This is a genomic window from Pseudoxanthomonas composti, assembly GCF_004122095.1.
Lineage (GTDB): Bacteria > Pseudomonadota > Gammaproteobacteria > Xanthomonadales > Xanthomonadaceae > Pseudoxanthomonas_A > Pseudoxanthomonas_A composti.
The window spans coordinates 113,685-228,043 of record NZ_SAWZ01000005.1 but is presented as its reverse complement, the minus strand read 5'-3'; the positions used below and the strand labels follow the sequence as shown (position 1 = coordinate 228,043).

Here is a 114,359-nt window from a genome sequence, read left to right as displayed (position 1 = left end):
CGCCTAGCCCCGCGCGGCAGGACATGCCCGTCAGGCAATGCAGGGTTGCGTTGCGAAGAACTCCGCATGGGGGAAAATCCCCGCGCGAAGCATCCGTCACCCTGGAATTCGCCCAGGCAGCACGCAACATGTGCGGCGCGCACGCCTCGACACGCACTTCAAGCGTCCTACACCTCTGATCTGAGCGGCCATGGCAAGCGCTGAGGCTCATGCGCCGCTTCGTGCGTTGTCTGCCTTGCCGTCCGCGGCCAGGCCGCTGGACGATCTGCTGGCCGCGCGCACGGTCTGGCACGCCGGGCGTAGCAGTGGCGTGCGCCATGCGGGCGAGCCGACCGGTCATGCCGCGCTGGATGCGGTGTTGCCCAGTGGCGGATGGCCGCGCAAGGCGCTGACCGAACTGTTGCTCCCAGGCGATGGCATCGGCGAGGTCGACCTGCTGCTGCCGACCTTGGCGCGCATGACCGCGGCAGGCGGGCGCGTGGCCCTGGTCGCGCCGCCGTACATCCCCTATGCGCCGGCCTGGCAGGCCGCCGGCCTGGATCTGGCGCAGCTGGAGGTGGTCGAGGCCGAACCACGCGATGCGCTGTGGGCGTTCGAGCAATGCCTGCGCAGCGGCGCCTGTGCTGCCGTGCTGGGCTGGCCACAGACCGCCGACGAGCGCGCACTGCGCCGCCTGCAGGTCGCCGCCGACAGCGGCGACTGCTGCGGCTTTGCGCTGCGCGATGCGCGTCATGCCATCAATGCTTCGCCGGCGGCGCTGCGCATGGAGTACCTGTGCGAAGAAGGCGCCTGGCGCGTGCGCAAGTGCCGCGGTGGCCAGGTGCCTGCGCAGCCGTTGCGGCTGGTGCATTGAGGACGACCATGGAGGTTCGCCTGAAGCGCCGCATTTACCTCGCACGCTATCTCGACCCCTGCGCGATTCGACTGGTCGGGCGGGACGCTCATTCCAGCGCGCTGGTGCCACGGCTAAGGCGTGGACCACTGCCTCCGGCACTGAGGCGTACGCACGCCCGCGGGTCTGTCCGTGCCCTGGATCTGCCCGCGCATCTTTTAGCGACGCGCAAGTCAGAGCTTTACCGCCAAGCTGGATCCATCCAAGCGCGGCAGGCGCTGCACTGATGCTGTGGGCCTGCATCCTGTTGCCGCAACTGGCGATGGACACGGTCCTGCGCCGCCTGCCGGAAGACGAGCGGCTGGCGCCGCTGACCCTGGTCGAGGGGCCAATGCAGCTGCGCCGGCTGCACTCGGTCAACCCTGCCGCGGCGCAGGCGGGGCTAAAGGCCGGCATGCGGCTGTCGGCTGCCCATGCGCTGATGACCCAGGTGCGCACGGTCGAATACGACGCCCAGGACGAGGCGCGCAGCCAGCGTTTCCTGGCCAACTGGGCGTATCGCCACAGTTCGCTGGTGAGCCAGCAGTGGCCGCACGCGATCGTGCTGGAGGCCCGCGCCTCCTTCCGTTTGTTCGGCCCCTGGCCGCAGTTCGCCAAGCGCCTGCGGGACGAGCTGGACACGCTGGGGTTCCGCCACCGCCTGGCGCTGGCGCCCACTCCGCGCGCGGCGCATGTGCTGGCCGGGTTGAAGGACGGACTGGCAGTGGCGCGCGGCGAGCGCCTGCAGCAGGTGCTCGATGGCGTCTCGGTGCGCGCCGCGCACCTGCCGGAGGACAGTGGCGAGCGTCTGTTCCGCATGGGCCTGCGCACACTGGCCGCCGTGCGCACGCTGCCGCGCGATGCGCTGCGTCGGCGCTTCGGCATGCCGCTGCTGGAGCATCTGGACCGCCTGTACGGGCAAGTCGACGATGCGCTGGACTGGTACCTGCCGCCGGATCATTTCGATGCGCGGGTGGAGATGGGCTATGAAATCGAAAGCCACATGGCGCTGCTGTTCCCGCTGCGGCGTCTGATCGGCGATCTGTGCACCTACCTGTCCATCCGCGATGGCGGCGTACAGCGCTTCGTGTTGCGGCTGGAGCACGAGCAAGGGCACACCGATGTCGACGTGGGCCTGCTGGCGCCGGAGCGTGAGCAGGCCATGCTGTTCGAGCTGGCCCGCAACCGGCTGGAGCGGGTCTCGATCGAGCGCCCGGTGGTCGGCGTGCGCCTGCTGGCGCGGCAGCTGCCGCCGTTCGTGCCCGCCGCGCGCGACCTGTTCGATACGCGCCCGCAGCAGGCGGTGGATTGGCCGCAGCTGCGCGAGCGCCTGCGTGCACGCTTGGGCGATGGTGCGGTGTATCGCGTCGAACCGGCCAACGATCCGCGACCGGAACGCGCCTGGCGGCGGGCGATCGGCGATGCCCCGGCGCGCGGCGTGGATGCCGCGCCAGCCCGGCCACCGCGGCCGGCCTGGCTGCTGCCGCAGCCGATCCCGCTGCATGCCACGCCCAGGATCATTTCCGGACCCGAGCGGCTGGAAAGCGGCTGGTGGGATGGCCAGGACGCCCGCCGCGATTACTACGTGGTGGAAACCGCTCGCGGTCAGCGTGGCTGGGCTTTTCTGCCCGCTGGCGTACGTGAGGGCGAGTGGATGCTGCATGGGTGGTTCGGTTGAAGCAGGAGTGAGTGGGGAGGAGTGAGGAGTGAGTGGAAGGCAACAGCAACAGCAACGGCGATAGCAACAGCCACAGCGGCAGCGGTGAGTTGCAGGAATGATGGGTGATGAGTTGGGACGATGCCATCGATGGGGTGGACCGCGAGACGCCGGGTGGGCGCATGCCGCGTGCCTGGCGCGTGGCGCAGCGGCTGCAGCAGGCGGCCAACGACGATGTGCACGGTCTGTCCGACGATGGCCTGCCGGCCTACGCCGAACTGCACTGCCTGTCGGATTTCTCGTTCCTGCGTGGCGCTTCGGATGCGACCAGCCTGTTCGAGCGGGCCAAGGCCTGTGGCTATGCCGCACTGGCCATCACCGACGAGTGCTCGCTGGCGGGCATCGTGCGCGCCTGGGAAGGGGCCGATGCAACGGGCGTCCAGCTGATCGTCGGGAGCGAGTTCGCGTTGGTCGATGGAACCAGATTCGTGCTGCTGGTGGAAACGCGCACCGGCTATACCCAGCTGTGCGCGCTGATCACCACCGCGCGGCGGGCGGCCACCAAGGGCCACTACGCGCTGACGCGCGCGGATGTGCAGGCGCAGTTTCGTGATGCGGCGCCCGAACTGTTCGCGCTGTGGTTGCCCGGTCAAACCCCGCAGGAGGAAGAAGGGCGTTGGCTGCAGGAGGTGTTCGGTAAGCGCGCCTATCTGGCGGTCGAGCTACTACGCGAATGCGACGACACGGTGCGGCTGGACACCTTGTTGGCCCTCTCGCGCCGGTTGGGCATGACGCCCCTGGCCAGCGGTGACGTGCACATGGCCACGCGTCGCGAGCGCGTGCTGCAGGACACCATGACCGCCATCCGCCACACCGTAACCCTGGCCGAGGCCGGTGCGCATCTATTCCGCAACGGAGAACGCCACCTGCGCTCGCGCCGTGCCCTGGGCAACATCTATCCGGAGGCCTTGCTGCGTGCAACGGTGGAGGTGGCGCAGCGCTGCAGCGGTTTCGACCTCAGGCGTGACGTGAAGTACGACTACCCTGCCGAGTTGGTGCCGCCTGGCCATACGGCGACCAGCTATCTGCGGGAGCTGACCGAGGCGGGGATGCGGACGCGCTGGGACGAGCGCGGGCTGGTGATGTCGGCCAAGGTCCGCGATGACATCGAGAAGGAACTGGCGCTGATCGAGGAGCTGAAATACGAAGCCTTCTTCCTCACCGTGCACGACGTGGTGGCCTTCGCCAGGTCGCAGGGCATCCTCTGCCAGGGGCGGGGATCCTCGGCCAACTCGGCCGTGTGCTACGCGCTCGGCATCACCGCCGTGGACCCGGACGAGAACCGGCTGCTGATCTCGCGCTTCCTGTCCAAGGCGCGCAACGAGCCGCCGGATATCGATGTGGACTTCGAGCACGAGCGTCGTGAGGAAGTCATCCAATACGTGTACGGCAAGTACGGCCGGCACCGTGCGGCGCTGGCGGCCACGGTCATCAGCTACCGCGGCAAGAGCGCGGTGCGCGATGTGGCCAAGGCATTCGGCCTGCCGCCGGATCAGATTTCGCTGCTGGCCAATTGCTTCGGCTGGGGCAATGGCGATACGCCCATGGAGCAGCGACTGGAGGAGGCCGGGTTCGATACGGCCAATCCCCTGATCGTGAACATCCTGGCGCTGACCTTCCAGCTGGAAGGCAAGCCGCGACATCTGTCCCAGCATGTCGGTGGCTTCGTCATCGCCGAGCAGACCCTGTCCACCGTGGTGCCGGTGGAGAACGCCGCCATGCCCGACCGCACCATCATCCAGTGGGAGAAGGACGACCTGGAGACCATGGGCATGCTCAAGGTCGATTGCCTGGCGCTGGGCATGCTGACCTGCATCCGCAAGACGCTGGACCTGATCCGCGTGCATCGCGCGCGCGATTACGAGATCGCCACGATCCCGAAGGAGGACACCGAGACCTACGGCATGATCCAACTGGCCGATACCGTGGGCGTGTTCCAGATCGAATCGCGCGCGCAGATGGCGATGCTGCCGCGGCTGAAGCCGGCCAGGTTCTACGACCTGGTGGTGGAAGTGGCCATCGTGCGGCCTGGGCCGATCCAGGGCGACATGGTGCATCCCTACCTGCGCCGCCGTCAGAAGCTGGAGCAGCCCACCTATCCCTCGCAGGGCGTGGAGGAGATCCTCGGCCCGACCCTGGGCGTGCCCTTGTTCCAGGAGCAGGTGATGGAGCTGGTGATCCATGCCGGGTACTCGCCCGACGAGGCCGATGGCCTGCGGCGTTCGATGGCGGCCTGGAGACGCGGTGGCGACATGGAGCCGCATCGTCTGAAGATCCGCGACTTGATGGAGGGCAAAGGCTACGCACCCGAGTTCATCGACCAGATCTTCGAGCAGATCAAGGGTTTTGGCTCCTATGGTTTCCCGCAGAGCCACGCCGCCTCGTTCGCCAAGCTGGTCTACGCCAGCTGCTGGTTGAAGCGGCACGAGCCGGCCGCCTTCGCCTGCGGGCTGCTCAATGCCCAGCCGATGGGCTTCTACTCACCCAGCCAGATCGTGCAGGACGCGCGTCGCGGCAAGGGCGCGCGCCAGTCGATCACCGTGCTGCCGGTGGATGTGATGCACAGCGACTGGGACAACACCCTGGTCGGTGGGCGGGCGTGGCACAGCGAGGACGACGCGGGCCAGCAGCCGGATATCCGCCTGGGCCTGCGTCAGGTTTCGGGCCTGTCCGAAGCGGCGGGCAGGGCGGTGGTGGCCGCGCGCGCGCAGCGGGCATTTTCCAGCGTGGAGGACCTCAGCCTGCGCGCCGGTCTGGACGAAAAGGCCCGCGCCGCGCTCACCGAAGCCGGCGCGCTGCAATCGCTGGTGGGCAACCGCAACCTGGCGCGCTGGGCGGTGGCCGGCATCGAGCGTAGCCGCCCGCTGCTGCCGGGCAGTCCGCGGGAACAGCCTGTCGATCTGCCGGCACCCCGCATCGGCGAGGACATCATGGCCGACTACCGCAGCGTGGGCCTGAGCCTGGAGGCGCATCCCATGGCCTTGTTGCGGGCGCGAATGCGGGCGCAGCGCATCCTCGGCTTGCGCGACCTGCACAGCCGGCCCAGCGGCAGTGGCGTGCACGTGGCCGGGTTGGTGACCCAGCGCCAGCGTCCGGCCACGGCCAAGGGCACCATCTTCGTCACGCTCGAGGACGAGCACGGCATGATCAATGTGATCGTCTGGTCGCACCTGGCGGTGCGCCGTCGTCGCGCCTTGCTGGAGTCGCGCCTGCTGGCGGTGCGTGGGCGCTGGGAGCGCGTGGATGGCGTGGAGCACCTGATCGCCGGGGACCTGCGCGACATGAGCGAGCTGCTGGGCGAGCTGTCGCTGCCCTCGCGGGATTTCCATTGAACGCCCGCGACCTGTTTTCCAGCGCGCCGTACCGCGTGGTGGTCGACGATGAGGAAGGTGGCATCCGCTACTGGCCCGACGTCATCGGCCCTGCGCAGGCGCAGGCGTGGTTCGAGCGCTTGCGCGATGGCGCCCACTGGCAGCAGCAGCGCCGGCCGATGTACGAACGCGTGGTCGATGTGCCGCGCCTGCAGGCCTGGTATGCGCTGGAGGAGTTGCCGCAGGCACTGCCGTTGGCGGCGATGCAGGCCGCCGTGCAGGCGCTCGTGCCTGCGCCGTACAACACCGTGGGGCTCAATCTCTACCGCGATGGCCGCGACAGCGTGGCCATGCACCACGACAAGCTGCATACGCTGGTGCCGCGCCAACCGATCGCGCTGGTCTCGCTGGGCGCGCCGCGACGGATGAACATCAGGCCCAAGCACGGCCAAGCGCGCGCAGTGGGCATCGATCTCATGCCCGGCAGCCTGCTGGTGATGAGCCATGCCAGCCAGATCACGCACGAGCATGGCATCCCCAAGACCACCCGCGCGGTGGGACCGCGCATGAGTGCGGTGTTCCGCGTCCGGCCTTGATCGGCCGCATGCATGCGGTACTCACGCTGCGGGCCTCAGCATCGGTCGACCCGCCGCTAGGACCCCGCCCATGCATCGCCAGCCCCAGGACACGATTCCCGATTCGGACATGGATCCGCGCGCCAACGACCCGGTCCCCGGACAGTCCCCGGTGCCGCACGATGCCGATGACTCATCGCTGGACGTGGAACACGATCTGGACGACCTGCCCGGGCGTCGAGGCGGCGTCTGAGCAGCCTTGTCTGATGCTCTGCAGCACGTTGAGATCAACCTCTCCCGGCGATGCATCGCGCTTGACTGGTGCAATCGTTTCCCACCGCCAAGGCCTGTTCAGCGACCCTGTCATCGAAACCGCATCGGGGCTTCACGCAACGCTACGCGGACCGGTGCACGATCCGCGCGAATCCCCCACGGAAACGCCGCCATGGCCGCTGTCGCAAGCGAGATCTTCGAATTGGGCGAGCACCATGGCAATGCATACGAGGCTCGGATTCTCGACTGGCACAACGGCCAGTTCACCATCGCCGAGATCCACGTGCAGGGCATCGCCCGCAAGCGCAACGAGCAGGGGATCTATCTGAGCATCGCCGCGGCACGCGAGGCGGCCAGCGCGCGGGCGCGCATGATCATCGAGGATTGAGGCCGGCGCTGCTGCCTGACCTGTCGGTCAGCCGGTCGCGGGGTTGGCGTCGCCTTAGCCATCCGTGCGCGCCGACCCGCGGTGGAAATCGAGGTAGGCGCCGCATTTTGTCACGCAAATGCAAGGCACACTTCATGCCATGTGCCTCGGGATGGTGGCACATTGGGGCATCAGGGGGCTACGACAGCGGGAGCGGGCAATGAATGCACAGCACGACCGGCAAGCGCCTTGGGTGATGATCGACATCGAGGCGGAAAAATCCTACTGGCGCGAGCGTTACCAGCTCATGCCCCGCGCAGGATTGCAGCGGGGCTTCGAGCACTACTGGCCCGTCCTGGGCGCGGTCTACGACGCCTACATCAACCACCCCACCTACGACAGCGACCTGGCGCAGTACACCTACGCCAAGTCGCAGGCGGTGCAGATGGCAGGGCTGGACCCACGGCAGGCCAGCGAGGTGTTTTCCCTGGTGTGGGGACGTATCGCGGGGCAGCGGCTCTCGTCCATGGCCGCCAGGCGCGGGGACTTTCAGCCAGTCACGGCCTGAAGGCTTCGCGGTCCGACAAGCGCTCCAGCGCACCCCGGGTGGGGGGAGTGAAGGCGGCTTCACGGTGCCTATGCGCGACGCTGTCTAAGCTGCCGCGACGCCAGTTTTCGCCCGCAGCATGGCCCCGTTGTCCCTCTCCAGCCGCCTTCCAACTGCGCTCGACGAACGCGTGGGGAGCCAGAAGCAGCCTCCCGTTGGCCCACATGGCGCCGGTCATGTTTGCCCGCTGCGTCCGACGCCGCGCACGCGGCGCAGCGCTCCCTGGCCAGCACGCACTGCCAAGGATCAGCAGGCGGCTCGCTCAGAAAAGCGCTGGCGGTGCCCGGACCTAGCGCCATCCCATGCCTCACAGCCCCATGCAACGTCGGCGTTGCTGTGCGGCGCGAGTCGGCTGCATTCTTTCACCGGACTGGCGCCTTGCCAGCGGCGTGCCGCATGGGTCGAGGCGTTGTCGACAGAGATTTCCTGCCACGGGCCAGCGCGCTGTGGCTGCGCTGGCGCCGACCGAGCAGCGGTTGCCGCACCGGCGGGGAGCCGCACCCACCAACCTGGAGCCGTGACGGGCGCGCCTTTGGCGCGGCTGCCGGCTCACCATGAAGCAAGAGGAAGATCTAACGATGAACGCAGTACGGCAGTCACTGGGGAACGGCCCTTACAAGATCCTGGTCGTGGACGACAACCGCGATGCGGCCGATTCGATCTCCATGGTGATGGAACTGCTGGGCCATGACGTAACGACCTGCTACAGCGGCCAGGAGGGCCTGGACACCGCGTCGAGCCAGGCGCCGGACGTGGTGTTCACCGACATCGGCATGCCCGGCATGGATGGTCATGAGGTCTGCCGCAGGCTGCGCGAGCAGCCGGGCGGCCAGGCGCTGCGCATCGTGGCGCTGACCGGTTGGGGGGCTGAGGATGATCGCCAGAAAACCCACGAGGCCGGATTCGACCATCACCTGGTCAAGCCGGTGACGGCCGATTCGCTGCGGCAGGCATTGGCGCAGATCGCCGCCTGAGAACGCACCCACAGGTCGGCAGCGGGCCAGGCGCCTGCCGCTGCCGGCCGTAGCCGGGCCGCTAAAAGCGCTCGGCGATGCTGTCCGGCGCGGCCGGGCGGCCCAGATGGTAGCCCTGCAACGAGGTGCATCCCAGCTCGGTAAGCAGCGCCTGCTGGGACTGGGTTTCCACGCCTTCGGCAACCACGCTCATGTTGAGGATGCGGCCCAGGGCGATGATGGCCGAGACGATGGCGGCGTCTTCTCCACCCGGCACCAGGTCCTTGACGAAGCCGCGGTCGATCTTCAATTCGGCCGCGGGCAGGCGCTTGAGGTAGAGCAGGCTGGAATAGCCGGTGCCGAAGTCGTCGATGGAGATGCGCACGCCCAGGGCCGCCAGCCGTTGCAGGATGGCCAGGCTGACCTCCGGGTCGTGCATGGCGGTGGATTCGGTGATCTCCAGGGTGAGCCTGGTCGGTGACAGGCCGTTCTTGGACAGCGCTTCCTTGACCTTGCCCATCAGCCCCGGCGAGCGGAACTGCGCGGCGGACAGGTTCACCGCCACGTTGGGGATGTGGTGGCCTTCGCTGTCCCATGCCATCAACTGGCGGCAGGCCTCGTTGAGCACCCAGCGGCCGATTTCCAGGATCAGGCCGGTTTTCTCGGCCAATGGGATGAAGGTGCCCGGCGGGACCAGGCCGCGGGTCGGGTGCCGCCAGCGGATCAGCGCTTCCACGCCCTGCAGTTGGCCAGCGGGGGCAATGAACTTGGGCTGGTACTCCAGCACGAACTGGTCGAGTTCCAGCGCCTTGCGCAGCTCCTGGATCATCGCCAGTTGCTCGTGCATGCCCTTGTTCATCGACGGCTCGAAGAAGCAGTAGCCGTTGCGGCCCTGCTCCTTGGCGCTGTACATGGCCGCATCGGCATTGGCCATCAGCTCGCGCGCGGTGTGGCCGTCCTCGCCGAAGATGGCAATGCCCACGCTGCCGCTGACGTTGAGTTCGGTGCCATCGACCATCACCGCCAGGCCGACGCGCTCGAGCATCTTCTCGGCGATGGCGGCGGCATCGGCCGGCTCGCCGATCTCGATCAACAGCACGAACTCATCGCCGCCCAGGCGCGCCAGGGTGTCTTCCTGGCGCAGGCCGGACTTGAGGTTGCGGGCCACCTGCAGCAGCAGGCGGTCGCCGGCCTGGTGGCCGTAGACATCGTTGACGGCCTTGAAGCCATCCAGGTCCAGGAACAGCAGCGCGAACTTGCTGCTGCCGCGCAGCGCCTTGCTGATGGCCTGGCCCAGGCGGTCCTCCAGCAGCACCCGGTTGGGCAGCTTGGTGAGGTTGTCGTGCAGGGCCATGTGGGTCAGTTCCAGGTTGGCCTGTTGCAGCGACTGGCTGAGCTTCTGGGTGCGCTCCTGCAGCCGGCGGTCCAGCACCGCGGTCACCAGCGCCAGGCCGAGGATGGCGAAGGTGCTGGTGCCGACCAGGCTCGCCAGCCATTGCGGCGAGACGCCACCGTGGAGCGCCGCCCCGCAGACGCTGCCCAGCGGGAAGCGCGCGGCCGCCATGCCGGTGTAATGCATGCCGATCACCGCCACCCCCATCACCAGCGCCGCGGCGATGCGGAAGTGGCGGAAGGCGCTGAAATCCGAGCGCAGGGCATAGGCGATCCACAGCGCCGCGGCCGAGGCGGCGATGGCGATCACGATGGACAGCACGAACCACAGCGGGTCGTAGTCGATGCCCGGCTCCATCTCCATGGCGGCCATGCCGGTGTAGTGCATGGTGGCGATGCCGGCGCCCAGGATCACCGCGCCCACCAGCAGGCGCTTGCGCGGCAACTCCTCGCGCGAAACCAGCCACAGCGCATAGCCTGAGCTGCCCACGGCCACCAGCAGCGAATACAGCGTGATCAGCAGGTTGTAGCTCTGCGGGATCGGCAGCTTGAACGCCAGCATGCCGATGAAATGCATCGACCAGATCCCGAAGCCCATCGCCGAGGCTCCACCCACCAGCCACCACCGCGCGGCACGGCCCTGGCTGGCGGTGATGCGCCCGGCCATGTCCAGCGCCACGAAGGACGCGACCGCGGCGACCAGGTAGGAGATCAGGACGAGGAAATGGTTATAGGAGCCGGACAACATGCAGTGGCCAACGGGGGATGAGCTGACGGATCAGGCAAGGGGCGTGCCAGCCATCGGGGCGGGCGCGACAATGGACTGCTTCGGACGCGCGAGGTTCCACCAACGCGCCAGGACGGGCGCCGGAGGCGGCATCCTCCAGATCAAGCCGGTCCAACGCAACCGCATCGTTGCCAGCGCCGCCTGGGCGTGGGGTCCGATGAAGGCGTCCAGGGTGACGCATTCGGTCCGATTCGGCCCACAGCGTCAGATCGCACCCGGCAGCGGCCCCGGGGCGGTGCCGTCCCTGCAATGCTGTGTTCGGCCAACGGCTCGGTGGCGGCTGCAGGGCAGGGAACGCAGCCGTTAAGGTGTGGTCCCCCACCCCCGTCGCGCGCCTGCCATGGCTCACCCCTCCACCTCGCGCAACAGCGCCAAGGTCCTGCTCCTGTCCGCCTTGGGCGGGGCCCTGGAGTTCTACGACTTCGTGGTCTTCGTGTTCTTCACCAAGACCTTGAGCCAGCTGTTCTTCCCCCCGGAGATCCCGGCCTGGCTGGCGCAGCTGCAGGTGTTCGCGATCTTCGCCGCCGGCTATCTGGTGCGTCCGCTGGGCGGAGTGGTCATGGCGCACTTCGGCGATCGCATCGGCCGCAAGCGGATGTTCTCGCTGAGCATCTTCCTCATGGCCCTGCCGACCCTGTGCATCGGCCTGCTGCCGGTCTATGCGCAGATCGGGGTGCTGGCACCGCTGGCCCTGCTGCTGCTGCGCATGCTGCAGGGCCTGGCCATCGGCGGCGAAATGCCCGGCGCCTGGGTGTTCGTGGCCGAGCATGCACCGCGCTCCAAGGTCGGCTTTGCCGTGGCCAGCCTCAGCGCGGGCATCAACGTCGGAACGCTGATGGGCTCGGCGATGGCCTCGCTGGTGGCCTGGATGTTCACCCCGGCCGAGGTGCTCGACCATGGCTGGCGCCTGCCGTTCCTGGTGGGCGGCGTGTTCGGCTTCATTGCGGTCTGGCTGCGCCGCTGGCTGGACGAGACCCCGGTGTTCGCGCAGATGCGCGCCCAGCGCCAGCTGTCGGCGGAGCTGCCGTTCAAGCAGGTGCTGCGCGACCACCGCGGCGGGGTGGTGGTGTCGATGCTGGCCACGTGGGTGCTCACCGCCGGCATCGTGGTGGTGATCCTGATGACGCCCACGCTGATCCAGTCGGCCTTCCAGATCCCGGCGGAGGTGGCCACGCGCGGCAACCTGCTGGCGGCGACCTGCCTGGTCCTGGGGTGCCTGTGGACCGGCATCCTCAGCGACCGCATCGGCCGCGGCCCGGCCTTGCTGGTGGCTGCGGTCTGCCTGCTGGCCGCGGTGTATGCCCTGTACCTGGACCTGGCCGCCGGCGGGGCGCACTTCCTGCCGCTGTACGCGGTGGCCGGGTTCACCGCAGGCGTGGCCGGCGTGGTGCCCGCGGTGATGGTGGCCGCGTTCCCGGCCGCGGTGCGCTACACCGGGCTGGCGTTGTCCTACAACCTGGCCTACGCCATTGCCGGGGCGGTGACGCCGCCGCTGATCAGCTATCTGTCCTCGCATGCCGGCCCGCTGGCGCCGGCCCACTACGTGGCCTTCGTGGCGGCGGTCAACATCGCCACCGCGCTGTGGCTGTGGAAGCGACCGGCGGTGGAATAGACTTCGCCGCAGGGCACAGCCGGACAGGGACCTCCGCGTAAGCTCGGTGTTCGTCCATGATCCGGCGTCGCCTCCCCCGGGGTGCTGCCTTCGACTGAAGGGTTCAATGCACCATGCTGGTCTCGGGGATCGCCGTGCTGCTGTTGCTCCTGCATTTGCTGCTGGCCTGGCGAACGGGTTCGGCCGGTGGTGTGCTGCCGCAGCTGCTGACCATTGCCCTGCAGCTGATGGCGCTGTCCCTGCTGCTGCAGCGAGGACGGCGCAGCGCCCGGATGGGGCGTTCGCTCTGGCGCCTGCTGGCGGCTGCGGTGATGATGCAGGTGCTGTGGGCGGCGACCAATCTGCTGGCGTCGCTGCTGCCGGCCTACGCGGCCTGGCTGCAGGTGCTGGCGGTGGTGTTCTCGGCGCTGTACGTGGTCCCCGCCATGTACCTGATCGGCAGCGCCTTCAGCTCGCGCGAACCGCGCGCGGTGCGTGCCCTGGACCTGCTGCTGTCGGTGGTGCTGGCGGTGCTGCTGGGCGTGCTGGTGTTTGCGGTGCTCAATGGCGCCAGCATGCGTGGGGTGCCAGGCCAGGTGGTGATGGTCTGGCATGCCGACCTGATCGATTACACGCTGTGCGCGCTGGTGACGCTGCGCTTGCTGGGCGCACGCAGCCAGAGCCGGCGGGCGTTCTACTTCGCCGTCTGCAGCTTCCTGTGGGTCAACTCGGCGGTGGCCACGCTGTACAACCGGGTCGAACTGCAGGGCCTGCCGTGGTGGGCCCTGGTGCTGGTGGACCTGCCATACCTGCTGCTGATCCTGGTGGTCACGCGCCCGCCGCCGCGCTGGCTGCGGCGCTATCGACCCTCGCGGGCGACCGCCCAGGTGATCGCGGCGTTTGCCCCGGTGGCCATCGCGCTGGGGGTGCTGACCATGGGCATCACCATTTCGCAGCTGAACTTCTATCCGGGCGCACTGTCGGCGGTGCTGGCCGCGCTGGTCTATGGACTGCGCGTGGCGCTGATCCAGACCCGCCATGCCGACCAGCAGCGCCTGAGCGACCAGAGCAATCGCCAGCTGCAGGTGTTGCTGGGGACCGACCCGCTCACCGGCATCGCCAATCGCACGGTGTTCGAGGCGCGGCTGCGCGAAACGCTTTCGCGCGACATGGCCTGCTCACTGCTGATGATCGATATCGACCACTTCAAGCTGTTCAACGACAGCCAGGGCCACGTGGCCGGGGATGCCTGCCTGGTACAGGTGGCCGCCGCGTTGCGCAGCAGCCTGCGCCGCGCCGGCGACGTGGTGGCGCGCTTTGGCGGTGAGGAGTTCGTCGCCGTGCTGCCCGACACGCTGGCGCCCGAGGCCGAGGAGGTGGCCGTGCGGATGTTGCAGGCCGTCGATGTCCTGACGCTGCCGCATCCACAGTCCGCAACCGGCCACCTCACCATCAGCATCGGCGTGGCCAGCAGACTGCCAGGCGATGGTCTTGGCAATGGCACGCAGCTGCTCGAATGCGCCGACCTGGCCCTGTATGAGGCCAAGCGGGCAGGGCGCCATGGGTATCAGGTCGCTATGCCGCCCGTTGGGCGAGGAGTGGCTTGAGAGGAGTGAGTGCAGAGGAGTGAGGAGTGAGCGAGAGCGGGGCAGGGTGGCGCTGGCTGAGCTTTCGCTCACTCCTCACTCCTCGCCCCATCACTCACTCCTCCTCTCACTCCCCCTCACGCCTCGGCGTCTTCCTTATACGCATCGACCGGAATGCAGGCGCACATGATGTTCTTGTCGCCGTAGACGTTGTCCACGCGCGCCACCGGCGGCCAGTACTTGGCCTGCTTCAGCGAGGGCAGGGGGAAGGCGGCCAGTTCGCGCGGGTAGGCATGCACCCACTCGCTGCCAGTGACCTGCACCGCCGTGTGCGGGGCGTGCTTGAGCGGGTTGTCCTCGCGGTCCAGGCGGCCGTCTTCCACCGCGCGGATCTCCTCGCGAATCTGGATCATCGCGTCGATGAAGCGGTCCAGCTCGTGTTGGGATTCGCTCTCGGTCGGCTCGACCATGAGCGTGCCGGCGACCGGGAAGCTCAGGGTCGGGGCATGGAAGCCGAAGTCGATCAGGCGCTTGGCGATGTCCTCGGCGCTGATGCCGGTGATCTTCTCCAGCGGACGCACGTCCAGGATGCACTCGTGCGCGACCAATCCGTTGCGACCGGTGTAAAGCGTCTTGTAGTGCGGCGCCAGGCGCTTGGCGATGTAGTTGGCGTTGAGCAGGGCCACCTGCGTAGCCTTGCGCAGGCCACCGGTGCCCATCATGGTGATGTACATCCAGCTGATCGGCAGGATCGAGGCCGAACCAAAGCTGGCGGCCGAGACCATGCCCACATCGCCTTGCCCGCCCAGCGTGCGCGGCAGGAACGGCGCCAGGTGCGACTTGACCGCGCACGGGCCCACGCCCGGGCCGCCGCCGCCGTGCGGGATGCAGAAGGTCTTGTGCAGGTTCAGGTGCGACACGTCCGAGCCCCACTTGCCGGGCTTGGCCACGCCGACCAGGGCGTTCATGTTGGCGCCATCGGTATAGACCTGGCCGCCGTGCGCGTGCACGGCCTCGCAGATGGCCACCACGTCCTCCTCGAACACGCCGTGCGTGGACGGGTAGGTGATCATCAGCGCGGCCAGGCGGTCGGCGTACTTGTCGGCCTGCGCGCGGATGTCCTGGACATCGACATTGCCGTTGGCATCGCACTTGGTGACCACGACCTTCATGCCGCACATCTGCGCCGAGGCCGGGTTGGTGCCGTGGGCCGATTCGGGGATCAGGCAGATGTCGCGATGGCCTTCGCCGCGCGAGCGGTGGTAGGCACGGATCGCCAGCAAGCCGGCGTACTCGCCCTGCGCGCCGGAGTTGGGCTGCAGGCTGACCGCGTCATAGCCGGTGCATTCCACCAGCATCGCCTCCAGCTCATCGATCAGCTGCTTGTAGCCGGTCGACTGCGCGGCCGGGGCCAAGGGGTGGATGGCGCCGAACTCCGGCCAGGTCACCGGGATCATCTCGGCGGTGGCGTTGAGCTTCATGGTGCAGCTGCCCAGCGGGATCATGGTGCGATCCATTGCTAGGTCCTTGTCGGCCAGGGCGCGCATGTAGCGCAGCAGTTCGTGCTCGCTGTGGTGGGTGTTGAACACCGGGTGCTGCAGGAACGCGCTGGTGCGCAGCAGGCCCTGCGGCAGCGCATCGGCGGTGCTGGCATCCAGTGCATCGACGTCGACCGTGGCACCGAACAGCGCACCCAGCGCGACCAGGTCGGCGCGGGTGGTGGTCTCGTCCAGGCTGATGCCCACCGCTTCGCTATCGATCACGCGCAGGTTGATGCCCGCGGCCTGGGCCTTGGCGTGGATCGCATCGGCCTGCACGCCCTTGACGTGCAAGGTGTCGAAGAAGTGCTCGCCGACCTGGACGCCGGCGCCGCGCAGCGCGGCGGCCAGGATCGCCGCCAGGCGATGGGTGCGCCGGGCGATCCGGGTCAGGCCCTGGGGGCCGTGGTAGACCGCGTACATCGAGGCCATCACCGCCAGCAGCACCTGCGCGGTGCAGATGTTGGAGGTCGCCTTCTCGCGGCGGATGTGCTGCTCGCGGGTCTGCAGGGTCAGGCGATAGGCCGGGTTGCCCTGCGAATCGATGGACACGCCGATCAGGCGGCCCGGCATCGAGCGCTTGTACGCATCGCGGCAGGCCATGAACGCCGCATGCGGGCCGCCGAAGCCGAACGGCACGCCGAAGCGCTGCGAGTTGCCCACCACGATGTCCGCGCCCCATTCGCCGGGCGCGGCGATCAGGGTCAGGGCCAGCAGGTCGGTGGCCACGGCGATCAGACCGCCACGCGCGTGCACCGCATCGGCCAGGGCCTGGTGCTCGGCCAGCGTCTGGAACGCGAGCTGGCCGAAGGTGTCCGGATACTGCAGCAGCACGCCGAAGCACTCGGCCTCCATCGCCTGCTGCGGCGTGCCCAGTTCCAGCACGATGCCCAGCGGCTCGGCGCGGGTGCGCAGCAGCTCCAGCGTCTGCGGGTGCACGGCGTCATGCACGAAGAACACGTCGGACTTGGACTTGGCCGAACGCTTGGCCAGGGTCATCGCCTCGGCCGCGGCGGTGGCTTCGTCCAGCAGCGAGGCGTTGGCGATCTCCATGCCGGTCAGGTCCGCGCACAGGGTCTGGAAGTTGATCAGTGCTTCCATGCGCCCCTGGGAGATCTCGGCCTGGTAGGGCGTGTAGGCGGTGTACCAGGCCGGGTTTTCCAGGATGTTGCGCAGGATCACCTTGGGCGTGTGGGTGCCGTAGTAGCCCTGGCCGATGAAGCTCTTGAACACCTGGTTCTTCAGCGCGATCTGGCGGATCTTGGCCAGCGCTTCTTCCTCGGTGATCGACTCGGGCAGGGCCAGCGGGGCCGGCGACTTGATCGATCCCGGCACGATGGCGTCGGTCATCGACTCTAGGGTCGGATGGCCCACCACGGCGAGCATCTGCGCGATCTCGGCGTCGTTGGGGCCGATGTGGCGTTCGACGAAGGCGGCGTGGTGTTCGAGGTCGCGCAGCGAAGCGGTGTTCTGGGACATGGCAGGCATCCGGAAGAGTGGGGCACGCGAAAGTTCGAAAGCCGCCCGGCCAGCCGCGATCCGCCATGCGGACCTGCGACAGGCACGTGCGTCTTCCTCGCGCCCCTCTGTCCTTCTGCCTGAGAGTTTAAAAGCGCGGTGTCGCTGCGCTTCGTGCCCCTTCGGCGCCGGTGCCGGGCCTTGTCACGGGCCGACCGGTCTCTCCAGAGTGTGTGCTGCCTGTGGTGGTATCGGGCCTGAGCGATTACGGGCGTTGCGCCTTCGGCAGCGGGCACTCCCTGTGGCCGCGCTTCTCCCACCGTGTTGCCCGCCCAGTATACCGGGCCGGGCGCGGCATCGTGGGGCGCCGGCCGGCCACTGTGGGGTGAATATGCGCAGCGCATGAACAGGCGGCGGGCGCCTGGCGTGAAGGCCATGGGCGACCGGGCTTATGATGTGCGCCTTCGCAAGCCACTCCTTCGTCCTGCAGCGCCTCTTTCAGGACGCGATGCCGCGCGTGCTTCGCAACGCGCGCACTCCCCCAGGAACCCCGCAATGACGCTGTCCGCCACCTCGACGCGACGCCTGGCCCTGCTGCTGGCCGGGCTGGCGATGTTCGGGCCGTTCTCCATCGACACGATGTTCCCGGCTTTCCCGCAGCTGGCCCAGCGCATGGCGGTGGACCAGGTGGCGATCCAGCAGACCATCAGCGTGTACCTGCTGGCCTATGGCGCCATGAGCATCGCCCACGGCCCGATGTCCGATGCCTGGGGCCGCAGGCGGGTGATCCTGGCCGGGCTGCTGGTGTTCGTGGCGGCCTCGGTGGGCTGCGCCTTGTCGCGCGACCTGCCCACGCTGCTGCTGTTCCGCGCCTTGCAGGGGCTGTCGGCGGGCGTGGGCATGATCGTGGGCCGGGCGGTGATCCGCGACCTGTTCCAGGGCCACGAGGCGCAGCGCCTGATGAGCCAGGTGTCGATGATCTTCGGCATCGCCCCGGCCATTGCGCCCATCATCGGCGGCTGGCTGTTGCTCACCGGGGCCGGCTGGCCGTTGATCTTCTGGTTCCTGGTCGCCTTCGCCCTGGTGCTGCTGGTGGCCACGGCGCTGTGGCTGCCTGAGACCCACCCCGTGCAGGCGCGCACGCCGCTCTCGCCCAAGCCGCTGTTGCGGGCCTATCTGGAGATCGGCACCAACGCGCGCTTCCAGCGCCTGGCCGCGGCCGGTGCGCTGATGTTCGCCGGGGTGTTCCTGTACATCGCCTCGGCCCCGGCGCTGGTGATGGGGTTGCTGGGACTGGGCGAGCGCGATTTCGCATGGCTGTTCATCCCGACCATCGGCGGCATGACCCTGGGCTCGTTCCTGTCCGGGCGCATGGCCGGGCGCCTGCATCCGGCCAGCCAGGTGCGCGTGGGCTTCATCTGCTGCGGCGTAGCGGCCCTGGCCAACGTCGGCTACACGCTGTCGGTGGAGCAGATCGCCGTGCCCTGGGCGGTGCTGCCGATCTTCCTGTCCGGTTGCGGCGTGGGCCTGGTGTTTCCGATCCTGGCGCTGGCGGTGCTGGACATGTATCCGCGCCAGCGCGGCCTGGCCTCGTCCCTGCAAGCCTTCGTGCAGCTGATGACCAACGCCATCGTCGCCGGCGTGCTGTCGCCAATGCTGAGCGCCTCGGCCCTGCACCTGGCCCTGGGCTCGATGGCGTTCTTCGTCTCCGGCTGGCTGTTCTGGCGCTGGGAGCGGCGTGCCGGCCGGCGCCTGCCCAGGCAGGATGCCATCACCCCCAGGCTTGAACCCACCGACCACGCCTGAGACCCTGTCCCGGCACCTGTCGGGCGCCGCTGGCGCAGCGCAGATGCCGCCCACGTCCATGTCTTGATCGTCAGGAAATCCATGTCCATCACTTCGAAGGCCCGCCGCGACGCCAAGCGTCGCCAGGAAAAGCGCCAGGAAAACCAGGCCGCGGCCAAGGCCTCGCCGATCGAGCCGCATGCCGAGCTGCGCGACCAGGCGCGCAAGCTGCTGGCCGGTGTCGTGCGCCGCGATGGCCAGTGGGTGCTGGGCATGGACGGCCGTATCGCCGGCGAGTCGGACAGCGCCGCGCGCGTGCTGGCCCTGATCATGCAGGCGGCCGAGCTGCACGAGCGGCAGGGCACGCCGGTACGGCTGGTGTACTCCGATGCGCTCAAGGACGCCGCGCATGCCGAGGCGCGCAGCGAGGGCCTGGATTTCGAGCAGTACAAGGCGCGCCTGGCCGGCACGCCGGCAGCGGCGGCTGCCGTCGGGGGCGACGCGGCGGCGTGAGCGTGGCCTGGCCCGTGAGCGCGCCGCAGCTGCGCCCGGTATGCAGCCACGATGGACCGGCGCTGGTGGCCGCGCATCGCGCCAGCCGCGCCCTGCATCGCGGCTGGGTGACGCCTTGCCTGGACATGGCCGGCTTCGAACTGTGGTTCGCGCGCGTGGTGCGCGGCGAGCTGGTGAGCCTGCTGGCCACGGCCCAAATCGAGACATCCGCCGGCGCCGGCCCGGCCGAGGTCATCGTCGGTGTCTGCAATTTCAGCCAGATCGTGCTGGGAAACTTCTGCAGCGCTTACCTGGGCTACTACGCCTGCGAGCCGGCGGCGGGGCGGGGGCTGATGACGCCGGTGCTGCGGATGGCCACGCGTTATGGCTTCACCCAGCTGGGGCTGCACCGCATCGAGGCCAACATCCAGCCGGACAACCTGCGCTCGCGCGCGCTGGTGCAGCGGGTGGGGTTCCGACGCGAGGGCTATTCGCCGCGCTATCTCAAGATCGAGGGCCAGTGGCGCGACCACGAGCGCTGGGCCCTGCTGGCCGACGATCCGGCCTGACCCGCGAAGCGCGGCTGCGCACCTGATTTGGCCCGATATCCGAACGGCGTGCAGCGGTCCTGCGACAGCTGCGACGCCGTCCCTGGCGCTGCCTCAGGCCGCTCCGCTGAGGTGCTCGTACAGCACGGCTGAGCCGACCACGATCAGGATCACCCCGCCCAGCATTTCCGCGCGCTTGCCGATCAGCGTGCCCAGCGCGCGGCCAGCCATCACCCCGACGCTGACCATGGTGAAAGTGCACAGGCCGATGACCGCGGCCACCGCCCAGATGTTCACGTCGACGAAGGCCAGGCCAACGCCGACGGCCATCGCATCGATGCTGGTGGCCAAGCCGGCCAGCGCCACGCTCATCAGCCGGCCGCCCTTGCCGTTGGCGGTGACCGCCTCCAGCTCGTCCTCGTCCTCATCGGTCACGGCCTTGTAGATCATGTGCAGGCCCAGCGCGGTCAGCAGGCCGAAGGCGACCCAATGGTCCCAGGCCTCGATGTACTTGGAGGCGGCCGCGCCGAGCAGCCAGCCGATGATGGGGGTGAGGGCTTCGACCACACCGAAGATCAGGCCGATGCGCAGGGCCTCGGGCAGGCGCACGCGCTCCATGCCGGCGCCCTTGCCGAGCGCGGCGGCGAAGGCATCGGTGGACATGGCCAGGCCGAGGAAGAGGATGGAAACGGGATTCATGGCGGGATGGCTCTGAACGGTCGGGACTTCGTGCGGACGAACGAACAACGTCCGCGCCCGACCGGGCTACGTCCGCCGCTCGTTGGTCTCGCCAACCGTCAGGTCGCGCCGCCATGGCCGATTCAGGCCAAGGATGTTGACGGCGCGGCTTCCACGAAGCGGAAGCAGGCTACTCCCCAAGGAGAACTCCCGCTGCGGCCATGCAGCCGTTCGCGGAAGCGGGCCATTATAACGGCCCGCTCCATCGCGACGGCAAGCGTGGTTCAGGGCGTGGGCTTGGCCGTGCTGGCCTGCCAGCCGCAGCGCTGGCCTTCGTTCTGCTGCTTCAGCCAGCCCTGCAGCGGCGCGAAGTATTCCAGCAACGGGCCGGCGTCCATGCGGTCGCTGCCGGTCATGCCCTTGAGCGTGGCCTGCCAGGGTTGGCTGGCGCCCTTGCCCAGCATCGCCCAGAACTTCTGGCCGGCTACCTTGTTGCCGTAGAAGCTGCACTGGTTGAGCGGACCGGTGTGCCCGGCCGCATCGCACAGGGCCTTGTAGAACTGGAACTGCAGGATGTGCGCCATGAAATAGCGCGTGTACGGCGTGTTGCCGGGCACGTGGTACTTGGCGCCGGCGTCGAAGAAGGTTTCATCGCGCGGCGAGGCCGGCGCCACGCCCTGATACTGCGCCTTGAGCTGCCACCAGGCCTGGTTGTAGTGGTCCGGCTTGATCGAGCCGTCGAACACGCCCCAGCGCCAGCGGTCGATCATCAGCCCGAAGGGCAGGAAGGAGACCTTGGCCAGCGCCATGCGCATCTGCGCATTGACCAGCGCCTGCTGGTCCTGGCCTTCGCCCTGGGCCAGGCCGATCGAGCGTAGGTAGTCGGGCGTCATCGCCAGCACGATGGTGTCGCCGATGGCCTCGTGGAAGCCATCGTTGGCGCCACCCTGGAACAGCGGCGGCTGCGGGTTGTAGGCCAGGTCGTAATACAGGTGGCCCAGCTCGTGGTAGATCGTGGTGAAGTCCTCCTCGCCCGGGGCGATGCACATCTTGGTGCGCACATCGCCTTCCATGTTCATGTCCCAGGCGCTGGCGTGGCAGACCACGTTGCGGTCGCGCGGCTTGAGGAACTGGCTCTTGCTCCAGTAGCTCTCCGGCAGCTTGGGCATGCCCAGCGAGGTGTAGAAATCCTGCGCGCGGGCGGTCATGGCCTTGGCCGTGGCCAGGTCCGCGCGTTGGCGCAGGTCGGCGACCTGGGCGATGGCCGTATCGTAGGCGCGGCGGCTCAGGGCTTCGCGTTCCTCGTCCGACGGCGCATGGCCCAGCTGCTTGAGCTGGGTGGCGTAGGCGCCATCGCGAGCGCTTTCGAATGGATCCTGCGTGTCCAGCTTGGCCGCGGTCAACAGCTTCTCGTACTCGGCATCGGCCTGCGTGCGCAGGGCGCTGCCGATGTCCAGGCTGCCGGCACCGGGGTAGGGCTGCAGCAGGTCCCACAGGTTGCTCCAGTCCTGCTGCCACATGTTGCCCATCAGGTGCGCCGGCAGCAGGCCATCGACCTGGCCCCGGGCGCCGTACTGGGCGACCAGCTTGGTGCGGGCGTAGCAGTGCAGCTGCTCGTAGAGCGGCTTGACCTGGTTCCACAGTCGGTCGGTTTCCGCCGCCACCTCGCCCGGGGCCATGTCGTAGCCGCTGCGCCACAGCTCGCCGGTGTCGGCAAAGCCCATGTCGCGCGAGCCTTCGTTCACCAGTTCGGCAAAGCGGCTGTATTCCTGGCGCATCGGGATGGCCACGCTGTGCCAGCCCTGCCAGGCGTCGAGCTGTTGGTCGTAGTCGCGGCTGCTGCGCAGCACGTCCTCCAGCTCGCCCAGCTGGCGGCAGCGTCGCGCCTCGCCTTCGCCGGTGCAGTAGGCGCCCTCGCCGTAGGCGCCTTCCAGGCTGGTGGCGATGCGCGTCAGCTCGGACAGCTTGGCCGGGTCGTGGGGCGCGGGCATGGACGAGGACAGCTTCAGCAGCGCGATGGCGCGCGCGGTGGCCGGCGTCATCTTCTGGCCTTCGAACTTGCGCGACTGGGCGATCCAGGCGTTGAGCTGGGTCAGGTAGCGCTCGTTGGCCTTGGCGGCGATGCGCTGGCTGTCGTCGTTGATGTAGGTCGCCGAGAGCCACTGCGCCGAGGTGATCTCCGGGTACATCGCCTTGTACTCGTCGTTGACGCGCGCGATGAACGCATCGGCCGTCTCGCCCTTGGGGCTGGCCTCGGCCTCCTTCTTGGCGTCGTCGCTGCCGCAGCCAGCCAGCGTGGCCGCTCCCAGGCAGACGGACAGGACAAGCGGCAGGCGGCGTGGCGTCATGGCAATCCCCGGGCAACGGAAGCGGGCAGGCTAGTGGCAGCGGTGTCGCGCCGCAAGCGCGCCGCGCAGTAGCGGACCGCTCCCACAAAAAGCGCTTCTGACGAAGCGCGTTCTGCGGAAGGCCTGCCAAACCAGTACGGGACAGCGACCTCAGGCGTGCGGCAGCCCGCGCGCCTGCAGGAATGCGCGGGCATCCTCGGCATCCTGCTCGAACCAGGCCCGCGTCGAGCCCAGCCGGAATGAGTACCCCCACGCATCCATGTCGGCCATCAGCCGCTCCCGGCCCACGCCGGGCAATGCGTCGGCCAGCACGATCTGCAAGGCGCAGGTGGCGTCTTCCTCGATGTCCGAATCGGTCGCGTCGGTGTGGACCAGGGCGCGGCGCTCGGGCGGCAGCACGATCAGGTGGCAGGCCTCGTGCAGGAACGAGTGCACCGGCGTATCCGGGCGCACGTAGACCGTGCTGGCGATGACCCCGGCCTCCGGCTCGCCCCAGAAACTGCCGGGAATCTTGGCGCCGTCCGGCACGTGCTCGACCATCATGTCAAAGCGCGCCAGCAGGCGCGTCAGCGCCTCGGGCGCGATGTCGGCCACGCGCAGCACGTCCGGTTCCGGCGCGGGCGCCAGCGGCATGGCGTTCATCGCGGGGCCGGGCCTGGGCTCAGCCCTTGCCTTCGGGCAGGGCCACGGAAATGTCCAGTACGTCGTGGTCGCCATCCTTGAGCAGGTCGACCTTGACCGCATCGGCGTCGATGTTGACGTACTTCTTGATCACTTCCAGCAACTCGCGCTGCAGCAGCGGCAGGTAGTCCGGCGCGCCACGCTGGGTCCGCTCCTGCGCGATGATGATCTGCAGCCGGTTCTTCGCCGTTTCCGCGGTGTTCTTCTTCGCCTTCAGGAAATCGAACATGCCCATGCTCAACCTCCGAACAACTTGCTGAAGAAACCCTTCTTCTCGAACGTGGTGAAGCGCATCGGACGGTCCTCGCCCAACAGGCGCGCCACCGCATCGTCATAGGCCTGGCCGGCCGGGGATTCCAGATCCAGGATCACCGGCTCGCCCTTGTTGGAGGCGTTGAGCACGTCGCCGGACTCGGGGATCACGCCGATGGTCTTCAGCCCCAGGACTTCTTCCACGTCCTTGATCGAAAGCATTTCCCCGCTTTCCACGCGGGCCGGGTTGTAGCGCGTCAGCAGCAGGTGCGGCTTGAGCGTGCCGCCCTGTTCGGCCTTGCGGGTCTTGGAATCCAGCAGGCCCAGGATGCGGTCCGAATCGCGCACCGAGGACACTTCCGGGTTGACCACCACGATGGCCTTGTCGGCGAAGTACATCGCCAGGAACGCACCCTTCTCGATGCCGGCCGGCGAGTCGCAGATGATGAAGTCGAAACCGTCCGCGTCCAGGTCCTTGAGCACCTTCTCCACGCCTTCCTTGGTCAGCGCGTCCTTGTCCCGGGTCTGCGAGGCGGCCAGCACGTACAGATTCTCGAAACGCTTGTCCTTGATCAGCGCCTGCTTCAGCGTGGCCTCGCCCTGGGTGACGTTGACGAAGTCGTACACGACCCGGCGCTCGCAGCCCATGATCAGGTCCAGGTTGCGCAGGCCCACGTCGAAGTCGATGACCGCGACCTTCTTGCCGCGACGTGCCAGTCCGCAGGCGATGCTGGCGCTGGTGGTGGTCTTGCCGACGCCGCCCTTGCCGGAGGTGGTGACGATGATCTCAGCCAATGGTGTTCTCCTGGATATTGTTCTTGTCGGTGGATCAGGATGAAGCGTGGGCCGCGCGGGGGGCGCGGCGGGCATTTGGTCAGTCCAGCGCGGCCAGCATCAGCTGGTCGCCGTCCAGCCAGACCTGCACCGGGCGGCCGCGCAGGTCGCGGGGAATGTCGTCCAGCACCTTGTAGTGGCCGGCGATGGCGACCAGCTCGGCGTGGAACTCGCGGCAGAAGATGCGCGCCTCGACATTGCCCGAGGCGCCTGCCAGGGCACGGCCGCGCAGGCTGCCGTAGATGTGGATCGAGCCGTCGGAGATGACCTCGGCGCCAGCGCCGACGGTGGTCAGCACGGTCAGGTCGCGCTGCTCGGCATAGAGCTGCTGGCCCGACCGCACCGGGGTCTTCTGGATCATGCCCGGCATGCCGGCCGCGCGCGGCGGCTCCGGGGCGCGCGGTGGCGGCGCCGGGGCCGGGGCGGGCGCTGCCGCCTCCACGCGCTGGTACTGCTCGCGGAACTTGGCCAGCAGCGGCAGGCCGAGCTGTTCGGACAGTTCCTCGATCTCACGGGTGCCGTAGGCCAGGGCGCAGGGCAGCACGCCGGCGGCGCGCAGGCCGTCGATCAGGCTACGGGCGGTGGCAAGGTCCGGGGCCTGGGTCAGGCCGCCGAAATCGATGATGACCGCGGCGCGACCGAACAGCTTGGGTGCGCGCTCCACGCGCTCGCGCATCTCGCGCACCAGCGCCTCCACGTCCAGGGTCCGGATCCGCAGGTTGGCGATGCCGACCTGGCCGATCTTCAGTTCTCCGGCCTGCTCGTAGCTGGCGCTCAGGGTCGTTGCACTCATGTACCGGTTGGCCTCTCACTGTGCAGGCTGGCCGCCTTGCGTTCGCGTGTCCAGGGCAGGTCGGGAAGCACGCCGCCGTAGGTATCGCGCACCCAAGGGTAGCTGCACAGCTCCTTCATCAACATGCTGGCGCGGACGTGGACGTCCGGCATCACGTGCTGCCCGACTTCCTTGAAGCCGAAGCTGCCATGGAACAGCAGGGCGGGGTCGGCGCCGTGGTCCAGGAAGACCTCGCACGCCAATTGGGGGAAACGCAGTTCGGCGTAGCTTTGCACATCGGCGTAGAACGCGCGGCCGACGCCGCCGCCGCGGCGGCGGCTGGCCACCACGATGCGGTCGATGTAGAAGAAGCTGGGGTTGCGCTCGGCGAACCAGGCGAAGTTGCTGCTGTCATGGCCACTGCCGGAGCCGAAGCCCACCAGAAAGCCGGACAGGTTGCCGTCGCGCTCGGCGACGCGGAAGTATTCGGCGTGTTCGTAGAAGTGGTGCACCCGGGCCGCGTCCAGCGGCAGGATCGCCAGGCCAGCATTGTTGTTGAGGGCCAGGACGGAATCCAGCTCGTGCTCGCGCACGTCGCGGATGACGATCGACATACACACTCCGGGGGGAACGAAAGCGGTCCTGCCAGGGACCCACGGCGGGATTATCGCACGCCAGGGAGAGCGGGGAGCGCGGAGTGAGCATCGGGCCAGAGGAACGAGTGCGGAGGAACGAGGAACGAGTGATGCAGCCGAGGGGCGGCCGGCCCCGGCGAGCGCTCCCGCTCGTTTCTCGTTCCTCTCCCCTCGTTCCTGCATCCCAGGAAGCCCGGCCATCTGTGTCCGGCTGTGGAGAGGAACGAGTGCGGAGGAACGAGGAACGAGTAGGGGCGCTTACCCGGCTCTCGTCCCCATCACTCGTTTCTCGTTCCTATCCACTCGCTCCTGCCCCTAAGATGCCGGGATGTTGGGAGCCATCAGCCATATCCGCCTGTTGCGTGCCGCCGGCCTGTACACCTGGGCGCTGGTGGGCATTCCGATCGTGCTGAACGTGTGGTTCCTGCCGCCCTCGCGCGGGGCCGAGGGCGCCGGCCTGAACGTGCCGATGTCGCTGCTGGCCTACCTGGCCTTCGGTGCCGCCTACTGGCTGGCCACGCGCACCCTCAACGACCGCCCGCGACGCCTGTCGGCGGCCAACCTGGCGCTGCTGGTGGTGCTGATCGCCTCGGCGGTGGCCGTGGGGTACTACACCTCCACCGGCCTGGGCGCGCTGCTGCTGGCGGTGCTGGCGGGGGTGTTGCCCTGGCTGCTGGACCTGCGCCAGGCCGTGCTGTGGCTGATGTTCGCGCACGTGCCGCTGGTGCCCTCGTTCATGGCGCGGGACGACTTCAATTTCTGGGAGTCGGTGTTCCAGTCCTCCTTTTACGTGGGCTTTGCCGCCTTCGTGCTGCTGACCGCCTTCGTCGCCCGGCAGCAGGCGCAGGCGCGCGACGAGCAGCGCCGGCTCAACGCCGAGCTGCGCGCCACCCGCGTGCTGCTGGCCGAAAGCGCACGGGTCAACGAGCGCACGCGCATCTCCCGCGAGCTGCACGATCTGCTCGGCCACCACCTGACCGCGCTGAGCCTGAACCTGGAAGTGGCCAGCCACGTCACCGAGGGGCGGGCGCAGGAACATGTCCGCCAGGCCCACAGCCTGGCGCGGCTGCTGCTGACCGATGTGCGCGAGGCGGTCAGCCATTTGCGCCAGTCCGATGCCATCGACCTGGGCGCGGCGCTGCTGCCGTTGGCCGAGCAGGTGCCCTCGCTGCGGATCCACCTGGACCTGGACCAGCCGCTGACCCTGGAGGACCCTGAACGCGCCCACGTGCTGCTGCGCTGCGCCCAGGAAATCATCACCAATGCCGTCCGCCACGCCGGGGCAGGCAACCTGTGGCTGTCCTGCCGCCGCGAGGGCCCTGACATGCTGATCCAGGCCCGCGACGACGGCCGCGGCAGCGAGGAGGTGCTGGCCGGCAACGGCCTGCGCGGCATGCGCGAGCGCCTGCGCCAGCATGGCGGCCAGATGCAGATCGATACCGCGCCGGGCAAGGGCTTCGCCCTGCACCTGCGCCTGCCGGTAGAGTCCAAGGACCCGCTGGTGGTCACCCCGCTGCCGGCCCCCGGCCGGGCGGCTTCCTCACTCACATCTGCCGGAGACGCAGCATGATCCGAGTCTGTTTGGTCGACGACCAGAACCTGGTGCGGCAGGGAATCCGCTCGCTGCTGGCGCTGGACGATGGCATCGAGGTGGTCGGCGAGGCCGCCGACGGCCGCCAGGCGGTGGAGCTGATCCCCCAGCTCAAGCCGGACGTGGTGCTGATGGACATGCGCATGCCGGCCATGTCCGGGCTGGAGGCCCTGCAGGCCCTGGCGCGGCTGGGCCAGCTGCCGCCGAGCATCATCCTGACCACCTTCGACGACGACCAGCTGGTGCTGGCCGGGCTGAAGGCCGGAGCCAAGGGCTACCTGCTCAAGGACGTCTCGCTGGAGCAGCTGGTCGGCGCCATCCGCACCGTGGCCGATGGCGGCTCGCTGGTGCAGCCGGCGGTGACCCAGCGCCTGCTGACCGGGCTGGAGCAGATGCGCAACGAGTTCACCAGCCTGGACCGGCCCGACCCGCTGACCGACCGGGAGACCGAGATCCTGCGCTTGATGGCCTCGGGCTTCTCCAACAAGGAGATCGCCAACTCCCTGGGCGTGGCCGAGGGCACCATCAAGAACCACGTCTCCAACATCCTGTCCAAGCTCGGCGTGCGCGACCGCACCCGGGCGGTGCTGAAGGCCTTCGAGCTGCAACTGGTCTGACGGCAGGATGCCCGGCCCGTCGCAGCGCGACGGGCGTTCGGCGCCACGCGAGGCAGTGCCTCGCATGCCGTGGCGCCTCACCCTGTCCAAGCTCGGCGTGCGCGACCGCACCCGGGCGGTGCTGAAGGCCTTCGAGCTGCAACTGGTCTGACGGCAGGATGCCCGGCCCGTCGCAGCGGGTTGTGGGAACCGATTCATCGGCGAATGGGCTCTCCCGGGCAAGCCTCATCGCCGATGAACCGGCTCCCATAGCACTTGCATGGCTGTGCCGCCAACCAGCAATGCGCAAGACAGGGCCGATGGAGCGCGGGGCCGACATGCACAAACCGGTCAGGTCGGTTTCACCAGCAATTGATTCGATTTAGATGCGCGCCTGGCGTGAAATGGTTAGCGATTCGTTACGTCGGCATGCGCAGCGTGAGGGTCCGGAGAAATCGGTCGCTTCCGGCACGGAAATGCGGGTGAAAACAGGCTGACCGTTGCCGTGCAAGCCTGTTAGGATTCGGGTTTCCCCGCTTTTTCATCTGGCCTGGCACCGGCCCCGGAGACTCCTGAATGACCCGTTTGATCGAGTTCTTGATTGCACTGGCGCTGGTTGTGGCGCTGTTTCTGATAGTCGCGCTGGTGCTGCCGTCAAAGCGTCATCTGGAAGAGAGCGTCGAGACCAACCGCAAGATGACCATCGTCTACGATACGGTCAGCAACGTGCGTCGTTTGAAGGACTGGAACTCGCTGATTCCGAACAACCCGTCCGAGCTGCAGTACTCCGGCGGCACGGCTGGCAACTCCGGCCAGGGCGCCAAGGTGACCTTCTCCTCGGACCTGCGTCCGTCCTGGAAGAATGGCAGCTGGGAAATCGTCTCGGCCGAGCCGCCGGCGAGCGGCGGCGCCTCCAAGGTGGTCTACGCGATCCAGGACGGGACCCAGGGCACCAACAAGTCGGCGACCTTCAACCTGACCCCCACGGGCAAGGGCAACCGCAACGTCCGCATCAGCGCCATCTATGACGTGGAGTACGGCTGGAATCTGTTCGGCCGCTTCACCGGCATGTACCTGAGCAGCCAGGTCGGCGACAGCCTGAAGTCGAGCCTGGGCAAGCTGACCACCAACCTGGCCAGCATCCCGAACTTCGACTACCGCACCGAAGGCAGCAAGCTGGTCGATCTGAAGATCGCCGACGTGCCGGCCGAGAACCTGCTGGTGGTCAACGCCGGCAACATCGAGCGCAACAACGACGCCATCAAGAAGTCCATCCAGGACAACCAGGAGTGGATCAAGCGCGTGATGGACAAGAACGGCCTGGAGCCGGCCGGTCCGCTGCGCATCATCACCACCGACTTCGGCGCCGAGCGCTATGCCTTCGACGTGGCCCAGCCGGTCCGCAAGAAGGGCAACGCGCCCAAGGCCGACGACAAGAAGGACGACGCCACCGCCGCCGCGCCTGCCGCACCGGCAGCCGATGCCGCCGCTCCGGCGGGCGAGCTGAAGGTCAATGTCGATGGCACCCCGGTGACCTACGTCCACACCCAGCCGCACCAGGCCGCCAACGCCCACTACACCGGCTACATGGCCGAGCTGGACGCCATGCGCAACGCGATGCGCGCCTGGGCGCTGACCAATGGCTACGACGTGACCGAGCGTCCGTACGACGTCTGGAACGGCGGCGTGGAGAAGATGTCCTCCGAGGATGGCTCCTACGATCTGTTCTGGCAGATCAAGGACCCGAACGCAGCCGCCCAGGCGGCTGCCGTGGCCACCCAGAAGAAGTAAGCGGTCAGCCCCGCCTGGGGTGAGCCGGCATCAACGACAACGCGCCGCCTCCGAGCGGCGCGTTGTCGTTACGGGGCAGCGAAAGCTCGCCTGGTCATGTACTCGCCAGACGCGCGGTCGGCAGCAGGCCCGGCGACGTCGCAACGGCGTGGTGGGTGCGCATCGGGCGCGGCCGCCAGCGCAGGAATCGGGAGAAGAAGATGTTCCAGGATCGACGCCAGCGTCGCCCGTCATTGCTCGGTTGCTGTGGCGGCCTGCTGGCCGCCGCCGCCATCGGCCTGGCCGCCTACGCGGCCCACGGCGCCCAGGGGCCCGCGCAGGCCAACCTGCACAGCGCGGCGCTGTATGCCTTCGGCCACGGCATCGCCTTGGCGGCGCTATCCGGCGGCGGGTTGAGGGCGCTGGGCCGTGTCGCCCTGTACGGGTTGCTGATCGGCACGCTGCTGTTCTCCGGCAGCCTGGTGGCCGGGGCGCTGGGCGGCTTCAGCACCCGCGCCGCGCCCGTCGGCGGGGTGACCATGATGCTGGCCTGGCTGTTGTGGGCGATCGACGCCGTGCGCCGATGAGGTCGGCGCAAGAGATTGCATTGTGCTTGCCGGTTCCGGTCGAGCTTGCCTGGCCTGCAGGCTGACGGTGGGGGCACAGGCAGGCCGGCGGCACCATGAGCAGCGTGGCCTGGTTCGTCCCGGCGGCGTGCGCCGGCTTGCAGAGCCGATGCAGTCGCGCCCCTGAGCGGGTCATGGCATGCATCGGGAGCCACACCGGGCCTCCATCCCCGGCGCCAGGGTGGACAAGCTTCGCGTTGTCCACCCTACGCCGTAGGGTGGATGGCGCTGTTCCATCCACCATCGCGTCGCGTCCGCAGGCGGTCGGGGGCACAGGGGGAGCGGATAAACGGCATGCGTCCGGACCCGCGCCGGGCTTTCCAGCCCCGGGGTGCCATGGTGGACAAGCTTCGCGTTGTCCACCCTACGCTGTAGGGTGGATGGCGCTGTTCCATCCACCATCGCGCCGCGTCCTCAGGCGACTGGGGCTCACAGAGGGGCGCATAAACGGCTTGCATCCGGACCCGCGCCGAGCTTTCCAGCTCCGGGGCGCCATGGTGGACAAGCTTCGCGTGGTCCACCCTATGCCGTAGGGTGGATGGCGCTGTTCCATCCACCATCGCGCCGCGTCCGTGGGCGCGGGGGCGAACCGGGGGGCCGGATAAACGGCATGCATCTGGAGCCGCACCGGGTTTTGAGGCCCAAGGCGCGACGGTGGACAAGCTTCGCGTTGTCCACCCTACGCCGTAGGGTGGGTGGCGGTCTTCCATCCACCATCGCGATGCGTCCTCAGGCGGGCGGGGCCCAACAGGCTCGCGATCGATTCAATCGTTCCGCAGATTCCGGTGGCACCAGTGCCAGGGCTCGTAGACGATGCCGTGCGGGTTGTCGCGCGGGTAGCTCATGTGGAAGCCGAAGGCATCGGCATGCGTGGTGAGCCAGGCGAACGCGGCGGTGCGCTCGAAGCTCTCCTCGGCCGGCGGCTCGCCGGGGGTGCCGATGTCCAGCGCCTGGCCGCTGTGGTGCTCGCTGAAGCCTGGCGCGGCGTTGACCGTGAGGATGGCATCGACCGACTGCCCGCGCGCCAGCTTCCGTTCGAAGATGCCGAGCTGGTAATCGTGGCTGCGGTAGCCGGAGATCGCATCGAGTCCGACCCCGGCCTCACGCGCGGCGCGCTGCATGGCGCGCCAGGCGCGTGCGGCGTCGGCCTCCAGCCACAGTGCGCGTCGATAGCGGTCCAGCCCTGCCAGGGCCAGCTCTGCCGGCTCGGCGATCAGCGACAGTCCCGAGGCTTGGGCATAGTCGCGCGCATCCAGGCCCAGCCGCGCCAGCCGGCTTTCCAGGCCCTGCAACGGCAAACAGCCCTGGACACGCGGCTGGCGCGCACCGATGGCATCCAGCCGGTCCAGCGCCTCGTCGATGCCGGGCTGGCGACTCCAGCCGCGCATCAATCCCATCAGGCCCTCCGGCAAGGCCGCGGCGACATAGCGGCCATCGCGTTTGCGCCGCAGCACGGTGTGCGCCCGCGCCAGCACCCGGGCATCGGCATTGCTGCGCGCTCGCAGCAGCCGTGCCGGCCACAGCTCGATGCTGGAGGTGTTGTGGAGTCGGGACGCGCGGCCTGGCATGGGCACAGCTTAGCGGCCGGGGTTCGGGCTGTCAGGCGCGTGCCGCCGTGCGCGCCTGCAGGGTGCGGTCCAAGGCGTAGTGCCCGCCGCCGGCCATGGTCAGGTGCACGCACAGGGCGAGCAGGATCACCGGATACTCGATGCCACGGTCGATCCATGGCCAGGTCGGGCCCAGCGCATAGGCGATGCCGAGCATTTCCACGACGAACATGGCGGCAATCGCACGCGTGCCCAGGCCGAGCGCCAGCAGCAGGCCGCCGAGGCTTTCCAGCAGCGTGACCAGCCAGGCCAGCAGCGGCGCGGCTGGCAGGTGCATGACGTTTTCGATCAGGTTGATCGAGCCGGCCATCGGGTCGGCCATCGATCCATGCGCGGTGCCCAGCAGCTTGGGCAGGCCATGGGTCAGCAAGGTGACGCCCAGCACCGCGCGGAGCAGGGCATAGGTCAGGGGCGTGGCCCCATCGCCGAGCCGCTTCAGCGCGGCGCGACGCGAGAATGTGGGCGTGCGGGCGGATCCTGCCTGGGGAGCGTGCGGCATGCGTGTCACCTTGCGGAGGTCGAGGACGCGCCTGCAGGCAGGCGCAGGCTCTCGATTGTGGCCACGCGCAGGTTCGAATCAATCATGCTGGCTGCAAGGACTTTTCAAGCCCGGCGAACAATCTCGACTTGCGCACGCGTGATCGCCGCGGCGCTGTCGCACGCCGCTGCGCCGGCGGTCACTGCGGTCGCTTGAACACCAGCACCGCTGGCGCCAGCGGACTGCTGACGATCATCTGCACCAGCTCCCAGCCGAGACTGCCGTGCTTGGTGAGCTCGTGCTGGAGGACATCGGTCTTGAAACCGCCCATCAGTCCGGGTTTGACTTCCACGGTCAGGTAGCTCCAGCGTGGTTGCGTACTCATGCATCGGCCTCTTCGTCTGTGGGGACATCGGGGGAGGGCGGCCGGGGCAGGCGCCCGGCCTTGCGCAGCGATTCGCGTAGCACGTACTCGATCTGCGCATTGAGTGAGCGCAGCTCGTCATCGGCCCAGCGCTGCGCCGCGGCCAGGACCTCGGCGTTGATGCGCAGCGGATAGGCTTTCTTCTCGCTCATGCGTCAACCCATCGCCACGGCGGGACCGCCAGGGTGGTCATGGCCGGTCCTCCTGCAAGGGCGAAAGCGAGCGTGTCAGCAGGTCGCGGCCTTCGTCAAGATAGCCGCAGGACAGGTACAGGCGCTTGGCCGCGGCATTGTGGTGGTTGACCTCCAACCGCAGCCGGCCGACGCCGCGCAGGCGCGCGCGCTGTTCGATGATGGCCAGGGCCTGCCGGCCCAATCCGCCGCCGCGCAGCGCAGGGGACAGGTATAGCTCGTCCAGCAGTGCGTACGTCCCGCCCTGTTCCAGGCTGAAGCCCAAGGTCATGACCGCATAGCCGGCCACCTGTGCCTGCGCGTCCAGCCACAGCAGGGCCTCGCCATTGCGCGGGTCGGCCAGCAGCGCCTCCACGCCGGTGCGTGCGCGGGCCTGGTCGAAGGCGATGCGGTCCTCGGCGTAGAACAGGCGCATCTGCGCCAGCAGCGCGGCGCGGTCGGCCTGGGTGGCCTGCCGGAACGCCAGCGCCACCGGCCGCAGGGCGTCTTGCCCCGGCATCAGTACAGCGAGCCCGCGTTGACCACCGGTTGGGTGCCGCGGTCGCCGCACAGCACCACCAGCAGGTTGCTGACCATGGCCGCGCGACGCTCCTCGTCCAGCTTCACCGTGCCGGTCCTCTCCAGCTCGGCCAGCGCCATTTCCACCATGCCCACCGCACCGGAGACGATGCGCGTGCGCGCAGCGATCACCGCATTGGCCTGCTGCCGCTGCAGCATCGCCCCGGCGATCTCCGGCGCGTAGGCCAGGTGGCTGATGCGCGCCTCGATCACGTCCACGCCCGCCTGGGTCAGGCGCTCGTCCAGGTGATGCTTGAGCTGCTCGCTGATCTCGGCCGGATGGCTGCGCAGGGAGATCTGGTCGTCCTCATGCTGGTCGTAGGGGTGGCTGGTGGCCATGGCGCGCAGCGCCGCCTCGGACTGGATGTGCACGAAGCTTTCGTAGTCGTCCACGTTGTAGACCGCCTCTGAGGCGTCGTTGACCTGCCAGACGATGACTGCGGCGATTTCGATCGGGCTGCCGTCCAGCTCGTTGACCTTGAGCCGACCGCTCTCGAAGTTGCGCACCCGCAGGGACACCTTCTTCTTGGTCAGGAACGGGTTGTTCCAGCGCAGGCCGTTGTCCTTGACCGTGCCCACGTATTTGCCGAACAGGCTCAGCACCGCGGCCTGGTTGGGCTCGACCATGTAGGCGCCGCACAGGACGAACAGGCCGCCCACGATGGCCAGGATCGAGGGCAACAGGGTCACCATCGGAAACATGCCCATGACGGTGCCGACGATGCCCCAGCCCGCCAGCAGGAACACCGCCAGAGTGATCAGGACCACGGGAATGCCGGGGATGGAACCGAGGGTTTTCTCTTTCATTGCGGGCGTCCTTGGGATGTCGAGAACGAAAGATATCAAAATGATATCAGTCCGCAAGTACCGTTCGTCCGGCGGGGTGCGGCACCTGGCCCTGGCTAGAATTGGCGCCCCTCATCTGCTGGATCCGTCTCCATGACCACGCTCGGCACGCCGCTGTCCCCGTCCGCCACCCGCGTCCTGCTGCTGGGGTCCGGAGAACTGGGCAAGGAGGTGGCCATCGAACTGCAGCGCCTGGGCGTTGAGGTGATCGCCGCCGACCGCTACGCCGACGCGCCGGCCATGCAGGTGGCCCATCGCAGCCACGTGCTGGACATGCTGGACCCGGCGGCCTTGCGGGCCCTGATCGCACAGGAGCGGCCGCACCTGGTGGTGCCGGAGATCGAGGCCATCCACACCCCGACCCTGGTCGAACTGGAGGCCGACGGCCTGCAGGTCATTCCCACCGCTCGCGCCGCGCGGCTGACCATGGACCGCGAGGGCATCCGCCGCCTGGCTGCCGAGACCCTGGGCCTGCCGACGTCGCCGTACCGCTTCGTCGACAATCGCGAGCAGTACGAGGCCGCGGTGGCCGCCGTGGGCCTGCCGTGCGTGGTCAAGCCGCTGATGTCCTCCTCGGGCAAGGGCCAGAGCACGCTGCGCAGTCAGGCCGACATCGGCCCGGCCTGGGATTACGCGCAAACCGGCGGCCGTGCCGGCGCCGGGCGCTGCATCGTCGAGGGCTTCATCGACTTCGATTACGAGATCACCCTGCTGACCGTGCGCCATGCCGGCGGCACCAGTTTCTGCGCGCCCATCGGTCACTGGCAGAAGGACGGCGACTATCGCGAAAGCTGGCAGCCGCAGCCGATGTCGGCGGCCGCGCTGGCGCGCGCGCAGCAGATCGCTCGGGCCATCACCGATGACCTGGGCGGACGCGGCCTGTTCGGCGTGGAGTTGTTCGTCAAGGGCGATGAGGTGTGGTTCTCGGAAGTCTCCCCGCGCCCGCACGACACCGGGCTGGTCACGCTGCTCTCGCAGGACCTGAGCGAGTTCGCACTGCATGCGCGCGCCATCCTCGGCCTGCCGGTGGGGGCGGCCGATGGCGAAGTGATCGGCCATCTCGCCCCGTCCGCGTCGTGCGCCATGCTGGCACAGGGCCATGGCGTGCCGGTGTTCGCCAACATCGAAGCGGCGCTGGTCTCGCCGGACACCGCCTTGCGCCTGTTCGGCAAGCCGCGCGTGGAAGGCCAGCGCCGCGTCGGCGTGACCCTGGCGCGCGCTGCGGATATCGATGCGGCACGTGCGACGGCGCGCGAGGCGGCCGCGGCGATCGGGGTGACGCTGGAATAAGCCGCCGGCGCTTGCGCAAGCGCGGGAATCGCGGGGCCTGAGTCGGGTCGAGAGAAACGAGTTGAGAGGAACGAGGAACGAGTGAGGGCAAGAGCGCTCGTTGCCTTCACTCGCGTCTCGCTTCTCTTCATTTCTTTCCTCGAGTCATGAGGCTCGGTCTTCGGATGCGTTCATCGTTCGACGGCGGCGCGATTGCGGCCGTCGTCGATGCGGGCGGGCTTCAGTAGGAACCCTGTGGGAGCGGCTTCAGCCGCGCAAGTGGCTTTACCGGTGAAGCCCCTTCGCGGCTGAAGCCGCTCCCACGAGAGGGCTGACGCGACGGCTCGGTGCAGCTGACCGGGGCGTAGGGGCCAACCGGGCACGACGAGGAGCGAGTCGAGAGGAACGAGTTACGGCAGAAGCGACGCAAGGCACTTTACTCGTTTCTCGTTCCTACTCACTCGTTCCTCAAGGCTCACAGCTAATTCCACAAGCTTCCAAGACCATCCACTTCAAAGCCGCAGATCCGCCCACACCAGATGATGATCGCTGCCGTCGGCGATGGCGGCCTGCGGTGAGCTGCTTTCGGGCCAGAACACGCCGCCGCCCTCGTAAGAGAAGCCCACCGACGGCAGCACGTAGTCCAGCCGCATCGCGCCGGCCTTGGGGCCGAAATCGCCGGTGACCTGCGCGGGCGCGCCGCGGCGCGCGATGCCCTTGGCGGCGTAGCCGCGCGCGGTTTCCTCGCCGCCTGCGCTGGTGGGGGTGGGGTGGCGCAGCACGCGCGGATGTTCCAGCAGTTCGACGATGGCCTCATGGTGGCCGTCGCCATCGACCGGATCGTTGTTGAGGTCTCCGGCGATCACGAACCGGGCATCGGCCTGCAGCCCGCCACAGCGGCCGGCGTCATCGCACAGCCAGGGCTGGTCGCCTGGCGTCAGGTACTGGGTCCATAGGCGGATCTCGTCGGCATTGCGCAGGCCGTTGCGGTCCTCCGGTCCGTCGAACACCGGTGGGGTCGGGTGCGACACCAGGAAGTGCACCACGCCGCCCGGCGTGCGCACCGGCACGTCCCAGTGCGACTTGGACGACAGCCGCAGCTGCGGCCAGGCGTGGGCCGAATACCAGGGCTTGCCCGTGCGCGGGTCGACCGGGTTGTGCGCGCCAGGGAAGGTGGACCATTTCAGCAACTGGAAGCTGCGCACGGCCGCCGCATCGATGGGATAGCGTGACAGCACCAGCATGCCGTACTGGCCCGGGTGCAGACCGAAGCCCCAGGCATCGTTGCCGCGCGCGCGGCCTTGCCCACCGACCACGCCATCGCTGTCCAGGTCCAGCCCGCTGGGAACACCGGTATTGACCGGGCCGGTGTAGCGATAGGCGTAGTGCAGCGGCTGGCCGCCGCCGGGCTGGGCCATCTCGAGGTACTTGCGCTGGAACAGCGTGGCCGCGCGCTGGGCAGGGTCGTAATCGAACTCATTGAGCAGCACCAGATCCGGCCGCACCTGTTGCAGGACCGCGGCGATCTTGCGTGCATGGGCGCTGTCGCCTTCCAGCTCGCCGATCAGTCCGCCGGCCTGGTCCGCGTACAGGGAGGTGTTGTAGGTGGCTACGCGCAGCGTGGCATCGGCCGGGGCGGCGGGCGTAGGTGTGGCGTGCATGCAGGCACTCATCGCCAACGGCAGCGACAGGGCGAGCAGCAGGCGGAAGATGGGAAGGGTGGACATGCGCCCATCATCGCAGGCGCGCAGGTCAGTGCGATGACGCCGGCATGCGCTGGCTGTGCCGATGTCGGGCAGGCGCGGCCGGCGACCAGCTCATTGGTCCGCATCGACCGGCATGATCTGCCAGCGACGCCCATCGAAATATTCCAGCGGGCGATAGCGTCGCTTGTAGTCCATCTTGCGATGGCCCTGGATCCAGTAGCCCAGGTACAGGTGCCGGCGATGATCGCGCCGGGCCCATTCGATCTGGCGCAGGATTGCCAAGGTGCCCAGGCTTCGGCGCTCCAGCTCGGGCTCGAAGAAGGTATAGACCGCCGACAGCGCGTCGGGCACCAGGTCGGTCACCGCCACGGCGATCAGCCGGCCGTCCTCACGCAGCTCCAGGAAGCGGCCCTGCGACCAGCTGCCGACCAGGAACTGCTCGAACTCCGCCGCACCGTGGGTGTCCATGCCGCCGCCGGCATGACGACTGGCCAGGTAACGCTGGTACAGCGCCAGGTGCTCGGCGGTGCGCTCGTTCTGCACCACGCGCGTTTCCACCCGTGCGTTGGCCTTGAGCGCGCGGCGCTGGCTGCGGTCCGGGTGGAAGTCGTTGACGTCGATGCGCACCGGCACGCAGGCGCGGCAGCCCTGGCAGTGCGGCCGGTAGACCAGGTTGCCCGATTTGCGGAAGCCCCATTCCAGCGCGGTCGGGTAGAAGGTGGGCAGGCGCGGATCGCGCGGGTCCAGCACCAGGTCGCGGGCGGTGCGGTTGGGCCAGTAGCCGCACGGGTGCTCGCCAGTGTGGAACAGCTGCAGTTCATCGCCGCTGCGCGGCAGCGCGTTGCTGCCCATCACCCCGGCCTCGGCAAGGTCGCCGCGCGGCCGTGCACATGCAGCCGCGTTTGGCGGTGCGCGGCGCAGGCGGCAGGGGCGACAGGTGCGGGAGTCATGCGGTCAGGATACTGCGGCAATGCCGTCGCGATGTCTGCGACTGTCGCATCGCTGAACAGAGCCGCGTGCGGGGTCAACGCCCCGGCAAGGCCGGCGTTTGTAGGTACCAGTGGCGCACGACGCCACGCCTTCCAACACTGGAGTTCAACGATGCGCCGTCAATCCCTGCTGACCCTGGCCGTGCTGGCCACCCTCACCGCCGGAACCGCCTTCGCCGTCACGCCGGCCGCACCGCCCAAGCCCGATGCGCCCAAGCCGCAGCTGGACGTCAACGGCGATGGCGTGATCGACCGCGCCGAGGCCGCCAAGTCGCCACGCCTGGCCGAGAAGTTCGACACCCTGGACACCAACAAGGACGGCAAGCTGTCCACCGAGGAACTGCGTGCCGGCCATGGCCCGCGTGGCCACCATGGCCCGCGCGGTGGGCATGAGCGCATGGCCCGGCTGGATACCAACAAGGATGGCCGCATCAGCGCCGAGGAAGCCAAGGCCGATCCGAAGTTCGCCGCGCGCTTTGCCGAGATGGATCTCAACAAGGACGGCTACGTTGACAAGGGCGACTTTGCGCTGCGCACCAAACAGCATCGTGATGCCTGGTTCGCCGAGGCCGACACCAACAAGGACGGCCAGCTGAGCAAGGCCGAGTTCGACGCGGCCAAGCCCGATGGGCGCAGGCATGCCCGCGGCCCGGGCGGCCCTGATGGCAAGCCGATGCCGCCCAAGCCGGCCGGCGCGGCCAAGACGCAGTAAGCGTCGCGACGAGTGTGATGGATCAGCCCGCGATGGATGCGGGCTGATTTTTTCTATCCGTGCCGATCGGAAGAATGAGGTGCGCGCTGTTGCCCGAGCGGGCAGCGGTGAGGCATTCGGCGCAATGGCGCGCATGGTCAAGGATTGTCCAAGAAGTATTCCTGTGGGAGCGGCTTCAGCCGCGAAGGGCTTTCCCAGTAAAGCCTCTTCGCGGCTGAAGCCGCTCCCACAGCAAGATGCACTGATGGGGCGAGCGCTCAAAGCGGCAGGCGGCCGGTGGAGATCAGCGCGTAGAGCAGGCCGCCGCCGCCGCAGGCCAGGCCGGTGGCCGCGCCCAGCCAGCACAGCAGGCGCTCGCGGCGGCGCGCCCTGGCCGCGGCGATGGGGTCGCGTTGGGCTTCCAGCGCATGCCGGCGCGCCTTGATGCGCGGTTCGACAAAGGCCGACTGCCAGAAGATCACACCGAAGAACACGGCCGCCAGCAGCACCGGCGCGAGCCAGCCGCGGCTCATGGTGGCCACCAGGGTCATCAGCACCACGAACATCGCGCTGGCCAGGCTGTTGATCAGCGCCACGCGCTTGAGTTGCCCGCGCTCGCGCGCGTCGATGGCGCCGCGCAGGTTGCGACGCAGGCCCCACCAGATGCCGATCGCGGCGCCCGACAGGCCCACGCCTACGCTGCCCAGCGTGCCCAGCAGCAGCTGCGCCAGGGTCTTGCCACCGGCCGCGCCGGTCAGGCCCAGCACGGTCGCCGCCGCGGCCGGCGGACTGGCCAGGGCCAGGGCGGCAGTGACCACGGTGGCAAAGCCGGCCGCGGGCGCGGAACTGCGGGCGAACTCGCCAAAGCGCGCCAGCATTTCTTCGCGCACGGCGGCGCGGGCGCGCGAGAGGCGCTTGCGCACGGCCGCATCGGTCAGGCCCAGCAGGGTGGCGACCTGCTGCGAGCTCTGGCCTTCGCGGTAGAACAGCAGCAGGGTTTCGCGCGCGTCCTCGGGCAGGGCGGCGATGACCTCGGCGGCCACGGCCTCCTCCTCGGTCTGCAGCAGGCGCTCGTCAGGCGTGGGCGCGGTGTCGGCGGCCAGTTCGATGGCCAGTTCCGCCTGCTCGCCATTGAACGGGCGGTGGCGGGCGTTGCGCAGGTGGTTGCGCGCCAGGTTGCGGGCGATCTGGCGCACCCAGGGCAGGAAGCTGTCCGGCTGCTTCAGCCGGCCCAGGTGCCGCCAGGCGCTGATGAAGGTTTCCTGGGCGATGTCCTCGCTGGCCTGTACGTCGCGGGTGATGGCCCAGGCCACGGCAGTGACGGTGTTCTGGCAGGCGCCGACGATGCGCCCATAGGCCGCAGGGTCGCCTGCGGCGGCGGCGGGCAGCTCGCGGCGCAGGGTCAGGTCAAGGTCAAAGGTGGTCGTGGTCATGGGCGTGTCCGGTGCGATCCTAGAGCAGGACACGCCGGGGCGGGCGATGTGACACGCGCTACAGGCGCTGGAGGATCAACGGCAGCACCATCACCACCAGCGCGAAATTGCTCAGGACGGTCCCGGTCATGCCGAAGCTCAGCCGGTAGGCCATCTGCCGCCTGCGCGCGCCCTGACGATCGCGCGCGGTGTCGCGAGCGATCAGCGGCTGCATTACCCGACGCAGCGGTCCCAGCTGCTCGCAGGTGACGATGCCGATGCCGGCCACCAGGGTGGCGGCCAGCGCCCAGGCGCTGGTGGTGGTCAGCGCCACCAAGGTCCCCACCAGGACGCAGCCGATGCCGATGGCCAGGTAGCGGCAATACGCCCGCCACACCATGCGGCGCTCGGCCTGGGTTTCGGTGAAGCGGAACAGCACCCCGCGCATCAGCCAGGCAGTGAGGCCGCCGCTGAGCAGCCCGCCTGCCAGCGCGCCGGCACCCGCGGCGGCGCTGCCCACGAGCCACTTGCCCAGCAGGCCGCCGCCAACCGAAACCGCCGCAGCCTCCACGCCTGCCGCGGCGGCGGGCTTGGCCGCCAGCCCCAGCACGCCGACCAGGGTGGCGGTGAAGGCGGTGGACGGCGCGCTGCCACGGGCGAAGCGGCCGAAGCGTTGCAGCAGCTCTTCGCGCACGGCTTCGCGGGCGCGGGAGAGGCGCTTGCGCACGGCCGCGTCGCTGATGCCCAGCAGTTGCGCCACCTGCTGCGAGCTCTGGCCCTCGCGATAGAACAGCAGCAGGGTCTCGCGGCTGTCCTCGGGCAGGCTGGAGATGATCTCGGTGGCGGCGCGCTCTTCTTCCAGCGCCACCAGCCGCTGCGCCGGCTCCGGCGCGGGGTCTGCGGCCATGCCGATGGCGATCTCGGCCACCTCGCCGGTCATCGGCCGGCCGCGCTGGCTGCGCAGCCAGTCGCGCGCCAGGTTGCGGGTGATCTGCCGCAGCCAGGGCAGGAAGCTGGCGTGGTTGTGCAGCCGGCTCAGCTGCTGCCAGGCCCGCAGGAAGGCTTCCTGGGCGATGTCCTCGCTGGCCTGGACATCGCGGGTGATCGCCAGGGCGATGGCGGTCACCGTGTTCTGGCAGGTCGCCACCACGCGTCCGTAGGCCAGACCATCGCCGCCTGCGGCGGCGGACAGGTCCAGGTGCAGCGCGGCATCCAGGTCCTGGCGTGCGTCGGGCAGCAGGGCGGTGGCGGTCATCGGTGTTCTCCTTCGAGGCGGTCCGGCATGCCTGGACGCGCGCGGCCGGCGAATGTGACCACCAAGACGCCCCTGCGCGGGCTCAGCGGCGCGGGGCCTGCGGCGGGGTGGAGATGGGAATGCGCACCTCGCCCTCCTTCAGCCCGTCGTCGTAGGGCTGGGCATTGCGCTGCTGGCGCGCCTGTTCGGCCTGGAGGGCCTGGGCCTGGCGCAGCTCCTCGGCGGCTTGGCGGTGGCGCATGAAGGTGGCGATGGCGGCCGCGGCGATGCAGGCCATCAGCACCAGGCGGATGCGCCAGGCCCAGTTGCGCTTGGGGGCGGCCTCGGTGGGCAGCGGCGCGTACTGGGACGAGCGGCGCTGGTCGGGACGGGTGCTTTCCATCAGCCCGGCCTCGCGCAGCAGTTCGCGTGCGCGCGGCTGGTCGTCGGCGTGGCGCACCCACACCGTGGGACGGTCCTTGGACGGGGTGGGGTCGCTGTAGCTGAAGCGGCCGCTGCGCTTGCTCTGGTAGGAGCGGCCGTTGGTGACGTAGACGTCCACGCCGGCCTCGGTCAGCAGCTTGGCCACGCCCTCGACGGTCTCGACGCGTTGGCTGGAAAAGATCTGGCGCATGGGGAAGTCCGGTTAATCCTTGGCCGGCACGTGCCGGGCGGCGTCGGCGTCGGGCAACACGCGGATCAGGCCTTCCTGCTGCACGCTGGCCACCAGCTGGCCCTGGCGGTCGAAGATCTGCCCGCGGGCCAGGCCGCGCGAGTTCTGGGCGGTGGGGCTGTCGATGGAATACAGCAGCCAGTCGTCGGTGCGGAAGGGGCGGTGGAACCACAGCGCGTGGTCCAGCGAGGCCATCTGCACGTTGGGCTGGTAATAGCTGATGCCGTGCGGGAAGTTGGCCGTGCCCAGCAGCTGGAAATCGGACACGTAGGCCAGCAATGCCCGGTGCAGCGCGTCCGAGTCGCCGACCGGCTGGGTCAGGCGGAACCAGATCTGCTGGAACGGCGGCAGGCGCTCGGGCTTGAGCTCGTTGCGCGGATGCACGTGGCGGAACTCGAACGGCCCCTGCCGCGAGAGCCAGCGCTGCACCTTGGGCGCCAGGCTGGCCATGATGTGGGCCGGCACCGGCGGCAGTTCCGGCACGTCTTCCGGCGGCGGCACCTGCGGCATCGGCGGCTGGTGGGTGGCCCCGTCTTCCAGCGCCTGGAAGGAGGCGGCGCAGAAGAAGATCACCTTGCCGTGCTGGATGGCCGTGACCCGCCGCACCGAGAAGCTGCCGCCATCGCGGGTGCGGTCCACGTCGTAGACGATGGGGGCGTTCACATCGCCGGCGCGCAGGAAATAGGCGTGCAACGAGTGCGCCAGCCGGCCGGCGGCCGGGTCCACCGTGGCCTGCGCGGCCGACAGCGACTGCCCCAGCACCTGGCCGCCGAACACGTACTTGGTGCCGATGTCGCGGCTCTGTCCGCGGAACAGGTTGTCCTCCAGCCGCTCCAGCGAGAGCAGGTCGATCAGTTCGTCGGCGACGGGCTGGTGGGGGGCGGGGCGGGCTGAAGACACGGGTGGGTCAGGGCTGGCGGGGGATGGCCCGATTATATGCCGCCGCCCGGCGCGGCCCGGGCCGGCCGTCAGGGCGTGGGCAGTCGCTCCAGCGCGATGGCGGCAAGCACCTCATCCCAGGGAAACAGCGGGCCGGGGTCGCGCTTGCGCGGCACCGTGCGGGCCGGATCGTTGCTGGCCGGGACCTGCTCGGTGTCCAGGTCCTCGTGCCCGGTGATGAAGGCCAGGGCCGGCAGCTGGCGCTGCAGCCGGGCGATCAGCGCCACCAGCGCGTCGATCTGCGCGGCGGGGTAGGGGTGTTCCATGGCCTGGTGGTCCCAGTCCAGCCAGTTCGGGTAACGCCCCGTGTTGACCAGCTCCACCCCGATCGAGCGCGGGTTGTGGCCGCGCACGTGGTGGGCGATGCGCTCGGGCGCCACCCAGCACTGCGTGCTGCCGTCGCGGTCGATGTAGTAATGGCCGCTGTTGCCGGTGCCGGCCGCGTAGCGGACCTGCTCGCCGTACTGGCGGGCCATGGCCAGGTCCGGCAGCTCGGTGCAATGCACGACCAGCAGGTCCACCTGCGCCAGCGGGCGCGGCGCCAGCAGGGCCTCGTAGGGCAACGGCAGGTAGGCCGGCGCGGCGGGCTCGGAGAAGGGCGGGGACATGGCCGCGCATGTTAGAGGGTCGGGGCCGGGCACGTCAGGCATGCGCGGCCGGGCTGGGCCGGCCAGTCAAGTAAACTGTGCGGTCTTGGTCGCCCACGCCGCATCGCCACGGAGCCCGCATGCCCTTCCATCCCGACTCGCCGCTCGCCCGGCTGATGTCCACCTTGCCGCGGGCCGGGCAGGTGCAGTGGATCGGCCTGCGGCCGGCGCGCGACCGGCCGATGCTGGAGATGCCCTACGCCGATGCCAGCGCCGGTGGCGGTCTGGCCGGCGACCGCTACAAGGGCGGCAGCGGCAAGCGCGGGCTGACCCTGATCCAGGCCGAACACCTGCCGGTGATCGCCGCCCTGGCCGGGCACGAGCGGCTGCTGCCGGCGCAGCTGCGGCGCAACGTGGTGGTCTCGGGCATCCCGCTGATCGCACTGAAGGCGCGCCGCTTCCGCATCGGCGAGGTGGTGCTGGAAGGCACCGAGCCCTGCGATCCGTGCTCGCGCATGGAAGATGCGCTCGGGCCCGGTGGCTACAACGCCATGCGCGGGCATGGCGGCCTGTGTGCCCGCATCATCGAGGGCGGGCGTTTTTCGGTAGGCGACAAGGTGGAGGCGCTGTGATTCGCGGACATTGCATTCTTTCCCATGGCTTCGAGAGCGGCCCGGACGCCGTCAAGGTGACCGCGCTGGCCGAGGTCGCCGAGCGCCTGGGCTGGACCCATGAGCGCCCGGACTATCGCGACCTGGACGCCCGCGCCGACATCAGCCAGCTGGGCGATGTGGCCTCGCGCCTGATGCGCCTGCGCGGGCTGGCCGAGGCCGCGGCCAAGCGCGGCCCGCTGGTGCTGGTGGGGTCCAGCCTGGGCGCCTACATCGCCGCGCAGGTGTCCCTGCAGGTCACCACGCACGGGCTGTTCCTGCTGGCCCCGCCCACGCAGATGGGCCCCATGCCGGATCTGGACGCGGCCGCGGTGCCGGTGTCGATCGTGCATGGCTGGGACGACGAGCTGATCCCGGCCGGTGCGGTGATCAACTGGGCGCACACGCGCCGCGCGCGCCTGCTGCTGGTCGATGACGACCATCGCCTCGGCAAGCACGTGGATACCTGCGCCGAGGCCTTCGCGCAGCTGCTGGCCTTGCTCTGAACCTCCAGCGCCGAACGCGCGCCGCCTACGAGCGCCGCCAAGGCGCGCGGACCGGGCTTGAGGTTTTCTTCCCGTCATCAATCGGCCCGCGAGCCGTGAGGCACCCCCGTTGAACTTCTTCGTTTCCTGCGCCAAGGGTCTGGAATACCTGCTCGTCGACGAGCTGCTGGCCCTGGGCGCCACCCGCGCCACCGCCACCGTGTCCGGCGTCAATGCCGAGGGTGAGCTGCGCGATGCCCAGCGCATGGTGCTGTGGTCGCGCCTGGCCAGCCGCGTGCTGTGGCCGCTGGGAAGTTTCGAATGCGCCGACGATGCCGCGCTGTACGCGGGCGTGGCCGCCTTGCCCTGGGAGACCCATCTGGCCGCGGGCGATACCTTGTCGGTGGATGCGCATGTGTCCGGCCCCGCCATCACCCACGCGCGCTTCGCGGCGCAGCGGGTGAAGGATGCGGTGGTCGATCGCCTGCGCGGGCAGGGCATGGAGCGTCCCAACGTGGACACCGAGACGCCCGACCTGCGCCTGAACCTGTCCCTGCGCAAGGGCATCGCCACGGTTTCGGTGGACCTCAGCGGCGGGCCGATGCATCGCCGCGGCTGGCGCGCGCAGCAGAACGAGGCGCCGTTGAAGGAGAACCTGGCCGCGGCGGTGCTGCTGCGCGGTGGTTGGCCCAAGCGTTACCAGGACGGCGGGGCGCTGCTGGATCCGATGTGCGGCAGCGGCACGCTGCTGATCGAGGGCGCGCTGATGGCGGCCGATGTGGCGCCGGGTCTGCAACGGCATGGCAACCAGTTGCCCTCGCGCTGGACCGGGTTCGACCGCGCCGCCTGGCGCGAGCTGCACGCCGAGGCGGTCGCACGCGAGCGTGCCGGCCGCGCCGCGCTCAAGCCGGTGTTCTTCGGCAGCGATCTGTCGCGGGGCGCGATTCGCGCCAGCGAGGACAACGCCGTGCTGGCCGGGCTTGCCGGCCTGCTGCAGCTGCGGACTGGCGACATCGCCGACCTGCAGGCCCCGGCCAATGCCGAAGGCGCGCTCAGCCAGGGTCTGGTGGTGTGCAATCCGCCCTACGACGAGCGCCTGCAGGCTGATGCGGCGCTGTATCGCAGCATCGGCGATGGCCTGCGCAAGGCCGTGCCGCAGTGGGCCGCCAGCTTGCTGTGCGGCAGCGCGGAGCTGGCCTATGCCACCGGCCTGCGCGCCAGCAAGAAGTACCAGCTGTTCAACGGCGCCATCGAGTGCGCGCTGATCGTCTGCGACCCCGTGGCGCCGCCGCAGCGCGTGGCAAGCGAACCGCGCGCGCTCACCGAAGGCGCGCAGATGGTGGTCAATCGCCTGCGCAAGAACCAGCGCAAGCTCAAGAGCTGGCTGCAGCGCGAGGGCATCGGCTGCTATCGCATCTACGATGCCGACCTGCCCGAGTACGCCGCGGCCATCGATGTGTACACCGAGGAGGGCGGCGCCGCCCGCACCTTCCTGCATGTGCAGGAATACGCCGCGCCCAGCGAGATCCCGGAAGCCGATGTGCGCCGCCGTTTCAGCGAGCTGCTGACGGCCGTGCGCGAGGTGTTCCAGGTGCCCAAGGAACAGGTGGCCATCAAGTCCCGCGCCAAGGGCAAGGGCGGCAGCAAGTACGGTCGCTTCGACCAGCGCGGGGAGTTCATCACCGTGCGCGAGCACGGTGCGCTGCTGCGGGTGAACCTGTTCGATTACCTGGACACCGGGCTGTTCCTGGACCACCGCCCGCTGCGCGCGCGGATGGCGGACGAGGCGCGCGGCAAGCGGTTCCTCAACCTGTTCTGCTACACCGGCGTGGCCAGCGTCCAGGCCGCGGTGGCCGGCGCGGCCTCCACCACCAGCGTGGATTTGTCGGGCACCTACCTGCAGTGGTGCGCGGAGAACCTGGCGCTCAATGGTCACGGGGGCCAGCAGCACCAGCTGGTACAGGCCGATGCGGTGGCCTGGCTGGAGGCCGAGCGGCATCGCTTCGATGTGATCTTCTGCGACCCGCCGACCTTCTCCAATTCCGCCCGTGCCGAGGATTTCGACGTGCAGCGCGAGCAGCTGCGCCTGCTGCGCGCGGCCACGGCGCGGCTGGCCACCGGCGGGGTGCTGTACTTCTCCAACAACTTCCGCCGCTTCAAGCTGGACGAGGCCGGCGTGGCCGAGTTCGCGCGCTGCCAGGAGATCAGCGCGGCCACCATCCCGCAGGATTTCGAGCGCAACGCGCGCATCCATCGCGCGTGGCGGCTGACGCGCTTGATCGACTGAGCGGGCCGTAGCGCGCGGTTCGGAGGGCAAAATTGCGCGGGCGTCGGCGGCGCTGCGCCTGCGCGCGCACCCTTACTGTGGCAGCGGGTTCGCCTCGGACTGCTCGCGCGCGTCCCAGTAGGCCTTCAGCTCCAGGATGCGCGGCAGGATGTCGTGGAAGGTCCGCACCATACGTGCGTCCAGGTGGGTGCCTGCGCCCTCGTCCAGGGTCTGCAGGACCTTGTCCAGCGGCCAGGGCTCCTTGTACGGGCGGCGCACGCTGAGCGCGTCGAACACGTCCACCACCGCGATGATCCGGGCCGACTCGGGGATGGCCGCGCCAGCCAGCCCGTTGGGGTAGCCGCTGCCGTCCCAGCGCTCATGGTGGTTCAGCGAGATCTCCGCCGCCAGCTGGAACAGCGGAGCGGCTGACTGGCTGAGGATCTTGTGGCCGATGGAGGGATGCGTGCGCATCACCACCCATTCCTCTGGGGTGAGCGGGCCGGGTTTTTTGAGCACCGCGTCGGGAATGCCGATCTTGCCGGTGTCGTGCAGCGGCGCGGCCTGTTCCAGCAGGGCGGCGCGCTGCTCGTCCCAGCCCAGCGCAAGCGCCAGCGCACGCGCGTAGGCGCCGATGCGCCAGACATGGCTGCCGGTGTCGCTATCGTTGTAGTGGCCGGCGATGGACAGCATCTGGATCGCGTCGCGATAGCTCTGCTCCAGGGCCGAGGCCTGCACCAGCGACAGATGGGTGCGCACGCGTGCGCGCAGCACGTAGGCCGACACCGGTTTGGTGAGGTAATCCACGCCGCCTGCCTCGAAGCCCACGCGCTCGTCGGTGTCCTTGTTCAGGGCGGTGACGAAGATCACCGGGATGCGCGCCGTGCGCGGGTCCTGCTTGAGCTTGATGGCCACGCTGTAGCCGTCCATGTCCGGCATCTCCACGTCCATCAAGATCAGGGCCGGGTCGTGCTTGGCCACCGCCGCCAGGGCTTCGCCGCCGTTGCGGGCGAACACCAGGCGATGGTCGCCCTGGAGGATCTGGCGCAGCAACGCCAGGTTGTTGGGTTCGTCATCCACGCACAGGATGGGGCGCTGGGCCATGTTCCCTCGTCTTTCCTAGCGCCCGTGTCCGGGCGGGGCGGTGCCGTCGTGCTGGGCAATCCATTGCCGCACATCGGCTTCCGCCTCGCGGAAGGCGAAGGCGTCGACCTGGGCGTGCAGCGTTTCCAGGACCAACGCCGGGAGCAAGCCGTGCAGGCCATGCAGCTGCGCTTCCATTTCCGCCGGGTCGTCGCTGTCCAGGGCGTGCAGCAGTTGCTGCAGTGCGGTCAGCGCCTCCGGCGACAGGGCCGCGACCCAGTCGCCGGAGGCCTCACCCGGTTCCTCCAGCTCCGTCCCATCGGCGTAGGCGGCGATGGCCGCGTGCGCCTGCGCGGTGGCGTGCTCCAGCACATCCAGCAGCTCGGAGACGTCGTTGTCGCCATACAGCGCCTCCTCGATCCGGCCCGCCACGCGGCTGAGCCGCAGCAGGGCCAGGGAGGCGGTGGCGCCACGCATCTTGTGCACGAAGGAGATCGCGGGGGATCGATCTCCCTGCTGGACCAGCTGGCGCAGGATCGGGGCCGGGGCGTGATAGTCACGCAGGAACCGCAACAGGTAGCGCTTGTAGGGAGCTTCCTCGCCCCATTGCTCAAGGCCGCGCTGGGTGTCCAGCACCGGCGTGTCCGACAGGTCCGGCGCATGCACGGTGATGGCCGGCACCGCGGCGGTGATCTCCGCGGTGGGGTCCAGCCGCGAGCTCGAGCTCAGCGCCGGGGCCAGCCGCTGGATCGCCTCGATCAGCTGCTGCACGTCGAAGGGCTTGGCCACAAAGCCGCTCATGCCGCTGGCCACGGCCGCGTCCTGTTGCTGGCGGAAGGCGCCGGCGGTCAGCGCGATCACCGGCAGGTGGCTCATCTGCGGCGACGCGCGGATCACGCGCGTGGCCTGGTAGCCATCCATCACCGGCATCTGCACGTCCATCAGCACCACGTCGAAGCGCGACGGATCGGTCTCGATCAGCTTGATCGCTTCCTCGCCGTTCTCGGCCAGCTCGGCGCTGGCGCCCTCGCTCTCCAGGATGCGCTGGGCCACCTCGCGGTTGTACTCGCTGTCATCGACCACCAGCAGGCGCAGCCCGCCCAGGCGCTTGCTGTCCGGGCCGCGCAGGCGCGGCGCTTCGCGCCGGCCCATGGCCTCGCCCAGGGCGTTGAACAAGGAGGAACTGGTGGCCGGCTTGGTGAGCACCGCATCGACCAGGCCGCCGGGCATCTTCTCGTCCAGCAGATTGCGCTCGTAGGAGGTCACCATGATGATCACCGGCTCGCGCCCGTTGCCCTGGCGCGCGCGCAGGGCACTGGCCAGGGCAATGCCGTCCATGCCGGGCATGCGCCAGTCCAGCACGTAGGCATCGAACGGGCTGGTGCCGGCATCGGCCTCGGACAGCAGGTCCAGCGCCGCCTGCGCACTGGGCGCATCAACCGCGCTCCAGCCGAAGCCTTCGATGATGTGCACCAGGTTGCGGCGCACCAGGTCGTGGTCGTCCACCACCAGCACGCGCTTGGGATCCTCGGTGGACACGGCCGGGGCGGTGCCCTCGCTCAGCCCGAAGGAGATGGCGAAGTAGAACTCGCTGCCGCGGCCGGGCGCGCTGTAGACCTGCAGCTCGCCGCCCATCAGCTCCACCAGCCGGCGGCTGATGGTCAGGCCCAGGCCACTGCCGCCGAAGCGTCGGGTGGTGGAGGTGTCGGCCTGATGAAATGGCGAGAAGATCAGGTCCTGCTTTTCCTTGGGGATGCCGATGCCGGTATCGCGCACGGAGAACAGCAGCTTGACCTTGCCCGGCGACTCGCTGCGGAACTTGCGCACCGACAGCACGATCTCGCCGCGGTCGGTGAACTTGATCGCATTGCCCACCAGGTTGATCAGCACCTGGCTCAGGCGCAGCGAGTCGCCCAGCAGCCAGCGCGCGCCATCGGGCGGGGCCTCCACCACCATTTCCACCGGCTTGACGCTGACCGCCGAGGTCATCAGCGTGGCGATGTTCTCCAGCAGTTCGCCCAGGTCGAAGGCGGTGTTCTCCAGGTCGATCCGCCCCGACTCGATCTTGGAGAAGTCCAGCACGTCGTTGATGATGGACAGCAGGGCGCGCGCGGAGATGTCGATCTTGCGGGTCATCTCGCGCACGGGCGGGGAAAGCTCGCCGCGTTCGAGCAGGTACAGCATGCCCAGGATGGCGTTCATCGGCGTGCGGATCTCATGGCTCATGTTGGCCAGGAAATCGCTCTTGGAGCGGTTGGCCGCCTCGGCCGCGCTGATCGCCTGGCGCAGGGCTTCCTCGTGCTGCTTGCGCTCGGTCAGGTCCAGGCCCATGCCGAGGAAGCCGATCACCTGCTCGTGCTCGTCGCGCAGCGTGCTGATGGTCAACAGCAGCGGGATGCGCCGCCCGTCCTTGGCGATGTGGGTCCACTCCTCGGTGACGCTGCGCCCCGTGCCCGCGCCGGAAACGACCGTCTCGAAGAAGTTCATCGGCTGCGCCGGATCCTGCGCCAGCGGGCCGGCGCGCTCGCGCAGCTCTTCCGGATCCAGCAGCACGTCCACGCCCTTCCTGCCCAGCAGCTCGGCGGCGCTGTAGCCGAGCATCTTTTCAGCGGCGGGGTTGAACAGGGTGATGCGACCGGCGCTGTCCGAGGCGATGATGGCGTAGCCGGCATGGGAGGTGATCGCGCGCTGCAGGGTGCTGGTGGCCACCAGCTGGCGCGTGCGCTCGGCCACCTGCTGTTCCAGCGTGGCGTTGAGCTGGTGGATCTCGTACTCGGCGCGCTTGCGCTCGGAGATGTCGGTGATGGTCGCCAGGATCTGGGCATGACCGTCCGCACGCATCGGGCTCAGTCCGATCTCCACCGGGATCTGGCTCAGGTCCTCACGGGCGATGTAGACATCGCTGCCCAGCGAGACCGGCGGCGAGTCGGGCGACTGCACCAGCTCCTGCATCGCCTGCTGCTGGGCCGCATGCAGGTCCGTCGGCAGCAGGCTGGTGAGCGGCAGGCCGACCAGGGCCGGGCGCGGACGGCCGAACAGTTCCTCGGCGCGCCGGTTGGCCTGCTGGATCACGCTGTCGGCATCGAGCACCAGCAGCGCGCTGGGCGAAGCTTCCACCACGATCCCGAACTGTTCCTCGGCCTGCAGCTGGCGCGAGAGGTCGTGGAAGAAATGCGAGGTGCCCACGCGCTGGCCCTGGCGGTTCAGCAGCGGCGACTGGGTGGTGAGCATGCGCGCGCGGTGACCATCGCGGTGGCGCAGGCTGACCTTGCGGGCGCCGCCCTCATCGCGCACCGCGTCCGTGCCGGCCTCGGCGAGCCCTTCGCCGATCAGCCGCTGCATCGACTGGCCCACCGCTTCTTCGGCGGTATAGCCAAAGGCGCGCTCGGCGGCGGGATTCCAGTGGGTGATGATGCCCTGGGCTTCCTCGGTGATGATGGCTTCGCTGGAGCTCTGCACCATGGCCCCCAGGCGCGCCTGCGCCGCCAGGATCTGCTGGCTGCGCTGGCGGCCGATGCCCACCGCATAGGCCAGGCCGGACAGCAGCAGCGTCACCAGCAGCACCGAGCCGCCCGCGATCCAGGGCGAGATCTGGTTGAGCGAGCGCAGGAACTCCGGGGTCGCCTGCACCGTCAATAACCAGCGGCGGCCGTAGACGTCCAGCTCGCGGCTGTTCTTCAGGCGCGAGGACTTGCCCGCGGGCGCGAAGCTGCCGCTTTCGAAGAACGGGGTGTCGCGGCTGGCCGCATCGACGATGCGCAGCGCGTAGTCGGCGTGGTCTTCGTCGAAGCTCTGCAGCACTTCGCGGATGCGCAGCGGCGCATAGGTCCAGCCGATCGTGGCGGCGATGCGCTCGGCCGGCGTGGCAACGGGCGCGCCGTTGCGATAGACCGGCAGCAGCAACAGGAAGTCCTGGCGCGCCGTGCCGTTCTCGTACAGCGCGATGGGATGGGTGAGCACGGCCTGGCCGCTCTGCGCGGCGCGCTCGGCCGCTTCGCGCCGCACGGGGTTGGAGGCGATATCCAGCCCTAATGCCGGGGAGTTGGGGCCCTGCGGTTCGATGTAGAGGATGACGTAACGGTCGCCCGGGTGCGGCGCGAACTGGCGCACGCTGAAATCGGCGATGCCATCGGCCCGGGCCTGGGCCACGAAGGCCGCTTCCTCGGCCTGCGGCACCCGCCGGATGTAGCCGAACCCGCGCGAGCCGGGAAACTCACGCGGATAATCGCGCGAGCGGCTGTAGGCGACGAACCGCTCGCGGATGGCGTCTTCGCCGCCGGCGGTCATCACCGCGCCGCGCGCGCCGCGCAGGCCGTGCTCGTACATCTCCATGCGCTGTTGCAGGGCGCCCACCACGTCATCGGTGAGCTGGGCGAAGCGGTCCTGTTGTTCGGTGACGTTGTGCCGCTGCAGCGACAGGGCGATCAGCACCGCCGCGATGAGTCCGGCGACCAGCAGCCAGGCGGCGTTGCGGGCCGGGGACAGCATGACCCCATCCAGGATGGGTGTGGTGTCCGAGGTGGACATTACCTGTGTTTCTCCCCTGTCCCAACCGATGGCCGGTGCTGCGTGCGCAGCAGGGAGGCATGTCCATCCGTGGCGGTGAGGCCACGCGCATCCCCCCCGCGGCACAGCGGCGCCTGACCATGGTGGGCACGTTGCCGTTGCAGTGCTTCGTCGCGGCCGCGGCACGCTGGATCAGCATGCTGCGTTCACGTTTCGAGTCTGCAACCGGCTCGGGTGAAAGCGAAGTGGACGCCGACGCCGGAGCGAAAAACTGTGAAGGCCTCCCCAACAAAAACGGCTCGCCAACAAGAATTGTTGGCGAGCCGAGTTCATGCAGCCGTTGGCGCGTGCGGAATGGCGCTAGCGGCAGACCAGCAGCGCGAAGTCGCCCAGCTGGGAGCTCATCCCAATGGCCAGCGCGCACGGCGAGGCGCCCATGGCCTGGGCCAGCGGCGTGCGGGTTTCGGGCGGGAAGGCCCGGTACTGGGCATCGTCGGACAAGGCATCGCGCACCACGTAGCCCATCAGCACGTTGACCACCTCACCCAGGGCATCCAGGGCCAGTTCGTCGTCGCATTTTTCCTGCGGGATCGACAGGAACGCCGTGGCCAGCCGCGTGGCCGTGTCCGCCGTGCAGGCCAGGCCCACGGCCATCGGCTGGTCGGCTTGGATGCGCACCAGCGCGCCGACCGGGTAGGCCGCAAGCGCCTGCGGTGAGTCCAGCGCCTGCGCCGGCTGGCACTGGCTGCCGAACAGGCGCGGGAACAGCCGCACGCTGGTGTTGATGGCGCTGGCGGCCAGGTCCGAGAGCGGGTGGGCGCTGACGGTCTCGCCCAGGGCGCGCGCGGCGTCCTCCTGCTCCTGGCGATGGGCAGCCAGCTCGGTCTCCAGGCGGGCACGGTCCAGCGTGTGCTGTTCCACCAGGATCTCGCCGAACAGCTTGCGCTGGGCCTTCTGCGCGGCCAGCAGCTCGCCGAGCTGGGTGCTGTCCAGCAGGCCCATGTCCTCGGCGATATCGCCGAAGCGACGGTCCTCCACGCGCTGCCGCTCGTTGACGCGTTTGGCCTGGGCGGCGGTCAGCAGGCCGCGCTGCTGGGCCAGCTCGCCCAGGGTGGGATTGGACGCACGCTGCGCGTCCAGCGCGTCCAGCAGCTGCTGGGCGCTGATGACGCCTTTTTCCAGCAGGAACTGGCCGAAGAATTTTGCTGCCATGGGAATCCTCGATCGATGCCAGGGGAGTGGAGCGCGGATGGCCTCAGGCCAGCACGCCCAGCAGGATCCGCTCCATGTCCGCCGGATCGATGGGTTTTTGCAAATAGGATTTGGCGCCCAGGCGCAAACATTCCTCGATGTCGCTCTGTGCCCCGAGCGAGCTGAGGATCACCACGCGCGCCTCCGGATCCGCGGCCAGGATGCCGCTCAAGCCCTGCTTGCCATCGCACTCGGGCATCACCAGGTCCATCAGCACTAGGTCGGGCGAAAGTTCGCGATAGCGCTCGATGGCCTGGCGACCGTTGCCGGCTTCGCCGACCACGTCGAATCCGGCATCGGTCAGCTGCTGCGTTGCCAGCATGCGCAGGGCCCGCGAGTCGTCGCAGAGCAGCACAGTGGGACGGGTGGACATGACGCGTCTCCTTGTCGATGGGTGCCGCCGGCTGCGGTGGCCTCTCAGATGCGTATCGGCCAGGGCGAGGGATTCTTTAGGGCGAGGAGTGAGCAAAGGCCAGGAGTGAGCGAAGGCTAGGAGTGAGCAAAGGCTAGGAGTGAGCGCAGAGGAGTGAGGAGTGAGCGAAGGCGGGGAGTGCGCTAAGGCGAGGAGTGGGGGGAAGCAAGCGGTGGATGCTGCGCTGCGAGGATCGACGCAAATCAGAGCGGCACGATACGCGCCGTTGCTTTTACTCACTCCTCACTCCTCTGCGCTCACTCCTAGCCTCCACTCACTCCTCACTCCTCTGCGCTCACTCCTCGCTCTTCGGCTTCTAGCGTCCCAGCCAAACGCTGCCCGCGTGCAGCAGCAGGCCGATCAGGCCGCCGACCAGGGTGCCGTTGAAGCGGATGTACTGCAGGTCGCGGCCCACGCCCAGTTCTAGTTGCTCCACCAGGTGGCGCTCGTCCCAGCCCTTGACCGTCTGCGCGATGTGTTCGGTCACGCCGCTGCGCAGGCGCGTGGTGAGCTTTTCCGCGGCGCTGAGCATGTGCTCGTTCAATGCCGCGCGCAGGGCGGGGTCGCGTTCCAGCGATTGTCCCAGCGACACCAGGCTGTTCTCCAGGTGGGCCGACAGCCGCGAATCGGTCCGCGAGAGGTCCTCGCGCAGGGCCTGGTGGATCTGGTCCCACAAGCCCTGCACATAGGTCTGCACGGCGGGATGGTCGATGACGCGCTGCTTGATGCCTTCGATGCGCTCGGCCAGGGCCGGGTCCTCGCGCAGGCGCTCGATGTAGCGCGCCACCGCCTGTTCGTAGTCCTGCCGCAAGGGATGCTGGCGATCGCCCAACACCTGCTGCAGCTCTTCCAGCGCGGCCCGCGCCAGACGCTCGGCCAGGCTGTCGCCGATCTCCTCGATCGGCTTGATCCAGTCCACCGTGCCCACCAGCTTGGGCCACTCGCGCCGCGCATAGCGCACGATCAGCATGGAGGCGCGGGCCTTGATGCGCTCATCGTCCAGCCACCGCGCGATGCGCTCCAGGGCCTCGTCCAGCAGCACGTGGTGGCGGCCGTCGGCGGTCAGCAGCCCCAGGACCTCGCCAGCGGTGCCGGCGGCGTTCCAGCCGCGCAGCCGGGTGACGACGAAGCGCAGGATCGCGCGCCGCACGGCTTTCTCGTCCAGCAGGTCCAGCGCCTGCAGCGCCCAGCCGCGCGCCATGTCGGCCAGCCGGCGGGCCTGCTCGGGCTGGGCCAGCCAATGGCCCAGGCGCGTGGCCGGGTCGAAGACCTGCAGCTTGGACATCAGGGCGTCCGGGGCCAGGAACTGGTCGCGCACGAACACCGCCAGCCCGTCGGCCAGCCGGTCCTTGCCGCGCGGCAGGATGGCGGTGTGCGGGATCGGCAGCCCCAGCGGGCGCCGGAACAGCGCCACCACCGCGAACCAGTCGGCCATGGCGCCGACCGCGGCAGCCTCGCAGAAGGCCGCCACCCAGGCCCAGATGCCGTGCTGGCCCATCAGGTGGCTCAGCACGAAGCCGGCCAGCATCAGCAACAGCAGGCCGGTGGCCAGGGCCTTCATGCGTCGCAGTTGCGCGTGGCGTGGATCTTGTTGCGGCGAAGCATTCATTGCGTCGAGTGTAGCGGCAGGCCGTGATGCCCACCGCGACGGCGCGGACGCGTCCGCGGTCAGGCGGCGCGCGGCTCAGTCGAGCTTGGGGATGATCTCGGCCAGGGTGTTGAAGATGCGGTCGATGTGCGCTTTCTCCACGATCAGCGGGGGCGACAGCGCCAGCACGTCGCCGGTGATGCGGGTGAGCATCTGGCCCTCGTTGAAGGCGCGGGTGAAGGCCTCAAAGCCGCGCGCGCCCGGGTGGGCATCCGGGCGCGGGGCGAATTCCACCGCGCCGATCAGGCCGAAGTTGCGCACATCGACCACATGCGGCAGGCCCTTGAGCGAGTGCAGCCCGGCCTGCCAGTAGTCGCCCAGTTCGATGGCCTTCTCGAACAGGTTCTCCTCGGCGTAGGTGTCCAGGGTCGCCAGCGCGGCGGCGCAGGCCAGCGGATGGCCGGAGTAGGTGTAGCCGTGGAACAGGTCGATGACGTTGTCCGGCCCCTGCATGAAGGTCTCGAAGATGCCGTCGCTGACCAGCACCGCGCCCATCGGCACGCAGCCGTTGGTCAGGCCCTTGGCCGTGGTCATCAGGTCGGGGGTGACCCCGAAACGCTGCGAGGCGAAGGCCTTGCCGACCCGGCCGAAGCCGGTGATGACCTCGTCGAAGATCAGCAGCACGCCGTGCTTGTCGCAGAGCTGGCGGATGCGCTGGAGATAGCCTTGCGGCGGCAGGATCACCCCGGCCGAGCCGCTGATCGGCTCGATGATCACCGCGGCGATGGTGGAGGCGTCATGCAGGGTGATCAGGCGCTCCAGCTCCTCGGCCCACTCCACGCCATGGACCGGCAGGCCCTTGGAGAACGCGTTGCGTTCCAGGTCCAGGGTGTGGCGCAGGTGGTCCACGCCGGGCAGCCCGGGCCCGAACCACTTGCGGTTGTTGGGCAGGCCGCCCACGGAAATGCCGCCGAAGCCGACCCCGTGGTAGGCCTTCTCGCGGCCGATGAAGCGCGTGCGTTGGCCCTGCCCGCGCACGCGGTGGTAGGCCAGGGCGATCTTCATCGCCGAGTCCACCGACTCGGAGCCGGAATTGGTGAAGAACACGTGGTTCAGATCGACCGGCGCCAGCTCCGCCAGGCGCTCGGCCAGTTTGAACGGCAGCGGCGAGGCCATGGCGAAATTGGGCGCGAAGTCCAGGGTGCCGACCTGCTGGCGGATGGCCTCGACGATGCGCGGCCGCGCGTGGCCGGCGTTGACGCACCACAGCCCGGCGCAGGCATCCAGGATCTGGCGGCCTTCGATGTCGGTGTAGTACATGCCCGAGGCGCTGGCCAGCAGGCGCGGTCTGGCCTTGAACGCCTTGTTGGCGGTGAAGGGCAGCCAGAACGCGTCCAGGTTGTCCGGCGCCTGCGCGGCCTGCTCGGCGTAGTAGTCCGCCAGCGATGGCGAGGGAGTGGACTCGGCGCTCATGCGCGGCTCCGGCAGTGCAGAAGGAAGCGCCAAGGGTAACGCCTGCCTGCCCGCACCGGCCTGGATGCGTGGCTGCGGCCCCTGCAAGCGGCTATGCTGGCGCGCCCCGTTGCCAGCGCTTCCACCGCATGCGCGATCTGCTCCCCGTCCAGCCCGACCTGCTGCCGCCCGGCCTGTTCCTGCGCCAGGGCGTGGCCCCGCGCCCACTGCCGGACTATCGCCTGATCGCCTTCGACATGGACTCGACCTTGATCGACATCGAGTGCATCGACGAGATCGCCGAGGCGGTGGGCAAGAAGGCGGAAGTGGCGGCGATCACCGAGGCCACCATGCGCGGGGACATCCCTGATTTCCGGCAGAGCCTGCTGGCGCGCGTGGCGCTGCTGCAAGGCGTGCCGGTGCAGGCGCTGCAGGCGGTGTACGACACGCGGCTGCAGCTCAACCCCGGCGCTGAGGCGCTGGTGGGGGCCTGCCGCCAGGCGGGTTTGAAAGTGCTGCTGGTCTCCGGCGGCTTCACCTTCTTCGCCGAGCGCCTGCGCCAGCGGCTGGGCCTGGATTTCGTGCGCTCCAACCTGCTGGAGATCGAGCACGGCCAGCTGACCGGGCGCGTCGTGCCGCAGGCCTGGGGCGATGTCTGCGATGGCGCGGTCAAGCGGGCCACGCTGCTGGACGTGGCCTCGCTGCTGGGCGTGGCGCCCACCGCGACGATCGCCGTGGGCGATGGTTCCAACGACATCCCGATGATGCAGGCAGCCGGTCTTTCCGTGGCTTACCACGCCAAGGCCCGGGTGCGCGAACAGGCCGACGTGGCGATCGACGCAGGTGGCCTGGACCGGCTCCTGCAGGTGTTGCCCAGGCCCTGAGCGTACGCGCGCGCCGCGCTGGTCACCGCTGCAACCAATCCTTCGCCGCGCCGGCAAACGTGCCAGAATCGCCCGGCTTTACCGGATGGGTTGTTCCTCACGATGTCCACTGCCGCCGCCCCCGCCCCCGTGAACTCGCCGGCCCGCGTGCTGCTGGCCAGCCTGATCGGCACCACGATCGAGTTCTTCGATTTCTACATCTACGCCACGGCGGCGGTGCTGGTGTTTCCGCATCTGTTCTTTCCGCCGGGCGATGACACCGCCGCCACGCTGTCTTCGCTGGCGACCTTTGCGGTGGCCTTCGTCGCCCGGCCGGTGGGCTCGGCCCTGTTCGGCCATTTCGGCGACCGCACCGGGCGCAAGGCCACGCTGGTGGCCGCGCTGCTGACCATGGGCATTTCCACGGTGCTGATCGGCCTGCTGCCGTCCTACCAGAGCATCGGCGTGATGGCGCCGGTGCTGTTGACCCTGTGCCGGTTCGGCCAGGGCCTGGGGCTGGGCGGCGAGTGGGGCGGGGCGGTGCTGCTGGCCACGGAGAACGCACCGCCCGGCAAGCGCGCCTGGTACGGCATGTTCCCGCAGCTGGGCGCGCCGCTGGGGTTCTTCCTGTCGGCCAGTTCGTTTCTGCTGCTGGGTGCGGTGATGAGCAACGCGCAATTCCTAGCCTGGGGCTGGCGGCTGCCCTTCATCGCCAGTGCGCTGCTGGTGGGGGTGGGGCTGTGGGTCCGCCTGAAGATCCACGAGACGCCGGACTTCCAGCGGGCGCTGGATCGCAACACCCGCGTGCGCCTGCCGTTGCGGACGGTGTTCACCCGGCACGCCGGGCCGGTGGTGATCGGCACGCTGGGGGCCTTCGCCACCTTCGTGCTGTTCTACCTGATGACGGTGTTCGCCCTGGGCTACGGCACCACCACACTGCAGTACAGCCGTGGGCAGTTCCTGCTGCTGCAGCTGGTGGGCATCCTGTTCTTCGCTGCCGGCATTCCCATTTCCGCGCGCTACGGCGACAAGCGCAACACGCGCACGGCGATGATGTGGGCCAGCCTGGCGATCTTCTGCTTCGGCCTGGTCATGTCCAGGTTGTTCCTGGCCGGCCAACCCATGATGGTGCTGGCCTTCCTGTCGCTGGGCTTCTTCGCCATGGGCCTGACCTACGGCCCGGTGGGCACGCTGCTGGCCGAGCTGTATCCCACCGAGGTGCGCTACACCGGCTCGTCGCTGTCGTTCAACTTCGCCAGCATCGTCGGCGCCGCGCCGGCGCCTTACGTGGCGACCTGGCTGGCCGCTCGCTACGGCCTGGCCTCGGTGGGCTGGTATCTGTCGGCCGCCGCGGTGTTGACCTTGCTGGCGCTGTCGCTGGTTCGGCCCGCCAGGGCCAGTTGAGGCCGAAGCACGGCCGGGCCAGGTGGGCTGCGAAGCAACAACTTCCGCTGATTCAGGCCAGCGCCTTGACCCGGTTGCGGCCCTCGGCCTTGGCCAGGTACATGCGGCGGTCGGCTTCGGCCAGCAGGTTGCGCAGCAGGTCCTCGCGCGCGCTGTCGTCGGTGCTGACGCAGACGCCCACGCTGACGGTCAGGCGCAGGATCTCCCCGCCGATGGGCACCTCCAGGTCGCGGATGCGCTCGCGCAGGCTTTCGAAATGCGCGTTGGCCTGGTCCAGATCCAGGTCCGGCGACAGCAGCACGAACTCCTCGCCGCCGAAGCGTCCGACGATGTCCTGCTCGCGCGCGTGTGCCTGCACCGCGTTGGCCACCGCCTGGATCGCCAGGTCGCCGGCCTCGTGTCCCCAGGTGTCGTTGACGCGCTTGAAATGGTCGATGTCCAGCATCGCCGCAGCCACCGGGCGCTGCTCGGCCTGCAGGCGCGGCAGCAGGCGCAGGCCGCGCTCGATGAAGTGCCGGCGATTGGGCAGGCCGGTCAGGTAATCGCGGGTGGCCAGGTCCTGCAGCGTACCGACCAGTTCCAGCTGGTCGATGTTCTGCGAGACGCGGCAGAAGAATTCCTCGCGCGAGAATGGCTTGCGCAGGAAATCGTTGGCCCCGGACTTGAGGAAGCGCGGGATCAGCGAGACGTCGGAGTTGCCCGACAGCCCGATCACCGCCAGGCGGTCGCGCGCGCGGCTGGCGCGCAGGCGGCGGACAAACTCGGTGCCTTCCATGCCGGGCATTTCCTGGTCGACGATGGCCAGGCGGATGTCGGGATTGCTCTCCAGCATCTGCAGGCCGCGCTCGCCATCCTCGGCCTCCAGCACGCGGTAGCCGTACAGCTGCAGCAGGCCGCCGGCGTAGGCGCGGGCCGAGGCCGAGTCGTCCACCACCAGGGCGGCGATGCGGCGGTTGCGCTCCAGTCGACGCACCAGCCACACCAGGTAATCCACGCTGTCCGGCGTGCTCTTGAGCACGTAGTCGATCACGTGCTGGCCCAGGATGCGCTGGCGCAGCTTCTCGTCGTAGAAGCCGCTGACCACCACCGTGGGGATGCTGTGCTCGGCGAAGAAGGACACGATGGTGTCGGCATCGCCATCGGCCACGGTCAGGCCGGTCAGGGCCAGGAACCAGGGGCCGTCCTGCTCGATGACGCGCTGCGCCTCGGCCAGCGAGCTGGCCACGGTGACCGGGATCTCCAGCCGGGTTTCGATGGCCTCGCGCAGCATCCCAGTGAACGCGCGCGAGTTCTCCATGACCAGCACGCGCTGGGGGAGCGACTCGCCGGTCGTGGGTTGGTGCGACAGCACCGCAGCGCTGGCAAGCATCAAGGTCGTCGGTCCGTGTAGGTCTGCCTGCGGTATCGGCACTGGGCCTGCGGACTTTAGCGGCGGCCACGGCGTGCGCCCGGCGCGGGCGGGCCGCGCAGGCATCGCCTCGTCCGTGGGGCACAGGGTAAAGTCCGGGGATCGCGTCGCTTCGCACCCGTGCCGGTGCGGGCGACCAGCAAGACCGAGGTGAAGATGTACGCAATCAAGACATGGATGCTGGGCGGCGCGCTGGCAGCGGCCGGCCTGCTGGCGGCCTGCGGCAAGCCGGAAGGTCCGGCCGGGCCCAGCAAGGTGCTCAACGTCTACAACTGGAACGACTACCTGGCCGATGACACGGTGCCGGCGTTCGAGCGCAGGACCGGCGTGCGCGTGACCTACGACGTCTTCGACAGCAACGAGATGGTGGAGGCGCGCCTGCTGGCCGGGGCCACCGGCTACGACGTGGTGGTGCCCACGCTGAATTTCCTGGCGCGACAGGTGCAGGCGGGGGTGTTCCAGCCACTGGACAAGTCCAGGCTGCCCAACCTGGCCAAGGTGGACCCGGCGCTGCTGCGGCGCATGGCCGCGCAGGACCCAGGCAACACCTACGGCGTGCCCTACATGTGGGGCACCACGGGCGTGGGCTACAACGTGGAGGCGGTCGAGGCGCGCCTGGGCAGCACTGCGCCGACCAGCAGCTGGGACATCATCTTCAAGCCGGAGCTGATCTCCAAGTTCTCCGACTGCGGCGTGACCCTGCTGGACACGCCGAGCGAGCTCATTCCCATCGCGCTGAAGTACCTGGGCGAGGATCCCAACAGCGCCGAGCCGGCGGTGATCGACAAGGCGGCGGCGTTGCTGAAGCGCATCCGCCCCTACGTCACCAACTTCCATTCCTCCCAGTACATCGACGGCCTGGCCAATGGCGACACCTGCCTGGTGGTGGGCTGGTCGGGCGATGTCATCCAGGCGCGCAACCGTGCGCGCGAGGCCGGCAATGGGGTGAACATCGGCTACGCGATTCCGCGGGAAGGCGCGCCGCTGTACGTGGACGTGCTGGCCATCCCGAAGGATGCCAAGAACGTGGACAACGCCTACGCCTTCATCGACACGCTGCTCGACCCGGCGGTGGCGGCGAAGAATTCCGATGCCATCAGCTACCCCAACCCGGTGCCGGCCTCGCGCGCGCTGATGGAAACTGCCATCGCCAACGACCCGGCCATCTACCCACCCCAGGATGTGCAGGACGCGCTGTTCACCTTCGCCGTCATCGCGCCGGAAACGGACAGGCTGTACACCCGCGTGTGGGACGACTTCAAGACCGGGCGTTGACGATGGGTGAGACCGAGGCGGCGGCGCCGGGCGCCTACCTGCGCCTGCGTGCGGTGCGCAAGCACTTCGCGCACACGCTGGCCCTGGATGAGACCGACCTGGAGATCGGCCGCGGCGAGATCTTCGCCCTGCTCGGTGCCTCCGGCTGCGGCAAGTCCACGCTGCTGCGCTGCCTGGCCGGCCTGGAGACGCCGGACGCCGGCACGATCGAGCTCGATGGCCAGTCGCTGCTTGGGCTGCCGCCGCATGCGCGGCCGGTGAACATGATGTTCCAGTCCTATGCGCTGTTCCCGCACATGAGCGTGCGCCAGAACATCGCCTTCGGCCTGCAGCAGGCGCGCCTGTCCAAGCCGCGGATCGCCGAACGCGTGGCGCAGATGCTGGCTTTGGTGCAGCTGGAGGCGCTGGCCCAACGCAAGCCGCACCAGCTGTCCGGCGGCCAGCAGCAGCGCGTGGCCCTGGCGCGGGCGCTGGCCCGCGGGCCGAAGCTGCTGCTGCTGGATGAGCCGATGGCGGCCCTGGACCGCCAGCTGCGCACGACCATGCAGTTCGAGCTGGCGGCCATTCTCAAGCGCAGCGGGGTGACCTGCGTGCTGGTCACCCACGACCAGGAAGAGGCCATGGCCATGGCCGGGCGCATCGCGCTGATGGACGCCGGACGTATCCGCCAGATCGGCACGCCCAGCCAGATCTACGAGCAGCCCAACAGCCGCTTCGCCGCGCGTTTCATCGGCTCGGTCAACCTGTTCGAGGCCGTGGTCGTGCGCGACGGGCAGGGCGGTCTGGTCCTGCAGTCGGCGGACATGGCGGCGCCGCTGCGGCTGGAGACCGTGGCGGCCGCGCCGGGACAGGCCGTGGCCCTGGCGCTGCGGCCCGAGCAGCTGCGGATCGCGCATGCGCCGCCCGACCAGCCCTACAACCGGGTGCAGGGCGTGGTCGAGGAGTCGGCCTATTTCGGGCGGCATTCGATCCACCACCTGCGTCTGGCCAGCGGCCAGCAGGTCATGGTCGATGCGGCCAACACCCGTGTCCCGCAGGGGCAGGGTGTCTCGCCTGGAGAGACGGTGTGGCTGTGGTGGGATGCCCGCGATGGCGTGGTGCTGTGCGAATGAGCGCGCGCGGCCGCAAGGCAACGGTGGGCGAGGGCGGGCGTGGGGGGCGCTGGGCGCTGATTGGCGTGCCCTCGGTGTGGATGATCCTGTTGTTCGCCGTGCCGTTGCTGATCGTGCTGAAGATCTCGCTGGCGTCGGTGGCCATCGCCAGGCCGCCGTACACCCCGCTGTGGGCCGTCACTGCAGACGGCATCGCCTGGCAGGCGCACCTGGACAACTACCGCGCGCTGTTCACCACGCCGGGCTATGTGCAGGCCTACCTGGGCTCGCTGCGCATCGCGCTGGTGTCCACGGCGCTGACGCTGCTGGTCGGCTATCCGATCGCCTACTGCATGGCGCAGCTGTCGCCGGCGCGCCGCAGCCTGGCGCTGATGCTGGTGGTGTTGCCGTCGTGGACCTCCTTCCTGCTGCGCGCCTACGCCTGGATCGGCCTGCTCAAGGCCAACGGCCCGCTGGGCTTGTGGCTGGACAGGCTGGGTGTGATCGACCTGCTGCGCACGCTCGGCTGGATCGAGGGACGCCAGCTGCTTTACACGCCGCTGGCCGCCTACCTGGGCATCGTCTACTGCTACCTGCCTTTCATGGTGTTGCCGCTGTACGCCAACCTGGTCCGGCACGACGCGCGCCTGCTGGAAGCGGCCCATGACCTGGGCGCCACGCCCTGGCGCGCATTCCTGGCGATCACCCTGCCGCTGTCGCGCGCCGGCATCCTGGCCGGTTGCCTGCTGGTGGCAGTGCCGGTGATGGGCGAGTACGTGATCCCCGAACTGCTGGGCGGACCGGACACGCGCATGATCGGGCGGGTGCTGTGGAACGAGTTCTTCGCCAACCGCGACTGGCCACGGGCCTCGGCGATGGCCGTGGCGATGCTGGCCACGCTGGTGCTGCCCCTCGCGCTGTTCGAGCGGCTGCAGCGGCGCCAGCTGGCGCCCTCGGACCGGTGAGCGGCGTGCGCGCAACGCGGTGGCGGGCGGTAGTGCTGGCGCTGGGTCTGGCGTTCCTTTACCTGCCCATCGTGCTGTTGATGGCGTACTCCTTCAACGACTCGCGCCTGGCCACGGTGTGGTCGGGTGTCTCGCTGCGCTGGTATGGCGCGCTGTTGCACGACGGGCCGATGCTGGCCGCGGCCTGGGTCAGCCTGAAGGTGGCGTTCTGGACGGCCAACACCGCGCTGGTGCTGGGGACGATGGCCGCCCTGGTGCTGACCTGCCAGCGGCGCTTTGCCGGTCGCACCGTGTTCGCGGCGCTGGTGACCGCCCCGCTGGTGATGCCCGACGTGCTGGTCGGGCTGTCGATGCTGCTGCTGTTCGTCGCCGTGGGCGGCGTGTTCGGCAGCGCGCCGCATGGGGCGGTGCCGATTTGGCTGGCCCATACCACCGTGGCGCTGGGCTTTGTCGCCGTGCTGGTGGCTTCGCGGTTGAAGACCCTGGACCCGGCCCTGGAAGAGGCGGCCATGGACCTGGGCGCCGGGCCAGTGCGGACCTTCTTCCGGGTGACCCTGCCGCTGATCGCCCCGGCGTTGGCCTCGGCCTGGCTGTTGGCTTTCACCCTGTCGCTGGACGATGTGGTCATCGCCAGCTTCGTCGGCGGCCCGGAGGCCACGACCTTGCCGGTGCGGGTCATGTCCTCGGTGCGCATGGGCCTGAACCCCAAGATCAATGCGTTGGCCACGCTGATGATCGTGGCCGTGTCCCTGCTGGCGGCGCTGGCCTGGGGCTGGATGCTGCGCACCGAGCGCACGCAGGACGCTGCAGCCGGCCCTTGAGCCGGGTTCGCGGTGGTGGTGGATGGAAGAGCGCCATCCACCCTACGGCCATCGGCGCGTCAGTTGCGTAGGGTGGACAACGCGAAGCTTGTCCACCACGGCGGCCGCAGCGGCGAGGCCGACATGCCGACGTGCCCACGTCGTTCGTTGCGCGGTGGTGGATGGAAGAGCGTCATCCACCCTACGGCGGTCAGCGCGTCACTTGCGTAGGGTGGACAATGCGAAGCTTGTCCACCAAGGCGGCCGGTGCGGCGAGGCGGTCATGCCGCCATGTCCACGTCGTTCGTTGCGCGGTGGTGGATGGAAGAGCGTCATCCACCCTACGGCGGTCAGCGCGTCACTTGCGTAGGGTGGACAACGCGAAGCTTGTCCACCAAGGCGGCCGGGGCGGCGCTGAACGAAGGTGCGGCATCCACCCTATGGGTTCTCGGGGCGTTGCAGCGTCAGCGACTGCTCAAGGCCTGGCGACAGGGCTTTTGCTATTCCTGCACCATCGAGTACAGTATCGGCCTTCGCAGCCCCTACGCACGGGTATGGTCACCATGCGCGGCTGCCACCCCCAGCGCCGACAAGGACCCGAGCTTGAGCGAGAACACCGACCCCCAGCGCCAGGACGCTGAGCAGACGCCGCAAGGCCAGGACCAGAACGGCAAGACCAAGCCCTCGCCGCTGAAGAACCCGCGGGTGAAGTGGACCTTGATCGTGGTGGGCGTGCTGGCGCTGATCCTGTTGCTGGCATGGTTCCTCCACTGGCTGCTGGTCGGCCGCTACATGCAGGAGACCAACAACGCCTACCTGCAGGCCGACGCCGTGGCGGTGGCGCCGCGCGTCAACGGCTATGTCACCGAGGTCTTCGTGCGCGACGACCAGCACGTGCGCAAGGGCGCGCCGCTGCTGCAGATCGACGACCGCACCTACAAAGCCACACTGCAGCAGGCCGAAGCCGCCATCGCCGTGCGCGAGGCGGACATCGCCGCGGCCGAGGCCGGCCTGGCCGGCTACACCTCGCAGCTGGTGCAGGCACGCGCGCAGCTGACCTCGGCCACGGCCACGCTGAAGTTCGCCCAGGCCGAGGTGAAGCGTTTCACCCCGCTGGCGGCCTCCGGCGCCGATACCCACGAGCACCTGGAAAGCCTGGTGCACCAGCGCGACCAGGCCCGCGCCCAGGCCGAGGCCGCTCAATCGCAGGTGGAAAGTGCGCAGAGCCAGATCCAGGCCGGGCAGGCGCAGCTGCGCCAGGCCGGTGCCGGGCTCAAGCAGGCCCAGGCCGATGCCGACCAGGCGCGGGTGGCGCTGGAGGACACGCGCCTGACCGCGGCCATCGACGGCACCATCGGCGACAAGACCGTGCAGGTCGGCCAGTTCCTGGCCGCCGGCACCCGCACCATGACCCTGGTGCCGGTGCAGACGCTGTACCTCGTGGCCAATTTCAAGGAGACCCAGGTCGGGCTGATGCGCCCGGGCCAGCCGGTGGAGATCGAGGCCGATGCGCTGTCCGGGGTGAGCCTGAAGGGCACGGTGGAAAGCATCTCGCCGGGCACCGGCTCGCAGTTCGCGCTGCTGCCGCCGGAGAACGCCACCGGCAACTTCACCAAGGTCGTGCAGCGCATCCCGGTGCGTATCCGCGTGGAGGCCGGTGCGGAGGCGCGCAAGGTGCTGGTGCCGGGCATGTCGGTCATTGCCACGGTGGATACGCGCTCGGCCAAGCAGGCCAAGGACACGGTGCAGGACGAAGCCGAGCAGGGTGAGGCCGCGCGTTGAGCGCCAACGCCGCCAGCGTCGAGGGGCAAGGCCAGGCCAGGCCGCGCAACGCCGATGCCAGCGCGTGGCTGGCGGTGGCCGCCGGCACCATCGGCTCGTTCATGGCCACGCTGGATATCTCCATCGTCAACGCGGCCCTGCCGACCATCCAGGGCGAGGTGGGCGCCAGCGGCACCGAGGGCACCTGGATCTCCACGGCCTATCTGGTGAGCGAGATCATGATGATCCCGCTGACCGGCTGGTTCGTGCGCACGCTGGGGCTGCGCAACTTCCTGATCATCTGCGCGGTGCTGTTCACCGCGTTCTCGGTGATGTGCGGGCTGTCCTCCACGCTGCCGATGATGATCATCGGCCGCATCGGCCAGGGCTTTGCCGGCGGCGCGCTGATCCCCACCGCGCTGACCATCGTCGCCACGCGTCTGCCCAAGCACCAGCAGACCATGGGCACGGCGCTGTTCGGCATGACCGTGATCATGGGGCCGGTGATCGGCCCGCTGCTGGGCGGCTGGCTGACCGAGAACATCAGCTGGCACTACGCGTTCTTCCTCAACGTGCCGGTATGCCTGGGCCTGCTGGCACTGCTGTTCATCGGCCTGCCGCACGAGAAAGGCGACTACTGGGGGCTGCTGCGCGGCGACTGGCTGGGCATCTTCGGCCTGACCTCGGGGCTGGGCGCGCTGACCGTGGTGCTGGAGGACGGCCAGCGCGAGCGCTGGTTCGAGTCGGAGCTGATCCTGATGCTGTCGGCAGTCACGGTCATTGGTTTTGCCGCGCTGCTGGCCTCGCAGTTCGTCAGCCGCGAGCCGGTGATCCAGCTCAAGGTGCTGCTCAACCGCAGCTTCGGCGCGGTGTTCGTGATGATGCTGGCCGTAGGCATGATCCTGTTCGGGGTGATGTACATGATCCCGCAATTCCTGGCGGTGATCTCCGGCTACAACACCGAGCAGGCCGGCTACGTGCTGCTGCTGGGCGGCGTGCCCACGGTAATCCTGATGCCGTTCATGCCCAAGCTGCTGGAGACGGTGGACGTGCGCGTGCTGGTGATCGGCGGCCTGCTGTGCTTTGCCGCGGCGTGTTTCGTCAACATCGACCTGACCTCCGAGAGCGTGGGCAGCGGCTTCGTTGCCGGCCAGCTGCTGCAGGGCTGCGGCCTGGCGCTGGCGATGATGGCGCTCAACCAGGCGGCGATCAGCTCGGTGCCGCCGGAGCTGGCCGGCGACGCCTCGGGCCTGTTCAATGCCGCGCGCAACCTCGGTGGCTCGATCGGCCTGGCCCTGATCTCCACCTTCCAGGACCGTCGCCTGACCTACCACACCGAAGTGCTGGGCAGCGCCACCACCGCCAACTCGCCGCGCGCGCAGGAATACCTGCAGCAGGTCGCCCACGCGCTGCAGGGCAGCGGCGGGGATGCGGCCATGCAGGCCATGGGCGCCTTCGCCCGGCAGCTGCAGCTGCAGGCGCTGGTGATGACCTACAACGACCTGTTCTGGATCTTCGGCGTGATCGTGGTCGCCTCGATCCCGCTGGCCTTTCTACTCAAGCCGCTGCCCAAGGGGACGCCACTTGCGATGCATTGATTCCACCCTGCGACTGGGCGCGCTGGCGCTGCTGCCGGTGCTGCTGGCCGGCTGCATGCTCGGCCCGGACTACGTGCGGCCCGAGGTGGCCAGGGACGCGTTGCAGGCGCCCAGCCTGCATCGTGCCGGCGCGGCCAAGGTGATCGCCACCCCGCCGGCCAATCGCTGGTGGGACGAACTGCACGATGCCGAGCTGAGCTGGCTGGTGGACCAGGCGCTGAGCAACAGCCCCAGCCTGCGCGCGGCCGGTGGCCGCCTGCGGGCAGCCCGTGAGCTGTCCGCGCAGCGCCGCGCCGAGCGCCTGCCGCAGGTCGGGGCCATGGCCGGCGGCGCCTACGTGCAGGCGCCCGATGCCATCAAGGACAGCGTGCGCGGCATTGGCGATGAGATCGCTGCCGGTGATCCGCAGACTGGCCAGGCGGTACGCAATGCTGCCGACGACCTGGACACGGACATCTACCTGGCCGGCTTCGACGCCAGCTGGGAGCTGGACCTGTTCGGCCGCCGCCGCCGCGCGGTGGAGCAGTCCCTGGCAGAAGCCGAGGCCTCCGAGGCCGAGCTGGCCGACGCCCAGGTGCAGCTGGCGGCGGAAGTCGGCCAGGTCTACGCCAACTATCGCGGGTTGCAGGCGCGCATCGAGATCGCCAGGCGCAGCGCGGACGCCTCTGCCCAGGCGTTGGCGCTGACCGAACAGCGCCGCGCACGCGGGGCGGCCTCCGACCTGGAGGTCGAACGTGCGCGCGGGCAGCTGCAGCAGAACCAGGCCACGCAGCTGCCGCTGGAAGCCCAGCGCGATGCCGCGCTGGACCAGCTGGCGCTGATGATCGGCCGCGAACCCGGGGCGCTGGACGCGCGGCTGGCCGCGGCCGCGCCGCTGCCGTCCCTGCCGGCGCAGGTGAAGGTGGACGACCCGGCCTCACTGATCCGCCGCCGCCCCGACGTGCGCCAGGCCGAGCGTGCGCTGGCCGGTAGCAATGCGCAGATCGGCCAGGCGCTGTCGGCGTATTTTCCTCAGGTCAGCCTGTTCGGCAGCATCGCCGCGGTGGCGACCTCGCCCGGGGACCTGGGGCCGGATTCGGCCAGCACGCTGGTGGCGCCGTTCCTGCGCTGGTCGGTGCTGGATTTCGGACGCGTGCGCGCGCAGGTCGCGCAGGCGCGCGCCGGCACCGAGGCGCGCACCGCGGCTTACGAAGGCACCGTGCTGGCCGCGTTGCAGGACGCCAATACCGCGCTGTCCAACTACGGCGCGGCGCGCAGGCAAGTGGTCGTCGCGCAGCAGGCGCAGGCCTCGGCCGACCGCTCGGCAAGCTTGATGGACCAGCGCTACAAGGCCGGCGCGGCTTCGCTGATCGATGCCCTGGACGTGCAGCGCCAACAGCTGACCGCGCACGACAACGCCGCCCAGGCGCAGGTGCAGCAGGTGGTGAACTACATCGCGCTGCAGAAGAGCCTTGGACTTGGCTGGCAGGGCGCCAATGCAGCGCAGCCAGCCACCGCCGCGCGCTGAGCTCGCCGCAGTGGTGTGGGAGCCGATTCGTCGGCGAAGAGGCCTTCCCATGAAAGCTTCTTCGCGGCCAAAGCCGCTCCCACAGATGCGGTGGGCTCGAGTATGAAGCGTGCCTGCAATAGCCGGTGCCCGGCGACGCCAAACGGCCCGGTAACGCCCGCGACGCGACAATGACGCATCTGTCATGTCGTATCGAGGAAGCCCCAATGACCACCGAAATCCCCAACCCGGCGACCGGCCAGGTCGAGCATCGCCAGGCGCTGATGACCAGCAATGCGGTCGAAGCGGCGTTGCATGCCGCGCAGGCGGCGTTTCCCGAATGGTCCCAGCGCAGTGTGCAGGCGCGCGGGGACGTGCTGCGTGCCGCGGCGGGCGTCCTGCGCGAGCGCCGCCAGGACCTGCAGCAGGTGATGACCGCCGAGATGGGCAAGCTCAAGCCCGAGGCCCTGGCCGAGATCGAGAAGTGCGCGGCCGCCTGCGAGTTCTACGCCGACAACGCGCAGGGCTATCTGCACCCGGAGCAGATCGCCACCGAAGCGCAGTCCAGCTACGTGCGCTATGAGCCCATCGGCTGCGTGTTCGCGGTGATGCCGTGGAATTTCCCGCTGTGGCAGGTGTTCCGATTCCTGGCGCCCACGCTGATGGCTGGCAACGTGGCCTTGCTCAAGCACGCGACCAATGTGCCGCGCTGCGCCGATGCCATCGCCGCGGTCCTGCAGGCCGCGGGCGCGCCGGAAGGCGTGCTCGGCGTGCTGCATATCGATAACGACCAGGCGGCCGAGGTCATCTGCGATCCGCGCGTGGCCGCGGTGACCCTGACCGGCAGCGAGCGCGCCGGCAAGTCCATCGCCGCCACCGCCGGCAGCGTGCTGAAGAAATGCGTGATGGAGTTGGGCGGCAGCGATGCCTTCGTCGTGCTGGAGGACGCCGACCTGGACAAGACCGTGGCCGCGGCGGTGAAGAGCCGCTTCGACAACGCCGGTCAGACCTGCATCGCCGCCAAGCGCTTCATCGTGGTCGAGGCCATCGCCGAGACCTTCGTGACCCGCTTCGTCGAGGCCGCCGGCAAGCTGCGCACCGGCGACCCCAACGACAGCGCGACCACGCTGGCGCCGATGGCGCGCCAGGACCTGCGCGAGGAACTGCACCAGCAGGTCGGCGCCAGCGTGCAGGCCGGCGCCAAGCTGCTGCTGGGCGGCGCACCGGGGCAGGGCTACGCCGACTATCCGGCCACGATCCTGGATCATGTCGGGCCGGGCATGCCGGCTTATGAGCAGGAGCTGTTCGGCCCGGTCGCCAGCATCCTGCGGGTCAAGGACGAGGCCGAGGCCGTACGCGTGGCCAACGACACCAGCTTCGGCCTGGGCGGCAGCGTGTGGACGGCCGATGCCGCCCGCGGCGAACGCGTGGCCCAGCAGTTGCAGTGCGGGGCGGCCTTCGTCAATGCCATCGTCAAGAGCGACGTGCGCCTGCCGTTCGGCGGCAGCAAGCGTTCCGGCTTCGGCCGCGAGCTGGCCCAGCACGGCATGCACGAGTTCACCAACATCAAGACGATCTACGTCGCCTGAGTCGGGCTTGCGGGCGCTCGTGTCCGGCGGCGGGCTTTGCCAACCGCCGAGCGCGCCAGTGCACGCCAATGGAACGGATGGTTGCGGCGCAGAAGATTCCGCGCGGCGATCTGCGCCATCATCTTGGGTGGATCATCGACTCTGTGAGGCGCCCATGAGCAACGACTCCACCCGCATCCTGCGCAAGGTGCGCGGCATGCCTACGTCCGACGGCGCCGGGGTGAAGCTCACGCGCGTGATCGGCACCCAGGACCTGCCCGAGCTGGACCCGTTCCTGATGCTGGACGAGTTCGGCACCGACAAGCCGGAAGACTACCTGGCCGGGTTTCCGGAGCATCCGCATCGCGGCTTCGAGACGGTGACCTACATGCTCGATGGCCGCATGCGCCATCGCGACAACCACGGCAACGAAGGCCTGCTCACGCCGGGCAGCGTGCAGTGGATGACCGCCGGCCGCGGGCTGGTGCATTCGGAGATGCCCGAGCAGGAATCCGGCCGCATGCGCGGCTTCCAGCTGTGGGTGAACCTGCCGGCCAAGGACAAGATGACCGCGCCGAAGTACCAGGAATTCGCCCCGGACCGCATCCCCGTGACGCATCCGGCCACGGGGGTGTCGGTGAAGGTGATCGCCGGCCAGGTGGGCGATACCGTTGGCCCGATCGTGCAACCGGCCACCGATCCGCTGTACCTGGACATCCATCTTGCAGCCGGCGCCAGCTGGGACTACGCCCTGCCCGAGGGGCATCACGCCTTCGCCTACGTCTACGAGGGCGCGGCGACGGTGGGCCAGGACGAGGGCGCGCGTGCGCTGGAACTGCGCGAGATGGCGGTGCTCGGTGGCGGCAGCCAACTGCACCTGCGCGCCGGCAGCCAGGGGGCGCAGCTCATCCTGGTGGCCGGGCGGCCCTTGCGCGAGCCGGTCGCGCGCCACGGGCCGTTCGTGATGAACACCCGACAGGAGCTGATGCAGGCCTTCGTCGATTTCCAGGAAGGACGCTTCTAGACGCGGTTATTCCGCGCCGCGCCTTGCATCGGCGTGGCGGGCGCATCGGCGGGCGGCGCTTGCCGATGCGCGTCGCCGCAAAGTCCCCGAGTTGCGGCGCCGCCCGTGGCCTCTCAGCGCAGCGACAGTTCGCGTACCACGTTCTGCAACGACTGCATCCGCGGCTCGTCCGGGGCGTCGATCCAGATCTGCGCGTAGCGGTCCTCGCCGACCTCCACCACCGCGATGCGCCGGTTCTTCAGGGCATTGCCACCGGCATTGGGGTAGTACCAGTACATGCCCTGGCCATTGACCGCCCCGGCCTCGGCGCGCAGGCGCTTGTCCAGGCGGATATCCGGCTTGTCGCGCGTGAGCATGATGCCGAAGGCCTGCTGGTCGCCGGCATCCATCGCCCGGCACAGCAGGAAGGCGCCCTGGTCGCGGGTCTCCCAGTGCAGGCCAGCGGACGCCGGCAGCGCGGGGCAGGCCAGGGGCGGCGCATCGTCTGCGGCGAGGGCAGGCGCGCAGCCGGCCAGCAGGAGCGACAGCGCAAGCGACGGTCGTGACGACATGGAACAATCCCCGGTTGAAGTCCATCGTGATGGCAACGGGGATGCGCGCGCTGGATCAGCGCGTGTGCGTGCTGCATGCCGACGCATCCCCATGCGTCCAGTTCCCCCAGCGACCGGCGTGATCGCCGCCGGCCGTGCCCCGCCACGACCATACCGCAGCGAAAAATGGGATGGCAACCACGTCGGCGCCCCGGGAGCGGCGCGCCGACCCCCGGCACGCCGCTCCCGCGAGGGTCAGGGGTAGTTCACCGGCTCGGGCTTGGGGTCCGGCGGCAGCGGGATGAACTCGTCGTCGCCGGCGATCTTGCCGAAGCGGCCCTCGCGCCAGTCCTGCTTGGCCTGCTCGATGCGCTCCTTGGAGCTGGACACGAAGTTCCACCACAGGTGGCGCGGCCCATCCAGCGGCTCACCGCCCACCAGCATGGCCTTCAACGGCGTCAGGGCCCGCAGCACCGGCCGGGTGCCGCGATCCAGCACGACCAAGTGCCGGGCCGGTACGTCGGCCCCGTCCAGCTGCGCCTCGCCCTCCAGGATGTAGAGCGCGCGTTCCACCACGCCGTCGTCCAGCGCCAGCTCCGCCTCGGCCTGCAGGTCCAGCGCGACGTTGAAGGTGTCGGAAAACACCCGCACCGGCGACTCGTACCCGAACGCGCGTCCGGCGATCACCCGCAGGCCCGCGCCGTGCTGCTGCCAGTGCGGCAGCGTGGCGGCCGGGTGGTGGTAGAACTCCGGTGCAGTTTCCTCGTGCGCCTTGGGCAGGGCGACCCAGGTCTGCATGCCATGCACGCCGCTGCGCTCGGCGCGCGCCTGCGGCGGGGTGCGCTCGGAATGGGCGATGCCGCGGCCGGAGGTCATCCAGTTCACGTCCCCGGGCCGGATGACCTGGTCGCTGCCCAGCGTGTCGCGATGGCCGATCGCGCCCTCCCACAGATAGGTCACCGTCGCCAGGCCGATGTGCGGATGCGGGCGCACGTCGATGCCGCGATCCGGCTCGAACACCGCCGGTCCCATGTGGTCGACGAACACGAAGGGCCCGACGCTGCGGGCCTGCAAGGTGGGCACGGCGCGGCGCACGGTGAAGCCGTCGCCCAGGTCGTGGGTCCGTGGCGGGATGATCAGCGTCATGGGGTCTTCCTGAAGGAACCAGGCCCCAGCATCGCACCGGTCCGGGGCGAGGGGGCGTGCACGTCGACAACGGACCGTTGCAGCGGGCTCGGCCGCGATCCGGGGCAGCGCGTTAGAACAGTGGCCGCGATGTGGCCGCTGCGCGTTTTTCCTCGCGACGCGAGGCCAGGTGATCGGCCAGCCGGGTCGGCTCGGGCAGCCGGTAGCCGCGCAGGGTGCGCATGACCCAGTCGGCGGCCGTGTCCATGGTCACGCGATGTCCGGGCGACACGAACAGCGGGTTGCAGCGCGCCTTGCTGCGCAGCACCCAGGCGATCTTCTCGCCCTGGTGCTGCAGCGGCGAGCGCGCGCCGGGCTCCGGGCCCGGCGGCACGCAGCGCCCGCACAGCGGCTTCTTGGCCACGCCGATGGTCGGCAGCCCGGTGACCACGCCGAAGTGCGCGGCGATGCCCAGCCGGCGCGGGTGCGCGATGCCCTGGCCGTCGACGAACACCAGGTCCGGCTGCTCGGGCAGGCAGGCCAGCACCTGCAGCAGCGCCGGCAACTCGCGGAAGCTCAGCAGGCCGGGCACATAGGGGAAGGAGGTCGGCCGCCGCACCACCTCGCTGGCGATGGGCCGCAGCGTGTCCGCCTCCAGCAGCACGCCCGCCGCGCGGGTGAGCGTCCCGTCGTCCTCGAATCGCACATCCAGGCCGGCCAGCAGGCGCGGTGGGTCGATGAAACCATCTTCCAGCACGACCTGCGCCGCAAGCTCGTCCTGCAGGGCGCGCACGCCGTCGATGGTGCCGTCCCAACCGGGCAAAAGGCCCCCGGGCAGGGGCAGCGGCGCGTGCATGGCGTTGATGCCAGCCAGCGTCCGGGAACGCTGCGTGCACGGGCCCGCGGCGGCCCGTGGAAGCTCAGGGCTGCGGCAGCGGCTCCGGGGCGACCTGGCCCGGCACGTCCGAGGCCGGCCTGACCCGATACAACCGCCAGACCTGGTCGTGGATCGGGGCGACCTGGCACCGACACAGCGCTGCGGCCAGCGGGGCCAGCATGTCAGGGTCCGTCACCATCAGCACCTGCCCACGCCGATAGCGCTGCTGCAGCCGGCGCGCGATTTCGCCGACCTCGCCGCGCGAGAAGTAGCGCGCCGCTGCGAGGCGAAGGCGGGCCGCCAGGGGCGCTGCGGTCTGCTGGGTACGCCTGAATTCGCTGACTTCGATGCCTGAAAGCGGTGCCTGCCGCAGGGCCTTTGCGAGCGCCTGCGCCTGGGCCAGACCGCGCGGGGACAAGGACGGGTCGTCCGGGTCGTCGTCGGCCAGATCGGCATGCGGCACCAGCAGGAACTGTACTGATACCGGTGGCGGTGCCGAGGGCAAGGGCCCGGTCGCGCACGCCGCCAGTGCGAGCAAAAGGCAGGCAGTAAACGCGATCCGCAGCGCGCCTCGCCCGCATTGCACGCGCCGGGGGCGCGCCATGGCCAAGGCGGATTCGGCCGTGCGGTCAAAGGTCATCGCAGGCTCCCGCGGTTGCCCCAGCGGCGGCAAAGGCCGCCCCTGGGACAAGTCCACACTCAGCCGGACAGCTTGACCATCCAGCCGTGCGGATCCGGGCGTCGGCCGTACTGGATGTCGGTCAGCTCCTGGCGCAGGGACATGGTCAGCTCGCCGGCCGGCGCGCTCAGATCGCCCACGGCGAAGCCCTCGCCCTTGAGCTCGCCGATCGGGGTGACCACCGCGGCGGTGCCGCAGGCGAACACCTCGGTGATCTCGCCGGAGGCCACGCCGTTCTTCCAGTCCTCCACGTGCATGCGGCGCTCTTCCACGGTGATGCCGCGGTCGCGGGCCAGGCGGATGATGCTCTCGCGGGTGATGCCTTCCAGGATGCTGCCCGACAGCGCCGGCGTGACCAGGGTGCCGTCGCGCTGCACGAAGAACACGTTCATGCCGCCCAGTTCCTCGATATAGCCGTCGTTGTCCAGGAACAGCACCTGCGAGCAGCCCTGCGCGTAGGCGATCTTCTGCGGCAGCAGCGAGGCGGCGTAGTTGCCGCCGCACTTGGCCGCACCGGTGCCGCCCTTGCCGGCGCGGGCGTACTCGGTGGACAGCCAGATCGACACCGGCGCCACGCCCTTGGCGAAGTACGGGCCGGCGGGGCTGGCGATCACGTAGTAGCTGGCGTGCTGGGCCGAGCGCACGCCCAGGAAGGCTTCATCGGCGATCATGAACGGGCGGATGTACAGGCTGGTCTCAGGGGCCGAAGGCACCCAGTCGCCATCGGCCGCGATCAGCTGGCGCAGCGATTCGACGAAGGCGTCCACCGGCAGCTCCGGCAGCGCCAGGCGGCGGGCCGAGCGCTGCAGGCGCGCGCCGTTGGACTCCGGGCGGAAGGTCCACACCGAGCCGTCGGCGTGGCGGTAGGCCTTGATGCCTTCGAAGATCTCCTGGCCGTAGTGCAGCACCGAGGCGGCCGGGTCCAGCTGCAGCGGGCCATAGGGGCGCACTTCGGCGTCGTACCAGCCTTTGTCCACGCTCCACTGGATGGCGATCATGTGATCGGTGAAGGCGTTGCCGAAGCCGGGCGAGGCCAGGATGGCCTCACGCTCGGCGTCGGCCTTGCGCACGGACGAGCCGGGCAGGCGGAAGGACAGGGGCTTTGCGGTTTCTGCGTTCAATGGAGCTTCCTCGATGTTCGGAAAACTTGGGTCACGCCGCGCCGAGCTGGGGCGGAGATCCGGCGGCGTGGGGCAGCGGACCGGACAAGGATAAAGGCAAGCGCTGTGGCCGGCCCGTCCGGTGCCTGCGCGCGCCTGGCCCGCCCACTGCCCGAAGGTCGCGCAGCATGGGGGGGCAGGCCTGACGCCAGCAGGCGGCCGCCATGCCCCGGCTCAGGTTTCCCTGCGGCACCGGCGCTAGAATCTCGGCCCGCTTCCCCGCAGGTCCGCGTCTTGATGCCCAGCCGATTGCCCATCCTCTACGTCCTCACCTACGCGCAGAAGCGCGCGGTCCTGGAACGGCATGGGTACACCCTGCACGAGGACGACGCCGAAGAGGACCTGGATTTCACCCTGACCGGCGATGTGGCTGCCGGCCAGATCGCCCTGGCCGAGCTGGAGGCCGCAGTCGGCAGCTGACCGCGGCGCGGGCGGGCTTCAGGACTGCTCGAACAGCTGCAGGTTCTCGCCGCGGCTGCGCGGGCCGCGGCGCATGACCCAGTTGAAGACCGGCGTGGCCATCAGCGTGGACAGGATGGCCATCAGCACCAGGATCGAGAACAGGCCCTGCTCGATGACCCCGGCCTGCAGGCCGATGTTGATGATGATCAGCTCCATCAGCCCGCGCGCGTTCATCAGCGCGCCGATGGCCATGGCATCGCGGTTGTTCTCGCCAGTGGCGCGCGCGGCCGCCCAGCAGGCCACGCCCTTGCCCAGGAAGGACGCGGCCAGGATCGCCACGCCGGCCAGCAGGATCTCCGGCTGCAGCAGCACGTTCAGCTGGGTCTTCAGGCCCGAATAGGTGAAGAACATCGGCAGCAGGAACACCACCACGAACGGCTGCATGGTCTCGCGCAGCTTCTCGGTCAGCGCGCCGCGCGGCAGGCAGGCGCCGAGGATGAAGCCGCCGAATACCGCATGGATGCCGATCACGTCCATGGCGAAGGCGCACAGGCAGAAGCACACCAGCACCGTGGCCACCACCCCCATGCCCAGGGGCTTGTCCTCGCTGACATGCCTGGACAGGCCGGCCAGCAGGCGACGGCCGATAAAGGCCATGAACAGCACGAACAGGACGCCGCCACCGATGGCCAGCCACGCCCCGGTCCAGCTGCCGCCGAAGCTGGCCAGCACCACGGCCAGGATGCACCAGGCCGCCGCATCGTCGAAGGCGCCAGCGGTCAGGGCCAGCGTGCCCAGCGAGCTATTGGTCAGGCCGCGCTCGTGGATGATGCGCGCCAGCATCGGGAAGGCGGTGATGGCGATGGCCGCGCCCAGGAACAGCGAGGCTTCGAACGGCTTGGCCTTGGCCGAGAACAGGCCCTGGACATGGATCAGCCAGGGCATCAGCGCGAAGGCCAGCACGAACGGCACGGCGATGCCGGCCACCGAGACGCTCATTGCGCTGCGATAGCGCGCGCGGAAATGGTCGCCACGGAAGCCCGTGCCGACCAGGAACATGTAGAAGCCCACGCCGAACTGCGCCAGCACGTACAGCGTGTCCAGGGTCTGCTTGGGGAACAGCGCCGCCTGCGTGCCCGGCAGCAGCAGGCCGAACAGCGAAGGTCCCAGGGTCACGCCGGCGATCATCTCGCCCACCACCTGCGGCTGACCAATGCGCTTGGCCAGCAGGCCGACCATGCGGCACACGAACAGGATGACCGCCGCCTGCAGGAAGAAGTACATCGACAACTGGGGCGTGGGCATCGTGCGCGTGGTCCGTCGCGAGGGAGTGGGCGCCATGGTAGGGGCGCGGGCCGGGGTGGGCCAGCGCGGTCGATGCTGCGCTGCGCCATGGTGGCGGGGAGGGAGAGGACTGAGAGAGGAACGAGTGGAGAGGAACGAGGAACGAGTCAGCGCGAGTCGGGTCGATCCGTCCCGTCGCTCTGCTCACTCCTCACTCCTCTGCGCTCACTCCTCGCCTTGAGCTCATCCCTTCGACAGCGCCATCAGCAGCCCCTTGGCCGCATTGAAGCGATCGACCGCCTCCGGCAGCGGCAGCTTGACCTTCAGCTTGTCCGGGCCGTCCATCGCGTAGAGCTTGGGCTGCTTCTGGATCATGGTGATGATGGCCATCGGGTCGATGCTGGGCTGCGACTCGAACACCACCCGGCCGCCGTTCTCGCCCAGCTCCAGCTTGCGGATGCCCAGGGTGGTGGCGGTGAGCTTGAGTTCGGTGATGGCGAACAGGTTCTTCACCGCCTCCGGCAGCAGGCCGAAGCGGTCGATCATCTCCACCTGCAGCTCGCGCAGCTCGCCGGCGTCGCGCGCATTGGCGATGCGCTTGTACAGGGTCAGGCGCGCGTGCACGTCGCCCAGATAGTCCTCCGGAATCAGCGCAGGCACATGCAGCACGATCTCCGCCCCGCGCGCCTCGTCGCCGGCATCCACGTCCGGCAGCTTGCCCTGCCGGATCGAGCGCACGGCGCGATCCAGCAGCTCGGTGTACAGGCTGAAGCCGATCTCGGCCATCTGCCCGCTCTGGTCCTCGCCCAGCAGCTCGCCAGCGCCGCGGATCTCCAGGTCGTGGGTGGACAGCATGAAGCCGGCGCCCAGTTCGTCCATCGAGGCGATCGCCTCCAGCCGGCGTTCGGCATCGGGGGTGAGCGCGCGCTTCTCCGGCACCACCAGATAGGCATAGGAGCGGTGGTGCGAGCGCCCGACGCGGCCGCGCAGCTGGTGCAGCTGGGCCAGGCCGAACTTGTCGGCGCGGTTGATGACGATGGTGTTGGCGTTGGGGATGTCGATGCCCGATTCGATGATCGTCGAGCACAGCAGCACGTTGAAGCGCTGCTTCTGGAAGCTCAGCATCACCTGTTCCAGCTCGCGCTCGGGCATCTGCCCGTGGGCCACGCCGATGCGCGCCTCCGGCACCAGCGCCTGCAGCTCGCGCTGCATCTGCGGGATGGTCTGCACGTCGTTGTGCAGGAAGTACACCTGGCCGCCGCGGGAGAGCTCGCGCTGGAAGGCCTCGCGCAGCAGCGGCCCGTCCCAGGGCGTGATGAAGGTCTGCACCGCCATGCGGTTGGCCGGCGGGGTGGCGATGATGGACAGGTCGCGCAGGCCGGCCATGGCCATGTTGAGCGTGCGCGGGATCGGCGTGGCGGTCAGGGTCAGCAGGTGCACCTCGGCGCGCAGCGCCTTGAGCGCTTCCTTCTGGCGCACGCCGAAGCGCTGCTCCTCGTCCACGATCACCAGGCCCAGGTCCTTGAACTTCACATCGGCCTGCAGCAGCCGATGGGTGCCCACGATCACGTCCAGCTGCCCGTCGGCCAATTTGGCCAGCTCGGCCTTGATCTCCTTGGTCGACTTGAAGCGCGAGAGCACTTCGACCTTCATCGGATAGTCGGCGAAGCGGTCGCGGAAGTTGCGGTAGTGCTGCTCGGCCAGCAGCGTGGTCGGCACCAGCACCGCCACCTGCTTGCCGGCGCTGGCCGCGGCGAAGGCCGCGCGCACGGCGACCTCGGTCTTGCCGAAGCCAACATCGCCGCAGACCACCCGGTCCATCGGCAGCGAACTGGCCAGGTCGCGCAGCACCGCCTCGATGGCCGCATGCTGGTCTGGCGTCTCCTCGAACGGGAAGCCGGCCGCGAACGGCTCGTACATCGCGCGGTCCACGTCCAGCGCCAGGCCCACGCGCGCATGCCGGCGCGCCTGGATCTCCAGCAGCTCGGCGGCCACGTCGCGGACCTTCTCGGCGGCCTTGCGCTTGGCCTTGGTCCAGGCCTCGCCGCCCAGCGAATGCAGCGGCGCGGTTTCCACCGAGGCGCCGGAATAGCGGCTGATCAGGTGCAGCTGGGAGACCGGTACGTACAGGCGGTCGCCCTTGGCATACTCGATCTCCAGGTATTCGGCCGGCATGCCGCCGGCTTCCAGCACCATCAGGCCGCGGTAGCGGCCCACGCCGTGGTCCTCGTGGACGATGGGCGCGCCTTCGGACAGCTCGCCCAGGTCGCGGATGATGGCCTCCGGCTCCTTGGCGCGGGCGCGGCGGCGATGCGGCTGGGTGGCGCGCTCGGGGAACAGCTGGCGCTCGGTCAGCACCGCGATCTGCGGCGTGTCCACGGCAAAGCCGTCCTCCAGCGGCGCCACGGCGATGGCGAAAGCATCCTTGCCCTCCAGGAACTGGCCAAAACCCTCCACCGTCGGCGGCTTCAACCCCGCGCCGGCCAGGACCTCCAGCAGCGCCTCGCGGCGGCCGGCCGAGTCTGCGGCGATCAGCACGCGCCCGGGGTAGTGCGACAGGAAATCCTTCAGCGCCTTGCCCGGCGCGACGTCGCGCGCGGCAATGGGCAAGGGCGGCAGCGGTGCCTCGCCCAGGGCATTGGCTTCCTCCAGGCGGGCATGGCCGGGGTTGCACAGCTCGATGCGGTTGCCACGGTTGAGCTGCTCGCGCAGCTTGTCCGGGGCCAGGTACAGCTCGGCCGGCGGCAGCAGCGGGCGCTCCACGTCGTGCCGGCGCTGCTCGTAGCGGTTGCCGGTCTGCGCCCAGAACGCCTCGGAGGCCTCGTAGCTGCCATCCACCAGCAGCGGCAGGGTGGCCGGGTCCAGGTAGTCGAACAGCGTGGCGGTCGCATCGTAGAAGAGGGGCAGGTAGTACTCGATGCCGGCCGGCGCCACCCCGGCCTTGAGATCCTGGTACAGGCTGCTGCGGCGGGTGTCGATGTCGTAGCGCGTGCGCAGGGCGTCCATGGCGCGGCCGATGGACAGCTCGTCCAGCGGCACCTCGCGGCCCGGCAGCAGCTTGACCTGGGTCAGCTTGTCCAGCGAGCGCTGGCTTTCCGGGTCGAAGGCACGGATCGAATCGATGTCCTCATCGAACAGCTCGATGCGCAGCGGCTGCCGCGCGCCCATCGGGTACACGTCCAGCAGCCCGCCGCGCACGGCGAAATCGCCCGGGTCCAGCACCTGCGGCACGTTGCGGTAGCCGGCCAGCTCCAGCCGGCGCTTTTCCGCGTCCATGTCCAGGCGCTGGCCGACGGCAAGGTCGAAGCTGCCGCCGACGATGTACTTCAACGGCGCCAGCCGCTGCATCAGCGTCTGCACCGGCACGATGACGATGCCGCGCTTGAGCGAAGGCAGCCGGTGCAGGGCGGCCAGGCGCTGGGAGACGATGTCCGGGTGCGGGCTGAAGCGATCGTAGGGCAGGGTTTCCCAGTCCGGGAACGGCACCACCGGCAGCTGGGCATCCTCGCCCAGCAGCGTGTGCAGGTCCGATTCGAGCTGGTGCGCGCCGTGGTTGTCGCGCGCCACCGCCAGGATCGGGGCATCGTGCACGCGTGCGGCCTGGATCAGGAACCAGGCCAGGGCAGTCGGAGAGGCGGGGGCGCGCCAGTACGCGCGCGACTGGCCGCTGCGGGGCAGCGGCACGACGGAAGCGGGAGAACTTTTCATGAACCGGGCATGTTAGCCCAGCGAGGTGAAGCGGCCTTCGACGCGTACAGGTCCCAGGACCGGACGCGCACCCACGATGGCGGTCAGACCGGCTGGTCGACCGTGGCCGGCTCCTCCGGCGCGGCCTTGGACAGATCCAGCACGATGCGCACCAGGCCGTCCAGGCTGTCCTCGGGCACGATGCGAAAGCCCATGGACTGGGTCAGCTGCAGGGCCGGGTGGTTGGTTTCCAGCAGATCGCCGTAGAGCTGGTCCAGCTCACGCCGCCGCGCCCACTTCACCAGCCTGCCGATCAGGTGGCGGCCCAGGCCCTGCCCGGCCAGGAAACGGCTGATCAGCACCGTGAACTCGGCCCGGTTGCTGCCCGGCTCCATGGCCGCGCGTGCCACTGCACCGACCAGCGCCTCGCCCGGGGGCAGGGACTCGGCGGCCACCAGGGCGAACTCCTTCTGCGGCGAAGGCGCGCACAGGCGCGCGGCCATCTCGGCGGACAACTCGTTGCCGGCATAGAGGAATCGCTGGCGGATCTCGTCCGGGCCCAGCAGGCTGAAGCCGGCCCGCAGCGGTTCTGCATCCTCCGGACGGATCGGGCGGATCAGCAGCTCGTGCCCGTTGGATAGCCTGAAGTGTTCATGCCACGGGGGCAGGCGCTTGGAACTGTTCATGCGACTGCGATGCTCCCTTCGACCTCGGTCGGAACGCTGCGCGAGTGGCGTGGCCGCTGGATGAACAGCAGCCCCGGTTCGGTCCGATCATACGACGCTCCTTTTGGCCGCACTGGACGCGGTCTTCACGCCGGCCGTGCCGGCGCGGGCGGCTCACACCGGCGGGCGCAGCCAGGTGAGCAGGTGGCTGGCGCCCGGCTCGCCCAGGGCCGCATCCAGGGCTTTCAGCACCGGCGCCAGGGCCTGGTCCAGCTGCCAGGGCGGGTTGAACAGCAACATGCCGCTGCCGTTCAAGCGCAGCGGGGAGTCGTCCGGGTGCACCAGCAGCTCGGCCGCCAGCACGCCCTTGGCCGGCAGCGAGGCCACCCGGCGATAGAAGGGCTGCAGGGTGCGGCGCTGCTTGATCGGGTACCACACCGCCACCATCGCCCCGGGCCAGCGTTGCAGGCACTCGGCGACCGCATCGCGCACCAGCGGGTATTCGTCCTGCTGCGCCTCGTAGGGTGGGTCGATCAGCACCAGGCCGCGGGCGAACCTGTCCTGGCCAACGCGCGGCGGCAGCAGCGCCTTGATCGCACCGTAGCCGTCGCGGGCGTGCACGGCCACCTTGGCATCGCCGGTGAACAGCGCCTTCAAGGCCTGGGCTTCCTCGGCCTGCAGCTCGCAGGCGGCCAGGCGGTCGCCCTCGCGCAGGGCCTGGGCCACCAGCATTGGCGAGCCCGGGTAGGCCAGCAGCGCATCGACCGGGTTGCCGGCTTTGACCGCCTGCAAATAGGCCTTCAACGGCGCCGGCAGGCCCTTGTGCGCGGCCAGGCGCAGGATGCCGGTGGCGGCCTCGCCGGTGCGTTGGCTCTGCTCGCCCCCCAGCAGGTAGCGGCCGCGGCCGGCGTGGGTGTCGAGCACGAAGAACGGGCTGGGTTTGGCCTTGAGCGCCTCCAGCAGCATCAGCACGATGACGTGCTTGAGGACATCGGCGTGGTTGCCGGCATGGAAGCCGTGTCGGTAATTCATGGCGGTGAAGGATACGGATATGCTGCGCGCCATGCCGACCATTCTGCTTGCCGAGGACGAATCGGCCATCGCCGATACCGTGCTGTACGCCTTGCGCAGCGAGGGCCTGCAAGCCGAACACGTGGCCCTGGGACGCGATGCGCTGGCCCGCATCGGCCGCGGCGGGGTGGACGTGCTGGTGCTGGATGTGGGCTTGCCGGACATCACCGGCTTCGATGTGTGCCGGCAGCTGCGCGGCTTCAGCCAGGTACCGGTGATCTTCCTCACCGCGCGCAGCGACGAGGTGGACCGGGTGCTGGGGCTGGAGCTGGGCGCGGACGACTACGTGGCCAAGCCCTTCTCCCCGCGCGAACTGGTGGCGCGGGTGCGGGCGCGCCTGCGCCGCGCGGCCGCCACGCCGGCGCCGGCGCAGCACGGCCCCTTCGCGGTGGACCGCCAGAGCCATCGCATCCGTTACGCCGGCCAGTTGCTGGACCTGACCCGCTACGAGTTCGCCGTGCTCGACGCGCTGCTGGCGCGCCCCGGCGCCATCCTCAGCCGCGCCCAGCTGATGGACCACGGCTGGGACCCGGCCGCCGACAGCGCCGACCGCACCATCGACACCCACATCAAGACCCTGCGCGCCAAGTTGCGCAGCGCCGGTGCGCAGGCCGACCCGATCCGCACCCACCGCGGCATCGGCTACTCCCTGGACCTGTGAGGATGCTTGGCCCGTCGCAGCGCCGGACGTGCCCTGGCTCGCTGGCCGAGCACGTCCCTGGCGGGGCCGCGCGCCGCGTCAGAAGCCCGGAGATGCCCTGATGCGCCTCGGCCTGCGCCTGTTCCTGGCGTTCTTCCTGATCGTCGGCCTGGCCGCGTTCTTCGTGATGCGCGTGTTCGTCAACGAGGTCAAGCCCGGCGTGCGCCAGGCCATGGAATCGACCCTGGTGGAAACGGCCAACATGCTGGCGGTGATGGCGGCCGATGACCTCAAGCATGGCGTCATCGCGCGCGGCGATTTCGCCCAGCACATGGCCCAGGCGCGGCGGCGCGACCTGGACGCCAACGTCTCCGGCTTCATCAAGCGCACGCTGGACTACCGGGTGACCATCACCGATGCGCGGGGCGTGGTGGTCTACGACTCGCAGGGACGCGACCTGGGCCGCGACAACTCGCGCTGGAACGATGTCTACCGCACCTTGCGCGGGGAATACGGCGCGCGCTCCAGCCCGGAGGCGCCCGGCGACACCATCAACACCGTCATGCACGTGGCCGCGCCGATCAGCGACGGCCAGCGGCTGATCGGGGTGCTCACCGTCGCCCAGCCCAATCGCGCCCTGGAGCCCTTCATCGTGGCCAGCCAGCGCAACATCCTGCAGCGCGGAGGCTGGCTGATCGGCCTGTCGGCGCTGATCGGGCTGGCGATGAGCGCCTGGCTGATCCGCGGCATCGGGGGGCTCAACCGCTATGCCAAGGCGGTCAGCGCGGGCCAGCCGGTGGCGCCGCCCAGGCCGCGCCGCGACGAGATCGGCGACCTGGGCCAGGCGCTGGAAACCATGCGTCGCAAGCTGGAGGGCAAGGCTTACGTGGAGCAGTACGTGCAGTCGCTGACGCACGAGATGAAAAGCCCGCTGGCGGCGATCCGCGGCGCGGCCGAGCTGCTGCAGGAGCCGCTGCCGCAGGCCGAGCGCGAGCGCTTCGCCCGCAACATCCAGGCGCAGGAAGCGCGCCTGACCGCCACCATCGACAAGCTGTTGGCCCTGGCGGAGGTGGAACAGCACGGCTGGCTGCAGCACCGCCAGCGCGTGGACGTGGGCCAGCTGCTGGCGCAGTGCGCCAACGACATCTCGGCCACCGCCCTTGCGCGCCGGGTCACCGTGCAGGTGCAGGCACCACACGACGCGCCGGCGGTGGAGGGCGATGCCTTCCTGCTGCGACAGGCGCTGGGCAACCTGCTGGACAACGCGGTGGGCTTCTCCCCGGAGGGCGCCTGCGTGCAGGTCGTCGCCGAGGCGGGCGACAGGGCCGTGACCATCAGCGTGACCGATCAGGGCCCGGGCATTCCGGACTACGCCGGCGAGCGGGTGTTCGAACGCTTCTACTCGCTGCCGCGGCCGGCCACCGGCGCGCGCAGCTCCGGGCTGGGGCTGCCGTTCGTGCGCGAGGTCGCGCGCCTGCACGGCGGCAGCGTCACCCTGGTCAACGGCGCGACAGTCGGTGCGGTCGCCCAACTGCAGCTGCCGGCCGGCTGAGCGTTCGGCCACGGCGCGACAGGCGACCGCGCTGGAGCCGTCCAGATGCGCAAGCCGCCCGCGCACGAGGGAAGGTTCTTAGTCGCCCGCCATGGGGATCGCAGGCGCTGGTCCGGGCTGACCGCGGTGTCGGGGTCCTGACTTCACATTCGCTTCAAATTCGCCACAAACCCAGCCCACCTAGCGCGCACAGGCTATGCCCACCTTCCTGATCGGGCCCCTGTCGATGAAATCCTTCCGTCTGCTATTGCGCTGCGCCACGGTCGGCGCCCTGGTGCTGTTGCTGCTGGTTCCGCTGACCCTGGTGCGCGGGGTCATCCAGGAGCGGCAGTCCTACCGCGACATGGCCGTGCAGCGTGTTTCGGAAAGCAAGGCCGGCGCGCAGACCTTCATCGGGCCGGTGCGCGTGGTGCCGTGGACGCAGGTCGAAGAGATCACCACGACCGACAGCGATGGCAAGGCGCAGCGCCAGCGCCGCACGGTCGAAGGCTACGAGCTGCAGGCGCCCAGGCGCCTGGCGATCGCCGGCAGGCTGGTGCCGAGCGAGCGCCGCATCGGCCTGTTCCGCGTACCGGTCTATCAGTGGCAGAGCACCGTGCAGGCCGAGTTCGCCCCGCTCGACTATGACCTGGTGCCCGAGCGTCATCATGGCCAGCCGTATCTGGTGATCGGCGTGCGCGACGTGCGCGGCCTGGCCGAGATGCCGAGCCTGGAAGTGGACGGCAAGGCCCAGGCGCTGCGTCCCGGCAGCAAGGCCTTCGCCAGCATTTCCCAGGGCGTGCACGCGCTGCTGCCCAGCCCCGCGCCCGAGGCGGCGCCGGGCCATCTGCCCGCGCTGAAGACCGTGTCGCTGCGCTTCTCGCTGGACGGCACGCAGGCCCTGTCCATCGCGCCGATCGCCGACGACAACCGGATCTCGCTGCAATCGGCCTGGCCGCATCCCTCCTTCAGCGGCAGCTTCCTGCCGGCCACGCGCCAGGTCGCCGCCGATGGCTTCAACGCCAGCTGGTCGGTGTCCTCGCTGGCCAGCGATGCCCAGCGCAAGCTGCTGGAGGAGCGCCAGGCGCCGGAGACCCTGCAGGTCAGCCTGGTCGATCCGGTCGATGTCTATACCCAGGCCGATCGCGCCAGCAAGTACGGCATCCTGTTCGTGGTGCTGACCTTCGTCGGCTTCGCCCTGTTCGAGCTGATCAAGCGCCTGCCGATCCATCCCCTGCAATACCTGCTGGTCGGCCTGGCCCTGGCGATCTTCTTCCTGCTGCTGATCGGCCTGTCCGAGCACATCGTGTTCTGGAAGGCCTACCTGGTGTCCAGCATCGCCTGCATCGGCCTGCAGCTGGTGTATCTGTCCGGCGTGCTGCGCAGTTGGTGGCGTGCCGCTGGCTTTGCCGCCACGCTGACCGCGCTGTATGGCGCGCTCTACACGCTGCTGGTCTCGGAGGACAACGCGCTGCTGATGGGCTCGCTGCTGCTGTTCGGCATCCTGGCCGCGGTCATGTGGATCACCCGCAAGGTCGATTGGTACGACCTGTCGGCCTCGCTGCGGTGATGTCGATGGTTCACCTGCTTCCTGGCGGACTGCATGTCCGCGCCCGACGCGTGCTGCCCGCGGCCCTGCGCACGGTGTCGGCCCGGCTCCTGGCCCCGGCCAGCCTGGCCGCGCTGCTGCTGCCGCTGCGACGGCCCTCGACAGGAGCGTTGCTGTTCCTGCTGCGCAAGGAGACCTGCCAGCGCCTGAGCCACGATCCGGCATCGGTGCTGGACCGGGCGCAGACCACGGAGCGATCCGACGAGCAGGGGCACTACCGGCCCTGGCGTCGCATCCTGGCGCCTGCGCCGCTGGGAACGCTGCACTTCACCACGCGTGGCGATGATCGCGCCTGGCTGGTGGTGGTGCCGGCACAGGCGGTCGCGCTCTACCTCTGGCGCGACTGAGGACCGTACCGCGCTCTGGGATTCCAAGGCCCGTTCCGGCGGAAACCGGCGCGGGCCTTGCGTTAGAGTTCGGGTATGACTGCCCCACACACCATCGGCCTGTTCCGCGGGCCGGAAATCCTGCCCTGGCTCGAGGATGTCGCGGCGCTGCGCATGGCCGTGTTTCGCGACTGGCCCTATCTCTACGAAGGCGATGACGCCTACGAGCGCGAGTACCTGTCCACCTACGCGGCCTCGCGCGACAGCCTGTTCGTGCTGGCCATGGCGCAGGGCCAGGTGGTCGGCGCCGCCACCGGCCTGCCGCTGCTGCACGATGCCGAAAGCTTCCATGCGCCGTTCGCCGCGCAGGGGATGGATCCGGCACAGGTGTTCTATTTCGGCGAGTCGCTGCTGTTGCCGGAATGGCGGGGGCGCGGCATCGGCCATGCCTTCTTCGATCATCGCGAGGCCCATGCCCACGGGCTGGGCTATCGCTGGACCGCGTTCGCCTCGGTGGACCGCCTGCCGGAAGACCCGCGCTGCCCGCCGAGCTACCGCGCCAACGATACGTTCTGGACCAAGCGCGGCTATGCCCGGCAGGACGGTCTGGCCATGCAGCTGGACTGGCGCGAGCAGGGGCTGGGCGAGGTGAGCCATTGGCTGACCTTCTGGCTGCGCGACTGGGAGGCAGCATGAAGGTCGCCGCCTGCAAGTACCCCATTGGCCAGCCGCGGGACTTCGACGCCTTCGCCGAGCGCATCGCCCAGGTCCTGCAACAGGCCGCCGATGCCGGCGCGCAACTGGCGGTGTTGCCGGAATACCTGTCGCTGGAGCTGGCCGCGACCTTCCCGGTCTCCATCAGCGCCGGCCTGCCCGAATCGCTGCAGGCCACCCAGGCCTTGCGGCCGCAATGGCTGGCGCTGTTCGAGCGACTGGCGCGCGCGCAGAAGCTGCACATCATCGCCGGCAGCTTCCTGCTGCGGCAGGACAACGGCCGCTATCGCAACCGCAGCGACTGGTTCACCCCGCAGGGGGCGCATGTCTGGCAGGACAAGCTGCAGCTGACCGGCTTTGAGAAGGCCACCGGCCTGATCGAGGGCGGCGATGCACTGAAGGTGTTCGAGGCCGACGGCATCCGCGCCGGGGTGGCCATCTGCTACGACAGCGAGTTTCCGCTGCCGGTACGCGCCCAGCAGGAAGCCGGCGCGCGCCTGCTGCTGGTGCCCAGCTGCACCGATACCGAGGCCGGGGCCACGCGCGTGCGCATCGGCTGCCTGGCGCGTGCGCTGGAGAACCGGATGTTCGTGGCCCAGTCGGTCACCGCCGGCCTGGCCCCCTGGAGCCCGGCGCTGGACGTCAACACTGGCCAGGCGGCACTGCTGGCGCCGATGGATGTCGGCCTGCCGGCCGATGGCGTGCTGGCGCAGACCGAGGGCGACCAGCTTTGGGCCATGGCCGAGCTGGATTTCGATGCGCTAGCTGCCAGCCGCGCCCAGGCGCAGGTGGCCAATGACCGCGACTGGCGCGGCCAGCAGGTGCAGGCCCTGCGCGCGGCGGTGGTGACCTCGCTGGAATGAATCATGCCGGCCCTGGCCATGACCGATGGCACGGCCGGTCGCGGCCTTCGCGCGCCTAGACTCGATGGTTTCGTCGCAACGGGGAAGTGCATCGATGAGGGCAATGCGTAAGCGTGTGTTGTTCCGGGCCATGGCGGCCGCCGGCTTGCTGAGCATGGGCCTGTCCCAGGCGCAGGCAGCCGAGCAGGTGGACATGGAGATGGTCGGCAAGATCCGGCAGGAAGCCTTCCACCACTCGCAGGTCTCCCAGACCCTGCAGCACCTGACCGAGCAGATCGGCCCGCGCCTGACCAACTCGCCCAACATGGCCAAGGCCAACGCCTGGACCCGCCAGCAGTTCAAGGACTGGGGCCTGGCCAATGTGCACGACGAGGCCTTCGATGACTTCGGCCGCGGCTGGGAGTTCCGCAGCGCCAGCCTGGAACTGCTGTCCCCGCGCGCACAGCCGCTGCACGCCGTGCCCAAGGCCTGGACGCCAGGCACCCAGGGGCCGGTGGAAGGCGAGGCCATCCTGGTCAGCGCCAAGACGCCCAAGGACCTGGACAAGTATAAGGGCCAGCTGCGCGGCAAGATCGTGCTGCTGAGCGAGGCGCGCGAGTACAAGCCCGGCACCGAGCCGGACACCCAGCGCTACGACGAGGCCGGCCTGACCGAGCTGCTGTCCTTCAGCGTGCCCAAGGACGTCAAGCCGGAAGACAAGGCCAAGCGGCTCAAGGACTACCGCGAGCGCCAGGAAATGACCGCCGCGCAAAACAAGTTCCTGGTGGAAGAGGGTGCGCTGGCCGCGCTGAGCATCAGCGGCTGGGACAACGGCATCCTGCGCGTGGGTGGTGGCGGTTCGCGCCGGGCCGGCGAGTCGGTGGGCGTGCCGGAACTGGCCGTGGCCGCCGAGCACTACAATCCGCTGGTGCGCGCCCTGCAGCGCAAGGAGACCGTGCGCCTGCGCCTGAACTCCGATGCCGACTTCACCAGCCAGAGCAACGACCCCGGCTACAACACCATCGCCGAGCTGCCCGGCAGCGGCAAGGCCGAGGAGGTGGTGATGCTGGGTGCGCACATGGACTCCTGGCATGCCGGCACCGGCGCTTCGGACAACGGCGCGGGCGTGGCGGTGATGATGGAGGCCATCCGTATCCTCAAGGCCGTCGGCGCCAAGCCCAAGCGGACCATCCGCGTGGCCTTGTGGAGCGGGGAGGAGCAGGGCCTGATCGGCTCGGGCGAGTATGTCAAGCAGCACTTGGCCGCCTATCCCGAGCCGACCGATCCTGAGCAGAAGAAGCTGCCGGCCTACTTCCGCGAGCCCACCGGCGAGCTGCAGCGCACCAAGGAGTACGGCAAGTTCGCCGCCTACTTCAACCTGGACAACGGCTCGGGCCGCATCCGCGGCATCTATGCCCAGGAAAACAGCGCGGTGATGCCGATCTTCGAAAGCTGGCTGGCCCCGTTCAACGACCTGGGCGCCACCATCGTCACCAGTCGCAATACCGGCAGCACCGATCACATCTCCTTCGATCGCGTCGGCCTGCCGGGGTTCCAGTTCGTGCAGGACCGCCTGGACTACAGCACCAATGTCCATCACAGCGACCTGGACACCTACGACCACGCCATGCCGGAAGACCTGAAGCAGGCCGCGGCCGTCATCGCCTCCTTCGCCTACAACGCCGCCATGCGCGAAGAGAAGCTGCCGCGCAAGCCGCTGCTGAAGGAGTAAACAGCGCGACCGCGCGCGTGCATCGCCGCACCAGTTGGTGGTCAAGCCCCGCGCCCACCCCCCGGAGGGTGGATGGCGCTCTTCCATCCACCATCGCCGCGCGGCGAACGACGTAAGGGCAGCGGGTGCCACTCCCACCGCGAGCGCCGTGGTGGACAAGCTTCGCGTTGTCCACCCCACGTAGGGTGGATGGCGCTCTTCCATCCACCATCGCCACGCCCCGGACAACGTGAGCGCGGGGCGAGTCAGCCAGGCCTCCACAGCGCCACGGTGGACAAGCTCCGCGTTGTCCACCCTACGTAGGGTGGATGGCGCTCTTCCATCCACCATCGCCACGCCCCGGACAACGTGAGCGCGGGGCGAGTCAGCCATGCCTCCACAGCGCCACGGTAGACAAGCTTCGCGTTCTCCACCCTCCGTAGGGTGGATGGCGCTCTTCCATCCACCATCGCCACGCCCCGGACAACGCCGGCGTCGCACCGCGCCAGCTCAACCCACCATCAGCACCGCAGGCAACAGGTACAGCGAGCTGCCCGCCAGCAGCGTGGCGATGCCGGTGGCGGCCAGCACGTCGCTGGGGTAGTGCAGGCCGAGCACCACGCGCGAGGTGGCGACGCTGGCGGCGAAGGGAATCAGCGCGAAGGCCAGCATCGGGTAGTGCGCCAGCGCGACGATGGTGAAGGACACCGCATGCAGCGTATGGCCGGAGGGAAAACTGAATTCATCCAGCGGCGCCACCCAGGCGCGGATGCGGCCGTCGGCGGCGAATGGACGTGGACGCCGGGTCCAGCGCTTGAGCCCCTTGTAGAGCAGCAGGGCGACCGCGCCGATCAGCGCCATGTGCGCGGCGGCGAGGGCGCCGTCCTCGCCATCGGCCAGCACCAGCACCGCCATCAGCGCATACCAGAACACGCCATCGCCCAGCCGGCTGACGCAGGCGAAGTAGCGGCGCACCAGGTCCTTCTCGCACCAGCGATTGGTGCGCAGGCACCAGCCTGCGTCGTGCCAATGGATCAGCTCACGCGGTCGCGACATGCGCATGGGGTCTCCCGGCCTGGTCGGCGAGGTGGTGGAGGATCTGGTCGAAGTCGGCGGCGACCTGGGCCGGATGCAAGTGCAGCACGGCCTGGCGCGCGGCCTGGGCCATACGCGCGCGCATGACTGGATCCGAGCCCAAGGCCACGGCCGAGGCGATGAAGCCCGGCTCGTCGCTCGCCAGCGCGCCGTGGACCCCGTCCTGCAGGTGCTCGCGGGCCGCGCCATAGTCGAAGGCCACCGTCGGCACCCCGCTGGCCATGGCCTCCAGGGTCACGTTGCCGAAGGTCTCGCTGAGGCTGGGAAACAGGAACAGGTCGGCGCTGGCGAAATGCCGCGCCAGTGCGGCGCCACGCTGCACGCCGCAGAAGATGAAGTCCGGATGGGCCGCGGCCAGGGCCGCGCGCTGCGGCCCGTCGCCCACCCACACCAGACGCGCGCCCGGGCACTGCTGCTGCAACGCACGGAAGGCGCGCACCAGCAGGTCCAGGTTCTTCTCCGCGGCGATGCGCCCCACATGCATTACCACCGGTCCATCGCCGGCGCACCAGTGCGCACGCAGCACCGCGTCGCGGTGCGTCGGATCGAAATGTTGCGTATCCACCGCGCGGGCCAGTCGCACCACATTGGCAAAGCCGGCCGACTGCAACTCGTCCTGCAGCTGGCGGGTCGGGACCAGCGTGGCCTGGCCTCGGTTATGGAAGCTGCGCATCCACCCCAGCGCGAGTTTCTCCATGGATGGCAGCGCGTAGTCGCGCATGTAGCGATCAAAGCGGGTGTGGAAGCCGGTGGCCGCGGGAATCCCCATGGCCCTTGCCGCGCGCAGGGCCGACCAGCCCAGGGGGCCTTCCGTGGCCACATAGATCGCATCCGGCGTGAACGCATCGAAGCAGGCGCGCAGCCGGCGCCCGGCGGGAAGGCCGAAGCGCAGGCCTGGATAGCGCGGCAGCGCCGCGCCGCGGACGAACACCGTGTCCGCGTCCTCGGCCACCGCCTCTTCGTCGGCCGCCAGCAGCGGACGCACCACCCGCACCTGGTGCCCGCGCGCGCGCAGCCCGCGCTCCAGGGCGCGGACGGTCAGGGCGACGCCGTTGACTTCGGGCGGATAGGTCTCGGTGACGATGGCGTACCGCATGCGCGCCTCCACGTTTTGCCTAGCGTGGTCGGTCGCGATGTAGCGGGCGTGTCAGGGTGATGACGCGCCCATGACAGCGTTCGGGTTCAGTTCGGCTGCGCCCTTGCCCGCAGCGTTTGCACCAGCGCCTCGTGCGGCAGTGGGTGGGACAGGTGATAGCCCTGCACGTGGTCCACCCCCAGCGCCTGCAGGGTGTCCAGCTCCTGCTGTGTCTCAACGCCTTCGGCCACCACGTGACACTCGGTCTGGCGGCTGAAGCCCACCATCGCCGCAGCCAGCGCCTTGCGGCCCGGGTCGGTGTCGATGCCACGGGTCAGGCTGATGTCCAGCTTGATGATGTCCGGCTGCAACGTGAGAATGTGGCGCATGTTGGAGTAGCCGGCGCCGGCATCGTCCACCGCAAAGCGCACGCCCGCCTCGCGCAGGTGTCGCAAGGTTTCCTTCAGCGGCAGGTAGTCCAGCACCAGGGCGTGTTCGGTGATTTCCACCACCAGGCGGTGCGGCGAGATGCCGTGCAGATGGTCGAGGATGCGGCAGCCGACCAGGGTCCTGGGAGACATGTTGATGGAGATGTAGAAGTCGCCGGGCGTGCCGGCCAGCGCGCTCAGCGCGGTGGTCATGGCGTGCAGTTCCAGGCGCGCGCCCAGGCCGATGTCGTTGGCCTCCTCGAACCACTTGTCCGGTCCGCGCAGCGGTGCGGCATCGAATCGGGAAAGACACTCCACGCCGACGATGGCGGCGTCGGAGACGCGGTAGATGGGCTGGTAGACCGCGCGCAGCTGCTCCTTGCCCAGCACCGCATTGATGCGGTCGACCTTGGCCCCATGCTCGCGCAGGCTGTCCAGGTCGCCCTGGACCTGGGAGGCGGCCAGCTGGGCGAAGGCCCGCATCATGTGCAGGTCGCGCTCGTCCAGGTCGGGCCGGGCCGCGAAGCTGAAGCAGCAGAACGTGCCATAGAGCCGGCCGTCGGCCAGGATGATGGGCACGCTGAGGTGGGCGCCGATGGGAATGGCCTGGGTGTCGGGAATCGACACCGCGGCCGGCACCTGCGCGGTGTCCGGGATCAGCTCGGGCAGCCGGCCGTCCACCACCTTCAGGCAGTAGCCGTCCTCCATGGACATGCGGTCCCCGGCCTGCAGGCTGAGGCGGCCGCTCTCGTTGATGACATGGCGGAAGACCCGTTGGTCGGGGCCGAACTCGCTGATGAACGCCACGTCCATGTGCAGGTGCTCGTGGACGGCGCGCAGGATGTGCTCGACGTTGCGATCGACCGACGACGACCGGCTTCCGATCTGAGCCATGACCTGCTGCAGCAGCGCATCGGCGTTCTGGTGGTCCAACGTGTTCCCCCCGCGGTGTGACGTGCGCCAGGGGCATCTTCCGCCCCTTCCTTGGTGCTACCACGCCAAACGTTACCACCGCAGGCCAGCGTGACGACGCGCGCTGGACCTGAACAGCTCAAAGCGGACTCATGTCACAAAAGGCTGGAACGTCACCCCGAGGCCGGTCATGTGGTCCGGCTCGTCCAGCAGGTCGGCGCGCAACAGCGGACGCTGCTCGATCCACTCCTTGTCCAGCACCAGGCTCAGCCGCTCGCCCTCGACGCTGACATCCAGCTTGGGAATCGGCTGGGCTTCATGCGCGCGGTGCAGCAACACCGCCAGACGCAGCAGTGCGGCGGTGCGCTTGGCTGCCGCCAGGCGGCGATCGGGCAGGGCCTCGAACGCGGATTTGGGCACGTTGCGGCGGTGCGTGCGCACCAGGGCCGACAGGAACAACTGCTCCTGCCGCGAGAAGCCGGAAATATCCGAATGCTCCAGCAGATAGGCGCCATGCACGTGGTACTGGCTGTGCGCCACGGCCAGGCCGATCTCGTGCAGGCGCGCGGCGTAGGACAGCAGCTCGGCGTCCATGTCCTCGAGTTTCCACGCGGCGCGGACCTGTTCGAACATCGACAGCGCCGTGGCTTCCACGCGCTGGGCCTGCCGGGTGTCCACGTCGTAGCGGCGCATCTGGGCGGCGACGGCGGCCTCGCGGACATCGTTCTGGCCGCCCCGGCCGATCATGTCGTAGAGGATGCCTTCGCGCATGGCAGCCTTGCTGACCATCATGCGTTCGATGCCCAGCGCCTGGAACGCCGCCTCCAGGATGAGGACGCCGCCGGCGATGATGGGGCGGCGGTCGCCGCTCAGGCCGGGCAGATCGATATCCTCGATGCGCTCGACCTGCAACAGCCGGTCGCGCACCTGCGGCAGGGCCTCGGCGGTCACCGCGCCCTTGGTCAGCTTCATCGCCGCACAGATCTCGCCGATGGCCTTGCTGGTGCCGGACGAGCCGATCGCCTCTTGCCAGCCGAGGTCGCGGTAGAGCGTGGCGAACTGCTGCAGCTCGCCGGCGATCTCGGTCAGCGCGTCCTTCCAGCGCTTCTTGCTCAGCTTGCCGCCAGGGAAGAAGCGCCGGGTGCTGGCGATGCAGCCGACCTGGATGCTTTCGCGTTCGACCGGGTCGAAGCCACGGCCGATGATGAATTCCGTCGAGCCGCCGCCGATGTCGATCACCAGCCGGTGCTGGTCTTCCTTCGGCGGTTGCGCATGGGCCACGCCCAGGTAGATCAGGCGCGCTTCCTCGCGACCGCTGATCACCTCGATGGGATGTCCCAGCGCGGCCTCGCCCGGGGTCAGGAACGCCCGCGGCGAGGACAGGCGGCGCACCGTGTTGGTGGCCAGCGCACGCACGTGGTGGTGGGGCAGGTCGCGGATGCGCTGGCCGAAACGCTCCAGGCATTCCAGGGCGCGCAGGCGCGCCTCCTCCGACAGGCCGCCACGGCCATCCAGGCCGTCGGCCATGCGCACGGTCTCGCGCAGGCGGTCGATCACGCGCAGCTGGCCCTGGGAATAGCGGGCCACGACCATATGGAAACTGTTGGAACCCAGGTCCACGGCGGCGATCTGGTCGCCATCCTTGACCGGTGATGAGCTGGGGGATGAGTAAGGCATCGGCAAAAGTGTAGCCGCTCGCCCGTGGCGCGGGAGTGTAATGACCGCTCGCCCCGGCTAGACCTTGGCCAAGAGCGTGGCCTGCGCCGAGTGCGGCGCGGCATCGCCGTCCGGGCTCAGCTTGTGGTAGCCGCCTTCGGCATCCAGCTCCCAGGCATTGAGGTTGTCGTCCAGGTAGTTCTGCAGGCCTTCGCGATAGACGCGGGCGGCGAGCTTGGGGTCCAGGATGGGGAAGCAGGCTTCCACGCGGTGCAGCAGGTTGCGTTCCAGCCAGTCGGCGCTGGCGCAGTACAGCTCTGGCTGGCCGTCGTTGCCGAACCAGTAGATGCGGCTGTGCTCCAGGAAGCGTCCGACGATGGAGCGCACGCGGATGTTGTCGGAGATTCCCTCCAGGCCCGGTCGCAGGGTGCAGGCGCCGCGTACGATCAGGTCGATCTTCACCCCGGCCTGCGAGGCTTTGTACAGCGCCCGCACCACGCGCGGCTCGTTGATGGCGTTGACCTTGATGATGATGCGGCCGTTGCCGCCGGCCTGGGCGATCCTGGCCTCGCGCTCGATCTTCTTGATCACGCCCGAGTGCAGGGTGAAGGGCGACTGCAGCATGCACTTGAGCTTGGTGCTGGGCGCCAGGCCGGACAGCTGCTGGAACAGCAGGTGCACGTCGTTGCCGATATCGGCATCGGCGGTGATCAGCCCCAGGTCGGTGTAGGCCCGCGCGGTGCCGCTGTGGTAGTTGCCCGTGCCCATGTGCACGTAGCGACGCAGCTTGCGGCCCTCGCGGCGCACGATCAGCATCATCTTGGCGTGGGTCTTGAAACCGACCACGCCATAGACCACCTGCACGCCGGCGTTCTGCAGCCGGTCGGCCAGTCCAAGATTGGCCTCCTCGTCGAAGCGCGCGCGCAGCTCCACCACCACGGTCACGTCCTTGCCGTTGCGCGCGGCCAGGACCAGCGCATCGACGATGGCCGAGTCCTTGCCGGTGCGGTACAGCGTCTGCTTGATCGCCAGGACGTTGGGGTCGGTGGCGGCCTGCTTGAGCAGCTCCAGCACCGGGGTGAACGCATCGAAGGGATGATGCAGCAGCACATCGCCATCGGCCACGGTCTCGAAGATCGTGTCGCTGTCGCGCAGCACGCGGGGCGTGAACCCGGCGTACTTCAGGTCCGGGCGCTGGGCCAGGTCGTAGACCTGGATGACGCGGTTGAGGTTGACCGGCCCATCGATGCGGTAGACCGCGTTCTCGTTGAGCTCGAAGTTCTGCAGCAGGGTGGCGACGATGGCCTTGGGACAATCGTGGGCGATCTCCAGGCGCACGGCGGGGCGGTAGCCGCGTCCGGCCAGCTCATCGCGCAGCGCCAGCGCCAGGTTGTCGACCTCGGCCTCGTCCACCACCAGCTCGGAGTTGCGGGTGACGCGGAACTGGTAGGCGCCCTTGACCTCCATGCCCGGGAACATTTCGTCCACGAACACCGACAGCACGCTGGACAGCAGCACGAAGTCGTTGGGCCCGCCGGAGACGCGCTCGGGGATGTGGATGATGCGCGAGAGCGAGCGCGGCGCGCGCACGATGGCCAGGTGCCCGGCACGGCCGAACGCGTCCTTGCCCTTGAGCACCACCACGATGTTCAAGGACTTGTTGAGGATCTTCGGGAACGGGTGCGAGGGGTCCAGGCCCAGCGGGGACAGCACCGGCATGATCTCGTTGCGGAAGTACGCGCGCAGCCAGCGCGTCTGCCGCGCGTTCCAGCGGTCCCGTCCCAGCACCCGCACCCCCGCCTCGGCCAGCGCCGGGCGCAGCACCTCGTTCCAGCAGCGGTACTGCGAGTCCACCAGCTGCGCGGCGCGGTCGTGGATCATGTGCAGGATGGTCGTGGGCGACAGGCCGTCCGGCCCTGGCGGCAGGCCGAAGTCCTGGGCGTGGCGCACGGTCGCGGCGCGGATCTCGAAGAACTCGTCCAGGTTGGTGCAGCTGATGCACAGGAAGCGCAGCCGCTCCAGCAATGGCACCTGCGGGTCCAGCGCCTGGGCCAGCACGCGGAAGTTGAAGTCCAGCTGCGACAGTTCGCGGTTGAGGTACAGCGCCGGATCGCGCAGCGGGTCAGGAGTCTCCAGGGCGGCGTCGGCGGCGATGCTCATGCGATCTGTTGTTCCTGCGGCAATAAGAGGTCGGCTTCGCGCGGCTGGATGCGCGGCGGCCCGAAGTGGATGGAAAAGGTGCTGCCATGGCCGACGGCGCTGTCGATCTCCAGCCGGGCCTGGTGCAGGTTCAGCACGTGCTTGACGATGGACAGGCCCAGGCCGGTGCCGCCGCTTTCGCGCGAGCGACTGTTGGAGACGCGGTAGAAGCGCTCGGTGATACGCGGCAGGTGCGACTGCGGGATCCCGTAGCCGGTGTCGCGCACCGACATCGTCACGCCCTCGGCCGAAGGCTTGAACGCGATGGTGATGGTGCCGCCGGCCGGCGTGTAGCGCACCGCGTTGCTGACCAGGTTGGAGAAAGCGCTGTGCAGCTCCTTGTTGGAGCCCAGCAGGTCCACATGGGCCAGGTCCTCCATCACGATGGTGTGGCGCTGCTGGCTCAGCGCCTCGGCCTCGCGGCGCAGGGTCGCCAGCATCGGCGCCATCGCCACGTTCTCCTCCGGCAGGCTGTCCTGGGCTTCCAGGCGCGAGAGCGTCAGCAGGTCTTCCACCAGTTGGGTCATGCGCTGGGATTGCTTCTGCATCTCGGCCAGCATCGGCGCCCACTCCGGCATGTCTTCCGGGTCCAGCATGTCCAGGTAGCCATGCACCACGGTCAGCGGCGTGCGCAGTTCGTGCGAGACATTGGCCACGAAGTCGCGCCGCATCTGCTCCAGCCGCAGCAGCTTGCTGACATCGCGCGCCACCAGCAGCCAGTACTGGTCCGAGTAGGGGATCAGCCGCAGGCTCAGGCGGATGGTGCCGTCCAGCGGCGAGGCCACGTCCTGAAGCGGCTCTGCGTTGCGCCCGCCGCTGAGCCAGTGCGCGATCGGCAGCGGCTTGAGCGCCTCGCCTACCGGCGCATTGAGGTCGCGCGGATGGTGCAGGCCCAGCAGGGTGTTGGCGGCCTTGTTGAACCACTGCACGCGCTGGGTGTTGCGGTCAATGATGACCACCGCATCGGGCAATGCCGCGGCGGCGGCGCGATAGGCGCGCAGCATCGCCAGCAGGCGCTTCTTGCGCGCGCGCATCTCGGTCTGGCCGCGGTAGAGCAGGTGGTCCAGCTGGTACCACACGCCATCGCCGGTGCCGGGCTCGAAACGCTCGCGCCCGGCCAGCCGCAGCAGGACCTTGCGCAGGCGCCAGTAGTTCCAGCCCAGCAGGCCGAGCGCGGCGATGGCCAGGAACGCCCAGACCTGGCCGGCCACCAGGCCCAGCAACAGCGCCGCGGCCAGCACGGCCGCGTGCTGGCCCAACGTGCGATACCAGGCGGGGCGGAAGCGCAGGGGCATGGGGGTGATTGTGGCAGAACGCGCCAGATCCACGTGCAGCATCGGCCTGGGCTTGCCTTACAGCGAGTTGGAGAACCGGTAGCCCGATCCGCGGACAGTCTGCACCATGCCATCCACCGCGTGCGGTTCCAGGGTCTTGCGCAGGCGGCGGATGTGCACGTCCACCGTGCGCTCCTCCACGTACACGCTGCCGCCCCAGACGTGGTCCAGCAGCTGGGCGCGCGTGTAGACGCGCTCGGGGTGGGTCATGAAGAAATGCAGCAGGCGGTACTCGGTGGGGCCGATCGGCACCGGCGCATCGCCGGCGAACACGCGGTGGGCCGCGCCATCGATGCGCAGCGCGCCGACCTGGATGCTGCCGTCCTCATCGTCCTCGCGGGTGCGGCGCATCACCGCGCGGATGCGCGCCAGCAGCTCGCGCGCCGAGAACGGCTTGACCACGTAGTCGTCCACACCCGCTTCCAGCCCGCCCACCCGGTCGTTCTCCTCGCCGCGCGCGGTGAGCATGATGATCGGCACATCCCGGGTCAGGGCCTCCTTGCGCCAGCGCCGGGCCAGCTCCAGGCCGCTGGTGCCGGGCAGCATCCAGTCCAGCAGAATCAGGTCCGGTACGCGGTCGGCGATGGCCGTCTGCGCCTCGCGCGCGTCGCCGGCGTGCACGGGGTTGAACTCCCCCTTGCGCAGGGCGAAGGCCACCATGTCGCGGATGGCGGGTTCATCGTCGACGATCAGGATGTGCTTCTGCACGGGATGCCTTGCTCCGATGGGGTTGCGCGCAGTAGACGACAATTTTGTGACGGTTTGGTGACCTGGTCATCTGCTGGTCGCAGCCTGTGTCCCGGAGCATGCCGCGATCGGCCCTTGCACCACACCCGTGGTGCCGAAACGCTGCCCCGGCGACCCAGGGCCGCCTGCGCCTCAGCGGCGGTCCAGCACCTCGTCACGCACGCCCAGCCGACGCAGTTCCAGCACCTGCGGGGTGATCGAGGCGATGCGGGCATCGACACGGGCGCGAGTGTAGTAGTCCAGGTCCTGGCGCTGCTTGAGAGTCTGCAACTGCAGCAGGGCCTGCTCGGGACGGCCGTTGAGGAAGGCCACCTCCGCATAAGCCTCGGCCGCGCGGGTGGCCTCGCCGGCCAGCTCGTTGGCGCGTGCGTAGGCCTGCTGGAACAGCGGGTCGTCGCCGGCGCTGGCCTGCAGCGGGCGCAGGATGGCCTGGGCGCGCTTGCCGGCCGCGGCGGTGCCTTGTTCGTTGAGCAGGTCCGCATAGCTGAGCGCGACCGGACGGTCGCTCGCATCGCGTGCCAGCAGGGCGTCCATGCGCTTGTTGGCGGCCGCGGGCTTGCCGCCACGCAGTTCCGCCTGCGCCAGGGCGATGATCAGCCACGGGTTGTCCGGATCCTCCGCCAGCAGCTCGCCCAGGGTCTGTTCGGCCACCTGGACCTGGTTGTCGCGCAGTTGCGCCAGGGCCAGGCCGTAGCGCTGCGCATCGGTCAGGGAGCCTTTGCCGCGCTGGATGCCCAGGTATTCGCGGATCGCCGCGTTCGGTGTATCGGCGCTCAGCACGCGCAGGCGCTCCTTGGCCAGGGCGAACAGGCCCGAGCTGCCTGCCTTGGCATTGCCGGCCACCAGCGTGTAGTCGAAGGGCGCGGCCGGGATCAGCCCCGGCGCGCGGCCGCTGGCGTAGTCGCCCTCCTGCGGAATGCTTTCGGTGACCTTGCCGCCGGGCGTGCGCACCGTGGTGGTGGTGCGTTTGCCACGTTCGATCTGCTCGGCGCGCTGGCGCGACTCGCTGATGCGCGTGGTGGTGACCGGGTGGGTCTGCAGGTAATCCGGATACTGGTCGCGGCCGCTTCCCATATTGCTGCGCATGGCCAGCTGCAGGCGCTCGAAGAAGGCGGCCATGGCCTCCGGGTCGTAGCCGGCGCGCTCCAGCGTATAGATGCCGACCCGGTCGGCCTCGGACTCGTTGGAGCGGGTGTAGTCAATCTGGCGCTGCGCCATCAGGCCCATCGCGCTGGCCAGCGCCGCCTGGGTGGCGTCGCCGCTGGATCGCCCGCCAGCGGCCTGCGCGGCCACGATGGCGCCCAGCATGCCCAGCAGGATCGGCACCTGGTCGCGCTGGGCCCGCTCCACCCCGCGCAGCACGTGCTGCTGGGTGACGTGGGCGATTTCGTGCGCCAGCACCGCGGCGACCTCGTCCTCGCGCTCGGCGGCCAGCACCAGCCCGGAGTTCATGCCAATGTAGCCGCCCAGGGTGGCGAAGGCGTTGATCTGGCGGTCGCGCAGGGTGAAGAAGGTGAACTTCTGCTCGGGGCGGTCGCTCTTGGCGCCCAGGCGCCGGCCCAGGTCGCTCAGCCAGTCCGACACCAGCGGGTCGTCCAGCAGGTAGCCGTAGTTGCGCAGCTCGCGCAGCGTCATCGCCCCGTACTCCTCCTGCCGCGCCGGGGTCAGCAGCTCTCCGGCCGAGGAGCCGATGTCGGGCAGCTTGAGGTCCTGCTGGCCCCAGGCCAGCGGCGCGGCCACCAGCAAGGTCAGGGCAGTGGCGAGCAGGGTTGGGCGCACGCGTGGTTCCTTGGGCTGTGCGAAGCAGGGCAGGTGAGACGGCGGAAGCATGGTGCAGTGCCCGGTCCGAGGCGTGAATCGGCCGTTAATCCTCACCGTTCCATCGGCCCGGTTGGGAACCCGCACTTGCGTCACCATAGTGGCTCAGACAACACCCATGCCAGGAAATTCCCGTGAGCACACCCGACGCTGCCGCCCCCGGCCCCAAGATCACCATCTACAGCACGGCGATCTGCCCGTACTGCGTGGCGGCCAAGAACTTCCTCAAGTCCAAGGGGCAGAGCTGGGAGGAGGTCCGCATCGACCTGGACCCGGCCGAGCGCGAGAAGATGATGGCCAGGACCCGTCGCACCAGCGTGCCGCAGATCTTCGTCGGCGAGACCCACGTCGGCGGCTACGACGACATGATGGCGCTGCACCGCGCCGGCAAGCTGGAGCCGCTGCTGGCGGGCAACCCGGCATGAGCGAGGACGCCGCTTCCCAGGACCGCGTGGCCGAGTTCACCGCCTTCCGCAAGCGCATGAACGAGCGGATCCTGGCCGAGCCCAACCAGGTCGTCCGCCGCTTCTTCGCCCTGGATACCCAGACCTACCAGGCGGGCGCGCTGGATGTGAAGACCAAGGAGCTGCTGGGGCTGGTGGCCTCGATGGTGCTGCGCTGCGACGACTGCATCGCCTACCACGTGGCCCAGTGCAAGGAAGCGGGCGTGAGTCGCGAGGAGTTCTTCGAGACCTTCTCCGTAGGCCTGGTGGTGGGTGGTTCCATCGTCATTCCGCACCTGCGCCGAGCCGTGGACTTCCTCGACCAGCTCGAAGGCGGTGCGCAGGCGCCTGTGGCGCACGAGCACGGCTGATCCGCGCATCAGCCCAGTGAGAGGTATGTATCCTGAATGCATACTTCTCCCGGCATACTTTTATTTATCGTCAATTTCGGCGAAGAAGCGGGCCTTTGAGGCCATTTACCCGCAAGTAGTGTTTCCCGGCCTGTTTCGTCACTGGGGAAACCGTCTCCACTGGGGCATACTTTGTCCGAACCCCACCCCTGGGTGCGTGCCGCACCGGCACTGCGCCCCACAGTCCGGAAACACTCATGACGCAAACCATCACGGTCATCCGCGGCGACGGCATCGGCCCGGAAATCATGGACGCCACCCTGCATGTGCTCGATGCGCTCAAGACGGGGCTGAGCTACGAGGAAGCCGACGCCGGCCTGGTGGCGCTGGAAAAGCACGGCGATCTGCTGCCGGCGCAGACCCTTGAGTCCATCAAGAAGAACAAGATCGCGCTCAAGAGTCCGCTGACCACGCCGGTCGGCGAGGGCTTCAGCTCGATCAACGTCGCCCTGCGCCGCCATTTCGACCTGTATGCCAACGTGCGTCCGGCGATCTCCTTCCCCAACACCAAGTCGCGCTTCGCCGATGGCGTGGATCTGATCACCGTGCGCGAGAACACCGAGGGCGCCTACCTGTCCGAAGGGCAGGAAGTGTCGGCCGACGGCGAGACCGCGGTGTCGCTGACCCGCGTGACCCGCAAGGGCTCCGAGCGCATTGTGCGCTACGCCTTCGACCTGGCCCGCGCCACCGGCCGCAAGAAGGTCACCCTGGTGCACAAGGCCAACATCATCAAGTCCACCTCGGGCCTGTTCCTGAAGGTGGGCCGCGAGGTCGCCGCCCAGTATCCGGACATCGAGTGCAACGAGATGATCGTGGACAACACCTGCATGCAGCTGGTGATGCGTCCGGAGCAGTTCGACATCATCGTGACCACCAACCTGTTCGGCGACATCCTCTCGGACCTGTGCGCCGGTCTGGTTGGCGGCCTGGGATTGGCGCCTGGCGCCAACATCGGCACCGAGGCGGCGATCTTCGAGGCCGTCCACGGCTCGGCCCCGGACATCGCCGGGCAGGGCAAGGCCAATCCCTGCGCGCTGCTGCTGGCGGCCGCGCAGCTGCTGGACCATGTCGGCCAGCCCGAGAACGCCACGCGCCTGCGCAAGGCCATCGTGGCCACGCTGGAAGCCAAGGACTCGATCACCCCCGATCTGGGTGGCACCGGCAACACGATGGGCTTCGCCAAGGCCATCGCTTCGCGCGTCTGAGTGCGCAGGACTCTCGCGTGAGAAACGGCAAGGGCGCCCAATGGCGCCCTTGTTGTTTCCGCGTTTTGGCCGGATCACGTGCGGGGTGCGGCGAACCGACGGTCAGCGATGGTGCGAAAGGGGGGACTCGAACCCCCACGGGGGTTACCCGCTGGAACCTAAATCCAGTGCGTCTACCAATTCCGCCACTTTCGCAAGGTCGGCGCATTCTACCGGCAGCCGCACGCCGTGCCCATGGGCGTGATTCAATGGACCTGGGCGATACGGCCTTCGACCAGAGTCAGTGCCGGCGTATGGATTCCATTGGCTACGAGCATCGGGCAGCGTCTGACGCGTCCCGACCCTCCATCGAGCTTGTGGATCGATGACGGACCGGTCGCAGCGGCAGGCCCCGCGCCTGCTCCCCATCCTGCTGCAAGCCTTCGTGCTGGCCGTCTGCCTGGCCTTCGTCGCCACCGAGGCGTGGCGGCTGGCCGACAGCCACCGGCAGGCCGAGGCCGGCGCCGAGCAGGACATGTCCAACCTGGCCAAGTCCGTCTCCCGCCAGGCAGCCGACTCGCTTCTGTTGGCCGATGGCGTGTTGACGGGTGTGGTCGATCGCCTGGAAACCTTCGGTGTCCAGCCCGTGGGGGAGTTGAACGCGTTTCTGGCCGAGGAGGTCGAGCGTTCCTCGCGCATCCGCGGCCTGTTCGTCTACGGCGCCGATGGTCGGTGGCTGGCCTCCTCGCTGCGAACGATGCCGGCGGGCCAGAACAACCAGGATCGGCTGTACTTTCGTCATCACCAGCGCTTCGATGACGGGCGTTCCTACCTAGGCCCGCCGATCCAGAGCCGTTCGGACGGGCGTTGGATCATCACCCTGAGCCGGCGTTACGAGGACGCCGACGGGCGTTTCGCAGGCGTGGTGCTGGCCAGCATCGAGGCGCAGTACTTCGCCGACTTCTACGCGGACTTCGATCTCGGGCACCAAGGCGTGATCGCGCTGGTCGGCCAGGACGGCGTGATCTACGCACGCTCGCCCGACAACGAAGGCAACGTTGGCCGCTCGCTCGCGGCGACGGACCTGTTCCGCCGTATTCGTGGGCATCACGACGGGCTGTTGGCTTACCGTTCGCCGGTGGATCAGATCGAGCGCCTGAGCAGCTTCCGGCGCGTGGACGGTTTTCCCCTGATGGTGATCGCCGCCGAGTCGCGCAATGAGGTGCTCGCTGCCTGGCGCAAAGCGGCTTGGGTGCACGGGACCCTGACCCTGGTCTCGGTCCTGCTGTGCGTGGTCCTGGGCACCTGGCTGGCGCGCCAGTTGCGCCTGCGCGAGCTGGCCGAGTCGCGCATGGCGCAACTGGCCCGCACCGACAGCCTGACCGGGCTGGCCAATCGGCGCGCGTTCGAGGAAGTCCTGGAGAACGAATGGGCGCGCGCGGCGCGGCAGGGCACCTCGATCGGCCTGCTGATGATCGACGTCGACGACTTCAAGAGTTTCAACGACACCTATGGCCATCAGGCCGGCGACCTGTGTCTCAAGCGCGTGGCCGAAGCCGTCCGCCAATGCGCACGTCGTCCCGCCGATACGCCGGCGCGTTACGGCGGCGAGGAGATGGCGCTGATCCTGCCGGGCATCGATCTTCAAGGCCTGGGCGAGATGGCCGAAAGCGTGCGCCTGGCGGTGCTGGCGCTTGCCGTCCCGCATATGGAAAGCCGCACCGGACGCTTCCTCTCGGTGAGCATCGGCGCCTCGCTGACCCACCCGCGCAGCCGTGAGGATGCCGAGGCGCGCGACCAGCTCATCCGCGCAGCCGACGACGCGCTCTACGACGCCAAGGCCGCCGGCCGCAACCGCGTGGCGCTCGCGCGATAAGACGCGGCTTTGCCAGCTGAGCGAACGCAGTTGCTTCGCGCGCTACGGGCTTCATCAGGCCTGGCACTTCGTCGTCAGAATCGGTGCGCGCGGCCCGACGGACAAACGAAACGCGCCAACGGAATCGCGCATAGAAAAACAGCCGCCTGGCTTTCGCTAAGCGGCTGTTCTATTTGGTGGGCCGTCAAGGATTCGAACCTTGGACCTATTGATTAAGAGTCAACTGCTCTACCAACTGAGCTAACGGCCCCGAAACTGGTCGCACAGTATATGCGATTTTTTCGGTACTGCAACATCTTTCGATGTGCAGAGGGTGGGGTGGCTGAGGGGACTCGAACCCCCGACATCTGGAATCACAATCCAGTACTCTAACCAACTGAGCTACAGCCACCACATGACACAACCAACTTCCAGCCAAGGCACCTGATGGCGCGCCCGGCAGGAATCGAACCTGCAACCGCCGGCTTAGAAGGCCGGTGCTCTATCCAGTTGAGCTACGGGCGCTCGACCGGGTTTCGCTTGCAGCGCATCGAGGCGGGATGGTCGGGGTAGAGGGATTCGAACCCCCGACATCCTGCTCCCAAAGCAGGCGCGCTACCAGACTGCGCTATACCCCGGAGTTGCAGGAACCCGCCTTGCGGCGACCTTGCGGGACAGCGGGTGCCCCGAAAGGACGGCTATTGTCTGGACGCAGGTGGTGGCTGTCAACGAAAAATTATCCGGCGGCTGGAACCTGTGCAGGGAATCGGCCAAACTATCGCGTTCCGCGAGGTGCCTACGGCTGGGGTCGATGGCGCTTCGCGTTTCCCCGGGTCCACCACAACCGTCGCAGCACAGGCCGTGCTGGGGCAGCAGGAGTCAGTGAGTATGCAAGTTTCGGTCGAATCGATCGGCAATCTCGAGCGCCGCATGAGTTTCACCCTGCCGGCCGAACGCCTGGACACCCACGTGGGTGGCCGCATGCGCGAACTGGCCCGCACCACGCGCATCAAGGGCTTCCGCCCAGGCAAGGTGCCCGCCAAGGTGATCGAGCAGCGGTTCGGCAAGCAGGTGCGCGCCGAGGCGCTCAACGGCCTGCTGCGCGAGACCTTCGATTCGGCCGTGCGCGACAACGCCCTGCAGATCGCCGGCCAGCCGCGCCTGGAGCCGGTGGGCGAGGGCGAGCTGGAGTGGGTGGCCACGTTTGAGGTGGTGCCGGAATTCGGCGACCTGGACATGACCAAGCTGCAGGTCGTGCGGCATACGGCCGAGGTCACCGACGCCGACATCGATCAGATGATCGAGAACCTGCGCTTGCAGCGTCGCAGCTTCCGTACCGTGGAGCGTGCCGCCGCTGAAGGCGACCGCGTCGCGCTGGAGACCTGGTCGCAGGCTGGCGAGGAGCGCCTGCCGGCCGAGGGCGCCGAGAAGGGCGCCACCCTGATCGGCTCGGGTGTGATGTTCCCGGAGATCGAAAAGGCCCTGGTCGGCATGTCCAAGGGCGAGGAAAAGACCATCGAGGTCGAGTTCCCCGCCGATTGGCGTGTGCCGCAGCTGGCCGGTCGCAAGGCCACCGTGCACCTGAAGGTCACCGAGGTGTCCGAGTCGCACATGCCGGAGGTGGACAAGGAGTTCATCAAGAGCTTCGGCGTCAAGAGCGGCGACGCCGAGCAGTTCCGCAAGGACATCCGCACCAACCTGGAGCGTGAGCTCAAGGGCGCGCTGATGAACCGCCTGCGCCGCGAAGTGGGCGAGCAGCTGATCGCCAACTATGCCCAGGTCGAGATGCCGCCGCGCTTGGTCGAGGCCGAGGCCCGCAACATGCTGGGCCAGCAGATCGAGCAGGCCCGCCGTGCCGGCCAGAACCCGCAGGTGCCGGACAACGCCCACGAAGGCTTCATGGATGCCGCCCGCAAGCGCGTCCTGGTCGGCCTGCTGGTCGGCGAGGTGGCCCGCAAGAACGAGCTGCGCCTGGACCCGAAGCGTCTCAACGAGACCATGCGCCTGATCGCCTCGACCTACGAAGAGCCGGAACAGGTCATTGAGTTGTACCGCAACGACCCCCAACTCATGAGCGGGTTGCAGGCCCGGGTGATGGAAGAGCAGGTGATCGACTGGATCGCCGAGCGCGCCCAGCACACCGAGCAGGCGCTATCCTTCCAGGAAGCCATCCGCAATTGAGTCGGGCGCCGGCGTGGGTCGGGGCCAAGTATCGGAAAACAGCATGAGCATCCAAACCAAAGCCCTGAACCTGGTCCCCATGGTGGTCGAGCAGACCAGCCGTGGGGAGCGGGCGTACGACATCTACTCGCGCCTGCTCAAGGAGCGGGTGATCTTCCTGGTCGGTCCGGTCGACGACAACGTGGCCAACGTCATCGTGGCGCAGATGCTGTTCCTGGAAGCGGAGAATCCGGAAAAGGACATCAGCTTCTACATCAACTCGCCCGGCGGCGTGGTCACGGCCGGCATGGCCATCTACGACACCATGCAGTACATCAAGCCGGCCGTGAGCACCATCTGCGTCGGCCAGGCGGCCAGCATGGGCGCCTTGCTGCTGGCGGCCGGCGAGGCGGGCAAGCGCTACGCCCTGCCGAACTCGCGGGTGATGATCCACCAGCCGCTGGGCGGCTTCCAGGGCCAGGCCACGGACATCGACATCCACGCCCGCGAGATCCTGACCCTGCGCCACCGCCTGAACGAGATCCTGGCCAAGCACACCGGCCAGTCGCTGGAGACGATCGCGCGCGATACCGAGCGCGACAACTTCAAGAGCGCGGTGGATGCGCAGGCCTACGGCCTGGTCGACCAGGTGCTCGAGCGCCGCGCCGACGACACCATCCAGTCCGCCTGAGCGCCCTGGCAAGAACCTTGCATGGTTTCAACCTTGCATGCCCCGCGGGGCGGCCCTGGCCGTCCCGTGGTCCACTGGTACGCGGCATTGGCCGCGGTTTGCAGCGTTTCGCCGGTGCACGGCGAGGGGCGGCAACCGGTGCTATTCTCGAAATCGCGTGCCCCCGTCAGCGGGCAGAGTAATTGGGTAACCGAAGCATGAGCGAAGAACGTCAAGGCCGTTCCGGCGATAGCAACAAGATCCTGTACTGCTCGTTCTGCGGCAAAAGCCAGCATGAAGTCCGCAAGCTGATCGCCGGCCCCAGCGTGTTCATCTGCGATGAGTGCGTGGAGCTTTGCAACGACATCATCCGCGAGGAGCTCGAGGAGAAGGCCCAGTCGGCGCGCAGCTCGCTGCCCAAGCCGCGCGAGATCCTGGAAGTGCTGGACCAGTACGTGATCGGGCAGCAGCGCGCCAAGCGCACGCTGGCCGTGGCCGTGTACAACCACTACAAGCGCATCGAGAGCCGGCAGAAGAGCGATGACGTCGAGCTGGCCAAGTCCAACATCCTGCTGGCCGGCCCGACCGGTTCGGGCAAGACGCTGCTGGCCGAGACCCTGGCCCGGCTGCTCAACGTGCCGTTCACCATCGCCGATGCCACCACGCTGACCGAAGCCGGTTACGTGGGCGAGGATGTGGAGAACATCATCCAGAAGCTGCTGCAGAAGTGCGACTACGACGTCGACAAGGCGCAGCAGGGCATCGTGTACATCGATGAGATCGACAAGATCTCACGCAAGAGCGAGAATCCGTCGATCACCCGCGACGTGTCCGGCGAAGGCGTGCAGCAGGCGCTGCTGAAGCTGATCGAAGGCACGGTGGCTTCGGTGCCGCCGCAGGGCGGTCGCAAGCATCCGCAGCAGGAATTCCTGCAGGTGGACACCAAGAACATCCTGTTCATCTGCGGTGGCGCGTTTGCCGGCTTGGACAAGATCATCCAGGCCCGTTCGACCGATGCCAGCGGAATTGGCTTCGGCGCCAAGGTGAAGTCCTCGGAGAAGAAGCCGGAGATGGGCAAGGTGCTGTCCGAGGTCGAGCCGGAGGACCTGATCAAGTTCGGTCTGATCCCGGAGTTCGTCGGCCGCCTGCCGGTGGTCGCGACGCTGGAAGAGCTGGACGAGCCGGCCCTGGTGAAGATCCTGACCGAGCCGAAGAACGCCATCACCAAGCAGTTCAAGCGTCTGTTCGACATGGAAGGGGTGGAGCTGGAGTTCCGCGCCGATGCGCTGTCGGCCATCGCCCGCAAGGCGCTCAAGCGCAAGACCGGCGCCCGTGGCCTGCGCACCATCGTCGAATCGGTGCTGCTGGATACGATGTACGACCTGCCTTCGCTGGAGAATGTGGTGAAGGTGGTGGTGGACGAGTCGGTGATCGAACATAAATCCGAGCCCTATCTCATCTATCAGAATCCGCCGGCGCAGCAGAAGGCCGCAGGTTCGGAGTGAGCCCGTAAGCGATTGATTCGAATGGGGTTTCAGGTTCCGACTTGCAAGCCCGCCACGATGGCCCCATAACGGGGCCATTGTTGTTTTCCAGCCCCCGCAAATCTCCCAGGACCCCCGCAATGGCCCGAAGCCAAACTGAAACCTACGATCTGCCGGTCCTGCCCCTGCGCGACGTGGTCGTGTTCCCGCACATGGTCATCCCCCTGTTCGTCGGGCGCGACAAGTCCATGCGCGCCTTGGAGCAGGCCATGGAAGCGGACAAGCGCATCCTGCTGCTCGCCCAGAAGTCGGCCGATACCGACGACCCGGCCGCCTCGGACCTGTATGCGGTGGGCACGCTGGCGCAGGTGCTGCAGCTGCTAAAGCTGCCCGATGGCACGATCAAGGTGCTGGTGGAGGGCATGTCGCGCGTGCGCGTATCCGACATTAGCGAGCGCGATGGCGCGCTGGCCGGCCATGGCGAGGAGGTCGAGTCAGTCGAGGGTCGGGAGGACCGCGAGATCGAGGCGGTGGCCCGCTCGCTGATGAGCCTGTTCGAGCAGTACGTCAAGACCAACCGCAAGCTGCCGCCCGAGCTGCTGCAAACCCTGTCGGGCATCGATGAACCCAGCCGCCTGGCCGACACCATCGCCGCGCATTTGGGCGCGCGCCTGTCGGACAAGCAGCGCCTGCTGGAAACCTTCGAGGTGGGCGAGCGCCTGGAGCTGCTGGTCGGCTTCGTCGATGGCGAGATCGACGTGCAGCAGATGGAAAAGCGCATCCGCGGCCGGGTGAAGTCGCAGATGGAGAAGTCCCAGCGCGAGTACTACCTCAACGAGCAGATGAAGGCGATCCAGAAGGAGCTGGGTGAGCTGGACGATGCGCCCAACGAGCTGGAAGACCTGGCGCGCAAGATCGCCGAAGCCGGCATGCCCAAAGCCATCGAGACCAAGGCCAAGGCCGAGCTCAACAAGCTCAAGCAGATGTCGCCGATGTCCGCCGAGGCGGCAGTGGTGCGCAATTACCTGGACTGGATCCTGGGCGTGCCGTGGAAGAAGCGCAGCAAGGTGCGCAAGGACCTGAAGGTCGCGCAGGACACGTTGGATGCCGACCACTACGGCCTGGACAAGGTCAAGGAGCGCATCCTGGAGTACCTGGCGGTGCAGTCGCGCGTGAACAAGATGAAGGCGCCGATCCTGTGTCTGGTTGGGCCGCCGGGCGTGGGCAAGACCTCGCTGGGCCAGTCCATCGCCAAGGCGACCAACCGCAAGTTCGTGCGTATGGCGCTGGGCGGCGTGCGCGACGAAGCCGAGATCCGCGGCCACCGCCGCACCTACGTCGGCTCGATGCCGGGCCGCATCGTGCAGAACCTCAACAAGGCGGGGATGAAGAACCCGCTGTTCGTGCTGGACGAGATCGACAAGATGTCGATGGACTTCCGTGGAGATCCGTCCTCGGCGCTGCTGGAGGTGCTCGACCCCGAGCAGAACCACGCGTTCAACGACCACTACCTGGAAGTCGACCTGGACCTGTCGGAGGTGATGTTCATCGCCACCTCCAACTCGCTCAACATCCCCGGCCCGCTGCTGGACCGCATGGAAGTCATCCGCATCCCGGGCTACACCGAGGATGAGAAGCTCAACATCGCCGCGCGCTACCTGGTGCCCAAGCAGCTCAAGGCCAACGGCCTGAAGCCGGAGGAGCTGAAGATCGAGGCCGGTGCGATCCGCGACATCGTGCGCTATTACACGCGCGAGTCCGGCGTGCGCAACCTGGAGCGCGAGATCGCGCGCATCTGCCGCAAGGTGGTGAAGGAGCTGGCGCTGGGTGGCCCGCAGGCGGTTGCCAAGAAGGGCAAGAAGTCCTCGGCGGTGGTGGTCAACGAGAAGAACCTTGAGAAGTACCAGGGCGTGCGCCGCTTCGACTTCGGCCGTGCCGAGGAGCAGAACGAGATCGGCCTGGTGACCGGCCTGGCCTGGACCGAGGTCGGCGGCGACCTGCTGCAGATCGAGGTCACGCTGGTCCCGGGCAAGGGCGGCATGACCCTGACCGGTCAGCTTGGCAACGTGATGAAGGAATCGGCATCGGCCGCGTTGTCGGTGGTGCGTGCGCGCGCCGAGAGCCTGGGCATCGACACCGAGTTCCTGCAGAAGCAGGACGTGCATCTGCATGTACCCGATGGCGCCACGCCCAAGGACGGCCCCAGCGCGGGTATCGCCATGGTCACCGCGCTGGTGTCCACGCTGACGCGCAATCCGGTCAAGGCCGAGGTGGCGATGACTGGCGAGATCACGCTGCGTGGTCGCGTCTCGGCCATCGGTGGTCTCAAGGAAAAGCTGCTGGCCGCCATGCGTGGTGGCATCACCACCGTGATCATCCCCGAGGAGAACCGCAAGGACCTGGCGGACATCCCCGAGAACGTCACCAGAGGCATGAAGATCGTCCCGGTGAAGTGGATCGACGAGGTGCTGGACCTGGCGCTGGAGCGACCCCTCACGCCGGCCAGCGGCGCGGCGAATGTCGGCGGCAAGCAGGCGAAGAAATCGCCAGTGCGGCGCGCGTCCAAGACGTCCGTACCGCCGGATGTCAAGCACTGAATCGCTGCTGCGTCGCAATGAAAAACGCCTGAAAACCCGCATAAATGCTAGGGTTTCGGCTTGCCTGGCAGGTGTGGCGCTGGTATAAAAGCCGCACCTGCAAAGCGCGCAGAACAAGCGTTTTCACGGTTTCCTCAGACCGGCCACATCGCGGCGTCCCAGCCCGGCCGGCCACTCATTCCGCGGTGTTCACCGCACAGGGAGTTACTAGATGAACAAATCCGAATTGACCGACGCCGTTGCCTCCGCAGCCGACCTGAGCAAG

General features: G+C 68.8%; 97 protein-coding genes, 5 tRNA genes and 2 riboswitches (1 of these 104 only partly in view). Of the genes, 51 read left to right on the top strand and 51 right to left on the bottom strand.

Translation table 11 applies throughout. From position 1 onward, the window contains the following. The first annotated feature begins 226 nt into the window (after window positions 1-226). The 8 genes from imuA to EPA99_RS11195 all read left to right on the top strand — a co-directional run bounded on the left by imuA (window position 227) and on the right by EPA99_RS11195 (window position 8,695). Window positions 227-853, top strand: a complete 627-nt coding sequence (gene imuA, locus EPA99_RS11225; protein ID WP_241688360.1) for a translesion DNA synthesis-associated protein ImuA — start codon at window positions 227-229, stop codon at window positions 851-853. Between the two features lie 265 nt (window positions 854-1,118). Next, a complete protein-coding gene (locus tag EPA99_RS11220) occupies window positions 1,119-2,549 on the top strand; it encodes a Y-family DNA polymerase (RefSeq protein ID WP_129471307.1) in 1,431 nt (476 codons plus the stop codon). Between the two features lie 107 nt (window positions 2,550-2,656). After that, a complete protein-coding gene (locus EPA99_RS11215; protein ID WP_164978638.1) occupies window positions 2,657-5,920 on the top strand; it encodes an error-prone DNA polymerase in 3,264 nt (1,087 codons plus the stop codon). Beyond that, entirely contained in the window at window positions 5,917-6,495 is a 579-nt protein-coding gene (locus EPA99_RS11210; protein WP_129471306.1) for an alpha-ketoglutarate-dependent dioxygenase AlkB family protein, read from the top strand. Before EPA99_RS11215 ends, EPA99_RS11210 begins: the two co-directional genes overlap by 4 nt. A gap of 70 nt (window positions 6,496-6,565) precedes the next feature. Next, entirely contained in the window at window positions 6,566-6,727 is a 162-nt protein-coding gene (locus EPA99_RS18710; RefSeq protein WP_164978637.1) for a hypothetical protein, read from the top strand. Window positions 6,728-6,919: 192 nt separating this feature from the next. Further along, window positions 6,920-7,135, top strand: a complete 216-nt coding sequence (locus EPA99_RS11205) for a hypothetical protein (protein WP_129471305.1) — start codon at window positions 6,920-6,922, stop codon at window positions 7,133-7,135. 199 nt (window positions 7,136-7,334) lie between these two features. Then, complete coding sequence (locus EPA99_RS11200) at window positions 7,335-7,682, top strand: hypothetical protein (RefSeq protein WP_129471304.1); 348 nt, start codon at window positions 7,335-7,337, stop codon at window positions 7,680-7,682. A 617-nt stretch (window positions 7,683-8,299) separates the two neighbouring features. Further along, entirely contained in the window at window positions 8,300-8,695 is a 396-nt protein-coding gene (locus EPA99_RS11195) for a response regulator (protein WP_164978636.1), read from the top strand. Window positions 8,696-8,756: 61 nt separating this feature from the next. Here EPA99_RS11195 and EPA99_RS11190 read toward each other — a convergent pair whose 3' ends face one another. Then, window positions 8,757-10,811 carry a putative bifunctional diguanylate cyclase/phosphodiesterase gene (locus tag EPA99_RS11190; protein WP_206733749.1) on the bottom strand — a complete coding sequence of 685 codons (2,055 nt, stop codon included), beginning with the start codon at window positions 10,809-10,811 and terminating at the stop codon, window positions 8,757-8,759. Window positions 10,812-11,193: 382 nt separating this feature from the next. Between EPA99_RS11190 and EPA99_RS11185 the strand changes: the two genes are divergently transcribed. After that, window positions 11,194-12,465 (top strand): MFS transporter, encoded by a 1,272-nt coding sequence (locus tag EPA99_RS11185; protein ID WP_129471301.1) that lies wholly within the window; start codon window positions 11,194-11,196, stop codon window positions 12,463-12,465. 113 nt (window positions 12,466-12,578) lie between these two features. Next, window positions 12,579-14,051 carry a GGDEF domain-containing protein gene (locus EPA99_RS11180; protein WP_129471300.1) on the top strand — a complete coding sequence of 491 codons (1,473 nt, stop codon included), beginning with the start codon at window positions 12,579-12,581 and terminating at the stop codon, window positions 14,049-14,051. A gap of 116 nt (window positions 14,052-14,167) precedes the next feature. Here EPA99_RS11180 and gcvP read toward each other — a convergent pair whose 3' ends face one another. Continuing rightward, window positions 14,168-17,056: an aminomethyl-transferring glycine dehydrogenase gene (gene gcvP, locus EPA99_RS11175; RefSeq protein ID WP_129471299.1), complete on the bottom strand. Its 2,889-nt coding sequence runs from the start codon at window positions 17,054-17,056 to the stop codon at window positions 14,168-14,170. 88 nt (window positions 17,057-17,144) lie between these two features. Further along, window positions 17,145-17,264, bottom strand: a riboswitch (glycine riboswitch). Window positions 17,265-17,581: 317 nt separating this feature from the next. Here gcvP and EPA99_RS11170 point away from each other — a divergent pair. From EPA99_RS11170 to EPA99_RS11160, 3 genes are all read left to right on the top strand, one after another. After that, entirely contained in the window at window positions 17,582-18,832 is a 1,251-nt protein-coding gene (locus EPA99_RS11170; RefSeq protein WP_129471298.1) for a multidrug effflux MFS transporter, read from the top strand. 81 nt (window positions 18,833-18,913) lie between these two features. Beyond that, a complete protein-coding gene (locus EPA99_RS11165) occupies window positions 18,914-19,324 on the top strand; it encodes a hypothetical protein (RefSeq protein ID WP_129471297.1) in 411 nt (136 codons plus the stop codon). 14 nt (window positions 19,325-19,338) lie between these two features. Next, window positions 19,339-19,872 carry a GNAT family N-acetyltransferase gene (locus EPA99_RS11160; protein WP_129471296.1) on the top strand — a complete coding sequence of 178 codons (534 nt, stop codon included), beginning with the start codon at window positions 19,339-19,341 and terminating at the stop codon, window positions 19,870-19,872. A gap of 93 nt (window positions 19,873-19,965) precedes the next feature. On the opposite strand, the gene EPA99_RS11155 is transcribed toward EPA99_RS11160, so the two are convergent. The 7 genes from EPA99_RS11155 to EPA99_RS11125 form a co-directional block, all read right to left on the bottom strand. Further along, window positions 19,966-20,550, bottom strand: a complete 585-nt coding sequence (locus tag EPA99_RS11155; RefSeq protein WP_129471295.1) for a manganese efflux pump MntP — start codon at window positions 20,548-20,550, stop codon at window positions 19,966-19,968. Window positions 20,551-20,564: 14 nt separating this feature from the next. Continuing rightward, window positions 20,565-20,745, bottom strand: a riboswitch (yybP-ykoY riboswitch). A gap of 68 nt (window positions 20,746-20,813) precedes the next feature. Further along, on the bottom strand, window positions 20,814-22,877 hold the full coding sequence (locus tag EPA99_RS11150; protein ID WP_129471294.1) for a M2 family metallopeptidase: 2,064 nt from the start codon (window positions 22,875-22,877) through the stop codon (window positions 20,814-20,816). A gap of 150 nt (window positions 22,878-23,027) precedes the next feature. Next, window positions 23,028-23,519, bottom strand: a complete 492-nt coding sequence (locus EPA99_RS11145) for a hypothetical protein (RefSeq protein WP_129471293.1) — start codon at window positions 23,517-23,519, stop codon at window positions 23,028-23,030. Between the two features lie 19 nt (window positions 23,520-23,538). Next, on the bottom strand, window positions 23,539-23,793 hold the full coding sequence (gene minE, locus EPA99_RS11140) for a cell division topological specificity factor MinE (RefSeq protein ID WP_129471292.1): 255 nt from the start codon (window positions 23,791-23,793) through the stop codon (window positions 23,539-23,541). Between the two features lie 2 nt (window positions 23,794-23,795). After that, window positions 23,796-24,605, bottom strand: a complete 810-nt coding sequence (gene minD, locus EPA99_RS11135; RefSeq protein WP_129471291.1) for a septum site-determining protein MinD — start codon at window positions 24,603-24,605, stop codon at window positions 23,796-23,798. Window positions 24,606-24,684: 79 nt separating this feature from the next. After that, the gene (minC, locus tag EPA99_RS11130) at window positions 24,685-25,437 is read right to left on the bottom strand and encodes a septum site-determining protein MinC (protein ID WP_164978635.1); all 753 of its coding nucleotides are present in this window, start codon (window positions 25,435-25,437) and stop codon (window positions 24,685-24,687) included. Further along, on the bottom strand, window positions 25,434-26,030 hold the full coding sequence (locus tag EPA99_RS11125; RefSeq protein ID WP_129471290.1) for a GNAT family N-acetyltransferase: 597 nt from the start codon (window positions 26,028-26,030) through the stop codon (window positions 25,434-25,436). The genes minC and EPA99_RS11125 overlap by 4 nt, the downstream gene beginning before the upstream one ends. Window positions 26,031-26,379: 349 nt before the next feature. On the opposite strand from EPA99_RS11125, the gene EPA99_RS11120 reads away from it, so the two are divergent. The 5 genes from EPA99_RS11120 (at window position 26,380) to EPA99_RS11100 (ending at window position 30,595) form a co-directional block, all read left to right on the top strand. After that, complete coding sequence (locus tag EPA99_RS11120) at window positions 26,380-27,621, top strand: sensor histidine kinase (protein ID WP_129471289.1); 1,242 nt, start codon at window positions 26,380-26,382, stop codon at window positions 27,619-27,621. After that, window positions 27,618-28,259 (top strand): response regulator, encoded by a 642-nt coding sequence (locus EPA99_RS11115; RefSeq protein ID WP_129471288.1) that lies wholly within the window; start codon window positions 27,618-27,620, stop codon window positions 28,257-28,259. The genes EPA99_RS11120 and EPA99_RS11115 overlap by 4 nt, the downstream gene beginning before the upstream one ends. A gap of 7 nt (window positions 28,260-28,266) precedes the next feature. After that, window positions 28,267-28,410: a transcriptional regulator gene (locus EPA99_RS19160; RefSeq protein WP_129471287.1), complete on the top strand. Its 144-nt coding sequence runs from the start codon at window positions 28,267-28,269 to the stop codon at window positions 28,408-28,410. 404 nt (window positions 28,411-28,814) lie between these two features. Further along, window positions 28,815-30,029, top strand: coding sequence for a polyketide cyclase (locus tag EPA99_RS11105; protein WP_129471286.1), 1,215 nt, complete (start codon window positions 28,815-28,817; stop codon window positions 30,027-30,029). Window positions 30,030-30,229: 200 nt separating this feature from the next. Continuing rightward, complete coding sequence (locus EPA99_RS11100) at window positions 30,230-30,595, top strand: DUF423 domain-containing protein (protein WP_129471285.1); 366 nt, start codon at window positions 30,230-30,232, stop codon at window positions 30,593-30,595. An 803-nt stretch (window positions 30,596-31,398) separates the two neighbouring features. On the opposite strand, the gene EPA99_RS11095 is transcribed toward EPA99_RS11100, so the two are convergent. The 6 genes from EPA99_RS11095 to EPA99_RS11070 form a co-directional block, all read right to left on the bottom strand. Continuing rightward, complete coding sequence (locus EPA99_RS11095) at window positions 31,399-32,202, bottom strand: M15 family metallopeptidase (RefSeq protein ID WP_129471284.1); 804 nt, start codon at window positions 32,200-32,202, stop codon at window positions 31,399-31,401. Between the two features lie 31 nt (window positions 32,203-32,233). After that, window positions 32,234-32,740 (bottom strand): DoxX family protein, encoded by a 507-nt coding sequence (locus EPA99_RS11090; RefSeq protein ID WP_129471283.1) that lies wholly within the window; start codon window positions 32,738-32,740, stop codon window positions 32,234-32,236. Between the two features lie 178 nt (window positions 32,741-32,918). Beyond that, window positions 32,919-33,104, bottom strand: coding sequence for a DUF4177 domain-containing protein (locus EPA99_RS11085; protein WP_129471282.1), 186 nt, complete (start codon window positions 33,102-33,104; stop codon window positions 32,919-32,921). Beyond that, a complete protein-coding gene (locus EPA99_RS11080; protein ID WP_129471281.1) occupies window positions 33,101-33,295 on the bottom strand; it encodes a type II toxin-antitoxin system antitoxin in 195 nt (64 codons plus the stop codon). The genes EPA99_RS11085 and EPA99_RS11080 overlap by 4 nt, the downstream gene beginning before the upstream one ends. Window positions 33,296-33,332: 37 nt before the next feature. Then, window positions 33,333-33,815 (bottom strand): GNAT family N-acetyltransferase, encoded by a 483-nt coding sequence (locus EPA99_RS11075; RefSeq protein ID WP_129471471.1) that lies wholly within the window; start codon window positions 33,813-33,815, stop codon window positions 33,333-33,335. A 17-nt stretch (window positions 33,816-33,832) separates the two neighbouring features. Then, window positions 33,833-34,699 (bottom strand): SPFH domain-containing protein, encoded by an 867-nt coding sequence (locus tag EPA99_RS11070; protein ID WP_129471280.1) that lies wholly within the window; start codon window positions 34,697-34,699, stop codon window positions 33,833-33,835. Between the two features lie 132 nt (window positions 34,700-34,831). Here EPA99_RS11070 and purT point away from each other — a divergent pair, with 132 nt between their 5' ends. Further along, on the top strand, window positions 34,832-36,028 hold the full coding sequence (gene purT / locus EPA99_RS11065) for a formate-dependent phosphoribosylglycinamide formyltransferase (RefSeq protein ID WP_129471279.1): 1,197 nt from the start codon (window positions 34,832-34,834) through the stop codon (window positions 36,026-36,028). A gap of 491 nt (window positions 36,029-36,519) precedes the next feature. On the opposite strand, the gene EPA99_RS11060 is transcribed toward purT, so the two are convergent. Both EPA99_RS11060 and EPA99_RS11055 read right to left on the bottom strand, forming a co-directional pair. After that, entirely contained in the window at window positions 36,520-37,734 is a 1,215-nt protein-coding gene (locus EPA99_RS11060) for an endonuclease/exonuclease/phosphatase family protein (protein WP_129471278.1), read from the bottom strand. A gap of 90 nt (window positions 37,735-37,824) precedes the next feature. Continuing rightward, window positions 37,825-38,565, bottom strand: coding sequence for an arginyltransferase (locus EPA99_RS11055; RefSeq protein ID WP_129471277.1), 741 nt, complete (start codon window positions 38,563-38,565; stop codon window positions 37,825-37,827). A gap of 249 nt (window positions 38,566-38,814) precedes the next feature. Between EPA99_RS11055 and EPA99_RS11050 the strand changes: the two genes are divergently transcribed. After that, entirely contained in the window at window positions 38,815-39,414 is a 600-nt protein-coding gene (locus tag EPA99_RS11050) for an EF-hand domain-containing protein (protein ID WP_129471276.1), read from the top strand. A 257-nt stretch (window positions 39,415-39,671) separates the two neighbouring features. Here the strand turns inward: EPA99_RS11050 and EPA99_RS19120 are convergent, their stop codons facing one another. From EPA99_RS19120 to EPA99_RS11025, 5 genes are all read right to left on the bottom strand, one after another. Further along, window positions 39,672-40,826 carry a sigma-70 family RNA polymerase sigma factor gene (locus tag EPA99_RS19120; RefSeq protein WP_206733747.1) on the bottom strand — a complete coding sequence of 385 codons (1,155 nt, stop codon included), beginning with the start codon at window positions 40,824-40,826 and terminating at the stop codon, window positions 39,672-39,674. A gap of 58 nt (window positions 40,827-40,884) precedes the next feature. Continuing rightward, window positions 40,885-42,060 (bottom strand): RNA polymerase sigma factor, encoded by a 1,176-nt coding sequence (locus EPA99_RS11040; protein WP_129471275.1) that lies wholly within the window; start codon window positions 42,058-42,060, stop codon window positions 40,885-40,887. An 82-nt stretch (window positions 42,061-42,142) separates the two neighbouring features. Further along, window positions 42,143-42,673: a pathogenicity-like protein gene (locus EPA99_RS11035; RefSeq protein ID WP_129471274.1), complete on the bottom strand. Its 531-nt coding sequence runs from the start codon at window positions 42,671-42,673 to the stop codon at window positions 42,143-42,145. A gap of 12 nt (window positions 42,674-42,685) precedes the next feature. Then, the gene (locus EPA99_RS11030; protein ID WP_129471273.1) at window positions 42,686-43,612 is read right to left on the bottom strand and encodes an acyl-CoA thioesterase; all 927 of its coding nucleotides are present in this window, start codon (window positions 43,610-43,612) and stop codon (window positions 42,686-42,688) included. Window positions 43,613-43,680: 68 nt separating this feature from the next. Continuing rightward, a complete protein-coding gene (locus EPA99_RS11025) occupies window positions 43,681-44,259 on the bottom strand; it encodes an N-acetylmuramoyl-L-alanine amidase (protein ID WP_129471272.1) in 579 nt (192 codons plus the stop codon). A gap of 119 nt (window positions 44,260-44,378) precedes the next feature. Between EPA99_RS11025 and EPA99_RS11020 the strand changes: the two genes are divergently transcribed. The 3 genes from EPA99_RS11020 to rlmKL all read left to right on the top strand — a co-directional run bounded on the left by EPA99_RS11020 (window position 44,379) and on the right by rlmKL (window position 47,660). Further along, a complete protein-coding gene (locus tag EPA99_RS11020; RefSeq protein ID WP_129471271.1) occupies window positions 44,379-44,870 on the top strand; it encodes an MOSC domain-containing protein in 492 nt (163 codons plus the stop codon). Further along, window positions 44,867-45,394, top strand: a complete 528-nt coding sequence (locus EPA99_RS11015) for a YqiA/YcfP family alpha/beta fold hydrolase (protein ID WP_129471270.1) — start codon at window positions 44,867-44,869, stop codon at window positions 45,392-45,394. The genes EPA99_RS11020 and EPA99_RS11015 overlap by 4 nt, the downstream gene beginning before the upstream one ends. A gap of 109 nt (window positions 45,395-45,503) precedes the next feature. Beyond that, window positions 45,504-47,660, top strand: coding sequence for a bifunctional 23S rRNA (guanine(2069)-N(7))-methyltransferase RlmK/23S rRNA (guanine(2445)-N(2))-methyltransferase RlmL (gene rlmKL / locus EPA99_RS11010; protein ID WP_129471269.1), 2,157 nt, complete (start codon window positions 45,504-45,506; stop codon window positions 47,658-47,660). Between the two features lie 72 nt (window positions 47,661-47,732). On the opposite strand, the gene EPA99_RS11005 is transcribed toward rlmKL, so the two are convergent. The 6 genes from EPA99_RS11005 to aptA form a co-directional block, all read right to left on the bottom strand. Then, window positions 47,733-48,743 carry a response regulator gene (locus EPA99_RS11005; protein WP_129471268.1) on the bottom strand — a complete coding sequence of 337 codons (1,011 nt, stop codon included), beginning with the start codon at window positions 48,741-48,743 and terminating at the stop codon, window positions 47,733-47,735. Between the two features lie 15 nt (window positions 48,744-48,758). After that, a complete protein-coding gene (locus EPA99_RS11000; RefSeq protein ID WP_129471267.1) occupies window positions 48,759-53,249 on the bottom strand; it encodes a PAS domain-containing hybrid sensor histidine kinase/response regulator in 4,491 nt (1,496 codons plus the stop codon). Between the two features lie 339 nt (window positions 53,250-53,588). Then, window positions 53,589-54,440: a cyclic di-GMP-binding domain-containing protein, MshE-related gene (locus tag EPA99_RS10995; RefSeq protein WP_129471266.1), complete on the bottom strand. Its 852-nt coding sequence runs from the start codon at window positions 54,438-54,440 to the stop codon at window positions 53,589-53,591. Between the two features lie 43 nt (window positions 54,441-54,483). Further along, window positions 54,484-54,852 (bottom strand): response regulator, encoded by a 369-nt coding sequence (locus EPA99_RS10990; RefSeq protein WP_129471265.1) that lies wholly within the window; start codon window positions 54,850-54,852, stop codon window positions 54,484-54,486. 355 nt (window positions 54,853-55,207) lie between these two features. After that, window positions 55,208-56,500, bottom strand: coding sequence for a DUF445 domain-containing protein (locus EPA99_RS10985; RefSeq protein ID WP_129471264.1), 1,293 nt, complete (start codon window positions 56,498-56,500; stop codon window positions 55,208-55,210). Window positions 56,501-56,575: 75 nt separating this feature from the next. Next, entirely contained in the window at window positions 56,576-57,952 is a 1,377-nt protein-coding gene (aptA, locus tag EPA99_RS10980) for an omega-aminotransferase AptA (RefSeq protein WP_129471263.1), read from the bottom strand. 128 nt (window positions 57,953-58,080) lie between these two features. Here aptA and serB point away from each other — a divergent pair, with 128 nt between their 5' ends. Both serB and EPA99_RS10970 read left to right on the top strand, forming a co-directional pair. Continuing rightward, window positions 58,081-58,815 carry a phosphoserine phosphatase SerB gene (gene serB / locus EPA99_RS10975; protein ID WP_129471262.1) on the top strand — a complete coding sequence of 245 codons (735 nt, stop codon included), beginning with the start codon at window positions 58,081-58,083 and terminating at the stop codon, window positions 58,813-58,815. Window positions 58,816-58,917: 102 nt separating this feature from the next. Next, window positions 58,918-60,198, top strand: coding sequence for an MFS transporter (locus tag EPA99_RS10970; protein WP_129471261.1), 1,281 nt, complete (start codon window positions 58,918-58,920; stop codon window positions 60,196-60,198). A gap of 52 nt (window positions 60,199-60,250) precedes the next feature. Here EPA99_RS10970 and EPA99_RS10965 read toward each other — a convergent pair whose 3' ends face one another. Further along, a complete protein-coding gene (locus EPA99_RS10965; RefSeq protein ID WP_129471470.1) occupies window positions 60,251-61,567 on the bottom strand; it encodes a diguanylate cyclase in 1,317 nt (438 codons plus the stop codon). Window positions 61,568-61,762: 195 nt separating this feature from the next. Between EPA99_RS10965 and EPA99_RS10960 the strand changes: the two genes are divergently transcribed. The 9 genes from EPA99_RS10960 (at window position 61,763) to EPA99_RS10920 (ending at window position 73,174) form a co-directional block, all read left to right on the top strand. Beyond that, a complete protein-coding gene (locus tag EPA99_RS10960; protein WP_241688369.1) occupies window positions 61,763-62,881 on the top strand; it encodes a polyamine ABC transporter substrate-binding protein in 1,119 nt (372 codons plus the stop codon). Window positions 62,882-62,883: 2 nt separating this feature from the next. After that, window positions 62,884-63,993, top strand: coding sequence for an ABC transporter ATP-binding protein (locus tag EPA99_RS10955; RefSeq protein WP_129471260.1), 1,110 nt, complete (start codon window positions 62,884-62,886; stop codon window positions 63,991-63,993). Continuing rightward, a complete protein-coding gene (locus EPA99_RS10950; protein ID WP_129471259.1) occupies window positions 63,990-64,937 on the top strand; it encodes an ABC transporter permease subunit in 948 nt (315 codons plus the stop codon). The genes EPA99_RS10955 and EPA99_RS10950 overlap by 4 nt, the downstream gene beginning before the upstream one ends. Window positions 64,938-64,942: 5 nt before the next feature. After that, window positions 64,943-65,758 carry an ABC transporter permease subunit gene (locus EPA99_RS10945; protein ID WP_338325386.1) on the top strand — a complete coding sequence of 272 codons (816 nt, stop codon included), beginning with the start codon at window positions 64,943-64,945 and terminating at the stop codon, window positions 65,756-65,758. Between the two features lie 582 nt (window positions 65,759-66,340). Continuing rightward, window positions 66,341-67,519: an HlyD family secretion protein gene (locus EPA99_RS10940; RefSeq protein ID WP_241688359.1), complete on the top strand. Its 1,179-nt coding sequence runs from the start codon at window positions 66,341-66,343 to the stop codon at window positions 67,517-67,519. Next, entirely contained in the window at window positions 67,516-69,096 is a 1,581-nt protein-coding gene (locus tag EPA99_RS10935) for an MDR family MFS transporter (RefSeq protein ID WP_129471258.1), read from the top strand. Before EPA99_RS10940 ends, EPA99_RS10935 begins: the two co-directional genes overlap by 4 nt. Next, the gene (locus EPA99_RS10930; RefSeq protein WP_425479199.1) at window positions 69,092-70,603 is read left to right on the top strand and encodes an efflux transporter outer membrane subunit; all 1,512 of its coding nucleotides are present in this window, start codon (window positions 69,092-69,094) and stop codon (window positions 70,601-70,603) included. The genes EPA99_RS10935 and EPA99_RS10930 overlap by 5 nt, the downstream gene beginning before the upstream one ends. A 206-nt stretch (window positions 70,604-70,809) precedes the next feature. Continuing rightward, entirely contained in the window at window positions 70,810-72,171 is a 1,362-nt protein-coding gene (locus tag EPA99_RS10925; protein ID WP_129471257.1) for an NAD-dependent succinate-semialdehyde dehydrogenase, read from the top strand. Window positions 72,172-72,325: 154 nt separating this feature from the next. Continuing rightward, window positions 72,326-73,174, top strand: coding sequence for a pirin family protein (locus EPA99_RS10920; RefSeq protein WP_129471256.1), 849 nt, complete (start codon window positions 72,326-72,328; stop codon window positions 73,172-73,174). Between the two features lie 113 nt (window positions 73,175-73,287). Here EPA99_RS10920 and EPA99_RS10915 read toward each other — a convergent pair whose 3' ends face one another. The 5 genes from EPA99_RS10915 to EPA99_RS10895 form a co-directional block, all read right to left on the bottom strand. Continuing rightward, window positions 73,288-73,725 carry a hypothetical protein gene (locus EPA99_RS10915; protein WP_129471255.1) on the bottom strand — a complete coding sequence of 146 codons (438 nt, stop codon included), beginning with the start codon at window positions 73,723-73,725 and terminating at the stop codon, window positions 73,288-73,290. A gap of 234 nt (window positions 73,726-73,959) precedes the next feature. After that, on the bottom strand, window positions 73,960-74,850 hold the full coding sequence (locus EPA99_RS10910; protein ID WP_129471254.1) for a pirin family protein: 891 nt from the start codon (window positions 74,848-74,850) through the stop codon (window positions 73,960-73,962). Between the two features lie 112 nt (window positions 74,851-74,962). Further along, entirely contained in the window at window positions 74,963-75,685 is a 723-nt protein-coding gene (nfi, locus tag EPA99_RS10905; RefSeq protein WP_129471253.1) for a deoxyribonuclease V, read from the bottom strand. Window positions 75,686-75,749: 64 nt separating this feature from the next. Continuing rightward, a complete protein-coding gene (locus EPA99_RS10900) occupies window positions 75,750-76,211 on the bottom strand; it encodes a histidine phosphatase family protein (protein ID WP_164978633.1) in 462 nt (153 codons plus the stop codon). Window positions 76,212-76,405: 194 nt separating this feature from the next. After that, entirely contained in the window at window positions 76,406-77,482 is a 1,077-nt protein-coding gene (locus EPA99_RS10895; RefSeq protein WP_129471465.1) for a branched-chain amino acid aminotransferase, read from the bottom strand. A 300-nt stretch (window positions 77,483-77,782) separates the two neighbouring features. Between EPA99_RS10895 and EPA99_RS10890 the strand changes: the two genes are divergently transcribed. After that, entirely contained in the window at window positions 77,783-77,965 is a 183-nt protein-coding gene (locus EPA99_RS10890; protein WP_129471251.1) for a hypothetical protein, read from the top strand. 18 nt (window positions 77,966-77,983) lie between these two features. Here EPA99_RS10890 and EPA99_RS10885 read toward each other — a convergent pair whose 3' ends face one another. From EPA99_RS10885 to EPA99_RS10870, 4 genes are all read right to left on the bottom strand, one after another. After that, on the bottom strand, window positions 77,984-79,252 hold the full coding sequence (locus EPA99_RS10885; protein ID WP_129471250.1) for a cation:proton antiporter: 1,269 nt from the start codon (window positions 79,250-79,252) through the stop codon (window positions 77,984-77,986). A 222-nt stretch (window positions 79,253-79,474) separates the two neighbouring features. Beyond that, a complete protein-coding gene (gene mfd, locus EPA99_RS10880) occupies window positions 79,475-82,939 on the bottom strand; it encodes a transcription-repair coupling factor (RefSeq protein ID WP_129471249.1) in 3,465 nt (1,154 codons plus the stop codon). Between the two features lie 83 nt (window positions 82,940-83,022). After that, window positions 83,023-83,604, bottom strand: a complete 582-nt coding sequence (locus EPA99_RS10875; RefSeq protein ID WP_129471248.1) for a GNAT family N-acetyltransferase — start codon at window positions 83,602-83,604, stop codon at window positions 83,023-83,025. Window positions 83,605-83,757: 153 nt separating this feature from the next. After that, on the bottom strand, window positions 83,758-84,615 hold the full coding sequence (locus tag EPA99_RS10870; protein WP_129471247.1) for a 23S rRNA (adenine(2030)-N(6))-methyltransferase RlmJ: 858 nt from the start codon (window positions 84,613-84,615) through the stop codon (window positions 83,758-83,760). 19 nt (window positions 84,616-84,634) lie between these two features. Between EPA99_RS10870 and creB the strand changes: the two genes are divergently transcribed. From creB to EPA99_RS10835, 7 genes are all read left to right on the top strand, one after another. Next, complete coding sequence (gene creB / locus EPA99_RS10865; protein WP_129471246.1) at window positions 84,635-85,315, top strand: two-component system response regulator CreB; 681 nt, start codon at window positions 84,635-84,637, stop codon at window positions 85,313-85,315. 100 nt (window positions 85,316-85,415) lie between these two features. Next, window positions 85,416-86,846, top strand: coding sequence for a two-component system sensor histidine kinase CreC (gene creC, locus EPA99_RS10860; RefSeq protein ID WP_129471245.1), 1,431 nt, complete (start codon window positions 85,416-85,418; stop codon window positions 86,844-86,846). A gap of 226 nt (window positions 86,847-87,072) precedes the next feature. Next, the gene (gene creD / locus EPA99_RS10855) at window positions 87,073-88,395 is read left to right on the top strand and encodes a cell envelope integrity protein CreD (RefSeq protein WP_129471244.1); all 1,323 of its coding nucleotides are present in this window, start codon (window positions 87,073-87,075) and stop codon (window positions 88,393-88,395) included. Window positions 88,396-88,400: 5 nt separating this feature from the next. Further along, complete coding sequence (locus tag EPA99_RS10850) at window positions 88,401-88,781, top strand: hypothetical protein (protein ID WP_129471243.1); 381 nt, start codon at window positions 88,401-88,403, stop codon at window positions 88,779-88,781. Window positions 88,782-88,856: 75 nt separating this feature from the next. Then, on the top strand, window positions 88,857-89,456 hold the full coding sequence (locus EPA99_RS10845) for a GNAT family N-acetyltransferase (protein WP_129471242.1): 600 nt from the start codon (window positions 88,857-88,859) through the stop codon (window positions 89,454-89,456). Next, complete coding sequence (locus tag EPA99_RS10840; protein WP_129471241.1) at window positions 89,453-90,337, top strand: carbon-nitrogen hydrolase family protein; 885 nt, start codon at window positions 89,453-89,455, stop codon at window positions 90,335-90,337. The genes EPA99_RS10845 and EPA99_RS10840 overlap by 4 nt, the downstream gene beginning before the upstream one ends. A gap of 130 nt (window positions 90,338-90,467) precedes the next feature. Continuing rightward, complete coding sequence (locus EPA99_RS10835) at window positions 90,468-92,048, top strand: M20/M25/M40 family metallo-hydrolase (protein ID WP_129471464.1); 1,581 nt, start codon at window positions 90,468-90,470, stop codon at window positions 92,046-92,048. A 489-nt stretch (window positions 92,049-92,537) separates the two neighbouring features. On the opposite strand, the gene EPA99_RS10830 is transcribed toward EPA99_RS10835, so the two are convergent. From EPA99_RS10830 to EPA99_RS10795, 8 genes are all read right to left on the bottom strand, one after another. Continuing rightward, window positions 92,538-93,083 carry a phosphatase PAP2 family protein gene (locus EPA99_RS10830; RefSeq protein ID WP_129471240.1) on the bottom strand — a complete coding sequence of 182 codons (546 nt, stop codon included), beginning with the start codon at window positions 93,081-93,083 and terminating at the stop codon, window positions 92,538-92,540. After that, window positions 93,067-94,218, bottom strand: a complete 1,152-nt coding sequence (locus EPA99_RS10825; protein WP_129471239.1) for a glycosyltransferase family 4 protein — start codon at window positions 94,216-94,218, stop codon at window positions 93,067-93,069. The genes EPA99_RS10830 and EPA99_RS10825 overlap by 17 nt, the downstream gene beginning before the upstream one ends. An 86-nt stretch (window positions 94,219-94,304) precedes the next feature. Further along, a complete protein-coding gene (locus EPA99_RS10820; RefSeq protein ID WP_129471238.1) occupies window positions 94,305-95,558 on the bottom strand; it encodes a sensor domain-containing phosphodiesterase in 1,254 nt (417 codons plus the stop codon). Between the two features lie 129 nt (window positions 95,559-95,687). Beyond that, a complete protein-coding gene (gene ppx / locus EPA99_RS10815) occupies window positions 95,688-97,214 on the bottom strand; it encodes an exopolyphosphatase (protein ID WP_129471237.1) in 1,527 nt (508 codons plus the stop codon). 57 nt (window positions 97,215-97,271) lie between these two features. After that, window positions 97,272-99,353 carry a polyphosphate kinase 1 gene (gene ppk1, locus EPA99_RS10810; RefSeq protein WP_129471236.1) on the bottom strand — a complete coding sequence of 694 codons (2,082 nt, stop codon included), beginning with the start codon at window positions 99,351-99,353 and terminating at the stop codon, window positions 97,272-97,274. Continuing rightward, complete coding sequence (phoR, locus tag EPA99_RS10805) at window positions 99,350-100,687, bottom strand: phosphate regulon sensor histidine kinase PhoR (RefSeq protein ID WP_129471235.1); 1,338 nt, start codon at window positions 100,685-100,687, stop codon at window positions 99,350-99,352. Before phoR ends, ppk1 begins: the two co-directional genes overlap by 4 nt. A 57-nt stretch (window positions 100,688-100,744) precedes the next feature. After that, window positions 100,745-101,434: a phosphate regulon transcriptional regulator PhoB gene (phoB, locus tag EPA99_RS10800; protein WP_129471234.1), complete on the bottom strand. Its 690-nt coding sequence runs from the start codon at window positions 101,432-101,434 to the stop codon at window positions 100,745-100,747. Between the two features lie 171 nt (window positions 101,435-101,605). Then, complete coding sequence (locus EPA99_RS10795) at window positions 101,606-103,252, bottom strand: M48 family metalloprotease (protein WP_129471233.1); 1,647 nt, start codon at window positions 103,250-103,252, stop codon at window positions 101,606-101,608. A 173-nt stretch (window positions 103,253-103,425) separates the two neighbouring features. On the opposite strand from EPA99_RS10795, the gene grxC reads away from it, so the two are divergent. The 3 genes from grxC (at window position 103,426) to EPA99_RS10780 (ending at window position 105,349) form a co-directional block, all read left to right on the top strand. Beyond that, a complete protein-coding gene (gene grxC / locus EPA99_RS10790) occupies window positions 103,426-103,716 on the top strand; it encodes a glutaredoxin 3 (RefSeq protein ID WP_129471232.1) in 291 nt (96 codons plus the stop codon). Further along, complete coding sequence (locus EPA99_RS10785) at window positions 103,713-104,105, top strand: carboxymuconolactone decarboxylase family protein (protein ID WP_129471231.1); 393 nt, start codon at window positions 103,713-103,715, stop codon at window positions 104,103-104,105. The genes grxC and EPA99_RS10785 overlap by 4 nt, the downstream gene beginning before the upstream one ends. 236 nt (window positions 104,106-104,341) lie before the next feature. Next, entirely contained in the window at window positions 104,342-105,349 is a 1,008-nt protein-coding gene (locus EPA99_RS10780; protein ID WP_129471230.1) for an isocitrate dehydrogenase, read from the top strand. A gap of 109 nt (window positions 105,350-105,458) precedes the next feature. On the opposite strand, the gene EPA99_RS10775 is transcribed toward EPA99_RS10780, so the two are convergent. Continuing rightward, window positions 105,459-105,544 (bottom strand) — tRNA-Leu (locus EPA99_RS10775). A gap of 169 nt (window positions 105,545-105,713) precedes the next feature. Between EPA99_RS10775 and EPA99_RS10770 the strand changes: the two genes are divergently transcribed. Continuing rightward, window positions 105,714-107,204, top strand: coding sequence for a GGDEF domain-containing protein (locus EPA99_RS10770; protein WP_129471229.1), 1,491 nt, complete (start codon window positions 105,714-105,716; stop codon window positions 107,202-107,204). 174 nt (window positions 107,205-107,378) lie between these two features. Here EPA99_RS10770 and EPA99_RS10765 read toward each other — a convergent pair. From EPA99_RS10765 to EPA99_RS10750, 4 genes are all read right to left on the bottom strand, one after another. After that, window positions 107,379-107,454 (bottom strand) — tRNA-Lys (locus tag EPA99_RS10765). Window positions 107,455-107,518: 64 nt separating this feature from the next. Then, window positions 107,519-107,595, bottom strand: a tRNA-His gene (locus EPA99_RS10760). 36 nt (window positions 107,596-107,631) lie between these two features. Next, a tRNA-Arg gene (locus EPA99_RS10755) sits at window positions 107,632-107,708 on the bottom strand. A 36-nt stretch (window positions 107,709-107,744) separates the two neighbouring features. Continuing rightward, window positions 107,745-107,821, bottom strand: a tRNA-Pro gene (locus tag EPA99_RS10750). Between the two features lie 250 nt (window positions 107,822-108,071). Between EPA99_RS10750 and tig the strand changes: the two genes are divergently transcribed. From tig to EPA99_RS10725, 5 genes are all read left to right on the top strand, one after another. Beyond that, window positions 108,072-109,364, top strand: a complete 1,293-nt coding sequence (gene tig, locus EPA99_RS10745) for a trigger factor (protein WP_129471228.1) — start codon at window positions 108,072-108,074, stop codon at window positions 109,362-109,364. Window positions 109,365-109,407: 43 nt separating this feature from the next. Continuing rightward, the gene (gene clpP / locus EPA99_RS10740; RefSeq protein WP_129471227.1) at window positions 109,408-110,034 is read left to right on the top strand and encodes an ATP-dependent Clp endopeptidase proteolytic subunit ClpP; all 627 of its coding nucleotides are present in this window, start codon (window positions 109,408-109,410) and stop codon (window positions 110,032-110,034) included. Between the two features lie 197 nt (window positions 110,035-110,231). Continuing rightward, window positions 110,232-111,518, top strand: coding sequence for an ATP-dependent Clp protease ATP-binding subunit ClpX (clpX, locus tag EPA99_RS10735; protein WP_129471226.1), 1,287 nt, complete (start codon window positions 110,232-110,234; stop codon window positions 111,516-111,518). A gap of 119 nt (window positions 111,519-111,637) precedes the next feature. After that, a complete protein-coding gene (lon, locus tag EPA99_RS10730) occupies window positions 111,638-114,094 on the top strand; it encodes an endopeptidase La (protein WP_129471225.1) in 2,457 nt (818 codons plus the stop codon). A 211-nt stretch (window positions 114,095-114,305) separates the two neighbouring features. Continuing rightward, window positions 114,306-114,359, top strand: the beginning of a protein-coding gene (locus EPA99_RS10725; RefSeq protein WP_129471224.1) for an HU family DNA-binding protein. It continues 219 nt past the right edge of the window; the window shows 54 of its 273 coding nt (coding positions 1-54); the start codon lies at window positions 114,306-114,308; the stop codon falls past the right edge of the window.

Coding starts and splice junctions, on each gene's coding strand:
- EPA99_RS11145 (WP_129471293.1), bottom strand. CDS start 23,519: ATGAACGCCATGCCGCTGGCGCCCGCGCCGGAACCGGACGTGCTGCGC.
- serB (WP_129471262.1), top strand. CDS start 58,081: ATGCGCGATCTGCTCCCCGTCCAGCCCGACCTGCTGCCGCCCGGCCTG.
- creD (WP_129471244.1), top strand. CDS start 87,073: ATGAAATCCTTCCGTCTGCTATTGCGCTGCGCCACGGTCGGCGCCCTG.
- EPA99_RS11180 (WP_129471300.1), top strand. CDS start 12,579: ATGCTGGTCTCGGGGATCGCCGTGCTGCTGTTGCTCCTGCATTTGCTG.
- EPA99_RS10915 (WP_129471255.1), bottom strand. CDS start 73,725: ATGTCGTCACGACCGTCGCTTGCGCTGTCGCTCCTGCTGGCCGGCTGC.
- EPA99_RS10890 (WP_129471251.1), top strand. CDS start 77,783: ATGCCCAGCCGATTGCCCATCCTCTACGTCCTCACCTACGCGCAGAAG.
- clpX (WP_129471226.1), top strand. CDS start 110,232: ATGAGCGAAGAACGTCAAGGCCGTTCCGGCGATAGCAACAAGATCCTG.
- EPA99_RS10885 (WP_129471250.1), bottom strand. CDS start 79,252: ATGCCCACGCCCCAGTTGTCGATGTACTTCTTCCTGCAGGCGGCGGTC.
- EPA99_RS10840 (WP_129471241.1), top strand. CDS start 89,453: ATGAAGGTCGCCGCCTGCAAGTACCCCATTGGCCAGCCGCGGGACTTC.
- EPA99_RS11185 (WP_129471301.1), top strand. CDS start 11,194: ATGGCTCACCCCTCCACCTCGCGCAACAGCGCCAAGGTCCTGCTCCTG.
- EPA99_RS11035 (WP_129471274.1), bottom strand. CDS start 42,673: ATGCGCCAGATCTTTTCCAGCCAACGCGTCGAGACCGTCGAGGGCGTG.
- EPA99_RS11080 (WP_129471281.1), bottom strand. CDS start 33,295: ATGAGCGAGAAGAAAGCCTATCCGCTGCGCATCAACGCCGAGGTCCTG.
- ppk1 (WP_129471236.1), bottom strand. CDS start 99,353: ATGAGCATCGCCGCCGACGCCGCCCTGGAGACTCCTGACCCGCTGCGC.
- EPA99_RS11220 (WP_129471307.1), top strand. CDS start 1,119: ATGCTGTGGGCCTGCATCCTGTTGCCGCAACTGGCGATGGACACGGTC.
- EPA99_RS19120 (WP_206733747.1), bottom strand. CDS start 40,826: ATGACCACGACCACCTTTGACCTTGACCTGACCCTGCGCCGCGAGCTG.
- EPA99_RS11115 (WP_129471288.1), top strand. CDS start 27,618: ATGATCCGAGTCTGTTTGGTCGACGACCAGAACCTGGTGCGGCAGGGA.
- EPA99_RS10955 (WP_129471260.1), top strand. CDS start 62,884: ATGGGTGAGACCGAGGCGGCGGCGCCGGGCGCCTACCTGCGCCTGCGT.
- EPA99_RS11055 (WP_129471277.1), bottom strand. CDS start 38,565: ATGGGCAGCAACGCGCTGCCGCGCAGCGGCGATGAACTGCAGCTGTTC.
- purT (WP_129471279.1), top strand. CDS start 34,832: ATGACCACGCTCGGCACGCCGCTGTCCCCGTCCGCCACCCGCGTCCTG.
- EPA99_RS10950 (WP_129471259.1), top strand. CDS start 63,990: ATGAGCGCGCGCGGCCGCAAGGCAACGGTGGGCGAGGGCGGGCGTGGG.
- EPA99_RS11005 (WP_129471268.1), bottom strand. CDS start 48,743: ATGGCCCAGCGCCCCATCCTGTGCGTGGATGACGAACCCAACAACCTG.
- EPA99_RS10920 (WP_129471256.1), top strand. CDS start 72,326: ATGAGCAACGACTCCACCCGCATCCTGCGCAAGGTGCGCGGCATGCCT.
- EPA99_RS10780 (WP_129471230.1), top strand. CDS start 104,342: ATGACGCAAACCATCACGGTCATCCGCGGCGACGGCATCGGCCCGGAA.
- EPA99_RS11100 (WP_129471285.1), top strand. CDS start 30,230: ATGTTCCAGGATCGACGCCAGCGTCGCCCGTCATTGCTCGGTTGCTGT.
- EPA99_RS10965 (WP_129471470.1), bottom strand. CDS start 61,567: ATGCTTGCCAGCGCTGCGGTGCTGTCGCACCAACCCACGACCGGCGAG.
- clpP (WP_129471227.1), top strand. CDS start 109,408: ATGAGCATCCAAACCAAAGCCCTGAACCTGGTCCCCATGGTGGTCGAG.
- EPA99_RS11025 (WP_129471272.1), bottom strand. CDS start 44,259: ATGTCCCCGCCCTTCTCCGAGCCCGCCGCGCCGGCCTACCTGCCGTTG.
- minC (WP_164978635.1), bottom strand. CDS start 25,437: ATGAGTGCAACGACCCTGAGCGCCAGCTACGAGCAGGCCGGAGAACTG.
- EPA99_RS11000 (WP_129471267.1), bottom strand. CDS start 53,249: ATGTCCACCTCGGACACCACACCCATCCTGGATGGGGTCATGCTGTCC.
- EPA99_RS11050 (WP_129471276.1), top strand. CDS start 38,815: ATGCGCCGTCAATCCCTGCTGACCCTGGCCGTGCTGGCCACCCTCACC.
- EPA99_RS11020 (WP_129471271.1), top strand. CDS start 44,379: ATGCCCTTCCATCCCGACTCGCCGCTCGCCCGGCTGATGTCCACCTTG.
- tig (WP_129471228.1), top strand. CDS start 108,072: ATGCAAGTTTCGGTCGAATCGATCGGCAATCTCGAGCGCCGCATGAGT.
- EPA99_RS19160 (WP_129471287.1), top strand. CDS start 28,267: ATGCCCGGCCCGTCGCAGCGCGACGGGCGTTCGGCGCCACGCGAGGCA.
- EPA99_RS10970 (WP_129471261.1), top strand. CDS start 58,918: ATGTCCACTGCCGCCGCCCCCGCCCCCGTGAACTCGCCGGCCCGCGTG.
- EPA99_RS10850 (WP_129471243.1), top strand. CDS start 88,401: ATGGTTCACCTGCTTCCTGGCGGACTGCATGTCCGCGCCCGACGCGTG.
- EPA99_RS10960 (WP_241688369.1), top strand. CDS start 61,763: ATGTACGCAATCAAGACATGGATGCTGGGCGGCGCGCTGGCAGCGGCC.
- EPA99_RS11105 (WP_129471286.1), top strand. CDS start 28,815: ATGACCCGTTTGATCGAGTTCTTGATTGCACTGGCGCTGGTTGTGGCG.
- EPA99_RS11090 (WP_129471283.1), bottom strand. CDS start 32,740: ATGCCGCACGCTCCCCAGGCAGGATCCGCCCGCACGCCCACATTCTCG.
- EPA99_RS10995 (WP_129471266.1), bottom strand. CDS start 54,440: ATGGCAGCAAAATTCTTCGGCCAGTTCCTGCTGGAAAAAGGCGTCATC.
- EPA99_RS11125 (WP_129471290.1), bottom strand. CDS start 26,030: ATGTCGATCGTCATCCGCGACGTGCGCGAGCACGAGCTGGATTCCGTC.
- EPA99_RS11040 (WP_129471275.1), bottom strand. CDS start 42,060: ATGACCGCCACCGCCCTGCTGCCCGACGCACGCCAGGACCTGGATGCC.
- EPA99_RS18710 (WP_164978637.1), top strand. CDS start 6,566: ATGCATCGCCAGCCCCAGGACACGATTCCCGATTCGGACATGGATCCG.
- EPA99_RS10830 (WP_129471240.1), bottom strand. CDS start 93,083: ATGTCGCGACCGCGTGAGCTGATCCATTGGCACGACGCAGGCTGGTGC.
- EPA99_RS11165 (WP_129471297.1), top strand. CDS start 18,914: ATGTCCATCACTTCGAAGGCCCGCCGCGACGCCAAGCGTCGCCAGGAA.
- EPA99_RS11120 (WP_129471289.1), top strand. CDS start 26,380: ATGTTGGGAGCCATCAGCCATATCCGCCTGTTGCGTGCCGCCGGCCTG.
- EPA99_RS11215 (WP_164978638.1), top strand. CDS start 2,657: ATGAGTTGGGACGATGCCATCGATGGGGTGGACCGCGAGACGCCGGGT.
- EPA99_RS11060 (WP_129471278.1), bottom strand. CDS start 37,734: ATGTCCACCCTTCCCATCTTCCGCCTGCTGCTCGCCCTGTCGCTGCCG.
- creC (WP_129471245.1), top strand. CDS start 85,416: ATGCGCCTCGGCCTGCGCCTGTTCCTGGCGTTCTTCCTGATCGTCGGC.
- EPA99_RS11070 (WP_129471280.1), bottom strand. CDS start 34,699: ATGAAAGAGAAAACCCTCGGTTCCATCCCCGGCATTCCCGTGGTCCTG.
- EPA99_RS10770 (WP_129471229.1), top strand. CDS start 105,714: ATGACGGACCGGTCGCAGCGGCAGGCCCCGCGCCTGCTCCCCATCCTG.
- aptA (WP_129471263.1), bottom strand. CDS start 57,952: ATGAGCGCCGAGTCCACTCCCTCGCCATCGCTGGCGGACTACTACGCC.
- EPA99_RS11200 (WP_129471304.1), top strand. CDS start 7,335: ATGAATGCACAGCACGACCGGCAAGCGCCTTGGGTGATGATCGACATC.
- EPA99_RS10990 (WP_129471265.1), bottom strand. CDS start 54,852: ATGTCCACCCGTCCCACTGTGCTGCTCTGCGACGACTCGCGGGCCCTG.
- EPA99_RS10845 (WP_129471242.1), top strand. CDS start 88,857: ATGACTGCCCCACACACCATCGGCCTGTTCCGCGGGCCGGAAATCCTG.
- EPA99_RS11205 (WP_129471305.1), top strand. CDS start 6,920: ATGGCCGCTGTCGCAAGCGAGATCTTCGAATTGGGCGAGCACCATGGC.
- EPA99_RS11085 (WP_129471282.1), bottom strand. CDS start 33,104: ATGAGTACGCAACCACGCTGGAGCTACCTGACCGTGGAAGTCAAACCC.
- lon (WP_129471225.1), top strand. CDS start 111,638: ATGGCCCGAAGCCAAACTGAAACCTACGATCTGCCGGTCCTGCCCCTG.
- EPA99_RS10870 (WP_129471247.1), bottom strand. CDS start 84,615: ATGAATTACCGACACGGCTTCCATGCCGGCAACCACGCCGATGTCCTC.
- EPA99_RS10910 (WP_129471254.1), bottom strand. CDS start 74,850: ATGACGCTGATCATCCCGCCACGGACCCACGACCTGGGCGACGGCTTC.
- EPA99_RS11095 (WP_129471284.1), bottom strand. CDS start 32,202: ATGCCAGGCCGCGCGTCCCGACTCCACAACACCTCCAGCATCGAGCTG.
- EPA99_RS10785 (WP_129471231.1), top strand. CDS start 103,713: ATGAGCGAGGACGCCGCTTCCCAGGACCGCGTGGCCGAGTTCACCGCC.
- mfd (WP_129471249.1), bottom strand. CDS start 82,939: ATGAAAAGTTCTCCCGCTTCCGTCGTGCCGCTGCCCCGCAGCGGCCAG.
- creB (WP_129471246.1), top strand. CDS start 84,635: ATGCTGCGCGCCATGCCGACCATTCTGCTTGCCGAGGACGAATCGGCC.
- EPA99_RS10875 (WP_129471248.1), bottom strand. CDS start 83,604: ATGAACAGTTCCAAGCGCCTGCCCCCGTGGCATGAACACTTCAGGCTA.
- nfi (WP_129471253.1), bottom strand. CDS start 75,685: ATGCACGCGCCGCTGCCCCTGCCCGGGGGCCTTTTGCCCGGTTGGGAC.
- EPA99_RS10985 (WP_129471264.1), bottom strand. CDS start 56,500: ATGAATGCTTCGCCGCAACAAGATCCACGCCACGCGCAACTGCGACGC.
- EPA99_RS10835 (WP_129471464.1), top strand. CDS start 90,468: ATGGCGGCCGCCGGCTTGCTGAGCATGGGCCTGTCCCAGGCGCAGGCA.
- EPA99_RS11195 (WP_164978636.1), top strand. CDS start 8,300: ATGAACGCAGTACGGCAGTCACTGGGGAACGGCCCTTACAAGATCCTG.
- gcvP (WP_129471299.1), bottom strand. CDS start 17,056: ATGCCTGCCATGTCCCAGAACACCGCTTCGCTGCGCGACCTCGAACAC.
- EPA99_RS11170 (WP_129471298.1), top strand. CDS start 17,582: ATGACGCTGTCCGCCACCTCGACGCGACGCCTGGCCCTGCTGCTGGCC.
- EPA99_RS10825 (WP_129471239.1), bottom strand. CDS start 94,218: ATGCGGTACGCCATCGTCACCGAGACCTATCCGCCCGAAGTCAACGGC.
- ppx (WP_129471237.1), bottom strand. CDS start 97,214: ATGCCTTACTCATCCCCCAGCTCATCACCGGTCAAGGATGGCGACCAG.
- EPA99_RS11155 (WP_129471295.1), bottom strand. CDS start 20,550: ATGAATCCCGTTTCCATCCTCTTCCTCGGCCTGGCCATGTCCACCGAT.
- minE (WP_129471292.1), bottom strand. CDS start 23,793: ATGGGCATGTTCGATTTCCTGAAGGCGAAGAAGAACACCGCGGAAACG.
- EPA99_RS11150 (WP_129471294.1), bottom strand. CDS start 22,877: ATGACGCCACGCCGCCTGCCGCTTGTCCTGTCCGTCTGCCTGGGAGCG.
- EPA99_RS10925 (WP_129471257.1), top strand. CDS start 70,810: ATGACCACCGAAATCCCCAACCCGGCGACCGGCCAGGTCGAGCATCGC.
- phoR (WP_129471235.1), bottom strand. CDS start 100,687: ATGCCCCTGCGCTTCCGCCCCGCCTGGTATCGCACGTTGGGCCAGCAC.